Origin of the sequence: Tepidibacter aestuarii (assembly GCF_934924865.1) — a bacterium.
GTDB lineage: Bacteria > Bacillota > Clostridia > Peptostreptococcales > Peptostreptococcaceae > Tepidibacter_A > Tepidibacter_A aestuarii.
Genome location: NZ_OW235315.1, coordinates 2,422,200 through 2,537,542, shown reverse-complemented (window position 1 = coordinate 2,537,542; position 115,343 = coordinate 2,422,200). Strand labels below are relative to the sequence as shown.

Genomic DNA, 115,343 nt, shown 5'->3' with positions numbered 1-115,343 from the left:
TAATAAAAAATGACTATATAATAGGAGTCACTGGCGGAAATACTATGCTTGAGTTTGCTAATTGCTGTCATGAAACAAAAAGATATGAAAATATCTTGGTAGTTCCAGCTAGAGGGGGACTTGGCAAAGAGGTAGAAATACAATCGAATAATATAGCTGCAATAATTGGGAAAAAGCTTGGAGGCAACTATAAGCTTTTGCATGTTCCTGATAATGTAACCGAAGAAACTTTAAATAGTTTAATATCAGAGCCTGAGATAAATAAAACATTAAACCATATACAAAATGTAGATGTTTTAATATTTGGTGTTGGAAGAGCGGATGATATGGCAATGAGAAGAAAGATGCCTGATTCGGAATACCAATACATAATATCAAAAGGGGCTGTAGGTGAAGCTTTTGGTTATTACTTTAACAGAGAAGGTGAGATAATCTACGAGACTAGTACTATAGGAATAAAACTTGAAAATTTTAAATCAATAAAAAATACTATAGGAATAGTTGGAGGAAGTAGGAAAGCAGAAGCAATACTTGCTATATCAAAGATAAAAAGTGATTTAGTATTGATTACTGATGAAGGTGCTGCAAATAAAATATGTGAATTAATTTAATGCTACGAATTAGTTCATGATTTAAAATATAAATTAATTTAGGAGGAATAAATATGATTAAAGTTGCTATTAATGGATTTGGAAGAATAGGTAGATTAGCGTTAAGAACAATGCTTGATAAAAATGAATTTGAAGTGGTTGCAATAAACGACCTAACAGACGCTAAAACATTATCTCACTTATTTAAGTATGATTCAGCTCAAGGACGTTTCAATGGAGAAATAGAAGTTAAAGAAGGAGCTTTTGTTGTAAACGGAAAAGAAATAAAAGTAACTGCTGAAGCTAACCCAGAAAACTTACCTTGGGGAGAAATGGGAGTAGATGTAGTACTTGAATGTACTGGATTCTTCACTGCAAAAGAAAAAGCAGAAGGACACATCAAAGCTGGAGCTAAGAAAGTTGTTGTATCTGCACCAGCAACAGGTGACTTAAAGACTGTAGTATTCAACGTTAACCATGATATATTAGATGGATCAGAAACAGTTATATCAGGAGCTTCTTGTACTACTAACTGTTTAGCTCCAATGGTTAAAGTATTAAATGATAAGTTTAACTTAACAAAAGGATTCATGACTACTATACATGCTTACACTAATGACCAAAATACATTAGATGCACCACATAGAAAAGGAGATCTTCGTCGTGCTAGAGCTGCTGCTGCTAACATAGTACCAGGATCAACAGGAGCTGCTAAAGCTATAGGTCTTGTTATACCAGAACTTAAAGGTAAATTAGATGGAGGAGCTCAAAGAGTTCCAGTTATAACTGGTTCATTAACTGAACTTGTTTGTACACTTGGAAGTAAGGTAACTGCAGAAGAAATTAATGAAGCTATGAAGGCTGCTGCTAATGAGTCATACGGATATACTGAAGAACCATTAGTATCTTCTGATATAATTGGAATGGAATTTGGATCATTATTTGATGGTACTCAAACTAAGGTTATGGAAGTTAATGGAGAGCAATTAGTTAAGGTTGCTTCTTGGTATGATAACGAAATGTCATATACAGCTCAATTAATAAGAACTTTACAACATTTTGTAAACCTTTCAAAATAATATTATAATTTGAGTCTTAAACAAGTCCGGGTTTGTAGTGTATACTACGGACTCAGGACTTTTTATATTTGAATTAAAACATAAAAAAAGTATAGCATTTTTATGAAAATGTGATATACTTTTAGCGAAAAGGAGTTGTATATTATGTCAATGTTAAATAAAAAAACTATAGAAAATATAGATGTGAACGGAAAAAAAGTATTAGTAAGATGTGACTTTAATGTACCTTTAAAAGACGGTTTTATAACTGACGAAAACAGATTAGTTGGAGCTTTACCTACTATAAAATATTTAATAGAAAATGGAGCAAAAGTTATTTTATGTTCTCACTTAGGTAAGCCAAAAGGAGAAGCTAAGCCAGAGCTTTCTTTAGCACCTGTAGCTAAGAGATTATCAGAAATGTTAAATAAAGAAGTTGTATTTGCAGCAGATGATAGCGTTGTAGGAGAAAATGCTAAAAAAGCAGTTGCTGATATGAAAAACTCAGATGTAGTTTTACTTCAAAATACTAGATACAGAAAAGAAGAAACTAAAAATGAAGAAAACTTCTCAAAAGAATTAGCATCTTTAGCTGATGTATTCGTAAACGATGCATTTGGAACTGCTCATAGAGCTCACTGTTCTACTGTTGGAGTTAGTGAATTTGTAGAAACTAGCGCATGTGGATACTTAATTCAAAAGGAATTAAAATTCTTAGGAGAAGCTGTCGAGACTCCAGTAAGACCTTTTGTAGCTATACTTGGAGGAGCAAAAGTTTCTGATAAGATAAACGTTATAAACAACTTACTTGAAAAAGTAGATACTTTAATAATCGGTGGAGGAATGGCTTACACATTCTTAAAAGCACAAGGATATGAAATAGGAACTTCTTTACTTGAAGAAGATAAAATGGATTATTCAATGGAAATGGTTAAAAAAGCAGAAGAAAAGGGAGTTAAATTATTACTTCCAGTTGATCACGTTACTGGAGAAAAGTTTGATAAAGAAACAGCTCCTGTTGTTACAGAAGATCAGAACATAAAAGAAGGATTTATGGGACTTGATATAGGACCTAAAACTGCAAAATTATATGCTGATGCTGTTAAAGAAGCTAAAACAGTTATATGGAATGGACCTATGGGAGTATTTGAGTTTGAAAACTTTGCAAAAGGAACTATAGAAGTTGCAAAAGCTATGGCAGATGCTGACGCTACAACTGTAATTGGTGGAGGAGACAGTGCTGCTGCTGTAAATATATTAGGTTTTGGAGATAAAATGACTCATATATCTACTGGTGGTGGAGCTTCACTTGAATTCTTAGAAGGAAAAGAGCTTCCAGGAATAGTCGCTTTAAACAATAAATAATTTAAAAGGGGAGTGTAGTTATGAGAAAACCAATTATTGCAGGAAACTGGAAAATGCATAAAACTATAAAAGAAGCTGTTGAATTTGTTAATGAAGTTAAATCGGAAATAAAAGGAACTGACGTTGAAGCTGTTATTTGTGCTCCTTTTACTTTACTTAAAGATTTAAAAGAAGCATCTAAAGAAACTAATATTAAGATTGGTGCTCAAAATATGCATTTTGAAGAAAAAGGTGCTTTCACTGGAGAAATATCACCTCTTATGTTAAAAGAAATAGATGTTGACTACGTTGTAATAGGTCACTCTGAGAGAAGACAATACTTCAATGAGACTAATGAAACTGTAAACAAGAAGGTTATAAAAGCTTTAGAATATAAAATAAACCCTATAATTTGTGTTGGTGAAACTTTAGAACAAAGAGAAGCTGATAAAACGAAGGATGTAGTTAAAGTTCAAGTTGAAGAAGCGTTAGTAAATATAGATGAAAAAGACATAAAGGATATAGTTATAGCTTATGAACCAATATGGGCTATAGGTACAGGTAAGACATCTAGTAGTAAAGATGCTAATGATGTTATCTCTTATATAAGAGATGTTGTGGCTAACGTGTATTCTGATCAAACTGCAGAAGAAGTTAGAATACAATATGGTGGAAGTGTTAAGCCTGCTAATGTAGAAGAGATAATGAATGAATCAGATATAGATGGTGCTTTAGTTGGTGGAGCGAGTCTTCAACCAAAAGATTATGTAGAACTTGTTAATTTCTAAGGAGTTGATAGACATGAAAAAGCCTACAGCTTTAATTATATTAGATGGTTGGGGTATTAATAATTCAGATTTAGGAAATGCGATAAAGCAAGCTAGAACTCCTAATATGATCAAATATGCACAAAAATATCCTTGTACTTCAATAAAGACAAGTGGACAAGATGTTGGACTTCCAAATGGTCAAATGGGAAATTCAGAGGTTGGACACTTAAACATTGGAGCAGGAAGAATAGTATACCAAGAGCTTACTAGAATAACTAAAGCAATAGAAGATGGAGATTTCTTTGAAAATGAAGAATTATTAAAAGCTATGAATAATTCGAAACAAAATAATAAAAATCTTCATATAATGGGTCTTTTATCTGATGGAGGAGTACATTCTCATATAGATCACTTAAAAGGACTTTTAGAATTTGCTAAAAAAGAAGGTCTTGAAAAAGTATACGTACATGCAATTTTAGATGGAAGAGATACAGATCCTAAAAGTGCAGTTAAATATATAGATGAAATAGAATCCTATATGAAAGAAATAGAAATAGGTAAAATAGCAACTGTTTCTGGAAGATATTATTCAATGGACAGAGATAAGAGATGGGAAAGAATCGAACTTGGATATAACAGTATGGTATTATCTCAAGGAGAAACAGCAAACAGTGCAAAGGAAGCAGTCGAAAAAGCATACAATGACAATAAAACTGATGAATTTGTACTTCCTACTGTAATACTTGAAGACAATAGGCCAATAGCTAAAATAGAAGAGAATGATTCAATCGTATTTTTTAACTTTAGACCAGATAGAGCAAGACAAATAACAAGAAGTATAGCATCAAAAGAGTTTGATGGATTTAAAAGAGATTATATAGACACTGTATTTGTTTGTATGACTCAATATGATATAACTATAAATGAAGTAAATGTTGCATTCAAGCCTCAAAAACTTAATAATACATTAGGTGAATATTTAAGCTCTAAGGGTATAAAACAACTTAGAATTGCAGAAACTGAAAAATATGCCCATGTTACATTCTTCTTTAATGGAGGAGAAGAAGATCCGAGTGAGGGAGAAGAAAGATGCTTAATACCATCTCCTAAGGTTGCAACATATGATTTAAAACCTGAAATGTCAGCTTATGAAGTTACAGAAAATTTAATTCAAAGACTTGATGAAGAAAAGTATGACTTTATAGTTTTAAATTATGCAAATCCAGATATGGTAGGACATACAGGCGTTGTAGATGCTACTGTTAAAGCTGTTGAAACTATAGACGAATGTCTTGGAAAAATAATCGATAAAATAGTTTCATTAGGTGGAAAAGCTATAATTACAGCAGACCATGGAAATGCTGAGCATATGTGTGATGAAGATGGAAACACAGTTACTTCACATTCTACAAATGAAGTTCCATGTATATTTATAACTGATGAAGATGTTAAGTTAAAAGATGGAGGTAGACTTTGTGATTTAGCACCTACTTTACTTGACACTATGAATATGCAAAAGCCTGAGGAAATGACTGGAAACAGTCTTATTATAAAGTAAAACAAAAATATTACAATAAATTTGCCAATTTAGAGAGGAGAAATAAATATGAGTTTTATTCAAGAAGTATACGCTAGAGAAATATTAGATTCAAGAGGAAATCCAACTGTTGAGGTTGAAGTAATGCTTGAAAGTGGAGAAATAGGAAGAGCAATAGTTCCATCTGGAGCTTCTACTGGAGCTTTTGAAGCTGTTGAACTTAGAGATGGAGATAAAGGAAGATACTTAGGTAAAGGAGTTACTAAAGCTGTTGATAATGTAAACAACATAATAGCTCCAGAACTTGAAGGTATGAATATATTTGATCAAGTAGGAATAGACAATCTTTTAATAGATATTGATGGAACTAAGAACAAAGGAAAATTAGGAGCTAATGCAATACTTGGAGTTTCTATGGCTGTAGCTAGAGCTGCTGCTGAAGAATTAGGACTTCCATTATTCCAATACATTGGTGGAGTAAATGCAAAGCAACTTCCAGTTCCAATGATGAACATCTTAAATGGTGGAGAGCATGCTGACAACAACGTTGATATCCAAGAATTTATGATTATGCCTGTTGGAGCTTGTTGTTTCAAAGAAGCTTTAAGAATGTGTGCTGAAATATACCACAACTTAAAGAAAGTATTACAAGAAAAAGGACTTGGAACTGGTGTAGGTGATGAGGGTGGATTCGCTCCAAACTTAGCATCAAACGAAGAAGCTTTACAAGTAATAGTTGAGGCTGTTAAAGTTTCTGGATACGAGCCAGGAAAAGATATTAAAATAGCTATAGATGCAGCTGCTACAGAGTTCTACAATAAAGAAACTAAGAAGTATGTATTAGCTGGAGAAGGAAGAGAGTTATCTGTTGAAGAAATGGTAGACTTCTACGCTAGCTTGGTTGAAAAGTACCCAATTATATCTCTTGAAGATGCATTAGATGAAGATGATTGGGATGGATGGAAGTTACTTACTGAAAAATTAGGTAACAAGATCCAATTAGTTGGAGACGATTTATTCGTTACTAACACTGAGAGATTATCAAAAGGTATAGAAAAAGGTATAGCAAACTCTATACTTATAAAGCTTAACCAAATAGGAACTATAACTGAGACTCTAGATGCTATACAAATGGCTAACAGAGCTGGATACACAGCAGTTATATCTCATAGATCAGGAGAAACTGAAGATACTATTATAGCTGATTTAGCTGTTGCACTTAATGCAGGACAAATCAAGACTGGTGCTCCTTGTAGAACTGATAGAGTTGCTAAGTACAACCAATTATTAAGAATTGAAGAAATAGTTGGAGAGGTAGCTCAATTCCCTGGAATGAAAGCTTTCTTTAACTTAAAATAATTAAAAATAATAGGGAGGATATATATCCTTCCTATTTTAATATATAAAAAAGTTCTTCTCTGAAGAATCTTAAATGTAAACTTTTTTGAAACTCATAACGGAATTTATATTTATCGATAAATTAAAGATGAATATAATTTCCTATTCGTTATGAATTAATCATTCAACGTACTTTGTTGATTGAATTATTAATTTATATATGTTAAACTAACTATATTAATTGAGCTTAAAATCAAGGGGGTGCAGAATGAAAACTTTTTTAATGGTAGTTCAACTTATAAGTAGTATAGTATTGATTGTAAGTGTATTACTTCAATCAGGAAAAAGTGCAGGCCTTTCTGGAAGTATAGCAGGAGGAGCAGAACAAGTTATGGGAACTAAAGCAAGAGGTTTAGATGCTTTATTTTCAAAGGTGACATCTGTTTGTGCAACTTTATTCATAATAGTAGCAATATCATTAGTTGCTATACAATAATTTTGTATATTACTTAATTGAAAAATGACGCTTATTAGAATATCTTAAAGATATTCTAATAAGCGTCATTTTTTGTATATTAAGGGATTATAAAATTTTCGCTCTATAGACAATATTGGTGGAAGAACTAAACTTGCAAATATTTTAATCAACAGAGTCGTGAGACTTGTTGGAGACATGAGTCAGTGCGTAGCAACTAGATGAATTTTAAATATATATCATAATAGGACAAATAAAATAATATAAAACTAGTATAGCTATTTAAAAGCTAAAATAAATCTTAAGGGGGAGGTTATGCAGATGATCTCATATGCAGGTATTGCATCACTTTCAGGTATTATAGCCTTGTTATTTGCATTTATACTAGCAAATAAGATTAACAGGGTAGAGGTTGGTACTGATAGGATGAAGGAAATTTCTTCATACATACAAGAAGGCGCTATGGCTTTTTTGACTAGAGAGTACAAGACCTTGGTTTTATTTGTAGGAGCTATATTTATAGTTTTATGTTTATTTATAAGCCCTCTTACTGGAGTGTGCTTTTTAGTAGGAGCATTGTTCTCGACACTTGCAGGTTTCTTTGGAATGAAGGTTGCAACAAAAGCAAATGTAAGAACTGCAAATGCAGCCAAAGAAAATGGAATGAACAAGGCATTAAGTGTTGCGTTTTCTGGTGGAGCTGTAATGGGAATGACAGTAGTAGGTCTTGGAATTTTAGGAGTGGGATTCTTATTTCTAATTCTTTATAAGTTAGGAAACAATCCATCTGAATCAGCAAAGATACTTACTGGATTTGGTCTTGGAGCTTCTTCTCTTGCCCTATTTGGACGTGTTGGAGGGGGTATATATACGAAGGCTGCCGATGTAGGAGCAGATCTTGTAGGTAAAGTAGAGGCTGGAATACCAGAAGATGACCCGAGAAATCCTGCTGTTATAGCTGATAATGTAGGAGATAATGTAGGCGATGTTGCAGGTATGGGTGCTGACTTGTTTGAATCGTACGTAGGATCATTAATAGCAGCTATAACGCTTGGACTTATAGCATACGGTATAAATGGAGCTATATTTCCTTTATTATTATCCGCAGGTGGAATAATAGGAAGTATAATAGGTACATTTTTTGTAAAAGCAGATGAAAATAGTGACCCTCATAAGGCACTTAAGATGGGAACTTATGTATCGTCAATTTTAACTATGGGATTTGGATTTTTCTTATCAAATAACTTGTTAGGAGATTTAAAGGGGTTTTGGGTAGTATTAATAGGTATAATAGTTGGAATATGCATAGGTCAATTAACTGAAATATATACATCTAGCGATTATTCTCACGTTAAAAAAATTGCTTATCAATCTGAAACTGGACCTGCTACAACTATAATATCAGGTCTTGCAGTTGGAATGAGATCTACATTATTGCCGATACTAGTTATGGCACTTGGTATATTGATGGCCTATTCTGTTGCAGGAATTTATGGAATAGCACTTGCATCTGTAGGTATGCTATCAACAGCGGGAATGACAATAGCTGTTGATGCTTATGGACCTATAGCTGATAATGCAGGTGGAATAGCAGAAATGTGTGAGCTGCCAAGTGAAGTTAGAAATATAACTGATAAGCTAGATTCTGTTGGAAATACTACAGCTGCTATTGGAAAAGGGTTTGCAATAGGATCAGCAGCGCTTGCAGCACTTGCTTTATTTGCATCATATACAGAAGCTGCAAATCTTAGCGGAATAGATTTAACTAATCCTGTAGTAATATCAGGTATGCTAATTGGTGGTATGCTTCCGTTTTTATTCTCAGCTATGACTATGGAGGCTGTAGGAAAAGCTGCTTTTGAGATGATAGAAGAAGTTAGAAGACAATTTAGAGAAATGCCTGGAATAATGCAGGGAACTACAAAGCCGGACTATGCAAAATGTGTAGATATATCAACTGCATCAGCTTTAAAGCAAATGGTAGTACCTGGAGTTCTTGCTGTATTATCTCCTATTTTAACTGGATTATTACTTGGGACAGAAGGTCTAGGAGGACTTTTAGCTGGAGCCTTAGTATCTGGTATACTTATGGCCATAATGATGTCAAATGCAGGTGGAGCATGGGATAATGCAAAAAAATATATAGAATCAGGAAAACATGGAGGTAAAGGAAGTGAGCCTCATAAAGCAGCTGTTGTAGGAGACACAGTAGGAGATCCATTTAAGGATACATCAGGTCCATCTATAAATATTTTGATTAAACTTATGACTATAGTATCTTTGGTATTTGCTCCATTATTTGTTCAGTATGGAGGAATATTACTAAAATTATTAAAATAAATGTTTATATATCTAAAAGAACTGTATATTATATTAATATACAGTTCTTTTTGCTATTAATAGGAAAATACATTGAGAAAGGAATGATTTTTATGAATAAAAAAGTTTATAGATCATTAGATGACAGAGTTCTGGCTGGTGTTTGTGGCGGGTTAGCGAAATACTTTGACATTGATTCAACTATAGTTAGAGTTTTATGGATATTAGGGTTCTTTGCAGGTGGATTGGGAATTTTTGCTTATATAATATGCGCAGTTATAATACCACAAGAGAGCTTTTGTGAATATAATATGAATAAACAAAAATACGATGAAGGTATATCTAGATATGATAAGGAAAGATCTAGGAAAAATAAAGTTTTACTAGGGATAATATTAATTTTACTAGGTCTTTTTAGCTTGATAGATGAGTATTTATATTGGGTAAGAATAGAGAAATTATGGCCTATAATTTTCATTGTAATTGGGATATGTATTATAGTTAAAAAGCAGGGAGATGATTAATGTGAATAAAGGTGGGTTGATTTGGGGTTTATTTTTTATAATTTTAGGAATAGGATGGACTTTGGAAAACTTCAATATTATAGATGTATCTACCATAGATATATTAGTTAGATTTTGGCCTGTGATACTAATTGGTATAGGTCTTGATATTATTTTTAAAAATAGAAAAAAATGATGTATTAGTGTATAAAAAATGATATCATAAGACTTAGTGTTAAAATTTACATTACTAAAAATAGGATTTAAAATAATAATAAATGGAAAACATATAACTATAATTAAAACTTTAATTTTAATAGGAGGTATTCGATGATACCAGGAATGAAAGAAACATTACTTATGTTTATGAAAGAAAATGCATATAATCCTTTAACTAAAGAGGAACTTTCAAATATATTTGATGTACATCCAGCTGAAAGAGCTATGTTTTATAATTTTTTAGATGAACTTGAAGAAGAAGGAGAAATATATAAGACTAAAAAGAAAAGATATGGTCTTCCTAATAAAATGAACTTATTTGTTGGAAGAATGCAAATGCATCAAAGAGGGTTTGGATTTGTTGTATCAAATGAAGAGGGAGTAGAAGATCTTTTTATACCAGCAGAACATTTAAATGGAGCTATGCACAATGATAAGGTTGTAGCTAGAATAATGGAGACCGCAAAAGAGAGTAGACGTGCAGAAGGTGAAATTATAAAAATAGTTGAAAGATCTATTAAGACTGTGGTTGGAGTGTATGAATCTAGCAAAAACTTTGGATTTGTAGTAGCGGATAACAAAAGGTTTACAAGAGATATATATATACCAAAAGCAGAATCTTTAAGAGCGAGCCATGGCGATAAGGTAGTTTGTGAAATAACTCAGTGGCCTAAAAAAGGAAGAAATCCAGAGGGAAAAATAATAGAAGTATTAGGCAAAAAAGGTGAAAAAGGTGTAGATATACTATCTGTAATTAGAGAACTTGACTTACCTGAGGAATTTCCTAATAAGGTATTAGCAGAAGCTCAAAGAATAAGTGATGAGATACCTAATGAAGAGATAGAGAGAAGAGTTGACCTTAGAAATATAACTACATTTACTATAGATGGAGCAGATGCTAAGGATTTGGATGATGCAGTATCTATAGAAGTGCTTGATAATGGAAATTATAAATTAGGAGTTCATATAGCGGATGTAACTCATTATGTTAAAGAAGGAAGTAAGCTTGATAAAGAAGCTTTAAAAAGAGGAACTTCTGTATACTTAATAGATAGAGTAATACCTATGCTTCCAACTAAATTATCTAATGGACTATGTAGTTTAAATCCTAATGTAAATAGACTTACTTTATCTATATTTATGGAAATAGATGACAGTGGTAAGGTTTTAAATCATGAAATAGTTGAGTCTGTAATAAAGACTAAAGCTAGAATGGTATATACTGATGTATCTGATATACTTGAGAATGAAGATGAAGAGCTTATAAATAAGTACAGTGACTTAGTAGAAGACTTTAGAACTATGGAAAAACTTGCAAAAATACTTATGAAGAGAAGATCATCAAGAGGTGCCATAGACTTTGATTTTGCAGAAGCTAAAATAATACTTGATAAGAATGGAAAGGTATTAGATGTTAAGAAGTATGAAAGAAGGATAGCTAATAAAATAATAGAAGAATTTATGCTTGTCAGCAATGAAACAATAGCTGAGCACTTTTTCTGGCTTAAAATACCTTTTGTTTATAGAATACATGAAACTCCAAGTTTAGAGAGAATAGAGCAGTTTAACAAGTTTGTAGCGACATTTGGATATCATATAAAGGGAGATCTTGAAGATATACATCCAAAGAGTTTACAAGTTCTTTTAAATGATATTAAAGGAACAAATGAAGAACTAGTTGTTTCTACACTTATGTTAAGATCATTAAAGCAGGCTAGATATTCACCAGATTGCTCTGGACACTTTGGGCTTGCTGCAAAATATTATTCTCACTATACATCACCTATAAGAAGATATCCAGATCTTCAAATACACAGAATAATAAAAGAGTCTATAAATGGAAAGATAGACGAAAAGAGACTACAAAAACTTAAGCAGATAGTAGCATACTCTGCAGATCAGTCATCTTTAAGAGAAAGAGCAGCAGATGATGCTCAAAGAGAAGTTGAAGATCTTAAAAAAGCAGAATACATGGCTGATAAGATTGGAGAAGAATTTGAAGGAAGAATATCTAGTGTTACATCATTTGGTATGTTCATAGAGGTAGAGAACACTATAGAAGGGCTTATAAGGCTTTCTAATTTAAATGATGACTATTATATATTTGATTCTGATAACTACGTTTTAATTGGAGAGCACACTAAGAAGACTTATAAAATAGGAGATAGTTTAAGAGTTAAAGTATCTAGTGTAAATATAGATTTTAAAGAAATAGAGCTTACAATAGTATAAAGTGAAACTTAATTCAGATGGAGTTTTTACTCCAACTGAATTTCTAGTTGAACTAATCCAGAAGATGTTAAGTTCTTATCTCCAGCCTTAAGATGGTGGAGTCTTAGAACTTTTAGCTTTCGGATAAAATTTGAGTAAGTTGAAAATCATATAATTAAGGCTTGAGTTTAAAAGTCTAAGCTCAAGTCTTAATCTTGACAATTAGCTTTAGATATGGTATTATTATTTTCACAATAAGTATTGAAGTAGTAAGAGGGTGAAATTATGGGTGAAGGAAACAAAATCTTAGCATCAAACAGAAAAGCTAGACATAACTACTTTATAGAGGAAGTCTATGAGGCAGGTATTGAGCTTAAAGGTACAGAAGTTAAATCTATAAGAGCAGGTAAACTGAACTTAGGAGATGGATATGCTTCTGTTGATAATGAAGAGGTGTTCTTAAGACAAGTGCATATAAGCCCATATGAGCAAGGAAATATATTTAATGTAGATCCTCTTAGAGTTAGAAAGTTATTACTTCATAAGCAAGAGATAAGAAAGCTTATTGGACTTATAAACCAACAAGGATACTCACTAGTACCTCTTAGTGTATATTTAAAGCGAGGTAAGGTTAAAGTATCTATAGGACTTGCTAAAGGTAAGAAGCTTTATGATAAGCGCCATGATTTAGCTAAAAAAGATGCTCAAAGACGTATTCAAAGAGAAATGTCGAGCAGATACTAAAACATGGGGGCGTAAAGGTTTCGACGGGGGTTTGGAACTTAGAGTAGCGAGTCATGTTTCTCTAGAACATGTAAAAACTAGGGACTAAATATAAACGCAAACGATAATTACGCTTTAGCGGCTTAATATAGCTGCTCGTTCTACCTAACTTGCCCACGGGTTAGACTAGAACGTCATTGAAGTGGGGACCTATCTTTAGGGTGCCTTGACTAAAGACAGATTAACTAAGGCTGGTCGATCTTAGAGCCCGCTACTAGGCGCTGAGAGAGACGAGAACTTAATATAGTAGATACACTCGTAGAAGCTTTAGGGAAAGGGCTTTCGGACAGGGGTTCGACTCCCCTCGCCTCCACCAATTGGGATTGTAACCGTATAGAGAAATCTATACGGTTTTTTAATGTGAAAAATTAAAAGGTTTAAATATTTGATATAATATAATTGGTGATAGATATGAAAATCAATAGACTGATGGAAATAATAATTATTTTACTTAATAAAGAAACAATAACAGCAAAAGAGCTTGCCGAAAGGTGTGGTGTATCTCAAAGGACTATTTACAGAGAGATAGATCTTTTATCTAGTGCAGGAATATCTGTTATATGAGTAAAGGAAAAGGTGGAAAGTAAATAAATAAGAAAAATCTAAGGCCATACTAAAGTAATTTAGTATGGTCTTTTTATACAGTAAGGGATTATAAAATTTCTATTTTGTGAATAACATTGATGAAATAACTATGCTTACAACTATTTTAAGCAACAGAGTCGTTAGACTTGTTGGCGTCATGAACGCATGTGAATTTTGAGAACGGAGCCCGTAGGAATCGTTTGCGACATGAATCAGTGCCTAGCAACTAGATGAATTTTTTAGTTTTTGTAATGTTTATAATGTTATGGAATCTAAAAAAACATTTATGCTGGATTTGATATGATATATAATAAAAGGGACTATTATATATAAATTAAAAATCTCAAAATTAAGTAGAGGGATAAAAATGATCAATGGTGTTCCGAAAAATGTTCTTCATCATATAAATAATTTTATAGAAACAAGGTTTGGCTTACATTTCACAGAAAAAAGATTTAAAGATCTTTCAAGAAGCATATCTAATGCAGCAAAACAAAAAAATATTGATTTTAAAGAATACATAAATTTAATACTTTTAAACAAATTGTCTGAAGAAGATCTCAAAAATTTGGTGACCTGCCTTACTATTGGGGAAACTTATTTTTTTAGAGATAAAAAATTATTTGAGGTAATGAGACAAAAAATATTGCCAGATATAATTAATGATAGAAAATGTTCTAGTAAAAGATTAAGAATTTGGAGTACAGGCTGTTCTTCTGGTGAAGAAGCCTATTCTATAGCAATTTTAGTTAAAGAACTTATTCCAGATTATAAAACTTGGGATATTGAAATTATTGCCACTGATATAAATCATTCATCTCTTAGTAAGGCTAAAGAAGGAATATACAGTGAATGGTCTTTTAGAGGTGTAGACTCAAGTGTCAAAAATAAGTATTTTATTAGAATGGATGATATGAGTTATAAGATTAAAGATGACATACGAGAACTTGTAGAATTTCATAGTTTGAATTTGGCTGATTCAACTTATATACTAGATAAGAAGATTATAGAAGATATAGATATTGTATTTTGTAGAAATGTTCTTATATATTTTAGCAAGTATCAGGCTAATAAAATAATTAACCGCTTTTACAATAATATTGCAGATGGAGGTTGGCTTATTGTAGCACCCACTGAAAGTTTATTTGTTAATGACACTTCTTTTACACCTGTAAATATTAATGATATATTTTTATATAATAAAAGCATTGAAAAAAATAATTCAGTAAAGTCGTTTGACAATAATGTTTTTAATAATATTATTATAGATGAAAATTTGATAATGCAAAATGAAATAATGAAAAATGAGATAATTACATATAACAAAAATTTAGAAATAAATAATCATATTACAATAAAAAGTAAGAATGAATTACCAAAGAAAGAGAAACTAGATTTACAGGAGATGGATGCACAGGAATTTGAAATAATAGCTCTTTCTTTTGCTAATGATGGAAAACTTGAAGAAGCTATCGAATGGTGCAAAAAGGCTATTTCTATTGATAAAATAAATCCTTTTTATTATTATCTTCTTGCCAGTATTCAGCAAGAGCAAGGAGATATTAGTGAAGCTGTTATATCACTAAAAAAAGCTATTTATCTTGATCACAATTTTATTATGGCTTATTTTGACTTAGGGAATTTAAATTTGAAACAAGATAAATATATTCAAGCATCTAAAAATTTTAAAAATACACTTACATTACTTGATAATTTTAATGAAGAGGATGTAGTTCCTTATTCAGAAGAAATGACAGTTGGAGTATTAAAGCACATGATTAAAAATATAAACCATAAGGGAGATTTATATGGAAAAAAGTAATGAGGAAGGAAGATTTGGAAGTACTGAAATTTTAGAATTTGTGATAAATGATGATGATTCCAATCAAAGATATGCAGTTGAAATTGGATATGTAAATGAGGTGTATTCTATAAAAAATGTTACTATGCTTCCTTGTACACCTTCGTTTATAGTAGGGATAATGAATTTTAGAGGAAAAATAATATCAGTAATAGATATAAGGAATTTTTTTGGTTTTACTATGAAAAAAATAGATGCAGATAAAGTAAAAAAAGTAATTGTTGTAAAATGTGATGAAATAGAAGTTGGAATAGCTGTAGATGGCATTTTAGGATGTAAGGATATTTATTTATCAGAAATACAAAAAAATGTTTTAACTATAACTAATTTTAATACTGACTATTTTAAAGGAATAACAAGAGAAAGAAGTATTGTTTTAAACATAAAAAATATAATGATAGATGAAAAAATTATTGTTAATGAAGATGTAATTTAATCATTTGAAGGGAGAAAACATAAATATGACAAAGAAAAATTTGATTAAAAGTTTAAAAGCAAGGTTGATTATATGTTTTTTAATAGTAGCTATTATACCTGCTATTACTATAGGAGAATTAAATTATTACAAATCAGAAAAAACCTTACAAAAATTGGCTACGGACCAACTTATTTTTACAAGGGATACAAAGAAACAAGAAATAGAAGATCATTTTAAAGTGAATCAAGAGAGAATTACTTATATGGCGCAGGAACCATCTGTTGTAGAAGCCATGGAAGAATTTACGAAGGCTGGATTAAACAGCGGTTCTTATAATAATGTACATGAAAAATATAATCCTACATTTATAAATTTTATTGATAAATTAGGGCATGGAGATGTGTTGCTTGTAGATTCAAGTGGAAATGTTTTATATTCAGCATTTAAAGAAGCTGATTTTGGGACGAATCTTTTGACTGGACCTTATAAAGATACAAATATTGCAAAGGCATATGAAGTTGCAAGAAATAGTAGTGATAAAGATTTTACAACAATAACAGATTATGAATTCTATAGTCCTTCTAATGAAAAGCCAATTTTAGGGATAGCTTCTCCAATTCTTAAAGGAGATCAAAAAATTGGTGTCCTTATTTTTAAAATGGGAACAGAAGAAATAGACGAAATTGTATCGAATAATAATAACTGGGAATCTTTAAAACTTGGTGAGAGTGGAGAAGTTGTTTTAATTGGACAGGATTATAAATTACGAAGTAATACTAGGTTTGTAGAATATGAGAAAGATGAAAAAATAAAGGCAAAAAAATCAGCTATACTTTTAAAGGAAATAAGAACAAAAGGAACAGATGCTGTTGTAACAACTGGAGAGACAGCTGTTGATACATATATTGATTATCATGGTATTGAATCGATTGTTGCATATACTCCATTAACTATTGATGGCTTAGAGTGGGCTGTACTTGTTAAAATAGACGAAGCTGAAGCATTTCAATCAGTACATAAATTAAAAAATTTAACGACAGTTATTTTAATAGTTGCAGCAATATTAATAATAATATTTTCAATTATTATATCGTCTAATATTGCAACTCCTTTGATGAAAATCGCAAATGTGGCTTCAAGAATAGCTACGGGAGATTTAACTGTTGAATTAGATGAAGAAAAAAGATCAGATGAAATAGGAATTTTGACACAAGCGATTAGGAATATGCTGAAAAATCTTAAAGAACAAACAAAGGAAACTATTAATGGAGTAGATGTACTCGCAGCTTCTGTTAATGAAATTACAGTTTCTCTTACCCAAGTTACAACAGGAGCAGCTCAAACTTCTTCAGCAGTTAGTGAAACGACAGCGACAGTTGAAGAGGTAAAACAGACGGTATATGTATCAAGTGAAAAAACAAAAAATGTTTCAAATAATGCAAAAAAATCACTTGAAATATCTAAGTTAGGAAATAAGGCAACAGAAGATACATTACAAGGAATGAATGTTATCAATAGTCAAATGCAAGAAATAGCAGAAAGTATACTAGGTTTAAGTGAGCAGAGTCAGAACATTAGTGAGCTTATAGAGAGTGTTGACACTATTTCAGAGCAGTCTAATATACTTGCTGTAAATGCTTCAATAGAAGCAGCTAAAGCGGGAGAACATGGAAAAGGATTCTCAATAGTGGCACAAGAAATTAGAAATTTAGCAGAGCAATCAAAGCAAGGTACTAAGCAGATAAGAAATATATTAAGAGATATACAAAAAGCTGCGAATACAGCTGTAATGACAACAGAAAAAGGAATAAAGCTTGTTGATGCAGGCATGAAACAAGCAGGTGAAGCAGGTCATTCTATAAACCAACTTGTGGAAAATATAAATCTATCTGCACAGGCAGCTGTACAGATAGAAGCATCTAGCCAGCAACAATTGATTGGAATGGATCAGGTAGCAATAGCAATGGAAGGCATAAACGAGGCTAGTATTCAAAATGTTGATAGCATGAAACAGCTAGAAGAGGCAACAAGCAGACTTCAAGAAATGGGATATAGACTTAAGCAGTTAACTGAAAAATACAAGATTTAAGGAAAGAGATGATAGGAATGCATATAAATGATGCTGAATTTTTTAAAAAGTTACGTTCTACCTTTACAATAGAAGCTCATGAGCATTTAAGAATTATTTCCTTGTCATTGCTTGAATTAGAAAAAATATCTGCTAAAGAAGAAAAAAAAACAATTGTTGAGACGATACATAGAGAATTTCACAGCTTAAAAGGTGCATCAAGAGCAGTGAGTATGAAAGAAATTGAAACTCTTTGTCATACTCTAGAAAATATATTCTCTAAAATAAAAAAAGAAACATTGGAATTAAATGAGCAAATGTTTGATATTTTTAATGAAGCTATGGATACTATAGAAGATATTCTTTCTTTAAATGAAGGTGAAATTAAAGATATTTCAGTGATTATGGGTGAACTAAAAAAAATAGAATCCGGTAGTTTAGGGAAAAGTCATTTAATAAAACCTAAGAATGTTCACAGTGATAAAGATATAAAAACTGATATAAATATAAAATCTAAGTATGTACAAGAAGGAAAAGTTAATATTATAAAAGCTTCTGAAGATGTAAAAATTAAAGAAGATATAAAAATACAAAATAATAATATTATTAAAGTTCCTGAAGATAGGAAAAGTGAAATTGTTAGAGTTTCTAAATCTAAATTAGATTCTTTGTTGCTTCAAGGAGAAGAAATGATTTATGCAAAACTTTCTTCTATTCAAAGGGCTAAGGAGATTAAAGAAATCAAGGAATTACTTGGTTTATGGAAAAAAGAAAATAATTATACATTTATTGAGATGCTAGAAACTAATATAGATAATTTGCTAAAATCTGCTGAAAATGAGGCAAAAACAATAGAGACGATGACAGACACTTTTATAGAAGATATAAAAAGCATAATGCTGCTTCCTTTTTCTTCTATAATAGAAATATTTCCTAAGATGGTCAGGGATTTATCTAGACATATAGGTAAAGAAATTCAATTTATAAGTAAGGGGACAGAAGTAGAAATTGATAGAAGAATTTTAGAAGAAATGAAAGATCCTCTTATGCATATTATCAGAAATTGTATTGACCATGGCATTGAAAAATCTTCTAAAGGGAGAATAAATTTGAATATTGTACAGGTAAGCAGTGATACAGTGAAAATTGAAATTTCTGATGATGGAGTAGGAATAGATATCGAGAAACTAAAGAAAAAAGCTATTAGAAATAATGTTTTAACACAAGATCAAGTTAATGTTATTGATGATGAAAGTGCAAAAATGCTTATTTTTAGATCCGGAATTTCTACTAGTGATATAATTACTGATATATCCGGTAGAGGATTAGGACTTGCTATTGTGCATGAAAAAGTACAAAAGCTTGAAGGTAAGATAACTGTAAAAAGTGAAAAAGAAAAGGGGACTACATTTACAATTATGCTTCCTATAACAATTTCAACTAATAGAGGAATAATTGTAAGGGTAGAAAAACAAGATTTTGTAATACCAACTGGAAAAGTTGAAAAGGTTATGAGAATTAAAAAAGATGAAGTTAAAATAATGGAAAACAGAGCGACTATATTATTAGATGGATATATAATTCCTATTGTAAGGCTAAAAGATATTTTAGAACTAAAAGATGAAAGAAAAGAAGAAGTTTCTAATGAAGTAATTTCAGTTTTAGTAGTAAGTGATATGGAAAACAAGATTGCTTTAAGTGTAGATGATATAATAATAGAACAAGAAGTACTTGTAAAAAGGTTTAATAAACAATTAAAAAAAGTTAGAAATATTACAGGAGCAACTATTCTAGGCTCAGGAGAAGTTGTACCTATATTAGATGTATCCGATTTAATAAAATCATCACTTAAATATGGCAGTAAATCTCTAAATATTATTGATCATAGTGAAAAAGACATTGTTCAAAACAAAATGATCATTGTAGTAGAAGATTCAATTACATCAAGAACTCTTTTGAAGAATATTTTAGAAAGCCATGGATATAGTGTGAAAACTGCAGTGAATGGACTTCAAGGTTGGAATTTGATGAAATCTGAAAAGTTTGATCTTGTAATAACAGATGTTGAAATGCCTGAAATGGATGGATTCGAATTAACAGCAAAAATTAGAAATGATAGTGAAATTTCTGAAATACCTGTTATTCTTGTGACTTCACTTGAATCAAGAGAAGATAAGGAACGAGGTATAGATGTTGGAGCTAGCGCGTATATTGTAAAAAGTGATTTCCGACAAAACAATTTACTAGAAACTATAAAAAGGTTAATATAAAAAAGTCTTTATTCTGAAGATATTAAATGTAGACTTTTTTGAAATTAATAATTGAAATTATATTAATATATAGTATTTAAAGATTATAATTTCCTATTCATTATAAAAAAATCTATTCAGGAGTGTAAAAGATGATTAAAGTACTTGTAGTTGAAGATTCTCCTACTACTCAAGAATTAATAACGTATATACTAAATTCTGACGATAATATTGAAGTAATTGGAGTAGTTAATAATGGAGAAAAAGCAATTAAATTTATAAATAAAAATAAGCCTGATATAATAACTATGGATATAAGTATGCCAGTAATGGATGGATTTGAAGCAACAAGAAAGATAATGGAAACAAATCCTATACCGATAATAGTAATAAGTGGGCTGCTTGATTCGAATGACGTAGATAGAACTTTTAAGGCTATTGAAGCTGGAGCTGTTTCAGTTATAGAAAAACCAGAAGGAATAGATAACGATAATTTTTATAAAATATCGCAAAACATTACTGATACGGTTAAGTTAATGTCAGAGGTAAAAGTTGTAAAGCGTAAAGCAGATTATAAAAACACTAAACTAAATTTATCAGATAGAACTAAGGCAAATAACGCTTTTTTAGGTTTAAAAATAGCAACTATAGGGGTATCTACAGGAGGGCCTCCTGTTCTTCAGACTTTATTCTCTAAGCTTCCCTCCAATATTAAAATTCCTATACTTGTTGTACAGCATATAGCGCCTGGATTTTTAGAAGGACTTATTGATTGGCTTTCTAAATTTACAGAGTATCCTATACATATAGCTTCACAGGGAGAAAAGGCATTGCCTGGACATATTTATTTTGCACCTGATGGATTTCATATGGGGGTTAGAAATGATGGAAAAATACTTTTAAATAAAGGTGAAAAAGAAAATGGATTAATGCCATCAGTTTCATACTTATTTAGATCTGTTGCAAATTATTATGGTAAAAATTCCATGGCAATTCTTCTTACAGGAATGGGAAAAGATGGAGTTAAAGAATTAAAAGAATTAAAAGATAAAGGAGCAATTACTGTAGCACAGGATAAGGAAACTTCTGTAATTCATGGTATGCCAGGAGAAGCTATAAAGCTTAATGCAGCTAAATATATCCTTCCACCTGAAAAAATTGCAGAGTTATTCGGAAAAATATAGATTTTAATCATAGTAGTAGCTATTATATATAGGGAGGGGAAAAATATAAATGAATAAAGAAATACAAATTTTAGTTGTTGAAGATAGTCTAACTCAAGCTGAACAACTAAAATTTATTCTTGAGAAAAGAAATTATAAAGTAATAATTGCAAATGATGGAGTGCAAGCTTTAGAATACATTAATAAATTTATACCTGATTTAGTAGTAACAGATATACTTATGCCTAACATGGATGGTTATAAGCTATGTCAAAAAATTAAAGAGGATTATAAGTTAAGCCACATTCCAGTTATTTTGCTTACATCACTTTCAGATCCTATAGACGTTATAAAAGGGCTGAAGGTTAAGGCGGATAACTTTATCACAAAACCATATAATGAAAAATTTCTTCTTTCTCGAATCCAGCATATGCTTATTAATGTTGAGTTGAGAAAAAATAAAATTGGAGAAATGGGTATAGAAGTATTTTTCGCGGGAGAAAAGCATTTTATTAATTCAGAAAGAATACAAATAATAGATCTTCTGCTTTCTACATTTGAAAATGCTGTGCAAAAAAGTAAAGAACTTGAGAATGCAAATGATGAATTAAAAAAAGCATTTGAAACTATTAGAAAGCTTGAAAAAAATTACAGAGGAATTCTAGAAAGCAATACAGATGCTCTGGTAGTAATTAACCACTATAAAAAAATACTATATCTTAATCCCGCAGCAAACAAGTTATTTGGAGAAAACTATGAAGAATTAATATTTGATATTTTAGATTTTGATGAAATCAAAAATGGAATTAAAGAAACTACAATAAATGATAGACATGGCAATCAAATTATTGGAGAAGTGTGTATTTCAGAAACAGGTTGGGAAGGTAAGGATGCATATCTTTTATCTATTAGAGATACTACTGAAAAGGTACGTCTTCGTGAAAAGCTAAAAATTCAATCTCTTACAGATGAACTTACATCATTATATAATAGAAGAGGTTTTTTTAGTATAGTTGAACATAAAATTAAATTTGCAAAACGGAATAGAAAAGGAATGGTATTATTTTTTATTGATATTGATGGTATGAAGGTTATCAACGATAATCTATCTCATATTCAAGGAGACTGTGCATTAGTTGGGGCTTCAAATATTTTAAAAAATACTTTTAATGAAAATGACGTACTTGCAAGAATAGGTGGAGATGAGTTTGCAGCTCTATGTATGGATGTAGATGAACAGTATGGAAAAGAACTAATAAACAAACTTTTAGATAAACAAATGGAATTTAACAATAAAAATGATCATCCATTTAATATATCTATGAGTATAGGATATGCATATTTTGACCCTGAAAATCCAATAGATATCAAGGAATTAATAGCTAGAGCGGATAAATTGATGTATGAATATAAGAAAGGTAAGCGCAGTATTTAGGGATTAGAAAAAGTATAAAATAAAAAACCGTACTGGATAATCTGGTACGGTTTTTATATACTAATGGATTATAAAATTTTCGTTTTGTAAATAATATTGATGGAAGAACTACACTTGCAACTATCTTTAAGCAACAGAGTCGTTAGACTTGTTGGCGGCATGAGTCAGTGTGTAGCAACTAGATGAATTTTTTATTAATGGAGGAGTTTATGAAAAAATATTTTTCAATAGGAGAAACAGCAAAGATTAATAATATATCTATTCAAGCTTTAAGGCTCTATGATAAAATGGGGCTTTTAAAACCGGCTTATGTTGATCAACAGACTAATTATAGATATTATACAATAGATCAGTTTATCTATTTAGATTTAATAAAGTATTCAAAATATATAGGATATCCTTTAAAAGAGCTTAATGATTTATTACATAACAAGGATATTGTCAAGCTACTATCAATTATAAAAAAACAACAGAAGATAGTAGAAAAAGAGATAATTAGATTAAATAAAATAAGTAAGGATATAGGGCGTATAGAAAATAAAATAAAATATGCAATAGAACTTAAAGAAACTAATGAAATATATTTTAGAAAAATTAAAAAGAGATTTATTATGGATACTTTATTGAATAAAAAAGATAAAGAAATTGATATTGAAATAAAAATAAGAAAATTAGATAAAATTTTAGAAGAAAATGATATGGGCTTTGAAGGAGAAACAGGATATTTTATTTATTTAGATTCATTTTTAAATGAAAGTGAGATATGTTATAAAAGTCTTTACTCAACAATTTATGCTGATGACATTGAAAATAACACGTTAGGTATTAAAGACATACCAGGTGGGAAATTTATATGCATAGCATATTTAAATAACGAAAGAGAAGTGGCATCAGATAAATTAAGAAAATATATTGAAGAAAATAATATTAATACTATAGGTATTGGAGTAGAAGTTCAATTGTTTAACACATTAGAACAATGAGAAAATGATGACTTATTATATGAACTGCAAATTTTAATTTAAACTCTTGACTCTATATATGGTATAGACTTTATAATCTCTTTATAGGAGGGATGAAATATGAAGTCATTATGGAAAGAGTTTAGAAAATATGCAGTTCCATCTGTAATAGGTATGATGGTTTCAGCACTTTATATAGTTGTTGATGGAGTATTTGTTGGTAGAGGAGTAGGCGCAAGAGCTTTAGGATCAATAAATGTAGCTTTACCTGTTACAACGCTGATGATAGCTATAAGTATGATGATAACTATGGGCGGGGCAGCAATAATGTCTATAAAGTTTGGAGAGAATAAGCATGAGGAAGGTAATAATATATTTTTACAAAGTATATTCTTAATAATAGCTATAACAGGTGTAGTTTCAATAGTGAGTGTACTTTTCCCAGCGCAAATATCTAGAATGTTAGGTGCAAGTGATGAGTTGATAAAAGGGACGGCTGAATATCTTCGTTATTATATGATGTTTGGTATTGGATTTTCAGGAAGCTTAGCCTTAAGTGCTTTTGTTAGAAATGATGGGAATCCAAAGTTAGCTATGATTTCTCTTATCTTGGGAGCAATAACTAATATAGTTTTAGATTACGTTTTTATATTTATTTTAAATTTAGGAATAGTTGGTGCAGCAATAGCGTCAGGATTAGGTCAATTATCTAGTGTATTCCTTCTTTTAACTCATTTTATTAGAAAAAAAGGAACATTAAAGTTATATATACCTAGACTAAATAAGGCTAATCTTATAAGAATTTTAAAAACAGGAACACCAGAGTTTTTAGTTCAAGTATCTCCAGCAATCAGTGTATTTGCTTTTAATCAGGTTATAATCAGAAGAATTGGAGAAATTGGTATTGCAGGATTTAGTATAATTGGTTATATAAGTACTGTACTTCTAGCGTTGTTTATTGGTATTTCTCAAGGAATTCAACCATTGTTAAGTTATAACTATGGAAAGAAAGATTATAAAAAGGTAAATAAAGTATTCAAAATGGGAGTAAAAACTAACTTTGTAGCTTCGTTAGTAATATATTTATTATTGTTGGTATTTGGAGATAAGATAATTAGTATTTTTAATTCAGATAAAACACTTATAAAATTAACTTATGATGCTATGATAATTTATGGTTTCTCATTTGTTATAGCTTCAATAAACATAGTTAATATAACTTATTACCAAGCAACAGAAAACTCAAAGATAGCAAATATTATATCTGCAAACAGAGGGATGGTATTTACAACAGTTTCTCTAATAATGCTACCTTTAATGATAGGAGACATAGGAATTTGGAGTTCGATTATTCTAGGTGAGGTTGCTACTTTGTTTTTAATAATGTACTTAGTATATGTAAAGAAAGCAGATTTGAAACTTAATAATAAAGAAATTAAAATATAGAATAACCTCCTTAATTACCTTAGGGCAATCAAGGAGGTTATCTGCATCTAATGTTCAAATAACTCAAAAGGATCATGTTTGCTAATATATTGAGGTATAGATATAATAGTAATATAAGTATTTAGGGACTGGATTGAAGGGAGAAGTATAATGCAATTAAAACCAATAATATTCAATATATTTATGAAACCATTTGAACAAAAAGCTTTGCACGAGCGCAGAAGTAATCTAATATCTAAAGTAAATGGAAATGTACTAGAATTAGGAGCTGGTACGGGCATTAACTTCAATTATTATAGAAATGAAAAAATATCAAAATTAACAATAATGGATTTGGAATTTAACAATATTATTAAAAATCATTCGTTTAACAAATCTATGAATATTAATTATGTAGAAGGAAATGCAGAAAATATTCCTTTTCCTGATAATACATTTGATTCAGTTGTTTCCACTTTGATATATTGTTCAATAGATAATCCTGAGTTAGCATTGAGTGAAGTATTCAGGGTATTAAAGCCTGGAGGAAGAATGTATTTTATTGAGCATGTTTTGCCAAAAAAAGGACATTATAGAAAACTTCTAAACAGATTAAATGGAGTGTGGAAAATGATAGGTAAATGCAATGTAAATAGAGAAACTTTAAAACTCATACAAAAGACTAATTTTAAAGTTGTCGATTTTGAAAGATTTGGCAAAGCATGTTTTATATTTATTAAAGGAATAGGTATTAAAGAGTAAATAAAAAATTAAATGATAGAAAAAATATGTAGAAATTTCAAAAAGATTAAGGAAATACTTAATAGTATAGCGGATATTTGCTATACTATTTTTATAATCAATACTTTCGAAAAAATAGTACATAAAAGATCTTTTTAGGGGGGATGAGGATAATTAGAATGTTCAAAACAAACATTAAAAATTTATTAAACAATTTAGGATTTAAAGTGGGAACTTATATGTTATTGGTTTCAATTTTTCCATTAATCACCTACTTAATATTGAATAATATAGTTGTTTCTAAAAATTTTTCGAGAATAGAGCAGTCAAATATAATAGAAAAAGCGGAGAAAGCAAATAAAATTTTTCAATCAGAGGCATTGGATTTGGGAAAAATAGCAAGGGATAATGGGGTATGGGATGATTTTTATCAGAAAATAGAAGAAAAAGATATCGGATGGTTTAAAGAGAATTATTCTGAGTGGATTCCAGATAATTTTGGTATAGATTTGATACTTATAGCTAATAGAAATAGAGAAATTATTGACCAATATGGGTTAAAATATATTGATGATACGGAATTATTTGATGATAATATGATTGGTGCAGTATTAAGTGGAGAGTATGACGAAAAGAAGAACTATCCAAGTGGCATGAAGGTGTATAACGGAAGTCTGTACATTATAGGAGTTTCGCCTATTCTTTTATCAGATTATGAAGGTCCCTCGAGAGGTGTGGTTATTTTTGGTAAGAAAATTACTCCTGAATTCCTTCAAAACATAAAAGGTAAGTTCGGATACGATATCTTTTTTTTATATGGAAATGAGTTTGTTTCAAATACAAAAATAAGTAAAGAATTTGAAAAGTATTTTGATATAACCACTAAATCAAATAATAAAAAAACATTTGAGTTAGGAAAATCAAATATTATTGGAAGTATCTCTATTAAAGATATTTCTGACGAAAAAATAGGAAAACTCTATATTGTTGAATCTAGGGATATATTTCTCTCTACGCTTAGTTTAATACATAAGAATGCTTTTAGAATTTTTATTTTAGCTTGTATTCTAAGTCTACTATTAGGTATTAAATTAAAAAATATAATTGTTAGACCAATGAAGGAGCTTGAAAACGAAATTGCTAAAATGAGAGAGAAAAACTCACCGATACATGTGGAAACGAAGGGATCAAATGAATTTATTGATTTTTCCAATAGTCTTGTAAAATCTTTAAATCAAATGAATGATAGTATTTGTTGTTATAAAAAGGAAAATAAAAGCCTAAGGTTGATTTCTAATACAGATGGTTTAACTTCATTATATAATCATAGATATTTCTATGAATGTTTTAATGATAAAATAAAGTCAGGTCGTAGAGCGATAACAGTGTTATTTTGTGATATTGACAAATTTAAATTGATAAATGATATTCATGGACATAATACAGGAGATATTATTTTGAAAGAAGTAGGAAACATTATAAGGGAGTTAGTGCAAGAAAAGGGTTTGATTTTTCGATATGGTGGAGAAGAGTTTGTTGTTATGATGGATAATTATACTATGGAAAAATCGTTTGATTTATCAGAAAATATTAGAACTAATATTATAAAATCTAAAAAAATCCAACAGTATTCTGGTGACCTACCGGTTACCATTAGTATTGGTATGGCATCATACCCTGATGACTCGATAGATGCAAAGGATTTAATAGAAAAAGCTGATAAGGCTATGTATTTTGCAAAACAAAATGGTCGCAACCAGTGCTGCATATATAATGAAAAGATAGATGAAATAATAACACAGGATTCTGCTGAATTTGCAAAACAAGAAACATTGATAGACTCTGCATTTGCTATAAGTGCAGCTATTGATGCCAAGGATGTGTATACTGGGAAACACTCTGAACTTGTTACAAGATACTCACTTCTACTTGCTGAAAAGCTACAGTTATCAGTAAGAGACAAATATATATTAAGGATAGGTTCATTATTACATGACTGCGGTAAAATAGGAATTCCTGATGATATTATTCACAAACCAACTAGGCTAACATATGAAGAATTTAATATAATAAAAAATCATACTATATTAGGATATAATATTGCAAAACATATTGTAAAGAATCCAATAATTATTTCTTGTGTTAGAAACCATCATGAAAGATGGGATGGAAACGGATATCCAGACGGACTTGCAGGGCAGGATATTCCTGTACATGCTAGAATAGTATGTGTTGCAGATGCATATCATGCAATGGTATCTGATCGACCATATAGAAAAGCCTTGTCTCAAAATGAAGCTTTTAAGGAATTAAGAAAAAACAAAGGAACTCAATTTGATCCTGATTTAGTAGAGACATTTATTGAAACAGTTCAGGAAGATTGTGAGGAGGGATAATAGATGCTCTTATTAAGGGCATCTTTTATGTTTTTTCATTTCAGCAGCAATAAGTACAATAACAGGTAGAATAACCTCAAATATAAAAGTATAATAAAGCCATCCTGAATTATTCCAATCAACAAATTCCATTCTGCTGTCAAATTCAATAAATGATAAATTAAGAAGAAGTAAGCAAATTGGTATTACTATAAAGCGATAATCACTAAAATTAAATATTTTACTGATTCCAATACATGAAGCAAGCAAAAGTATGCTTATTTTAATAAAACCTCCTATTACAAATACAAGTGATGATATTATTTCAAGTCTTTGAATAAAATCACCTATATCTATTCTTGTAGCTGTATCATATGAAGAGTAATATTTTTGTAAAGCTTCTGTTGGAATTACAACTAAAACAGTGGATAAAGAAAGAAGTAAAGCACATATTCCTCCTATTAATAAACCTAATATGTAGACATTATAATACGATTTTTTTGTTTTAAAACGTGAAAAAATCATTGAAAACATTACGACTTCTCCAAAAGGAAATGTAAATGATGAATAAGCTCCTTTAAGTACAGGATTTATTCCTTTATCTAATACAGGAAGAATATTATTTATATCCATTTTAGGAACTAATAATAATACTGTAATAAATACAAATATTACAAAGGGTACAATAAAAAAACTTGACCATCTACCTATTACTTCAATTCCTTCTTTAACAGCCCAAAAACATAAAATTAAAAAAACAATCCTAGGCATAATCATAGGGGTTTTAGGAAGAGCAGTATCTCTAATGAATTGACTGTTATTTATTAAAACTTGAGATCCTTCTTCAAAAGAAAACCAAGTAAATAATAGTATAAATATCTTACCTATAAATTTTCCAAAGCAAATTTCACAAATGTCAAATAAATTTTTATCAGAAAAAATAAGGTGGAGTCTAATGAATATAAGAGAAACAATAATACCCATAATTATAGATAATGTAATAGCTAACCACACATCTTTCTCAGCGTCAAGTCCAAGAGATAGTATAGAAGATGTTCCCGCTATAAAAATAGCAACGATAGATATCCCTTGTTTATCAGAAATAATTTCTCTATTCACTATAAGAGCCTCCAAATTATATATTCTAAATAATATTTTTAACAAAAATGTATTTTTTCATACATACGTGTGTTACCATTGAAAAGCAAATGATTAACATGTTAAAATATAAAAGTATGTACTATTATTTAGAGAGGTATTATTTATGTATAAAAAAATTTTTGACCAAGAAACACAAAAAGAAATGGATAGCTTTTTTTTAAATGATTTGTCGCGTTATGGTAAAATTGAAACCTTAAGAAAAGGTCAGGTTATAAATCAAAAAAGTCCAGATAACATTTATATTATTCTTGAAGGTGAGTTTAATCAAATTATGTATTCTAAGAATGGTGATGAGATAATTTTTTTTAGAATGACTGCTGGAGATATATTTGGAGAAACAGATTTTTTTGATAATAGTAGAACCTTTGTTATGCATAAGGTATTAAAAAACGCTAAAGTATCAATTATTAGTAGAGAAATTTTAGAAGCTAAGCTAATAGAATTTCCTAATATGTATAATTATTTTTTGAAGAGTGTAATAAGAAAACAAAGAATGATTATGATGGAGCTTAGTAATTTTAAATTCAATGACTCTACTGGAAAACTAGCGGACTTTTTAGTAAGGCTTTATTACACAGAAGATATAAATATAAATTTCAAAAACTATATAAGCATAGTATTAACTCATGAAGAAATAGCTAATAGAATAGGGCTTAATAGAACTACTGTTACGAATGGACTTAAAATTTTTAAAGATAGGAATCTTATAGAAGTAAAAGACAGGAAATTAATAATAAAAGATATAGAAGGTCTGAAAAATTTAACAAATATACCAATAGAAGAATAACCATGGCGTAGCCATGGTTGTTTTTATTTTGACAAATTGTGACCTAGACAACAGAAAAAAATAAAATTTTTATATAAAATTTCTATTAAACATAAAAAAAAGTAAGAAGGGGATTTCGTATGAAAATTATAAAAGAGAAAATAGAATTAAATTTTAATGATTTTGTTGCTGATCTTCAAAGCCTAATCAAAATACCAAGTGTATATGAAGAAGATAATAGTAATTATCCCTTTGGAAAAAACATAGACGATGCTTTAAAAGAAATGCTATCAATCGCTGAGAAACTAGGATTTAAAACATATTATGATCCTAATGGATATTATGGGTATGCTGAATATGGTAGTGGTGAAGAAATGGTTGGAGTATTGGGACACCTAGATGTTGTTCCAGCAGGAGATTTAAAAAAATGGAATACTAATCCTTTTGATCCTGTAATCGTAGATGGAAAGTTATTTGGTAGAGGAACTCAAGATGATAAAGGACCAACTCTTGCTGCAATGTATGCTTTTAAGGCATTACTAGATTCTGATGCTACAATTAATAAGAAGATAAGATTTATATATGGTACAGATGAAGAAAACCTTTGGAAGGGAATAACTGAATACAACAAAAAAGAGATAATACCTGATTATGGATTTACTCCAGATGCTAATTTTCCATTAATATATGCAGAAAAAGGTCTTTTACAAGTTGATTTAGTTGCTAAAAATGAAACAGACATAAGATTAAATGGTGGAGATGCCTATAATTCTGTTCCTTCAAACATGTCTTATGAATCTAAAAATCCACAGAAGCTAGAAGAAGCTCTTAAAGATTTAGGATTTGAATACAAAAGAGAAGATAATAATATAACAATTATTGGGAAAAGCGTGCATGCTAAAGATTCAGAAAAAGGTGTAAATTCTATAACTAGATTATTAATAGCTATGAATAAAATTGGACTTAAATCAAAAGCTATAAACTTTGTGGTAGATAATATCATGGAAGATGCACTTGCAACTAAGATATTTGGTGAATGTACAGATGAAGCTTCAGGTAATTTGAAGTTTAATATTGGAAAGATAAGCATTGATGAAGACAAAGAAATTTTAAATATAGATATTAGAATTCCTGTAACTGTTGAAAAGGACTTTGTTATGAGTAGATTGAATGAAGTAGCACAAAAATATGGTTTTGATATTGAGGAAAATGATTACTTAAGATCTATATATACTCCTCTTGATTCAGAATTAGTAAAAACTTTGATGGACTCTTATGTAGAAGTTACTGGCGACACAAAAAGCCAGCCTATTTCATCTGGTGGAGCAACTTATGCAAGAGCTATGGATAATTGTGTAGCTTTTGGACCAGCCTTTCCATATTCAAAAGAGACAGAACATCAACCAAATGAGTACATTGAGCTAGATGAAATAAAAACAGCAATACAGGTTTATTCGTCAGCTTTAGTTAAATTATTAAAATAATAAAGGAGGATATTTAAAATGACAAAAGCTAAGAAAAAAATGAGTTTCCCAACTGCTTATACTGTATTATTCATTGTATTAATTTTAGCAGCAGTATTAACTCATACAGTTCCAGCTGGTTCTTATGGTAAACTGTTGTATGATGATTCTACACAAATGTTTGTTGTTACTTCACCAGATGGTTCTACTAAAGAATATGAGGGAACACAGGCAACTCTTGATGAATTAGGAATAAAAATAGACGTTGCTAAATTTACAGATGGAAGTATTTATAAAGCTGTAGCAATTCCTAATACATATGAACAACTTGAAAGCAGACCTCAAGGAGTTAAAGAGGTTATTCAAGCTCCTATTCAAGGGGTTTATGAAACAATAGATATTATTATGTTTGTATTTATAATTGGAGGTATAATAGGAGTATTAAATAATAGTGGAGCATTTGATGCAGGTTTTGCAAGTCTTTCACGTGCAACAAAAGGAAGAGAGTACTTACTAATAGTTATAGTTACTTTCTTAATTGCTCTAGGTGGTACAAGCTTTGGACTAGCAGAAGAGACGATAGCGCTTTATCCAATACTAGTTCCGGTGTTTATGGTAGCAGGTTATGATGCAATTGTTTGTATAGCTGCTTTATATATGGGTTCATCTATTGGTACAATGTTCTCAACTGTGAATCCTTTTTCTTCAGTTATAGCATCTAATGCAGCAGGAATATCATTTACAAATGGTCTTGCATTTAGAGCTACAGGTCTTGTAATAGCTACTATAATAACTATTGTATATATTATCAAGTATGCTGAAAAGATTAAGAAAGATCCATCAAAGTCTCTTATATTTACTCAAAAAGAAGACTTAGAGAAGAAATTCTTAAATCAAGATAAAGAAGTTCCTGAGTTTACTGGTAGACGTAAGCTTATGCTAGCTTTATTCACAGCCGCTTTTGGTGTTATGATTTGGGGTGTTTCATCTCAAGGATGGTGGTTCTTAGAAATGACATCACTATTCTTAGTAGTAGGTATTCTTATTTGTGCTATTTCAGGAATGGGTGAGAAGGAAGCCGTTCATAATTTTGTTGCAGGAGCTGCTGATCTAGTAGGTGTTGGACTTACAATCGGGGTTGCAAGAGCGGTTAACTTAATACTAGATAATGGACTTATTTCTGATTCAATACTTAATAGTGCTACTCATGTAGTTCAAGGAATGAATGGAGGAGTATTCGCTATATTAATGCTGTTTATATTCAGTGTATTAGGATTCTTCATTCCATCATCATCAGGTCTTGCAGTTTTATCTATGCCTATAATGGCACCTCTTGCAGATACTGTTGGACTTCCAAGAGATGTTATTGTTAGTGCTTATCAATATGGACAAGGGTTAATGGCTTTTATAACTCCTACAGGACTTATATTAGTAACTCTTTCTATGGTAGATGTAACGTATGATAAGTGGCTGAAATTTATAATGCCTCTAATGGGTATAATAGCAGCATTCTCAGGAATCATGTTATTAGTACAAGCTTTAATCTAAAATAAAATCAAAAGGGTTATAATGATTTTTTAATCATTATAACCCTTTTTTATCTGAACACTTTAGGAATGAGTGAATAAGATGAAGTGAGAAGGGGGAACAAGGTATGATAAAGTCAAAAAAAGAAATAGTTGTAATGTTATTAGCAGGAGGCCGTGGATTACGGTTAAGAGAATTGACTAATAATATGGCAAAGCCTGCAGTTCGCTTTGGAGGAAAATATAGACTTATTGATTTTACCTTGAGTAATTGCTGTAATTCAGGAATTAATACTGTTGGCGTACTGACACAATATAACCCTTTAGAATTAAATTACTATATAGGAATTGGAACTGATTGGTATATTAATAGGCCAAATGGTACTGTAACCATTTTACCACCGTATATAGGATTAGAAGGAGGTAGATGGTATAAGGGAACTGCAAATGCCATATATGAAAATATTGATTTTGTAGATATATATGAACCTAAATATGTTTTGATATTATCAGGCGATCATATTTATAAAATGAATTATTATTCATTGCTTGAATATCATAAAAAGAAAGAATCATTAGTTACCATTGCTGCTACTAGAGTTCCATGGGAGCAAACCAGCAGATTTGGAATAATGAATATAGATAATGATAATAGAATTTATGAATTTGAAGAAAAGGCAAAAAATGCTACAAATAATTTGGCTTCAATGGGAGTGTATATTTTTAATTGGAATGTACTAAAAAAATATTTAATTGAAGATGAAAAAAACTCTAACTCTAGTAATGATTTTGGAAAAGATATTATTCCAAAAATGTTAGAGGATAGATTAGATATGTTTGCTTATGAATTTAAGGGATACTGGAGGGATGTAGGAACTGTGGAAAGTTTATGGAGAGCAAATATGGATTTACTAAAAGAAAATAGTGAGTTAAATTTATATGATAATAATTGGAATATATACTCAAAACATTATAATTATCCACCTCACTATGTAGGTAAAACTGGCAAAGTTAAATCCTCCATTTTAGGTGAAGGATGTATTATTCATGGAGAAGTACAAAACTCAGTTTTATCTCCAGGAGTGTATATAGGGAAAAACTCTAAAGTTATAGACTCAGTAGTTATGCCTAATGTTATTATTAAAAATAATGTAGTTTTGGAAAGGGTTATTGTAATGGAGCACGTTGTTGTAAAATCAGAGACTATAATAAAAAATAGAAATGATAAAATTTTTATTGTAAATGATACCTAGAGGAAAGTTATATGAAAAGATGCAAAGAACTCAATTGTATAAAATAGCGTATATATTTTTAGTTAGTATATTATGGCATAGAACGAATATGCGGATTATAAGGGGGGAAAATGAGTACAAAAATTGGTAGAAAAATTAATGAAGGCGTTTCTGCTGAGATATTTGAGTGGGAAAATAATGAGAAAATAATTAAGTTAGCAAAGAATAAAAAAAGACATCAAGCAATGCTAACAGAGTATTTAAATAGTCAAGTTGCTTGGGATAGTGGAGTATCTGTACCACAGCCTTTCAAATTGGTAGATGTTGATGGTCGTCCAGGAATTGTATTTGAACGTATATATGGGGAAACATTGATGGAACGCTTTGTAAATCAGAAAGGATTGAATTACGAAGATATTGCGCGAACAACAGCTAAAATTCTAAGTGAGACACATGAAAAGACAATTCAGAATATTCCGTCGCAAAGAGAACCTATTATATGTTCTATAAATCAGGCGGATTATCTAACGACTTCAGAGAAAAAATTAGTTATTGACATTTTAAATAGCATACCCATAAAACAACAATTATGCCATGGAGACCCTAATATGAATAATATATTAATTAAAGACAATAGACCGTTATTGATTGATTGGAGGCATGCTTCAATAGGCAATCCGGAAGTTGATTTAGCAGAATATATTCTTATGATTAGATATGCAATATTACCAATGGTTAGACATGCAATATCACCAAGAAATATTACTAGTAAAACTGCAGAGTATATTAATTTAATTAAAGAAGAAATGATTAAAGTGTTTATAGATGAATATACGAAGCTGTCAGATATTACTTATGAGGATATAGATTCTTGGATTATACCTATGGCAGCTCGTAGATTATCTGTCGGTATAATACCTAAATTTGAAAAGGAACAACTTGTTGCTGAAATTAGAAGAAGACTCAAGACATATAAATAGTTAATAACAATCTTTTTTAAATGTGTACTAAATTATAATAATTAAATTAAAGACTACATTAATCATATGAAGTCTTTGTATAAATCTAGTGAATTCAATAGGTAGAGAGTATTCTATGCTAGATATAAAGGAGCTGATAAAATGTTAAAAGTATTATATGTGTCATCTGAAGCTTTTCCTTTTATAAAGGTAGGAGGACTTGCAGATGTAGCATTTTCTCTACCAAAGGCACTAAGAAGGCTTGGAATTGATATAAGAGTTATAATTCCAAAATATAAGGAGATTTCGAATGAATTTAAAAGTAATATGAAATGCATTACTGAATTTACTGTCCCAGTAGGATTGGAAAAACAAGATTGTAGAATTGAATATTTAGAATATGAGGGTATTCCATTTTACTTTATTGATCAACAATATTATTTTGAAAGGGACGGCATATATGGATTTGATGATGATGATAAAAGATTTTCTTATCTTTGCAAAGCTGTACTAGGAGCAATAGAAAATATAGATTTTAAACCAAATATTATCCATTGTAATGATTGGCATAGCGGCATGATCTGTCCTCTATTAAAAGAATATAAAAAGAATAATCCTATATTTTCAAATATTAAAACTGTGTTTACCATACACAATTTAAAGTACCAAGGAATTTATGATAAAAACATACTAGAATCATTATTAAACTTGGGAATGAAGTATTATGATGATGATGCCCTTAGACTTTACAAAGGAGTAAGTTTTATGAAGGCAGGAATCAATTACGCTGACTTAGTTACAACTGTCAGCAAGACCTATGCCAAAGAAATACAAACATCATCGTATGGTGAAGGTTTAGATGGTCCTATAAGAAAGAGAAAGAATGATTTATATGGAATTATAAATGGAATAGATTGTAACATTTATGACCCTAGTAAGGATGATGATATTTTTGTTAAATATAATGTAACTTGTTTACAGAATAAGGTAGAAAACAAAGTTAATCTACAAAAATTATTAAATTTGCCAATAAATAAAGAAGTCCCGTTAATTGCTATGGTTTCTAGATTAACGTATACAAAAGGAATAGAATTGTTGATTCCTATACTTGATAATCTATTATCTAAAGATATACAGATGGTAATTCTAGGAATGGGCGATCCTGAAATTGAATCTAAAATAAAGGATTTTGCTGATAAATATCCTAAAAAGTTATCGGCTAATATTTTATTTAATGAGGCTTTAGCTCATAAAATATATGCTTCTTCTGATATATTCTTGATGCCTTCTTTAAGAGAACCTTGTGGATTAGCTCAGCTAATTGCTCTTAAATATGGAAGTATTCCTATTGTAAGAAAAACTGGAGGATTACAGGATACGATCAATGAATACGATGTATTTACTGAAGAGGGGAACGGCTTTACTTTTATAGACTGTGAGGGTGATGATATGATTAATACAATTAACATGGTATTAAAGTATTATAAAGATAAATGTACATGGGAAAAAATTATTGAAAATGCTATGAGAGCAGATTATAGTTGGAAAAATTCTACTAATGAATATAAAAAGTTATATGAGAGCTTAATTAAGAGTTAAGGGATTTTTTCTAAACCCTTAACTCTAATTTTTCAACCGTATAGACTACGTAAGATGCAGAATTTCAACTCATGAAATATTTAAATAATGTTTTTATAGAAAAATTTAATGGAATATGATTCTACAATAGGAAAATTCTATTCGACAAGTTAAGGCGGATATTGTATTATTTCAGTGTACAGAATTTTTAGAAATTATACAAATTATAACAGAGGAGGATTTATTAGATGAGAAGATTATTTGCCATGGCCTTAATTTTAGTTATGACAGTATCTGTCCTAGCTGGATGTGGATCAACTTCTACTGAAAAAACAGAAGAAGCGACAAAAGAGTTAACTGTATGGCTACCTCCTATCGGGGAAAACGATAAACCTGTTTGGGAGCCTATACTTAAAGAATTTGAAGAAGAAAATAATGTGAAAATTAATTTGGAAATAATACCTTGGGAAGGATATCCTGAAAAATATGCAACTGCAATTGCTGCAGGAGAAGGACCTGATGTTGGATACATGTACGCAGAAATGTTCCCACAATTCATTAAAATGGGAGCAGTTGAAGATTTAACTAACTACCTAACAGAAAAAGATATGGAAAACTATATATACATAGATGACTGTAAAATGTTAGGCGGAATATATGGACTTGCTATAGAAGCTGCAAACCCAGCAGTTCTTTATTATAACAAAGACATATTAGCAGAACTTGGAGAAGAACCTCCAAAAACTTGGGAAGACTTCAGAAGAATAGCTAAAAAAGCAACAAAAGATACTGATGGAGATGGAAAAATAGATCAGTGGGGATTCTCTCAAGGATGGGGAGCAAACTTCTTTGGAGATCTTAACTGGAACTGGTATGGATTTTTATGGCAAGCAGGTGGAGAACTTTATAACGACGATTTAAAAACTGTAAGATTTAATGATGAAGAGGGATTAGAAGCAGCTCAATTCTTATATGACCTTAAGTTTAAAGATAAAGTAATTCCAGATAATGCAATGGCACAAACTAACAAAGAAATGTTACAAACTACGTTTGGACCTGGAAAATCTGCATTCTCAATTTGGCTTTCATCAGCAGCATCTGAAATACTAGATAAATCATTCCCAGATCTTAATTATGGATTTATAACTTCATTAGAAAATAAGGATATGGGAACATTCGCATCAGTTGATCAATTAACGTTAATGTCAGCAGCTGATGATAAAGAATTATCATTTAAATTAATGCAGCATATGTTAAGTGCTGAATCTATGACAAAATTCCATAAATATCATCCGAGAGCTCCAATATCTAAGGATGAACCATATCAAGGAGATGCAAGACTTAAAGAGATGATAGAAAATGATCAAGGAATATATAGACCATTAGTTGTAGCTCCTCATGGTGTTGAGGTTTATGATTACCTATGGAAGCAGCTGCAAAGAATGATGGTTGGAGAAGTAGAACCAAAAGAAGCTTTAGATGAGGCAGCTAAATATGCAAATGATTTATTAGCAGAAGATCAGTAATTTGGATAAATAATAATATTAAGCAGCAAAAATATTAAATATTTTTGCTGCTTATCTTCATATAGTGAATTGTTAGTTCAAAATCTACAGGATATACTGTGAATTTTGAAGTGGTAATTCAAAATTTAGACTTAAAGAGGAGATTTTTATGGAAGATATAGTTTTAAATAAAAACGAAGACTTAAAAAGACCTACATTACTTGGTTTTAATAAAAGAAAAATATTAAAAAAAGCTACAGCTTATGGGTACATACTTCCAATAGGTATATTGTTGATTAGCTTTTATGTAATTCCTATAATAATGTCTGTTTATTTTAGTTTTACAAAATACAATATAATGGCTCCTGCAAAATTCGTTGGTATTAAGAATTATTTAAATCTTACTCAAGATAAGATGTTTATAGCATCACTTAAAAATACAATTGTATACACAGCGGGTGTTGTCCCACTTCAAACTTCAATAGCTTTATTAATGGCTGTATGGATAACTAAAAGGGAGAAAAGTAGACTAAATGAATTTGTTAAAGGAGCTATGTTTGTACCTGTAATATCTTCTATGATACTTATTGGAATTGTATGGAGAATATTTCTTAATGGAGACACATCGCCACTAAATATAATTTTTACTCATTTGGGATTTAATGCTCCTAATTGGATAGGAAATCCAAAACTTGCGTTACCTACACTTATGGGTATATCTATATGGAAAAATGTAGGATACTTTATGGTTATATATATATCAGCAATTATGGATATTCCTAAGAGTTATTATGAATCAGCTAGAGTTGACGGAGCGAGCAAATTGCATGAATTCTTTTATATAACTGTACCACTTTTAAAACCTACCACTATAATGGTTGTTTTTCTAGGTTGTATATGGTCGCTTCAGACATTTGATCTTGTATATACATTAACTGGTGGAGGGCCTGGTGTATCTACTATGACTATGGTTTTACATATATATAACTTAGTTTTTAAGCAATTTAGAGCTGGGTATGCAATGGCTGTTGCGAATGTATTATTTCTTTTAATAGCTATTATATCAATACTTCAAAGAAAATTACTTCAAAAGGATAAATCTATTTACTAAAAAGGAGGAACTATATGAAAAGCATAAAACAAATAATTGGGAACATAGTCTTACTTATGGTTGCAAGTTGTATGATAGTTCCTTTTGTATATATGGTAATAACATCTTTTAAGATTACATATACAGCTTATAACTTTGATTTTTCTTTATCTGATATAACTTTAAAAAACTATATAACTATAATTAGAGATACTAGTTTTGTGCATTATTTCTTGAATAGTTTATTTATAGCTATATCAGGTGTAGTGTTAAATGTATTATTTAGTAGTTTAGCTGGATTTGCTTTTGCAAAAAAAGAATTTCCAGGGAATGAAAAAATATTTTTCTTTATGATTATGACACTTATAATACCTTCTCAAGTAACTATGATTCCGCTTTATATAATAATGAGACAATTAGGGTGGATTAATAGTTATCTTGCACTTATACTTCCTATACCAACTGCTTTTGGTATATTTCTAATGAGACAAGCAATACTTAATATACCTAATGATCTAATAGATTCAGCTAGAATAGATGGTTGTTCTGACATTAGTATATTTTTTCAAATAGTAGTTCCTTTAATAAAGCCTGCAATAATAACACTTACTATATTTACATTTATAGGTGCATGGAATGAGTTTTTATGGCCGTTAATTATTACAACTAATGATTCTGTTAGAACATTGACAGTTGGACTTTCAAGCTTAAATGCTCAATATACTGTTAATTATGGCTTGGTAATGGCTGGATCTACATTAACTTTTTTACCATCTTTTATAATTTATTTGATTTTGCAAAAACGATTCGTAGAAGGGGTTACTCTTTCTGGGATAAAAGGATAAGGGAGTGATTAACTTGAATTTTAATATGAATTTATATGACTCATCTTCAAAGCACATAATAGGACAAGAAGAAAATTTAATAGAAATGAAGAAAGAAATTAATGTCTTAAAACAAGAAGAATTTGGATTTCAAGTTCTTATAAATTTAGATAAAGATTATTTCTGCCAATTGGGAAAAACAAACGATGTTCATTGGAAAGGATTAGGGGATAAAATTCGCTTAGAATTAGATATAGATAATAGTTTAAGAGATTACTTTAAAATGAGCTTTTTAGGATATGTAAAAGATGATATGAAAAATTTAGTAGCAGATCCTATACTAGATAAAAAGTCTTTGTATATACAAAAAGATCATCAGATGATTTGGGTAGAGGGAAAAATTCCTGAGAATTATGACAAAGAGACTATTAAATTAAAAATTAAAGCTTTTTACTCTGAAGGATATGAAAGAGAAACACTAGTATCAGAAAAAGAAGTGGAAATTAAAGTTATAGATTACATATTAAAGCCTGTTAAACAAGGTGAGTTTTTCCTAGATTTATGGCAGCATCTGTGCAACTGGGCAAGAGCATATGATGTAGAGTATTTTTCAGATCAGCACTTTGAAATAATAGATAACTATATGAAGGACCTAGGGAACTTAGGTCAAAGAGTTATAGACCTTGTAGTTACAGATTATTCGTGGGCTGGTCAAAGATGTTTTGAAGTCCATGAAAACTTTTCAAATTTATTTGAGATGAATATTGTAAAGGTATTTAAGAATAAAGAAGGTAAAATACAGTGTGATTTTTCTTCATTAGATAGATATATAGATATATGTTTTAAATATGGAATAAAACAAGAGATTAACTTGTTTGGATTAATAGGAAATTGGGATGCTTTTTTATTTGGTAATCCTGTAAAAGAACATAAGGATGCTTTAAGAGTTATATATTATGATGAAAAAGATGGATGCTTTGATTATATAAAAAGTAGAGAAGAATTAAGAGATTATTTATCATCACTTTTTAATCATCTTGTAGATAAAGAGTTATGGGATAAGGTTCAGATAATAAGCGATGAACCTGATAATGCTCAAATATTTAAAGAATGCTCTGATTTTATACAATCAGCTATACCAGAGTATGAAATAAAGTATAAATGTGCAATTCACCATCAAGAATTTTTTGACAAACACGGTGAGAATATACAATCATTATCTCTCAATACTTGTGAATTCGTAAATAATATAGATTCTATAAAAAAGCTAAAAGAAGAAGTTAATAAAAGAGGTGGAGTTTTAACTTGGTATTCATGTTGCTTCCCAGAAAAACTTAATATATTCTTAAAATCACCTCTAATAGAAAGTAGACTTAAAGGATGGTTTACTTATTATTTTGATGTTGATGGATTTTTAAGATGGGCATATGGTATATGGCCTAGAAATGTTTTTGAAGATGCAAGTTATAAGTATCCTAGATGGACTGCTGGAGATATGTTCTTTGTATATCCAGGGAAAAACTTAGAGCCTATGCACAGTGTAAGATATAAGAATTTCTTATTCGGAATTCAAGACTTTAATATATTTAAGGAAATAGAGAACAAAGGGATATCAAAAGATGAAATTTTAAATCAAATAGAAACTCTTTTAGGACGTAAAGAAGAAATGAGAGCTTTACCTGAAAGAAAAGTAAAGATGGACTATTCACTAGATTACAATAAATATAATGATTTGAGAAACAAATTGATTAAAAAATATTTAATTTAAAGGTGATGAAAATGATAAACCCAGAAAGTGCAAGAATAGAAGAATTTGAAGAAGTTATAAAACTGATAAATAAAGTATTTAGAATATCCAATAAATATAATCCTACTATGCAGCAGGAATTTCCTCTGCTTCTTAATAAAGATAATATAGAGAATATGATTGTTATAAAAGAAAATGGAAAAATAGTATCTGATGTAAACTACTTAATTCAAGATGTACTTATACAAGGAATTAAGGTAAAGGTTGCATCAATAGGAGCTGTTTGCACTGGCAGAGAATATGAGGGTAAGGGGTATTCATCAAAAATCTTAGATAAAGTAGAGGAAAAGATGTACGATGATGGTGTAGATATAGTATTGATATCGGGGGATAGAAGTTTATATACAAGAAGAATGTGTAGTAAAGTCAAAAACTTCTATAAATATACTATGGTTCCTAAAGATATTTCATTAAATTTAGATATACAAGAATATGATGAGAAATATATAAATGAAATTATGCAAATGTACAATCAAAACGCTACAAGATATTTTAGAACAAAAGAACAGTTCGAAATATTATTGAAATCTGCTACAACACCATTTGGAAACTATACATATAAAAAATTAATAATAAAGAAAGACGATAAACTAATTGGATATATAGTTATAAGATTAATAGATGAGGAAGGAAAAAAATCAGGACAAATTATAGAGTTAAATTTAGCACCTAATTATGTACATAATACTATTTCTTATCTTTCATATAAGTACGATTTAGATTATATTGATCATTGGGTACATGTAAAAGATTATAAAAATCATATAGAAAAATATGATGAGGTTTGTATAGACTATTTACATGGAACTATAAAAATCATAAATTATGAAAAACTGTGTAAAAGCTTATATTATTATTTCATTCAATATGTAGATAAGAAAACTTTAGATAATACCCAGTTTAAAGATTTAAGTGGAAAATATCTAATAAAATATAAAGATGAAGAAATTTTGATAGAGAATGTAGATAGTTTAAATAAGTTATTTTTCGAGGGGAAAATTAATAAAGAATCTTTAAATGAAAAGCCCCATATTAAAAAGTTTATAAAAGATGTATTCCCAATAAATTTTGTATGGCCTACTAATCTTAACTATCAATAATAAGGGGGATATTATATGAATGCTGTATTAACAAAGATTTCCGACTGTATAGTCAATATGGGAGAAGGAAATATTAAAAATTTAATTATAGAGGCTTTAAAATGTGATGATATACATATAGATGATATCTACAATGAAGGGTTAAATTATGGAATGAACAGAGCTATAGAGTTGTTTGAAAACAAAAAATATTATATACCAGAGGTTATAGTTTGTGCAGATACCTTAAATAAGGGTCTTGAAGTGTTAAGAAGTTATGGAAAAATAAATAAAAAAAGCAAGGGAAAAGTAGTTTTTGCTGTAGTAAAAGGTGACACTCATGAAATAGGAAAAAATATTGTAAAGATTATGCTTGAAGCTGCTGGATATGAAGTTATAGATATTGGAGTAAACATAGATAATAAAGATATAATAGATACAGCTATACAGGAAAAAGCTCAGGTTATAGCAGTTTCATCTATGATGACTACTACTATGAATCAAATGAAAAAATTAATAGAAGAGCTAAATAGCATTGATATTCAAAAAAAACCTTATGTAATTATAGGTGGAGGTTGTATAACTAAAAATTATGCTGTAGAAATAGGTGCTGATGGATATTCAGAAAATGCTCCAAAAGCTGTAAAACTTGTAGATAAATTAATTGGGGGACTGTAAAAATGACTTTATTAGAATATATAAATAGTGAAGAAAGAGGTTTTTTTCTTCCGGATATGGGAACTAATGGACTATTTTTAACAGATTATAAAGCCTATGATGTATATGAAGATCCAAGCAAACAACTAGAAATGGCAAAGGTTATGGATGAAACATTTGAGTCGGATTTTATATATTCATTTTGTGATGGAATAATTTTTTGTGAAACGCTGGGACTTGATATATTAAAGTCAGATTATGACTTCCCAAGCGTATTAAACCATCCAATTAAAGATATAGAAATATTAAAAAAATATGAAGTTCCAGATCCTTATAAAAGTGGGAGAATGCCTGTTAATCTTGAAAGCTTGTCATTAATAGCAAATAATATAGAAAAACCTCTGTATGTTTCTATACAAGGACCATTTACATTGGCAGTTCAGCTTGCAGGAGCAACTCATCTTTTGAGAAGTATAATAACTAATCCTGAATTTGTAGAAAAATTATTAGAGTTTACTACAGAAACTGTTAGAAGATATAGTGTAGCGGTAAATAAAGCAGGTGCTAAATTTATATCTATGTCAGAGCCAGCAGCAGTTATGTTAAATCCAGAAAGATTTGATAAATATGTTGTACCAAATGTAGAGAAAATATACGATGAACTGAGTTGCTGGAAGAGTATGCATATATGTGGAGATACTTCTGATATATTGGATAATATGCTTAGTTGTAGTTTAGATGCTATAAGTTTAGATCAAATTATGAATTACGAAGAGGTAAAATCAAAAATACCGAATGATATTGTATTAATAGGTAATCTTGATCCTATAGAGCTTTTAGGAAGAGGAAAACCAGAGGATATAGAAAAAGAGACTATAAAGTTGATGAAGATTATGAGACAAAATAATAATTATTTATGTGCTTTTGGTTGTAATTGTTTAAATGATACTCCAGTAAAAAATCTACAAAGTGCAATTAAAACAGGAAGAATGAACTATAAAGAATTAGATAGGATACAGATATAATGAAAAATATCGAGAATATATACATAGATAAAAATAGTGTACTGAAATTTTTGGGGTATTCTAAAAGAAAACCTCAAGAAATTATACTAACAAAAATTGATGAAGAGTGTAATACAGCAGCTAAATTTATAAAACCTAAGATATATTTAAAACAATTTAAAATAGATAATGATAACAATCAAATAACTATTGAAAATAAATATATACTTAAAGGAAAATATGTTTTTAACAGGTTAAAAGGGTGCAAAAGTATTTATGTAGCACTTTATACTATAGGAGTAGATATAGAGCATAGGATAAAATATTATACTAATAATAGTGAAATGATAAGAGGTATGATATTAGATAAAATAGGTGTAGTTGCACTAGATTATATAAAAGATAAAATAAAATGTAATATCTTAAATGAAATATCAGATTTAAAAATATCGGCAGAAATATATCCTGGTGAAAGGGATTTTGAAGTATCAAGCCAAAGAATAATATTTGATTTATTAAAGGATGAAAATATTGATATTAAAATCAATGAACATTATCAATTCTTTCCTATAAAAACTGTAGGTGTTATATTTGGGATAGGATCAAAGGAGAATAATATAGATAGATGTCAGAACTGTAAAAATAAATGTTACTAAAAAGCGCACTAGTGTAAACTATTGTGCTTTTTATGTTTTATTTCTGCAACAATCCATATTGTAGCAGGCAAAATAACTTGAAATAAAAAAGCATAGTAGGGCCATGTCGTAAAACTCCATTCAATCATTTCAAAAATACTATCATATATCAGATAAGATAAATTAAGCATTAACATTGCAACAGGGGTTACTATAAACCTATAGTTATTGAAACTAAATAATTTAGCAATTCCATTACAAGCACCTAGCAAACATATACTTATTTTAATAAATCCTCCAGTTAAAAAAGATATAGATGTAATTATTTCAATTCTTTGTATAAAACCACCAATATTCACTTTGGACAGAGCATGTTGTGCAGGAAAAAATAGATTTCCATATAAATTTGATCCTAATACTAAAAGTTCAGTTAATGAAGTTGTAAACACTATAACTCCTCCAATTATTAATCCAAATATATAAACCTTATATGGTGATTGATTATCTTTTAATGATGAAAAAACTAAACAAAACAAAATTGTCTCAGCAAAAGGAAATGAAAAGACACCAAAAGCTCCTTTGATTACAGGTTTTATTCCTTTATCTAATATAGGGAGAATATTATTAATATCTGTATTAGGAACTAACGCTAATACTCCTGTAATTACTAGAAATATAATTAAGCATATAAAAAGTTCTCCCCATCTACCCAAAGGCTCTATTCCACATTTTGTACTCCAAGTACATAAAAAAATAATAAAAGTCATAAGTATAATCATTGGGGTTTTGGATAGTGAAATTGTAACAATAAATTCTCCAAAATTCCTTAAAACTAATGTTCCTAAATGTAATGAAAACCAAATGTATAATATACTAATAAATTTTCCAATAAACTTACCAAAAATTATTTCAAAAATATCAAATAGGTCTTTTTTTGGGAAAAGAGAAAGAAGTCGAGCATAAATCATTAATATCGGAAATGCAAACAGAGTTGATAATATAATAGCTAACCATGAGTCTTTTTCAGCTTCACCGCCAATACCCATTACAAAAGTACTTCCTGTTATAAATAATGTTATAAGACATATACCTTGTTTATCTGAAATAACTTCTTTATTCATTATTTGTTCTCCTAACAGTTAAAAGTCATACCATAGTTTAACCTAAATAGGTTAGTTTAATTCTAAGAAAGAATATCTTTAAGTGTATGAATAGTCCAACTTGCACAGTGGAAAACTAAATAAAAGCAGCAAGAAATAAGGTGATAATATGTCAAAAAATATACATGAAAAAGCAAAGAAAGAAGATAAACCTATATTTTTAAGTATAGGTTACTCGACTTGTCATTGATAGCTTGTCGATAATTACAAGTATTATAGAACTAAGTAAAATAAAAGAATATAGTCTATATCTTAGTTTGAGGGATAGCTTTTTTTATATCACACGACAGCTATATACACAGAGGGGAAGCCTATAGAAAGGAAAATGCGTTCTTTACTTCTTCTCTCCAAAGAAACCATTTATAAAGTTATAGATATACTTTGTTTTCTTAATTAGAAGGAATCATTTTCCACAATTCTTTTTAAGCTATTTCTAACGTCATTGCTATACTCACCGCCATGATAGCATATAATCTTTTTAATATCATACTTCAGTAGCTTATCTATAGAGTGGGTAGCTCTATCCATGTCTAATACAAATTGTGGGTTAGCTATACATAAATTATCATTACACACACCAAGTGCATCTCCAGCAATAAGTGTCTTCTCTTTTGGAATATAAACAGAGATATGTCCGGGCATATGCCCACTTGTATTGATAATCTCTATCCCTTCACAGTATGGAAGAATATCACCATCATTTACAATTGTCACATTATTAATATTTTTTACAGATGCAATCATATCTATAAACTCTTGATTTTTAATCTTATCTTCATCATTTAAAAATATATGATTTTTCTCTGCTTGAATCAGACGTAAAGACTTCTTTTTTCCTGTTATGTAAGGTGCTTGATCTGCAGAACAAAAAACTTCTATATTGGAATAGTGATCAATAATTTCTTTTAATGCTCCCATGTGATCATGATCATGATGAGTAATAATAATTTTGGTGATATCACTTATAGAAAAACCAAGCCTTTTCATAGCTTGTTGGATTTGTTTTTCAAAGTAAGGGTACCCACAATCTACTAAAATTAAATCTTTATCATCATTCAATATTGTTGGATGAATTGTTAATTCAATATCTTTAAATTTAAAATTCAATGGCAATGGCAGAACATACTTTTTCATTTTATCCTCTCTCTCTATAAATTAACTTTTTCTTAAAATTTCTTTTTCACCAGTCGTAGTTAATATTTGATATTTATTGCAGGTTATATAAATGATATTCATTATACAAATTTTTACAAATGTGAACTAATTATATTATATAGAAATTAACATAGACAATCAACCAATGATTCTCTTAATATATGAAAATGAAATTTAATCATTAAATTATATTATTAATTTTGAAATTGATTAATACAGACGTCATTTTATAAGTTTTAATATATCTTTTATTTGCCCCTCTAAAAATAGACTACATCCCGTATATATATATATATATATAATATGATAAACTGTTTATAAATAATAATGCTTTTACAAATTATAGTTTAATATAAATTATTTGTGTGTTGAGAAGCAATCAAATTAAGATATATACAGTAGAAAAGTAATCTAGTAGTGACTTTGTGAAAAATATAAGTTTACTTCTAAATACATTATGCTCAATATTATGTAAAAAAAGATGTGTTGTAAATTAGAAAGGAGAAATAATAATGAGATTCTTTATGACTTCTAAGGATATAGGCATAGATTTAGGAACAACAAATACTTTCTTATATGTAAAAGGACAAGGAATTCTATTAAGAGAACCTTCCGTGGTAACTGTAAACACCAGAAATAGACAAGTTTTAACAGCTGGATTAGATGCTAAGAATATGACAGGTAGAACACCAGAAGGTATTGAAACTATTCAACCCTTAAAGGGTGGAGTAATTGCGAACTTTGATTTAACGGAGCAAATGTTGAAAAAGTTTATTGATAAGGTTAATGGCAAAGGTGTTTTTAAAAGCTCTAGAATTGCAATTTCACATCCTTCAGGAATTACCGAGGTTGAAAAGAGAGCAATTAATGAGGTAATAAGGCAAGTAGGTGCACGTAAGGTTATGTTAATTGAGGAATCTGTGGCTGCAGCCATAGGATCAGGGCTACCTGTAAATGAGCCTGTTGGGAACATGATTATTAATATAGGTGGAGGCACTATTGAGGTGGCAGTTATTTCTCTTCAGGGAATTGTTATAAGCAAAACTTTAAAAGTAGCAGGAGATGAATTAGACAAGGCAATTATTGGCTATGTAAAAAAAGAGTTTAATCTAATTATAGGAGAAAGAACAGCAGAGAAGGTTAAAATTGAGCTGGGTTCTGTATATGTAGAAGATGATGAAAGAAATATGGAAATAAGGGGAAGAGATTTAGTAACTGGGCTTCCAAGGGCTGTTACTATTACAGAGAGTCAAATAAGGGAAGCTTTGAAAGAGCCAGTAATTTCAGTAATTGAAGCGATTAAAGCTGTCATTGAACAAACTCCACCAGAGCTTGCAGCGGATATAATGGACAAGGGTATAATGCTTTCAGGTGGCGGAGCACTTCTAAAAGGATTAAATAAACTTATATATAGTGAAATACATATACCTGCGTATATTGCAGAAGATCCACTTGATTGTGCTGTTCTTGGTGCGGGGAGGTGCCTGGATATGATGGATAAAATTTAACTTAAGTTGCAATTTATTCTAAGATATATTAGTGTCTTATTTATTTTTAAATTTATCTGATATAAATAATATATAAGTGTAAAATGGGAACTATATAGAAAGGATTTATATTTAAAATTTAATTAGGAGGTGATAAATATGACAATAAATACTCGAGTACCCAATAGATTATCTAGGGAAAAGTCTCCTTATTTACTTCAACATGCAAATAACCCTGTTGATTGGTATACATGGGGAGATCAGGCTTTTAAAAAGGCGAAAGATGAAGATAAGCCTGTATTCCTTTCTATTGGGTATAGCTGAATTTACTGTTAATTACGTACTTGTCATTGGTGTCATGTTATGGAAAGGGAAAGCTTTGAAGATAATGATGTTGCAGATATTCTAAATAAATATTTTGTTTCAATAAAGGTAGATAGAGAAGAAAGACCAGATATAGATTCTATATACATGTCATTTTGTCAGACTTTAACAGGGCAGGGAGGGTGGCCTCTTACTGTTATTATGACACCACAAAAAAGACCATTCTATGCAGGAACATACTTTCCTAAAGAAAGTAAATATGGAAGACCTGGATTAATAGACATATTAAAAGAAGTTTCGAAATTATGGAATGAAAAAAGAGAAGATGTTGAAAAATCTAGCGAGCATATTCATAATGCAGTCTCAGAATCTTTGTTTATAAACAAAAAAAGTGAAATGTCAAAGAATATTATACATGATGCATTCGGTGAACTGAATGATATGTATGACAGTATATACGGAGGATTTGGGAATGCACCAAAATTTCCAACTACTCATAATCTCTCATTCTTATTAAGATATTATAAAGCTACAGGAGAAAGAGAAGCATTAGAAATTGTTGAGAAAACTTTAGATAGTATGTATAAGGGAGGCATTTTTGACCATATAGGATTTGGTTTTTCTAGATATTCTACAGATAGAAAATGGCTAGTTCCTCATTTTGAAAAAATGTTGTATGACAATTCATTGATTGCAATTACTTATTTAGAAGCATATCAATTGATGCCAAGTAATCGATATAAACAAATTGCAGAGAAAATATTTACTTATATTCTTAGAGACATGACTTCAACAGATGGAGGATTTTACTCCGCTGAAGATGCAGATTCAGAAGGAGAAGAAGGTAAATTCTATGTATGGGATGTAGAAGAAATAAAAACTGTTTTAGGACAAGAGTATGGGGAACTATTCTGTAAGTATTATGATGTAACATATGGTGGGAATTTTGAAAGTAAGAATATACCAAATCTAATAAATACTTCTTTAAACGAAATGGAGAATAACATAGAATTAAAAGAAAAATTAGATGAATGCATAGATAAATTATTTAAATATAGACTAGATAGGGTACATCCCTATAAAGACGACAAAATATTAACTTCTTGGAATGGATTAATGGTTGCTGCAATGGCATATGGAGGAAGGGTATTAGATAATCTAGATTATATCAATGCTGCAAAAAAAGCAGCTGATTTTGTATTGAATAATTTGAAAAGAGAAGATGGAAGGCTATTAGCAAGATATAGAGATGGTGAAGCAGCACATTTAGCTACAATTGATGATTATGCATTTATGATTTGGGGTTTGATAGAATTATATGAAACAACTTTTGATATAGTATATCTTCAAAATGCTATTGATTTAAATAATGATATGATAAACCTATTTTGGGATAAAAACGAAGGTGGATTCTTTATAAATGGAGAAGATAGTGAAGAATTAGTTGTAAGACCAAAGGATATATATGACGGTGCTACTCCTTCTGGAAATTCTGTAGCTACTATGAATATGTTAAGATTAGCAAAAATTACAGGAAACGAAGAATTAGAAGAAAAAGCTATGTCACAATTTAATGTCTTTGGTGGAAATGTTAAAGAAAACCCTAATTCTTATAGTCACTTTATGATGGCATTTTTATTTGCTAACATAGCTACAAAGGAAGTTGTTATTGTAGGAGATAGAGATGATAAAGATGCACAAAACATGTTAGAGAATATTAATCAGCGTTTTTTACCATTTACAACAGTTATCCTTAATGATGGAGATCCAAAATTATATGAGAGAGTACCTTTTGTAGAAAATCAAGGTATGATTGATAATAAAGCAACAGCTTATATATGTGAAAATTTTTCATGTAATAGGCCTACTTCAGATATAGAGAAGTTTATAGAATTATTAACTGAGATTAATTATCTAGAATAATAATTAAATTAAAGCATTAGTAATACATTAATTTAATTAAAAAATCAGGCGAATTAGTTCGCCTGATTTTTGATATCATCTAATATATCTATTCTTGATAAGTATTTAAAGTATCGTTAACTATTTGCATAGCATCATGAACAGCTTTTAAAGTTTTTTCTATGTTTTCTTTATTCTGAGGTTGTTCTACTGTACTAAGTGCATTATTTAAGTAATCAGTAGAGCTTTGAAGTTGTTGCTTTGCTTTTTGTACGTGTACTTTAGCATTTTCGTTTTCCATTTAAATTTCCTCCATAATATATTTTTTTCTATAAATATATTATGGCTTTAAAAAAAATGATAATTCACAGATTTATGAATTAAAGAGTATAACCAAGTTTTTTTGCTTTATAGTAGCACGATACGAGTGCTGCAACATCATATCTTGCATCGTGAAAGTTCACGTCATCACAGTTAAAAAGTCTTTTAGCTCCGTCTAAAACTTTTTCGGGTTTTATTTGAAGAAATTGCATAGATTCTTCAAGTCTAGGTTTTTTTATTCTTCCACTCTTATTTTTTAAATTCATTATAGGTTTAAAGTATTCCATAGTGCAGAAAAAATCATGTGGATACCATACTACACCATCAAGCCTATTGAATTCTGCATCTACGAATTTTTTATCAAAGTTTACATTATGGGCTATAAAAAGGCCTCCTTGTAAATCATTTGCAACTTCTTTATAAACATCTTTAAATTTTTGCCCGTTTGATAATGATTTTAATATTTCTAAGCTAAAGCCATGGACTTTTTCTGCGGATGGCTCCACATAATCAACATCAAAAAAGAAATTTTTGGCATATGCAACTTTTTCTTCACCTTTATCATTTATATCACATACACAGTATGTAAGTTGAAGTATTTGTCCAGGGTTTAGTCCTGTTGTTTCTGTATCTATAAAAACTTTTTTCATAAAAATCTCTCCTTATTAAAACTATTAGTGCGATTATTACAATTATACACTATTTTAGAGATTGATTGCATTGTGAAATTTATGATATAATGAAATGCTGCTGAAGTGTTCACCTTGCATAACCACTTCTAAAAGAAAACAAGGAGGTATAATAACATGAAATTAGATTCTAAAAAAATAGCAATTATAGGCATAGTTGCCGCTATCTATGCTGTAGCTACAATAGCTATAGCACCTATAAGCTATGGCGCAATTCAATTTAGAATATCAGAAATTCTAACTTTACTTGCATTTATAAATCCTATTTATATACCAGGTTTAGTTTTAGGATGTATCATAGCCAATTTATTCAGTCCACTTGGAATGGTGGATGTTGTAGTTGGAAGTACAGCTACACTTATAAGTGTATACTTAGTAAGTAGAAGTAAAAATTTACTAATAGCAAGCTTTTGGCCGAGCATAATAAATGGTTTGATAATAGGAGCAGAGCTTCATTATCTATTTAATTTACCATACTTAAGTTCAGCAGCATATGTATTGATTGGAGAATTTGCAGTGGTGACAGTACTGGGATATCCGGTATTTAAGACTATTTTAAATAAAGAGAATTTCTTAAAAACACTTAAATTAGGATAAAATAAAAAGAAACAATTAGGGAAGACTAATTGTTTCTTTTTTTCTACGAAGTTTAATCAACGTAGTCTGAAAGACTCATTGGCGTCATGAGTATATGAATTTTGACTTATTAAAAGAAATTCATTATAATGAATGTTAAGGTAGTGATAATTAATATCATTCTTGAAATTGATAAAACTAATTTGAAAGGAAAATACATATGAAAAAAATAATATTATTTATTTTATCTATAAGTTTAATACTAGGAATTACAGGATGTTCTAATAAAGAAATAGAACCTGTATCAAGAGAAACATTTGCTCTTGGAACAATAATAGATTTTAAAGTCTATGATAAAGATCAAGATAAGGCAAATAAAGTTATAGATGAATCTATAAAAAGAATAAAAGATATAGAGCAGAAAATGTCTGCGAATATAGAGGATAGTGAGATAACTACTGTAAATAAAAATGCAGGTAAACAAAGTATTAAAGTAAGTGATGAAACTATGTATGTAGCTAAAAAAGCATTTGAATACAGTGATATTACAAATGGAAGATTTGACCTTACAGTATATCCTTTAGTTAATATTTGGGGTATAGGGACTGAACATGCTAAGGTTCCATCTCAAAGTGAGATAGAGGATGCTATAAGCATTATAGATTACAAGGATGTTGTATTTGACGAAGCTCAAAAAACAATATATTTAAAAAGACAAAATCAAGGTATAGACCTTGGAGCTATAGCAAAAGGTTATGTGGGAGATGAAATAAAAAAGATTTTTATAGAAAATGATATAAAATCAGCATTTGTCAATCTAGGTGGTAATGTAATGGCATATCAGAGTAAAATAGATGGTTCAAAATGGAGAATAGGAATACAAAATCCTTTAGAACCTAGAGGAGAATATCTTGGAATTGCAAGTGTAGAAGATAAATCTATTGTTACATCTGGAAATTATGAAAGGTACTTCGAAGAAGATGGAAAAAGATATCACCATATAATAGATGCTACAATTGGATATCCGGCAGATACAGGAGTTATCAGCACTAGTATTATAACAGAGAGTGGAATAGACGCAGATGCTTTATCTACTAGTGTTTATTTAATGGGTCTTGAAGAAGGTGTGAAGCTTATAGAGTCACTAGATGGTGTAGAGGCTATATTTGTAACTAAGGATAAAGAAGTTTATACAACATCTGGACTTAAGGAGAGCTTTGAACTTACAAATGAGGAATTTAAGTATAAAAACTAAATATATTAATGTTTAACCAAAAGTAGCTATCTAGATTTAGTACAATTTAAATCTAAGTAGTTACTTTTTTCTTTTTATGTAGGGTATCAAAACTATATATAAAAATACTGGGAATACAACGATTTTGTAAACAAAGATTATTTATTAAATCTACCTTGCATATAGTTTCTGTATTTATGAGAAATTAAATTATTGAAAATAGAGTGAAAATAGTTAAATAAGGCAAATATAAACAGAGGGAGAATATAGTAAATCGAAATTTATAAGTAGTAGGAGGATATAATGGAAAATAATATAATTGAAATTATTGAATACGATAGAAAGTATAGAGATGAATATATTAATCTTAATATGAGATGGTTATTGGAGTATGATTTATTGGAAGATAAGGACGAGATAATAATTCAAAATGTTGAAAGAGAAATCTTGGATAAGAATGGAAAAGTTTATTTGCTGAGAAAAAATGAAAAAATAATAGGAACAGTTGCCCTAAAACCATCATCACATGACACCGTTGAGATTTTAAAATTGGCAGTGGATAGTAATTTTAAAGGATTAGGACTTGGAAGAAAATTAATGGAAAAAGCTATTGAGGAGTCATATCAGTTAGGATACAAGAATATAGTTTTGTATACAAATAGCAAATTAAAAGCTGCGATTGGACTATATGAGAAATTGGGTTTTAAAAAAGTAGCTTTAGATGACAGTCACTATGAAGAGGTAGATATAAAAATGATTTATGAAGTAAAAAAAACTATAAAATAGAAATAAAGCGATTAGTTTAATCGCTTTATTTCTATTTTGGATTATTTTTTTATATTATCCATAATATGATCTGCGAATTCTTTTGCTTTTGAATCTATATCGCCTACATTTAATATACTCTTAGGGTCATTAGCTGTTGCCATTAAAGAAAAATTAGGTGGAATATGAAAACCCTTATTTATATTCAAAGCGCCTATAAGTTGTTTTACTACTGAGTCACTTCCTGAGTTTCCAGAAACTATTATAGAAAATATACTTTTATCGTAAAATTTCATTTTTCTATAAAGAACAGTAAGTCTATTTATAACTGCCATAAGCTTAGCAGATATAGCATCGTTGTAGTTTGGGCATATCCATATTATACAATCAGCTTTTTTTATACTAGGTAAGAGCTCTTTAGTTATAGTTCCTCCGTAAAAACAACTGTCATTTTCGCTGTAGTGTTTACATGCTATATAAGAACATCCCTTACAATCTGTTATTGTTCCATTTTCAACGTGAAATTCGTTTATTGTGCAGTTAGTTAGATTTTCTTTTACCATATTCCAAAGCATCAATGTATTAGACGTCTCATAAGAGCTAGCGTGAAGTGCTAGTATATTCGGATTTTCTATACGCTCGTAGTGTTTCTTCATAAAATTTTTAATTAGTTTTTTAGATCGCTGAAAATATATATTATCAAGCTCAAGGTTTAATCTTTTCTTCCATGTCATGAAGTTATTTAAGTCTTTAGTAGCTTCAACTAGGGGGTGCCCTATAAATGAACACCCTATTTGATTTAGTAGAAATATTATATTTTGGGATAAACTCTTTGTGTATAATTCATTTGGACTTTGAACTATTAATATTGCACTTGAGTTATTTAAAGAGTCTTTTCCTCTTTTATATAATTTAGATATTATAGAGAATAAAGTATTGTTAAACCCACAATCATCAAGCTCTAATGCAAATAATATTTTTTTATTTTTAAGATCGGGTAAGTTTGATTCTTCTTCAATAAATATAGTATTCAAATCGTCAGTTAGACTATGTATAAATGATTTGAATTCTTGTGATGCACTTGGCATTACAATATAAAGAGTATTCATAATAACACTTCCCTCGATTAAATATTAGAATTTGAAGCAGTCTATATCATTTAAATCTTTATAAGTATTTTTTATTCTATTTAACAATTGTTCTGGAAGATGTAGCATTTCTATTTCGACTCCAGATTGTGTCAATCTGTTCTTAGCACCCATAAATACATTTCCTGTATAAGTTGAGCTATAGTTCCAATTGCCTTTCATAGTATTTATAAGTGACAGGGCTCCTGATGATAAAGCTGGAGCAATATAAGGCTTGAATCCGGTATTTCTAACGTCTATATTTGCATTTATAGCTTTATCAGTAAGATTTAGAGATAATTCTTCATTGTAATTATTTATACTATTAGCTATTATAAGACCTTTTCCGTGAGGTCCAAAGGCTCTGCCTTCATTTATATATTTTTCTGTATTAGAATCTTTTTTAGAGTAATATATAGCTCTGGCATTCATAACTCCAAGGCCATAACCTCTAATTTGATCTGAGCTTAGACCAAGAAAGTCTAAATTTCCATTTTCATCCTTATTACTAGATATAAAGGAAACCTTGCAAAGTGGATCTACAGGGTCTGATACCACTGCAAATATTCCCTTAAAGCAAGAATTACGAGCTTTTCTAGCGTAATGACTTACTATTTTTGCATTTTCTTCAAATTGAATCATTCTAACATCAGATACATTTGATCCAACAGGAGGTATTCCTTTTGATGCGCAAAATACGAATATATCGCAGTCAAACAGTTCATTTTCTTCTACTACGCTTATTTGTGGCATAGACTCATCGGAAAATGGATCTATTATTTGGTTCATTTCATACTCTAGCCTTTGAAGATTAGATTTATTTAATCCATATAAACCTATGCAGTTTATAGTATTGCCACCTAAAAGCTTAAGACCTATTAAAAGAGTAGATCCTACATCACCAAGGCCTACTATATTAACTCTCCACGATTTAGGTAAAGTATAATTTATTGAATCTTTCCAATTAAGGTAATTTGTATTTATACCCATAACCTTTCTATCGTTTATTTTATCCATTATCCATAAAGGAGTATTACACTTAAAATCATCACATATATCGATTAGATTTGTATTTTCTTCTTCTAAATAAAGCAAACTTGGATGTGAAACACAAAACATTCTTCTTGAATTTAATGGATTTAATTTATTTAAAAAATATATGGTATCTTCGTTGTTCATTGCCTCAGTTTCTGATATTTCATCTAAATCGTAATTAAAGTTTGAGAATAGAACTTTATCATCTAATTTATAAAAAAACATTTAATCATCTCCAATTCTAAACTATTATATTTTCCATACGTTTTAAAAGTTCTAAGTCATTTTCTAAATAATGAGATGGATTTAAATTTAAATCATAATTCATATTTTTACCATGATCAAGGTATCTAGGCGATTTTAAGACTTCTCCTAGGTGATTTAAAGTGAGCTTGCGCTTGTGTATCTTTTCGTATTCTTTTTCTATAGATTTTAGTATATCTATAGAGTTTTGGATACAAACTCTTGATAGTTCGTATAAAGACGATTTAGATGCATTTTTGACAAAAGACAAAGAGGTATAAGGGAATAGCATATTAATAGAAGGAATTAGATTTCTTTTAGGAGCAACGCCTCTCCATAGAGTATCTCCTCCTATAAATGGATACATAGCATTTTCATTAAACCATAGTCTTAGGTTTGGAATAAAATAAGCACAATCTACAGCTCTATTTTGAATATCCATAAGTTCTTTTCCTCTACCTGATAGTATACCAACTATAATTTTATTAACGTTTACATTTTGTTCTTTCAATATAGGATCAATAGCTTTTATTCTATATCCTTTATTCAAAATATCGTCTATAAGAATTACATTTCTATCGAATGATGCTATTGTTTTAATCTGACTTTGAAGGTCTAGGTAGTAAGGGTATGAAGCAATGGAAAAATCAGTTAAGCTAGGATTGAATAATTTCTCCGTATGAAGAGATTTGGTAACCGTGTTTGGTACAACAACTCCTTTTAAGAGGTTACCAAATGGAACACACATAGAATCTCCTGATTTTCTAGGCTTTAAGCTTATAGGTGGTACTTTATTTTCCTTACATACCTTTCGTATTAGATTTTCATATAAAACTGTTTTATCAAATGATAAAACAAGACTTCCAGGGTAAATACAGCTGAGTGCCTCTTGCAGTTTTTTTCTAGATCTCAATATAGTTTTTCTTACCCTATGACTATCTACAAATGGAGCTTTTATAAATGATTCAACATCTAAGGTCAATACACAAGGATTTGTCATATTGACTACATAAATAGGATCTACATCTTGATCTGATACTTCTAAAAATCCCTGAAGCTTTAATGTATAATGGGCGGATTCAGTTAGATTGTAGTTAGTAGTGTCTTTATATATAGCATAAGTATAGTCTCTTTTGATACAAAAAGATAGAACTTCTGTTATTAATATTTGCTCTAGATTTTCTATTTCATAGTTTTTTATGCAAGATATATAATCTATTACAACTGCTTTTCCTATTACATTTTGGCGTACGTATTCAGATGTAGTGTGGTTTTTAAATTCTTTATAAAGCATACTCCAATTTAATTGATGAAATAAGCAAAATCCTAATATTTTATTATTTTTACTAGAGTCTTGTATGTATAATATTTTGGTATTGTACATTTTTAAATTATTATAAAGATTTTTGAGATTGTAAGTATTGTCCTTAAAAAACTCTAAATCTATCCTATCTATCAAATCCTTGGATATATCAGTAGCTATATTTATATCTATAGACATAGTCTTCATAAGCGCTTTGTATTGAGGTTCTCTTTGGTACAATCCTTTTTCGTATACATATTTTTGTGCAAGTGGATCTAAAAGCTCTGAAATATCTCTATCTTCGTCTATATAATCTCTTATTTGGCTAGAACTTACATCTTCGTATTGAGCAGGTAAATTAAGTATTATAGCATTTTTTTCTAGCTTATCAACTTGAGACTTAAGCGTATCATCAAGACTAGTAGAATCTTTGATATTTCTTTTGAAAATGATATGAGAAAAATTGTGTATAGAATAATCAGAAGCAGGTTTTTTGTACGCTGATGCATTTAATATTACATCACTTCCTATTACTATAGAAATATCTGATTCAGGAAAACTTTCACTAAGGATTTTTAAATCTTTAGGATTTGAAATATTAACAGGTATATCGTCGGGATATAAATAAATATTGGGTTCATTAGCTATAGACATATTTATTATATTTCGTCTAAATAAATTAGGTTGAGCCTTTTTGGACCAAGAAAACTCATCTACAGAAAGATAAACCTCAAATCCTAAATTTTGGATAGCTTTTGCAATTTCCTTGTGACCAACAGAAAAAGGATCGAAAGTTCCTGGGAAAAAAGCTACTTTAGATGGAACATTTATTGATATGTCTTTCTTTGCAAATGTATATTCATTTATAAATCTATATACTTGATTTAAGGCTGCTGCATTAGTAAAAAATACGATATCTTTTGACTCAACTGAATCTATTAAAACTAAGAGTTTTTTAGCTATAACTTTAAATATGTCTTTTTTGTTTTCCATATAAAGTCTTTTAGATGCAAATATATGCCTTCCTATGACTCTAAATGAAGTTTGCTTAACATGATAATCATAGTGAGCAAGTCCATTTAACAAAATACCTAAGATTTTTATAAGTCTTTTATTTGATATATCCCCACCTTCAGAGAATCTATCCTTGTATTTAGGATAATTCTTTAAAGTTATTCCAACGGTTTCAAGAACTAAAGATGTTATTTGATTATTTGATTGCTTTGTCTTTTGAGTAAAATCATCTATAACTTCATCTAGTTCAATCGGTTGAAGATAAAGTATAATTTCGCCTAAATAATCAGGTATATACTTACTAAATTGATATTTTTCTATTTCAAGAGATCTAAGCAATTCTATTGCAATGTCATTTCTTTCTTCAAGTGACAGGTAAGGCATTATTTTTATTATGTTTTTTCCGGCAGCATTTCTCACACTTTCTATACCGCTAACCTTTAAAAGATTGCAAAAATGCATAGCTGTATAAGCCATATTGTTTAAATTTTTTACATTGTATTCGAATAATAAATCTATATTAATCTTTTTTATAATCCAAGGAGTTAAAGTTTTTAAGTTACTTAGAAATATACTTCCTATTTTAGATTCATCACTCAAATAAATTGATTTGTACTTGTTCAAAGTAATTTCTTTCAAGTTTAGTTTGGTTGAAATTTTAAATTTCAAGAAATTTTCTGCTGGTATTTGTGATTTAAATGTATTCGTTTCAAAAAATTCGTTTATATTTTTGTTTGATCTGAAATTATTATTTTCTTTATTTAAAAGTATATAAATTATGTTTAAAGAGGATATTCGTATATTATCATTATTGCTATTTAGAGCTGATAATATATAATCTACAAGTATAACATCATCATTTGATATAGGTATATATTTCATTGCATTTATTAAATAAAGCTGAATGCTATTATTTTTAGTGAAGTATTTTTTATAATAGCTAAATACTATGCTTTTATAGGTTTTTACCTGAGATTCATTACAATTACTAAACAATGAAGAAAGCATTACAGATATATTATATCCTATCCATTTTTGATGAATATCTATTATCTTATGATCTGGATTTATGAATAAATTCAAGTAATCGCATAAAAGAGAATAGCTAGTAGTAAGAGGATTATTTAATTTAACATCACTAGGTATTTCTTTTCTGTAATTTTCATCGAATACTGCTATTAAATTACCTATTAAATATGCACATTGCTTTCTTATGTCCTCATCAGGATGAACCAGATTTTCATATAAAAACTTTAGCATTACTATTTTTTGGTTTTGAGTTAAATAAGTTGAATATTCTTCAAAGACTTGAAGATATTTTCTTATATTATCTCCGTCATTTTCGCTTCTAGCAAGTTCTAATATATAGTTAAGAGAATGTTCACTTCTAAGCTTGTGCATAAGATTTATATTGTGATGAACTGATAGATATTTTAGGTTACTTATTATCTCATTTCCACTTATTAAAGAGTAGTATGATTGCTTACGTTTATCAGATTTTATATCTTGATAACCTAAATCTACACCTATATGAATTAAATAATCTTCAAAATCCTTAAGTTTTGCATAGACTTTTGAGTATCTTTTTTTCTTTAAATCATCTACATTATCTAGTTTTTGAAGTATAATATTAAAAGACTCTTTTAAACTGAATATGCTCATTTGGAAATTATCATTGTTTTTAATACGAAAATCACAGTATATGAGGATAAGAGACTCTATAGATAAATTTTCAAGCTCAAGATCCCAAACAGAGTGATTGAGAGCTATGTGACCTATATACATTATGTGGTGTTTTTTAAACCATTTATCGGTATAATAATAATGCAGATAAGGTACTCGTTTTGATTCGCTTTTTTTGCATCCAAATTTACCTAAGTCATGACCAGCAGCACTTCCTGAAACTCTTCCTAAGTCTATAGGAATACCTATATTTTTAATTTGTCGTGCTATGCTAAGTGCTAGATAGTGTACTCCGCATATGTGATCTAGTGTGTTGTGACTTAGTATTTCTTGGTTTAGCTTCATCATTTCATATATGTATTCATTATTGAAATATTTTATAAAACGTTTGTATTCTGATCTTGCATCAAGTGAATTAATTTCGTCAGTATTTAAAAAATTTAGAGGATATTGTATATAAAAGCTTGAATTATTAGATAACTTTTCGTATTTACAAAATACTCTGATAATTTCTATATATATCATACAAGCCAGTTGTATATTTTCGGAAATCTCTTGGAACTCTATTTCTACAGAGTCTGGGAAAGATTTATATAAAAGTATGTTGTAGGTGTAGTTTAGCCAATCAGATTTACTTAAATTTGGATGAATATTGTCTAATATATTTTGGCAAAGGTTTAATATAGATTTACATGTATAGTCTCGATTTTTTATCATATTATTTATATTTGCTATAAACAAATAATTATCTATATTATTTGTTAAAAATAAATGTGAAATCTTGTCTGAAAGATCTAGATTTAATACAGAATCTAGTATTTCTTTGTGTATATCTATTACAATATCTTTTTTCATCAATTAAACACCTCTCGGTAAATGTATTTTAGATAATTATACTATGTATTATTAACTCTAAATATAGTAAAATTCATATAATTTAAATTATATATATAAAATAATAATCTTGACACGAACATAGGTTTTGTGTAGTGTAAAATAGGAAATCAAAAATAGAAGGTGGTAGTATATATGAACAAAAATAACGACTATGGAAATAATAGTATATCATCTCTTAAGGGCGCAGACAGAGTTAGATTAAGACCTAGTGTAATATTTGGCTCTGATGGTATTGAAGGATGTAAGCACTCTGTGTTTGAAATATTATCAAATTCTATAGATGAGGCAAGAGAAGGCTTTGGAAATATAATCGAGATAACACGATGTAGTGATAATTCTATAATAATAAAGGATAGAGGTCGAGGAATACCTCTTGATTATAATGAAAAAGAAGATAGATACAACTGGGAACTAGTATTTTGTGAATTATATGCAGGTGGTAAGTATAAAAATAATTCTGGTGAAAATTATGAATTTAGTTTAGGGCTTAATGGACTTGGAAGCTGTGCTACTCAATATAGTTCAGAATATATGGATGTTACTGTTTATAGAGACGGATATAAGTACGATCTTCATTTTGAAAAAGGTGAGAATATAGGAGGCCTAAAAAAAGAAAAGTGTGATTATGAACATACTGGAACTATAATAAAGTGGAAGCCTGATATAGATGTATTTACAGATATACAAATAGATATAGATTATTATAAGGATGTAATTAAAAAACAGGCTATAGTAAATTCAAATCTTAAATTCAAGATTTATGATGAAGAAACTGATGAAAACTACGAATACTGTTATGAAAATGGTATTTTAGATTATATAGATGAGGTAAATGATTCAAAAGGATTTACTAATGTACAATTATATGAAGAGGAAAGACGAGGTAGGGATAGAGAGGACAAGCCCGAATATAAGCTTAAGGTTCAGGTAGGATTTTGTTTTAATAATGAAATCAATTTGATTGAATACTACCACAACTCGAGTTTTTTAGAATACGGAGGATCTCCTGATAAGGCTGTTAAGAACGCATTTATATATATGATAGATAAGTACTTAAAAGATAATAATAAGTATAACAAAGGTGAAAAGAAGATAAGTTTTGTAGATATATCAGATAGTTTAATACTAGTTACAAATTCATTTTCTACAATTACAAGTTATGAAAATCAAACTAAAAAATCTATAACTAATAAATTTATACAAGAAGCTATAACTAGTTTGTTAAAAGAAAAGCTAGAAATATATTTTATAGAGAATAAATTAGAAGCAAATAAAATATGTGAACAAGTTTTAGTTAATAAGAGAAGTAGAGAAAGAGCTGAAAAAACAAGAATAAACATAAAAAAACAGTTAGGTGGAAACATAGATATAAAGAACAGGGTTAAAAAGTTTGTTGATTGTAGAACTAAGGATATTAGTAAGAGAGAATTATTCATAGTTGAGGGAGATTCTGCACTTGGTTCTTGTAAAATGGGAAGAGATTCAGAGTTTCAAGCTATAATACCTGTTAGAGGTAAGATACTTAATTGTCTTAAAGCAGATTACGATAAAATCTTTAAAAGTGATATAATAACGGATTTATTAAAGGTTCTTGGATGTGGTGTTCAAATAGAGACTAAGCATAATAAAGATTTGAATACTTTTGATATGAATAATTTGAATTGGGATAAGGTAATAATATGTACCGATGCAGATGTAGATGGCTTCCAAATTAGAACGCTTATACTTACAATGCTTTATAGACTAGTACCTATGCTAATAGAAAAAGGAAAAGTATATATAGCTGAATCGCCATTATTTGAAATAAATACTTCGAGAAAAACTTATTTTGCTTATAATGAGAAGGAAAAAAATAGTATAATATCTAAGATAAAGGGTAAATACAATATCCAAAGGTCAAAAGGACTTGGTGAAAATGAGCCTGAGATGATGTGGCAAACTACTATGAATCCTGAAAGTAGAAGGCTTATTCAAGTACTTCCTGAAGATGTTAAGAAAACACAAGAGGTATTTGATATGTTACTAGGGGACGATATTAAAGAAAGAAAAAGATTCATAGCTGAGTATGGACATAAGTATATTGATATGACAGATGTTAGTTAAGGGGAGTGAAGATTTATGGTTGAAAATATAGAAAGACAAAGAATTACAGAAACGCTAGAAGAAAATTATATGCCGTATGCTATGAGCGTAATAGTTTCAAGAGCTATTCCAGAGATAGATGGTTTTAAGCCAAGTCATAGAAAGCTTTTATATACTATGTATAAAATGGGGCTTTTAAATTCCAATAAAACAAAATCAGCAAATGTTGTTGGACAAACTATGAAGTTAAATCCCCATGGTGATATGGCTATATATGAGACTCTAGTTAGATTGACAAGAGGAAATGATTCTTTACTTCACCCGTTTATAGATTCTAAGGGAAACTTTGGTAAAAAATATTCTAAAGATATGAGCTTTGCAGCACCTAGATATACAGAGGTAAAATTAGATGATCTATGCAAGGAGATTTTTAAGGATATAGATAAAAATACTGTTAAATTTGTAGACAATTATGATGGTACTTTAAAAGAGCCTGTACTTTTGCCTACAACATACCCTAATGTACTTGTAAATGCAAATCAAGGTATCGCTGTTGGTATGTCAAGTAGTATATGTAGTTTTAACTTAGAAGAGGTATGTAGTGCTACTATTAATTATATTAAAAATAAAGATGTGGATATAAGTGATTATATAAAGGCTCCGGATTTTTCAACGGGTGGATATATAATATATTCAAAAGATCAAATGGAAAAGATATATGAAACAGGACGAGGTAGCTTTAAATTAAGAGCTAAGTATAGATATGATAAAAAGAACAACTGTATAGAAGTATATGAAATCCCTTATACTACTAATATAGAGACTATAATAGATAAAATAATAGATCTTGTTAAAGACAATAAAATTAAAGAAATATCAGATGTTAGAGATGAGACTGATTTAAATGGTCTTAAGGTTACTTTGGATTTAAAAAGAAATACGGACGTAGATTTGCTTATGCATAAGCTTTATAAGATGACTACTCTTGAAGATAGTTTTTCTTGCAATTTTAATATGTTAATAAATGGGCAACCTAAGGTATTAGGCATAAAGGCAGTTCTAAGAGAATGGGTTGATTTTAGAGTAGAGTGCATTAAGGGATATTTACAATATGATATAGAGAAAAAGACAGATAGATTACATCTTCTATTAGGGCTTGAGAAAATTTTACTTGATATAGATAAGGCTATTGATATAATTAGAAATACTAAAGAAGATAAAGAAGTTATACCTAACTTGATTAAAGGATTTAATATAGATAAAATTCAGGCAGAATATATAGCTGAAATAAAGCTTAGGAATTTAAATAAAGAATATATATTAAAACAGCTAAATAATATAAAGACTTTGCAGTCTGATTTGGAAAATCTTAATGAAACTATTAAAAGTGATAAAAAAATAAAAAATATAATAATAAAAGAATTAAAAGAGGTTTCTAAAAAATACAAAAAACCTAGAAAGACTGAAATAATAAGCAATGATGATATAAAAGAAATAAAAGATGAACATTTAATAAGTGACTATAATGTCAAGTTATTTTTAACTAATGAGAATTACTTTAAGAAGATATCTCTCGCTTCGCTTAGATCTTTTTCGGAGCAAAAATTGAAAGATGATGACTTTATAATACAAGAGATAGATGCTAATAATAAGGATGAAATTCTACTTTTTTCAAATAAGCAGAATTTATATAAATTAAAAGTTTATGACCTTGCTGATTGTAAGGCTAGTTCTTTAGGTGAGTATTTAACTAATATATTAAAGCTAAAGGAAGATGAGAATATTATATATATGTGTCTTTCTAATAATTATGAAGGATATATGCTTTATTGTTTTAGGGATGCTAAGATAGCTAAAACTCATATAGAAAATTATAAGACTAAGACTAATAGAAGAAAGCTTGTAAAGGCTTATTCTGATAAGTCAGAACTAGTTCGCATGCTTTATATAAAAGATGATGTTAAATTAGAGCTTTATAAAAATAATAAAAAAGCTTCTGTCATAAATACTAAGGATATAGAGCTTCAATCAACAAAAACTTCTAAAGGGATAGAAGTTTTAAAGCTTGGAAAGAGAAGCTATATGACCGATGTGAAAATATTGGATTAAAAAATACGCCATGGATATGGCGTATTTTTTTATTTAAATAGATGTTTCACTTATAAGCTTATCAACAGCAACTTGAACTTTATTAGAAGAATCTGTTTGAGATTTTGAAAGATTCTTTAGCTTGTCTACTTCAGCTGTTATAGTTTTTATCTCATCTGTTATTTTTCCAAGTATTTCATTAATTTCTTTAGCAAACCCCTCGCTATTTGTTGCTAACTGTTGAACTTCATTTGCAACTACAGAGAATCCTTTTCCGGCTTGGCCGGCTCTTGCAGCTTCAATAGTAGCATTTATACCTAGTATTTTAGTTTGATGGGCTATTTTGTTTACGTATTTTATTATTTTGTCAGTATCTTGTATATGAGTTATAGAAGTTTTAGTAGAATCTAAAAGTATATCGCTTATACCCTGCATATCATCTATTGACGATGATATGTCATCTAACTCAGTTTTTACTATATTTGAAGTATCTCTAATTATGGAAATATGGTTATTAAGTTGAGATAGAGTATCTACATTTCTATCTACTAGAGTCATTACTAAAAGAGCACCAGTAGAATCTATTATAGTACATTTATGGCTGAATTTTTCTTGCAATAATTTAGCAACATTACTGTTGCCAGTAGCCTCTATTATTAAATCAATGTTTTTATTATCTAAATCATCTATAGATTGAGAATAATCTATACCTAAACTTTTACAAAGAACTATGCCTGGTGCATCTAAATTTTTATCTATAACTAAAGAAATATTTATAGAATCTGTATCGTTTATTGCTTGTATAATATTTTTACCGCCTATTCCAGCTCCAATTAATGCTATATTCAAGATAAAAAACCCCCTAAGTATAATTAGATTTGACATACTAATTCTACAATATATTGGATTATAAGGCAATAAATAATAAAATTTCGACATTCAGAAAATTATGAAAAATTTAAATCGACTTTACAAACAGGGAATAAGCAAATATAATACAGTTTATAACTTAATACGGTCGGATGAAGGTAGCAGGATTAAAACTGTTATTGGACGAACCTCTGGAGAGACTCTTTTATAGAGCACCGAAGGGGAAAAGTTGTTTAAAGGTAAATTTTAATCAACTAAACTCTCAGGTAAAAGGACAGGGGATATATCGGAGTTGATGATATATTTCAAACCAGAGGCCAAATCATATTGATTTGGCTTTTATTATTTAAAAGCCAAAATCTATATTTTGGCTTTTTTTATATACTAAGGGATTATAAAATTTTCGTTCTGTGGATAACATTGATGCAAGAACTACACTTGCAATTATTTTGAGCAACGGAGACCGTAGGGATCGTTGGCGATATGAGTCAGTGCGTAGCAACTAGACGAATTTTATATATATAATATATTTTTTATTTTAGAATAAGAAGATTTGCTAAGGTTAATACTATAACTAGTTCTGTAAAGAATATATTTAATATTCCTATAATACTAGGTTAAGTAGTATTAATATGTAACTTTAAAGGAAATAAAAAATATTTTTAGAGTATGTGAAATTATAGGACTTAGAAATGCGATAGTAAGCGAAGCTAAACAATATTTTTCTAAAGAATAATATTTATATAAATTAACATTGATACAGATGTTAATTTTAAATAGCAAAGAATTCGATATGTTATAAATGTTTGGAATAATTAGAAAATTAAGAATAATATATTGACATTTGACTATATATTAACGTATAATAATAATTAGTTAAATGAGTTCGGATGAAGATAATGAGAAAACGTTATCAGACGAGCCTCTGGAGAGACTCTACAAAGAGCACCGAAGGGGAAAGCTAATAGAAATTAGTCAAACTCTCAGGTAAAAGGACAGAGATTATTCTTACCGGAATAAATCCCAAAAATCAGATTTTCATGATTTGACTTTTTGATTACTTTTCTTTATAGCTTTTCGTTTTACTTATCATTTTTTTATTTTAGTTTTACTTTTCAATGTTTTATAATTTCAAGTTTTGTTTTTTGCATCAAAAACCAAAAAAATTTAAAAGGAGGAATTATATGGAGCATCTAGTCGGTGTCTTAAATGGATTGATTTGGAGTAAAGCACTTATTATTTTATGTTTAGGAGCAGGTATATACTTTTCTTTCAGAACTCGTTTTTTACAAGTTAGACTTTTGAAAGATATGGTAAAGCTATTATTTGGAGGATCATCGTCAGAACAAGGGGTTTCTTCATTCCAGGCATTTGCGTTATCTGTATCAGGTCGTGTAGGAACTGGAAATATAGCAGGGGTTGCAACGGCTATAGCAATGGGAGGACCTGGAGCATTATTCTGGATGTGGGCAATAGCCTTTTTAGGAGCAGGTTCAGCTTATGTTGAGGCTACTTTAGCTCAAATATATAAGGTTGAACAAGATGGAGAGTATCGTGGAGGACCAGCGTATTATATAGAAAAAGGAATGAACAATAAGTGGTATGCAACTACATTTGCAGTTGCAACTATAGTAGCAATGGGATTCTTTTTACCAGGAGTTCAGTCTAATAGTATAGCAGCAGGACTTAATAATGCATTTGGGATAACTCCTACAGTAACAGGAATAATATTAGTTGTATTCTTAGCACTTATAATATTTGGTGGAGTTAAGCGTATAAGCAAAGCAGCTGAAATAATAGTACCTCTTATGGCTACAGGTTATATATTGGTTGCACTTATTGTAATAATTGTTAATATTTCTGAATTACCTGGAGTTATAGCATTAGTATTTAAGAGTGCATTTGGAGCACAACCTGCTTTTGCTGGTATACTAGGTATGGCTATTTCTTGGGGAGTTAAGCGTGGTATTTATTCAAATGAAGCAGGTCAGGGAACTAGCCCGCATGCAGCAGCTGCAGCTGAGGTTTCACATCCTGCAAAACAAGGATTAGTTCAAGCATTTTCAGTATATATAGATACTTTATTTGTTTGTTCAGCTACTGGATTCATGATTTTAATTACTGGAATGTACAATATTTACGATAAATCTGGAGGATTTATAGCTAATAATTTAGGAGATGTTGAAATAGGGCCTATATACACTCAAAGAGCAGTTGAAACTCTATTACCATCTTTTGGTGGTGCATTTGTTGCAATAGCTTTATTCTTCTTTGCATTTACTACTTTGATGGCATATTATTATATTGCTGAAACTAATGTTGCTTATTTAATAAGAAAGAGCAATAATAAATCATTAATAAATGTATTGAGATTTGCATTACTTGGAGCAACTTTCTATGGAGCTATAAAGACTGCAAACTTAGCATGGGCATTAGGAGATATAGGTGTTGGTACTATGGCATGGCTAAATGTTATAGCAATACTTATAATGGGAAAACCGGCTCTTATAGCACTTAAAGACTATGAAGAGCAAAAAGCAGCAGGCAAGGACCCTGTATTTAATTCTAAAAAGTATGATATAAAAAATGCAGAGTTCTGGGAAAATACTACTGATAGCGTTAGTAAATAATTCAAAGAAAAGACCCCGTAAGGGGTCTTTTTCATTTGCTAGAAAATTATGAAAATTTGAATATATAGATAATATTGATGAAAGAACTACAGCATCAACTATTTTAAGCAACGGAGCCCGTAGGACTCATTAGCGACATGAGCCATGCGTTAGCGTGAAGCGAATTTTATTATTCTACTTCTTTTCTAAATTCATCAAGTCCAACTCTATCTATATATGATCCTAATCTTTCATGTCTTTTAGCATTTTTAGAGTATACTTTGACTACCTTATCTATTATTTTAAATACTTCATCTTCATCAACATGTTCAAATAAAGTATCACCTAATCTAGGCTTCAGTCCTCCTTTTCCTCCAACTTGGATTCTAAATCCTTTAGGAGTACCCATTATACCTATATCTCTGAAATGATTATCTGCACACGAGTTTGGACATCCACTAACGCCTATTTTAAGCTTGTTTGGAAGACTCATTCCATGATATAGCTCATCTAGCTTCATACCTACTCCTACTGAATCTTGTTGCCCTCTTTTACAAAATGTTGTTCCAGGACAGAACTTAACACTTCTTACACAAAGCCCTATAGCAGCTCCTGGCTTCATTCCTAAATCTTCCCAAGCATTGTCTAGATCATCCTCTTTAAGTCCTACAATTGCTATTCTTTGAGATGATGTCAATTTTACTGCTTGCGCGCTGTATTTATCAGCAGTATCTGCAATCTTTCTTAATTTGTCAGTTGAAATAATTCCTCCAGGTAAATGAGGTGCTATTGCATATGTTTCTTTGTCCCTTTGAAGGACAGCCCCTTTTTCTAATAAATCTTTCTTAGACATAAAAATCCCCTTTCTAAATAAATAATGGTAAAAACTTACCTAATATATTATTCCCCAAAAATTAGCCGCAAAACAGAAAAGTTTAATTTTTTATGCAAAGCAAGAATTATAAACATAAAATTAACAAATTTACAATATAACCTAATTTGATCTAAAGGTTAGAAAATTGCGAAAAAAGAATAGTGCCATATGTAAAAAATTAAAAATATATAAAAATCCACTTGAATGACTATAAAAATAAATATAACATGCATGAAAGTATATAGTACATGCATATCTATATATTAACAAATTAAAAGGGGGTCAAAAATGATTAAGAAGATTTTAGCCATATTTATGGCAGCAGTTATGATTATAGGGCTGGTTGGATGTGGTCAAGTAGCTGAGAAAGAGGAAGTTTCTAAGATTGGAATTATGACAGGTACTGTATCTCAAGGTGAAGAGGAGTATAGAGCAGCAGAAAAAATGAAGAAAAAATATGGTGATAGGATAGTTCTTCAAACTTATCCTGATAACTTTATGAAAGAGCAAGAAACAACTATAGCAAATGTTATGAGTATGGCATCAGATCCAGAAGTTAAAGCAATTGTTATTGTTCAAGGTATACCAGGAGTATCGGCAGCTATAGATAAGGCTAGAGAGATAAGACCAGATATGTTATTTGTGGTTGGTGTTCCAGGAGAAGACCCAGATATGATAGCATCAAAAGCTGATGTAGTACTTCAAGCAGATGAACTAGGAATGGGAACTAGTATAGTAGAACAAGCTAAAAAAATGGGTGCTACAAAACTTGTTCACTATTCATTCCCAAGACATATGTCTTATCAATTACTTGCAATGAGAAGGGACTTACTTAGAGAAACTTGTGAAAAGTTAGATATGGAGTTTATAGATGCAACAGCACCAGATCCAACTGGAGATGCAGGGGTTCCAGGAGCGCAACAATTTATATTAGAAGATGTTCCAAGAAAAGTTGCTGAGCTTGGAAAAGATACTGCATTCTTTAGTACTAACTGTTCTATGCAAGAGCCATTAATAAAAGCTGCTTTAGAGCAAGGAGCTATATATCCACAACCATGTTGTCCTTCTCCATACCATGCATTCCCAGGTGCATTAGGAATCCAAATACCTGATGATAAAAAAGGTGATGTTGATTATGTAGTTGAAGAAATCAAATCTAAGATAGCTGAAAAAGGTGGAACAGGTAGATTCTCTACATGGCCAGTTCCAGTTAATATGATGTTTGTTGAAGGTGGAGTTGAATATGCTAAGGCATTCTTAGAAGGAAATACTAATGGTAAGGTAGACAAAGCTAAAATAGAAGAAATATTTAAAAATGTATCAGGTATAGATATGAAATTAAGTACATTCACGAATGAAAGTACAGGAAATACATTTGATAATTTCTTTATGGTACTTTCAGATTATATAACTTTCTAAATAAGGATATTAAATATAGGGTTGCCTTTTTATGGCAACCTTAATTTAGATATAAGGGGGATTTGGGTTGAGCGAAGAATATGTCATTCAAATGAAAAACATTAAAAAAGATTATTTCGGTAACCAAGTTTTAAAGGGAATAAATTTATCAACTAAAAAAGGAGAAATACATGCTCTTTTAGGAGAAAATGGAGCTGGTAAATCTACACTTATGAACATATTGTTTGGGATGCCTGTTATCCATTCTACTGGTGGATTTGAAGGTGAAATACATATAGATGGTAAAAAGGTTGATATTAAGTCTCCTAATGAAGCAATGAAACTAGGAATAGGAATGGTACATCAGGAGTTTATGCTTATTCCAGGATTTGATATAACTGAAAATATAAAGCTGAATAGAGAAACTACTAAACACAATATCCTAAGTAAAGTTATGGGACCTAGTTTAAAAAGTCTAGACTTTGATAGTATGAATAAGGATGCAAGAGATGACCTAGATAAATTAGGAATAGATATTGATGAAAAATCCAAGGTATCAGGACTTCCAGTAGGTTATATGCAGTTTATAGAGATTGCTAGAGAGATAGATAAAAGTAATATAAAGCTTTTGGTATTTGATGAACCTACAGCGGTTTTAACAGAAAGTGAAGCAGATAATTTATTAAAGGCTATGAAAAGAATATCTGACTCAGGAATTGCAATACTGTTTATAACTCATAGATTAGATGAGGTAATGGAGGCAGCTGATAATGTAACAATACTAAGAGATGGTGAGTTTGTAGCAGCACTTGATAAAAATGATACAAATGTAATGCAGCTTGCAGAATTGATGGTTGGTAGAAAAATTGAAAGTTTAAATACTAATGAAGAAATTAATAGTGAAAATGAAGAAGTAATGATGTCTATTAAAGATCTAAAAGTATCTATGCCGGGAGAATATGTAAAGGGTGTAAATTTAGATATTAAAAAAGGAGAAATTTTAGGTATTGGGGGTCTTGCTGGACAAGGTAAAATAGGTATTACAAATGGAATAATGGGTCTTTATCCGAGTGAAGGAGAGGTATTGTTAGATGGTAAGAAACTAAAGCTTAATGCTCCTAAAGATCCTTTAAATAATAAGATTGCATTCGTTAGTGAGGACAGAAGAGGAATTGGGTTATTGCTAGATACTTCTATAGAGACAAATATCGTATTGACAGCTATGCAGATCAAAGGGGAGTTTATAAAAAATTATGGATTGTTTACTCAAAGAAATAAAAAAGAGATAAGAGAGCATGCTCTTAAAATGATAAAGGATCTTGACATAAGGTGTACAGGACCTACTCAAATTACTAGAAGGTTGAGTGGAGGAAATCAACAAAAGGTTTGTATAGCTAGGGCCTTAACCTTAAATCCAGATGTATTGTTTGTATCAGAACCTACTAGAGGAATAGATATAGGAGCTAAAAAATTAGTTCTTGATTTACTTGTAAAACTAAACAAAGAACTTGGAATGACTATTGTAGTAACATCTAGTGAACTTGGTGAATTAAGATCTGTTTGTAATAGAATAGCCATAGTTGCAGAAGGAAAAATAGAAGGTATATTAAAGCCACAAGATAGCGATACAGATTTTGGACTTATGATGGCTGGCGAATATAAAAAAATTCATGCAAAGGAGGAAATATAAGTGGTTGAAACTATGAAAGATTTTATAAAGAAATTAGGATTTGCAAGAACTACTATAATAGCTTTTTTGATAATACTTTGCGTGATGGCTGTTTTTTTAAAAATTCCAATATACATGCTGCTATCTGATACTTTGGTTAGAACAGGTATGAATGGAGTATTGGTTCTAGCTATGGTTCCTGGAATTTTATGTGGTATAGGGCTTAACTTTGGTATTCCTTTGGGAATCGTATGTGGGCTTTTAGGCGGCCTTATAAGTATTGAAATGAATCTTACTGGATTTAGTGCATTTTTCATAGCTGTAATTATATCAATACCAATAGCTGCTGTTGTAGGATACTTTTATGGAGTATTGTTAAATAAAGTAAAAGGTTCTGAAATGATGGTATCTACATATGTAGGATTTTCGGCTATATCTTTGATGTGTATAGGGTGGCTTATACTTCCTTTTAGTAGTTCAGAGATAAAGTGGCCTATAGGTGATGGTCTTAGAACTACAATTTCTTTAGGTTCAAGGTTCGATAAAATACTAAACAAATTTTTATCATTTAATATAGGTAAAGTAAATATACCTACTGGTCTTTTAATATTTTTTATAATAGCTTGCTTATTAGTTTATGTGTTTTTAAATACTAAAGCAGGTATTACTATGAAGGCAGTAGGAGATAATCCAAAATTTGCAATAGCATCTGGTATTGATGTTGACAAAAGTAGGATAATAGGGACTGTACTATCTACTATTTTGGGTGCAGTAGGAATAATTATATATGCTCAAAGTTATGGATTTTTTCAACTTTACCAAGCTCCTATGATGATGGGATTTGCAGCCGTAGCTGCCATTTTAATAGGTGGAGCAAGTGCTCAAAATGCAAAAATATCTCATGTTATACTTGGAACTTTTTTATTTCAGGGGCTTTTGACAATAGCACTTCCTGTTGCAAATAAAATAATTACAGAAGGAAATTTATCAGAGGTAGCAAGAGTTGTAGTACAGTATGGAATTATTTTATATGCATTAACAAAAGTAAAAGGAGGGGAGTAGCATGAATGAAGAAAATGCAATTAAGAATAAAAGTAAATCAATAAATTTTAGAGAATTATTATTTGATAATATGGTTACTATAATGTTTGTAATTCTTTGTCTTATAGGGGTTAAGTATTCTGGTCAACCTATGATATTTATAGTAAATGAGCTGATTGCTAGAATTTCAAGAAATTCATTTTTAGTAATTTCTCTGATTATTCCTGTACTTGCAGGTATGGGTCTTAACTTTGGTATAGTAATAGGTGCAATGGCAGGTCAGATAGCTTTAATAGCAGTAACTCACTGGAAAATAGGTGGTATACAAGGATTTTTATTATGTGCTTTATTGACAGTGCCGATAGCAGTTTTATTTGGATATTTAACAGGAAAATTATTAAACAAAACCAAAGGACAGGAAATGATAGCTAGTATGATCCTAGGATTTTTTGCAAATGGATTATATCAATTATTATTCTTATTTCTGATTGGAACATTGATTCCTATGAATAATCCGGTATTAGTTCTTAGCGGAGGCGTTGGTATAAAAAACACTATAGATTTAAGTGGAGGAGTCAAGTATGCACTTGACAATATAGTAAAGTTTCCTATACTTGATGTTATAGTTGTTGCATCTATTATAAGTATTTTATATATTTTATTTAAGAGAGTAAAGAATAAGAAATTTACTAAAAAACATATTATAAATTTATCTATATTTTTAGTTGTTGGGATAGTTTCTATTTTATTAAGTCAGTTTCAGCCTATATTTAAAATGATAAAAGTGCCTGTTGTAACTATATTAGTTGTAGCTCTTCTTTGTATGTTTAATGTTTTTATAATGAAGACTAAATTAGGTCAGGATTTTAAAGCAGTAGGCCAAGATAATCATGTAGCAAAGGTATCTGGTATAGCTGTAGATAAGATTAGAATAATATCTATAGTAATATCTACTGTATTTGCTGGATGGGGACAATTAATATTTTTACAAAATCTAGGGACATTAAATACATACGGAAGTCATGAACAGGTTGGAATGTTTGCTATAGCAGCTTTACTAATAGGTGGAGCATCAGTATCAAGAGCTACTATATCTCAGGCTATAATAGGAACGATATTATTCCATACTTTATTTATAGTATCTCCACAGGCTGGTAAAAACTTATTGGGTAGTGCTCAAATAGGAGAATATTTTAGAGTATTTGTAGCCTATGGAGTAATAGGGTTATCTCTTGGACTTCATGCATGGAAAAAACAGATACAAGCAAAAAATAAACTTAAAGCTTAAAGATACTTAGTCATAAATTTAATATCTGGTTTACCACTTGCATTTAAAGGTATTGAATCTACATATTTGATGATTTGAGGTATCGTATTTTTAGCAAGATTGTTTTTAAGATATTGTTTGAACTTAATATAATTAAATTGCTCAGATTTAACTATAAAAGCGCATAGTTTTTGATTCTTAATATTATCATGAACTGAAAATAAACATACATCTTCAACAAAATAACTATTTAAAATAATACTCTCTACTTTAGAGGGTATTATTTTGTATCCAGCTTTATTTATCATATTGTCTAATCTTCCTGTTAAATATAGATAACCGTCTTTTAAATATCCTGTATCTAAAACACTATATGTATCAGGATACATAGGAGATATGTAGGGACTTGTAACGCTTACAATAGAATCCTTTATATGAATTTGAACCTCTGGAAAGGCTATTCCAACACTATCTTGTTTTTCTAGTATTTGATTTGAACTTATGTAAGATACATGTCCTAGCTCGCTTGCTCCGTAGTATTCATGAAAAACGGAATTTGGGAATAACTTGATTATGTTTTTTAAAGTTTTAATATCCATTTTACAACCACAGCTTAGAAGTGATGTTATGTATACATTTTCATTCTTCATGGATTTAATTAAAAGCTTATAATGGGAGGGGACCATAAATATATAGGTAATTTTATTTGAATAAATTTCTTTTATCCATGTTTTAGGAAATTTAGAAGTAGAGAAAACTACTGACCCTCCTGTATATATCATATGAATAGCGCTGTTTAAATTAGCTGTATATACTAAATTTCCAACTAAAAATAGTTTATCATCTTTTGATATCTTAAATATATCACTTTGATGTTTAAATGCCTTAACCCAACAATTGTGGTTTTTAAATATAAGCTTAGCATCTCCTGTGCTACCAGAGCTTAAACAGCCTAAAAATATATTATCACTATTTAAATTAAAATTTAAGTCTATAGGTATATAATCAAAATTATTGTAAATTATATTATCTATTATCTCATTGTAATTAAAAGTATCATCTATTACTAATTTTGGTTTTACCTTGTTATATAAATTTTGATATATATTTTCGTTAAAATCTATATCAACTAATATACTCGTTTGATTTATTTTAGATAAGCTTATCAAATAAATAATAGAATATATTTCATCAAATTGCTTTATAAAAACATTATTATTATTGTTTGAATCTAAAACTGTTAAAAACTTTTTAGCTATAAAATCTGTTATAAAATCTAATTTTTTATAATTTATAATCTTTAAGCCTTTTTTTATAGCAATCTTATTGGGTTGCAAATTAGCAAATTTCCTTAAATTTGAATAGATAAGCATGTTTAACACCTCTTTATTAAAGTAGATATTCCAAGACCTCCTGCGACTCCAAGACTTGCTATACCGAGCTTTTTATTAGTTATTTGGAGTGCTTTTATAAGGTGAAGCATTATTATAGCACCAGAGGCTCCGTAAGGATGTCCATATGCAAGGGCTCCTCCTAATATATTTAATTTGTTTTCAGGTATATTAAGTTCTCTCATACAAGCTATAGCTTTTACTGCAAAGGCTTCATTTATCTCGAATAAATCTATATCATCTATACTTAGATTTTCTTTTTTTAGTAAAGAGTTAATTGATGCTATTGGGCCAAGCGGTGATAAGTTGGGATCAACTCCTACATTAGATTCACTTATAAACTCTGCTATGGGATTTAAATTGTATTTATCTACAGCATTTTCGCTTGCAAGAAGTATTAAAGCAGCTCCATCGTGGGTAAGACATGAATTTCCCGCTGTTAAATTTCCACCTTCATATATAGGCTTTACCTTTTTTAAAAGTCTTTCATTTATAGTGTTTTTTATTCCTTGATCATAATCTATTGCTCTATCGTTTATATCAATAGGTGATATTATATCATTTAATAGATTATTATCTCTTGCATATAAAGCTCTTTTATGGCTTTTTAGGGCCCATTTATCCATTTCATCTTTAGAGATATTCTTTAGTGTAGAAACATTCTCTGCACCTTTAATCATATCAGGATCTCCTATTTCAAATGGAGAAAACTGAGCTCTTTTATAAAAAATATCTGAGTTTATATAGCGAGGGTCTTTTTTATTGTATTGTTTTTTTGGTTCTAAAGATGTACTTTCAACTCCTCCAACTATAATTAAATCCCTTTGGCCTGACATTACAAGAGAGGCACCTAGGTTAATAGCTTTAAGAGAAGATCCACATTGAAAGTCTATTGTAGTACCAACGCTTGAGTATGGAAATCCAGCTTTTAATAAAGACAATCTAGCTATATTTCCACCTGGACCTACGCAATTCCCTAATATTAATTCATGGATAGATTCTTTTTGTAAATTATATTTTTTTAAAATGTTATTTAAAAGCTGAGCAACAATATCCTCTGGAAGTATATTTTTAAAAGCCCCATTGGTTTTACCAATAGGGCTTCTAAGTCCTCCTATAATATATACCATTATACGGATGCCTTGTGATTAATAGCTTTAGATACTCTTTTGCCTATGGAAACTGCAATAAAGATTTTTAAAAGATCTCCTGGTATAAAAGGAATAGCACCAGCTATAACAGCTTTATATAAGCCCATTTGAGTAACATGATTAAGCCATAATCCACCTATAATATATATCACTATAATTCCGCCAAATATTGTTGCTAAAGTCATTTTAAGAGTAGTTGGATTTTTACCTTTTAAATAGCTTATTACTACTGCTCCTATTATAAAACCTATGATATATCCTCCGCTAGGACCAGCTATAATGTTAAATCCTGCTCTACCTCCAGAAAACACAGGTGCACCGGCTACACCTAAAAGAACGAATGTTAGCATACTCAAAAATGCTTGGATAGGATTTAATATACATCCTGCAAGCATAACTCCAAGAGTTTGACCAGTTATTGGAACTGGGCTAAATGGAAGCGGTATTGTTATATATCCAAGAACACTAGTAAGGGCTGCAAACAGAGATGCGTACACGATGTCATTGATCTTTAATTTATTATTCATAGTATACCTCCTTATAGAAAAAGTATTGCGTTTATATATCTACTTTTATAAAGTATAAATATAAATAAGTGTTTTGTCAACCTTTCCAAAAAAAAGTTTACAATGAGTAGGATAATAGAGTTTAAAGTTATATGGTTAAAAATCTATTTATAAATCATAATATAATATATATAGTAAAATTTTAGGACTATGATATAATGATATTTATATATATTTTTTAGGAGTGTGATGATTTTTGGATTCGAGTAGTTTGTGGCAATTTTTTATATTATTTGTATTATTAGGAATATCTTCGTTTTTTTCAGCTTCAGAGACTGCATTGATGTCTTTAAGTAAAATTAAAATAAGACATATGAAGGAAGAAAATGTTGAGGGAGCAGATGTTGTAAGTAAATTAATCGAAAATCCAAACAAATTATTAGGAGCAATACTTGTGGGCAACAATGTTGTCAATATTGGAGCTTCAGCAATTGCTACATCTTTGTTTATAGGTTTATTTAAGGAAAATGGAGCAGCTGTTGCAACTGCTTTTATGACTATATTAGTTCTTATATTCGGAGAGATAACGCCAAAGTCATTGGCAGCTCAAAATTCAGAGACTGTATCTTTGCAGGTTTCAAAGGTTATATCTATAGTTGTTATAGTATTGAGCCCTATAGTTTTTATATTCAACTACATATCCAAATTCATAATAAAGCTGTTTGGAGGAAATCCAGATGCACATCAACCTTTTATAACAGAGGAAGAACTTAGAACTATGGTTGATGTAAGTCATGAAGAAGGAGTCCTTGAGGTTGGAGAAAAAGAGATGATACAAAATGTTTTTGAATTTGGGGACTTACAGGCAAAGGATGCTATGATTCAAAGAACTGATGTTATAGCTGTTGATGTAGAAGATACTTATGAAGAACTAGTAGAGACATTTCAACATGGTCATTTTTCTAGAATGCCTATATATGAAGAGAGTATAGACGATATAATAGGTATTTTAAATGTCAAGGATTTAGCATTTGTAAATAAAGATAGGGATACATTTGATATAAGAAAATATATGAGAGATCCGTATTATACATTTGAGTTTAAGAAAATAACTGAATTATTTCAAGAAATGAGAGAAGAAAAAATACACATGGCTATAGTTTTAGATGAATACGGTGGAACAGCTGGTATTATAACTATAGAGGATTTGATAGAAGAAATAGTTGGAGATATAGAAGATGAATATGATGAAGAGGATGATGAAATAAAGATAATAAATGAAAATGAATATATTATAGATGGAAGTACAAGAATCAATATAGTTAATGAAACTATAGGAACGAACATAGAATCAGAAGAATTTGAATCAATAGGTGGAGTTTTAATAGGTGAACTAGGAAGACTTCCGGAAGAAGGTGAAGAGGTCCAATTTGATAATATAAAGATTATCGTTGAAAGTTTAGATAAAAATAGAATAAAGAATATAAGACTTTTTACGAAATAAATTGAAATGCCAAAGCAAATAGCTTTGGCATTTTTTTGTATAGACATAACTATAAAGGCAGATAATAATATTAAAGTAATTAATAAAAGGTGATGAATATGTTTGATAAATGTTTTATTCAAAATATTAAGAAATTATTCGTTTTTACACTTATATATACATTGGTGTTTATTATGTTTTCGCTGACAATATCGTACACATATCCATTTGTTTTAGCATTTGTAGTGGCAGTACTTATAAAACCTTGTACAGATTATTTATATGAAAAATTTCACTTAAAAAAAGGTATATCTGCCATATTGTTATCGTTGTTTATATTTATAATTATATTATTAGTTTGTGCGTTTATAATATTTAATGTGAAAATAGAGTCTAAAGATATACTCAACTCGATAGATGATTTCAATGAATTATATAATAATTTGGGAAATCAAATGAATAAGTTGAGTATATTTTATGAAAAGTTTGAGCCTGAGATAATAAAACAGATTCAAGGACAGATTTCTTCTAATATTCATAATATATCTGATGGTTTGTTAAATATTACAAACAAAAGTATCCAAATGATAATAGGGGTTCCTTTATTATTTGTAGTTGCATTCGTTGTATTATTTAGTTTGTATTTTTTTGATAAAGATATGGATAATATAAAAAATAAGTTTTTATCTTTTTTTTGTGATGATGGAAGAGAAAAGGCGTCTAATATGTTAGCTGAAATTAAACATATGATGTTTGGATATTTAAAGGCATACATAATATTGGTAGGAATAACTTTTATATGCACTTTAATAGGGTTTTGGATATTAAAAATAAGGTACTCGTTGATTATAAGCATTCTAGTTGCTATTTTAGATATTATACCTGTACTTGGAATTGGTTTTATATATATACCTATGTTTATATTTTATATTGTAAAAAAGCAATATTTTATAGCTATAGGTATAATAGCTTTATTTGCTATAATAACTATTATGATAGAGCTAATAGAGCCAAAAATTATATCAGATTCTGTTGGAATACATCCAATGACAGCTTTGGGTATAATATTTATTGGACTTACAGCATATGGTATACTTGGTATGGTTTATTTAATGTTTTATGTCATATTCTACAAAATATTTAAAAAGGTAAATATAATATAAAAAAAATTATATATATTATTTTATTATCAAAGAAACAATGGTAAAATAAAGAAAAGGATTTTAAGGAGGTTTTGATATGAGTAATGTTGTTGATAGATTTATAAAATATGTTAAGCAAGACACAAAGGCAGATCCAGGATCTAGTTCTTGTCCTAGTTCAAGTGTTCAAATGGATTTTGCAAAAAATTTAGTTAAAGAGTTAAAGGAAATTGGTTTAACAGACGTAAGTGTTGATGAAAATGGTTATATAATGGCAACTCTTGAGTCTAATACAGATAAAGAGGTAGAAACTATAGGATTTATATCTCATATGGATACAGCCCCAGATATGAGCGGAAAAAATGTAAATCCTAAAATAGTTGAAAACTACGATGGAAAAGATATTGTATTGAGTGAAGATGGAAACGTTGTATTATCTCCAAGTGATTCACCAGAAATTTTAAATTATGTAGGAAAGACACTTATAACTACAGATGGAACAACTCTTTTAGGTGCTGATGATAAGGCAGGTATAGCTGAAATACTTACAGCTATGGAATATTTAATAAATAATCCTGAAATAAAGCATGGTAAAATAAGAGTTGGATTTACACCTGATGAAGAAATAGGAAGAGGTGCTGATAAATTCGACGTTGAAAAGTTTGGGGCAAAATATGCTTATACTTTAGATGGAGGAGAAATAGGCGAATTAGAGTATGAAAACTTTAATGCAGCAGGAGCAGTTGTTACAGTAAATGGAAAGAATGTTCATCCAGGGTATGCTAAAAATAAGATGAAAAATGCTGTCTTAATAGCTATGGAGCTTAATGAAATACTTCCTAAAGAAGAAATACCATCAAAGACTGATGGATATGAGGGATTCTATCATTTAAATGATTTAAATGGAAGTGTTGAAGAAGTTAAGATGGAATACATAATAAGAGATTTTGATATGGACAGTTTTGAAAACAGAAAAAAAGTTATGGAAAGTGCAGTAAATAAAATTAATGAAAAATACGGAAAAAATACTGTTGTATTAGATATGAAGGATCAATATTATAACATGAAGGAAAAGGTAGAGCCTGTAAAGTATATAGTTGATATAGTTGAGGAAGCGATGAAGGAAACTGATATAACTCCAATTATAAAGCCTATAAGAGGAGGAACTGATGGTTCTAGACTTTCATTTGAAGGACTTCCAACACCTAATATATTTACTGGAGGACATAATTTCCACGGTAAATACGAGTATATACCTACATTTGCTATGGAAAAAGCGGTAGAGCTTATAGTTAAAATAGTTCAAAAATACGAATCTAAAAATTAATACTAATACTTAAAAGATAAATCCAATATAAAACTTTATATTGGATTTATTTTTTTGGGAAATTACAAAATATAAGAAAAAGTGATATAATAATATATAATTAATAAAGAAGGGAGCTTTTTAGAATGACCTATATTCAAAACATAATAAATACTAATGTAAGTCAACATTTAAATAATTTAGGAATATATTTGATTTATTATTATATAATCATAAATATATACGGATTTATAATGACTGGTTTAGATAAGAGAAAAGCTAGAAGAAGACAGTTTAGAACAAAAGAGCTTAGTTTTTTTGTGATTTCATTTTTAGGAGGAGCTTTAGGTGTTGTTATGGGAATGACAGTTTTTAGGCATAAAACACAAAAAAGTAAATTTTATATAGGCATTCCTTCTATATTTTTATTAAATTTAGCTGTTTCATTTTTAATATATAGATATTTGATTTAAAGGGGGTTATGTTATGCATGCTTTATTTTTAGTTTTGAATAAGGTAGATAAGCTGGATGATATAATGGATATACTTTATCATCTAGACTTAGGTGCTACCGTTATAGACAGTGAGGGGATGGGCAAGGTTCTTCTTGATCATGATGTAGAGGTTCCTGTATTTTCAGGTATAAAAAAATTAATAGAGGGTCATAAGCCATATAATAAAACTCTTGTTAGTGTAATAAGAGATGAAAAATTATTAAGAACAGCAGTTGATAAAATAAAAGAAGAATTAAACTATATAGAAAAGCCGGGAGTTGGATTTTTGTTCGTAGTTCCTGTTGTGGAATGCCATGGTTTTGGATTAAACCAAACAGACAATAAATAATTAAAATTGCATGGTTAAGCTATATAGATTTTGTACAAATAAAATAAACAAAGTCATGTGCTTAACCTCAAAACAAAGGGTATTAAAATTAGCTTAATATAATTTTAATACCCTTTATTTTATATATTCATCTCTTTTAAAACTTCGCCTGTTATTAAATTCATAAGCTTTATACAATTATCTTCTATTATAGCTATTGAATGAGTACCATCCTTAGGAAGTGATGTACTACCTGGATTAAGCACTATTAAATCACCATCTTTGTAAAGTTCTTTTACATGTGTGTGACCAGATATTAATATATCTGCGTTATATTCTTTAGCCATTTTTATTATATCTTCTTTTGATTTTCTGTACCCATGGCATATAAGCACATTTAAATCACCAAGCTTGCTAAATACAAAAGGTGTTTGAATTGGATGGTTTATAACCATTTGGTCCACATCAGAATCACAATTTCCACTTGCAAATATTAAATTGTTTAAAGAATTGATTTTAACTGCTAATTCTTTTGGATTATATCCTTCAGGAAGTGGGTTTCTAGGGCCGTGGTATAATACATCTCCTGCATGAAGTATATATTCACAATCGTTTAAATAAGATAAAGCCTTATCAAAATAAGTTAAGCTTCCATGAGTATCACTTATTATTCCTAATTTCATATATATTCCCTCCTATAAAAATTTTTCTGATACCTTATTCCAAAATTCATAATTTTTAAATCTAAGTAATTTTATTTTAATATCAGAAGATTTTATTATAATCTTAGTGGTCTCGCTATATTTATGTTCAACACCATCGTGTACTATCAAAACAGAATTTTCAAATCTATACTCTGGGGTTATGTCAACTACAGAATGCTGAGATAGTATAATACTAGATGTAAAAGACCTATAAGCATTAGTGTTGATAGGAGATAGAGGCGTTATTTGAATTAATTTCAAACTAGGGTCTACTATACTACCACCTGATGAATAATTGTATGCGGTAGAACCCGTTGGAGTTGATACTATTATGCCATCTCCGCTAAATTTTTCTATGAAATTATTGTTTACACTTAAATTTAAATGTATAGTCCTTGATAGATTATTTTTTATAACTATTTCATTTATGGCAAATGATTCAATACATCTATTCTTTGTATATATATAAGATTTTATAGGGTTTATTTCTTGTATGTAGTAATCATTTTTTATGTAAGAGTCTATAAAATCATCTATTTCACATGGGTGTATTTCTTGAAAAAAGCCTAGATGACCTGTATTTATACCTATAATAGGTATAGATGTAAAGTTATATTCGTGAACTGTTCTTAAAAAAGAACCGTCTCCACCTATGCATACTATTAGATCTACTTTTGAAGTTAGTTTATCTGTAACCTCAAACCCCTTGGATTCTAATTTTAATTTTAATGTTTTGGCAGTTTCCTGAGAGATGACAGATAAATTAGCCGTTATATTTATAATTTTTTTCATATAAATCTCCCTTTCGTTAACCCTAAACATATTATAACACAATTAGATTAATCTAATAACTTGCCTATTAAAAATATAAATAATATAATACTTTTATTGACTATTATATTAGGAGGGAATAATTTGCTAGATAAGAAAAAACAAAGATACAATCTTATATCATATCAAGTACAAGATAAAGAACTTACATTAAAAAAGATTTTGTTAGATAAATTGAATATGTCTGTTAGATTCATAAATAAAATGAAAAAAGATAGAAATATATTAGTTAACTCAAAATATCAAACTCTTTCTCATGAAACTAAAGTAGGTGATTTAATAGAAGTCAGAATAGATGAGGAAAGTAATCATTTTGAACCTCAAGATTTAAATACACATGTATTGTACGAAGACTTTGATATTATGATGATAGATAAGCCTCCATATATGGTTGTTCATCCGACAAAGAGTCATCCAGATCAAACTATTGCAAATGGGATTATGTTTTATTTAAAGGATAAGAATGAGAGTCCTAGAATAAGATTTGTAAATAGATTAGATATGAACACATCTGGACTATTAATAGTTGCAAAAAATGCATATGCACATCACTTATTATCTCAAGATATGAAGGAAAATAAGGTTACTAAAAAGTATATAGCAATAGTAAAAGGTATAATAGAAAAAGACTTCGGAACAATAGATCAGCCTATATATAGAGAAACAGAAGATTCTATAAAAAGAGTAGTAGATGAAAGAGGCCAGAAATCAGTATCTCATTTTAAAGTTATAGAAAGATTAGAAGATGCTACAATAGTAGAGGTGTTACTTGAAACTGGAAGAACTCATCAAATAAGAGTTCACTTAAGTCATTTAGGCCATGGAATAATAGGGGATGAGCTTTATGGATATGTTGATGAAAGTTTAATAAAGAGACAAGCCCTTCATGCTTATGAATTAGAGTTTAATCAGCCTAGAACTAAAGAAGAGCTTGATTTTAAGGCAGATCTTCCAGATGATATGAAAGAATTAATAGAAAAGCTAAAGGGGGAAAAATAATGATAATACACAAGTTTATAATACATGTACTAGATAAAAATTCTGATATGCCAGTTTTAAATGACTTTGAAGGAATAATGACAAAAGAAATAGAAGACCTTTTACAAAAACACACTAAAAAGGTATTAAGGGATGATGATTTAAAAAAGGCTACATTTAATGAAAGTGAGAATGTATTAAAAGACTTATGTGAAAAAATAATATATGACAACAATACATTTGTGGATAATTCAAAGGAAATTGCCCAACATATATTCGATAAGATGAAGGCAGATGCATCTGTAGAATCATGTGATTTGGCTATATGCCTATATTCTATAAAAGAGGATACTTATGTCGAAATACTTCCTCTTGAATACAAAAAATCATATACGCACTCTATAGAGGTGGTAGAAGAGAGATTAAAAATAAACTTAGTTCCGCATGAAGTTGGACTTTTAAGTTCTTCTCAGAAGATAAAAACTGCTGCAATAGTAGGATTAAGTGGAGTTAATGATGAATATCATTTAGAAATTTTAGATAAAAAAGCAGCTAAATCAGCTTATAAGGACGAGAGCTTTTTTGTAAAAAAATTATTTGATTGTAGCGTTGTATTTGACGATAAAGATAAAACTAAAATATTCAGAGATTCAACTGAAAAGTGGATAGCAAATAGTTTTTATGATGATATAGATACAGCTAGAGTTATGAGAGAAAACTTACTGTATACATTGAAAGAAAAAGAAGCAGTTGATATAGAAGAATTTATAGAAAAAACAGTAGAAGATGACGATTTGAAATATGGATTTAAAGAGCAGATGTTTGAAGATGGTATAGAAGAAAGTAATTTTACAATAGATAAAAAATGGGTTGAGAAGAAGCTTAAAAAGAAGAGTATAAAGACTGACACTGGATTTGAAATAAAGGGGAGTATGGATGAGTTTGAGGATGCTCTTAAGTATCAGATGAAAAAGAATCCCGACGGAAGTGTTGATATAGTTATAAAGAATGTAAAGTTTTATGAGGAAAAATAAGAGGGGAATCCCTCTTATTTTTTTACAATGAATTTAATATTTTTATCCAGTTATAAAACAATAAATTAGAATGACTTCTCCATTTCACAATAGGCTTATTATTTGGATTATCATTTAAAAAATAGTTTTTAGGAATTTGTATATCTATATTTCTATCAATATCTCTTTTATACTCATTATATAAAGTATAAGAGTCATACTCAGAATGACCAGTTACGAATATATTTTTTAAATCCTTAGATTTTACTATATATATACCAGCTTCATCTGATTCAGATAATATTTCAAGATCATCTAAACCTAAAAGATCATCTTTTTTTATATAGGAGTACCTTGAATGAGGAGCAAAAAATTCATCATCGAATCCATTGAGTAACTTTGAATAAGGCTTATTCGACTTATGAGGAAAAACACCAAAAACCTTTTTTGATAGATTGTATTTTTTTATTCCATAATGATGGTAAAGTCCTGCTTGAGCTCCCCAACATATATGAAAAGTAGATTTTATATTTTTAGATGAATAATCCATTATATCTTTAAGTTCATTCCAATAGATAACATTTTCGAATTCTAAATGCTCAACTGGAGCTCCAGTTATAATCATACCATCAAAAAATTCATCTTTTATTTCATCAAAAGTTTTATAAAATGTGTCTAAATGCTCTTTAGAAGTATTTTTAGATGTATATGTTTTGGTTGTTAAAAATGTTATTTCTATATAGTGATTATTAAATCCAAGAACACGAAGAAGCTGAATTTCAGTTTCTGATTTTGTAGGCATTAAATTTAAAATCAGTACTTTTAGCGGTTTTATATTTTTATTAAAACTAGATTTATCTATTAAAGATATACCTTCACAAGTTAGAACTTCGTATAGAGAATTGTTTTGAGGTATTAAAAGAGGCATCTTATATCCCTCCCTTAATTATTTAAAATCATTAAAGAACGTAATGTAGTAACTTCTTCTAATTGTAGTAACTTATCTGATATTTCATTTATATATTTTTCATGTTCAGATTTAACCACTGCAAGAATTTGATTAGTTCTTTTATTAATTTCTAAATCTATATTTTTGAAAAATTCAGTTAATTCATTCAATACTGTATGTGAATTTTTATAGTTGATTTTTATATACCAATCACATTGTTCGTTAGAATCACTTTTAATAAAAGCTTTTTCGTAATTAAACAAAAAAGAATTTTCTTTTTTTTGTATAGAGTCCATTATATCTGAGTATACTGCGGTAGCTGTTGCGAGTTTTCCAGCACCTTTTCCAGTGAATGTAAGTTTTCCAACGCTATCACCTTCTACTATTATAGAGTTGTATTCATTATTTATTTTTGCAAACTCAGAATTGTTAGTCACTATAACAGGTCTAACACTTGCATAAACTTTACCTTCTTCAAAGGTACTTATACCTAAAAGTTTAATAACGCCTCCTAATTTATTTGCTTTTTTTATATCGGTTTCGGTTATATCATGAATTCCTTCAACTTTAAAACTTTCCCAGCAAACTTTTTTCTTATAAGCTATTGTAGAAAGGATTGAAAGCTTTCTTGCACTGTCGTATCCTTTGATATCGGAGGATGGGTCAGATTCTGCAAATCCAAGTTTTTGAGCTGTTTTTAAAGCATTATTGTAAGAGGTTTTTTCTTTATCCATTTTTGTTAAAATGAAATTTGTAGTTCCATTTAATATACCTTTTATACTTTTGATTTCATTACTTACTAAGTAATTTTTAATATTTTTAATTATCGGAATTCCTCCACCAACACTTGCTTCAAAATAAAGTTTTACATTGTTTTCATAAGCAATCTCTAAAAGTTCTTCTCCATACTTTGAAATCAAATCTTTATTTGCAGTAATAACGTGTTTTTTATTATTCAAAGATTTTTTTATATATTCATAAGCAGGGTGTATTCCACCTATCAGTTCTACAACTATATCTATATCTTCAGCAAAAACATCTTCAATTTTATCTGTTATAATACTGTGATTTTTATCATTTTTATGTTTATCTATATCTCTAACCAAAATTTTTGATAGTTTTATATTATTATTATTCTTATTAATAAGCTCACAAACCCCAGAGCCTACAACTCCATTTCCTAAAATCGCTACTGAAACCATTTATATCACCTCGAATTATATATTGTTTAAAGCACTATTAAAATCTTTTATTATATCATCAATACTTTCAATTCCAACTGAGACTCTAATTAAATCAGTTGTAACTCCTGCGTTTAATTGATCTTTCTCACTTAGTTGACGATGAGTTGTACTAGCAGGGTGAAGTACACTAGTTCTGGTGTCTGCCACATGAACTACTAGGGAAGTAAGTTGTAAATTTTTAATAAAAGATTTAGCATTATCAATTCCACCTTGAATACCGAAGGTTAGAATACCGCTTGCGCCTTTTTTTAGATATTTTTGTGCATTATCATAAGTTTTGCTATTTTTAAGATAGGGGTAGTTAACCCATTTTACATTTCTATGTTTTTCTAAAAAATTAGCTAACTTTAATGCATTTTCACTATGTCTTTGCATTCTAAGGTGAAGTGTTTCAACTCCAAAATTGAATAGAAAAGAGTTAAAAGGACTTAGACAATTTCCTAAATCTCTAAGAAGTTGAACTCTAAGCTTGGTTATATAAGCTAGATCTTTAAACTTTTCTACATAACTAATTCCGTTATACGTTGGGTCTGGGGATACTAATTCATCAAATTTGCCACTAGTCCAATCGAAATTTCCTCCATCTACAATTACTCCTCCAATACTTGAAGCATGACCATCTATATATTTAGTAGCTGAATGAATTACTATATTAGCGCCAAGTTCAAGAGGTTTTAGAAGATATGGAGTAATTAGAGTATTGTCTACAATAAAGGGAACTTTTATTGTTTTGGCTATTTGTGAAAACTTATCAAAATCTAAAATATTAAGTCCAGGATTTCCAATGCTTTCACCAAAAACTAATTTAGTGTTTTCTTTTGCATATTCTAGTATTTTTTCTTTAGGCAAATTTGGATCTACAAACGTAACATCTATTCCAAATTTTTTAAGCGTTGAAGAAATAAGAGTAAAGGTTCCTCCGTATAAAGTAGATGAAGCTAAAATATGATCTCCATTTGTACATATATTTAAAATGGCTAAAGCTGTAGCACTTTGACCAGACGATACAGCGACTGCACCAACACCACCTTCTAAAAGAGCTATTTTTTTCTCAAATGAAGCAACTGTTGGATTACTTATTCTAGAATACATATGACCTTCTTCTTTTAAATCAAATAAAGCTGCAACATGATCGGAATCTTCATATTTGTATGTTGTACTTTGTATTATAGGCAATATTCTAGGTTCTCCTGGTTTTGGGTTGTATCCTCCATGTATGCATAGTGTTTCAAAATTTAATTTTCTTTCTTTCATATCTAATCCTCCTTTTAAAATTTGAATTTTAAAATGAGAAGAATAAAAAAACAACCATTTCTATAGTCTTTGAGAAATGGTTGTTAGATTACAATAGTTATGTATAACTATTTTATTCCCTCATCTCTCAGTAATATTACTGCAGGAATTAGCACATTTCTAGTAGATACTAGCTGTTGCTGGGCTTCATAGGGCCTGATCCCTCCGCCACTCTTGATAAGAGTTACTTAAAAATATTTAATTTTTTTAATTTAAAATCAATTTTAATGGAAATTTTCTCCGATGTCAATATAAAAAATAAATTTTTTAAAAATATTTATTATTAAATCACTTTGAAAAAAGACTGTTAACAATATTTTGTCGGCAGTCTGAAATAGTGCTCATTTTAATAAACTTTATTTTCAAATTCAAAAAAAATAAGAGGAAAATTCCTCTTATCCTTTTTATTTATTAGCTTCGATATATGTACATATATCTCCTATATTTTTGAAATTTTCAGCTTGCTCATCTGGAATTTCAATATCAAATTCATCTTCAAGAGCCATCATTATTTCAACAGCATCAAGTGAATCAGCTTCTAAGTCATTAACTAAAGAAGTTGTTGGTGTTATAGAAGCTATATCATCTACACCTAATTGATCTGCTATTATCTCTTTTACTTTTTCAAACATATTTGTTACCTCCTAAAACGTAATAAAGTAATATTTTTAATAGTAGTTTATTACATGTTTGAAAATTTTTCAATATAAATTTTTTATTTTAAGTTAAATAACTGTAATAACTTGTACAAATATGAATATAAATATAATGAAAGCAATACTAAGGAGGAAATTTATGAGAAAATTTACAGCTATATTTATATTGTACGTACTGTTTTTTTGTATGAACTTGAGTATCTATCAGAACAAATTAATAAATGACGTCAAAAATATAAATCCGTATATAAGAGAAACTAATTTTATAGTTGAAGATTTTAATGACAATCATATTAATCAAGACAATATAAATGATTACATAAGACGGATAGATAATTTAAAAAGTGGTTTATCGAGCATTGAAAATAATAAATCCGTTGAAACATATATTGACTATAAAATGGTTTCATTAGAAAAATTAAAAACAGCTATAAACAATAGATTCAATAATAAAGAAAAACTAAAACAAAATATAGATGACTACAACACATACAATAGAATGTCACAAGATGAAATACAAAAAAAATTAAAAAAAACGCTTATAAGAGTAACAAAATTAGATGAAACCTCATAACATAAATGAGAAGGAAATAACCTTTTAATATTAATTTATGGGAGGTAATAGAATGAGTGAAAATAGTGGATTATTTAGAGGTGGATTTGGAAACATATTTGGCGGCTGTGACGACGATAATGGGTTTATATGGATACTGTTATTATTAGTACTATTTTGCTGTTGTGATTTTGATTGTTTCGGCGGATGTGGAGATGACAACAACTTCTTATTTATAATACTAATACTTATCGTATTATTCTGTTGCTGTGATGGTGGATTCTGCTAAAAAGCTAGTTTTTAACTAGCTTTTTTTCTTTTTTGATAAATAAGAACAAAATTTTTATACATATATATTAACCAAATTAACTCAATTTACATAGTATGTATGAGAAGGTATAACCTTCAAATAAGCAAGGAGGTTAGATTATGGGCTGTTTTAAAGATTTTGATGGTTGGTGGATTATAGCTTTATTTTTCTTATTCGTATTATTCCAAGACTGTATAGATGATCTTGACATATGTGATTGGATCCCATTCTTAATATTAGTATTAATACTTTGTTCTTGCAACGAATTTGATTGTGATTAACAAATTATAGGTCAAATTAATTTTAGATTATAAGGAGGTTAGGTTATGGGTTGCTTTAAAGATTTTGATGGTTGGTGGATTATAGCTTTATTTTTCTTATTTATATTATTCCAAGACTGTATGGATGATCTTGACATCTGTGATTGGATCCCATTCTTAATATTGATATTAATATTATGTGCAGGTGACGAATTTAAGTGCTGTTAACAAATTATAAGTCAAATTCATAGTATATATCAAGAAGGTAAAACCTTCAAGTTAATTTTAGATTATAAGGAGGTCGTATTATGGGTTGTTTAAGAGACTTTGATGGTTGGTGGATTATAGCTTTATTCTTCTTATTTGTATTATTCCAAGATACAATTAGTGACGTAGATATATGTGACTGGATTCCATTCTTAATACTAGTGATGATACTTTGTGCTTGTGACGAATTTGATTGCTGCTAATATTAAAACCAACAAATTAATAACAAATCAATAACTAAAATCATAGTATATATCAAGAAGGAAATTCCTTCAAAATTATAAGGAGGTCAGATTATGGGTTGTTTTAATGACTTTGATGGATGGTGGATTATAGCTTTATTTTTCTTATTCTTAATATTCCAAGATTGTTTAGATGATCTTGATATATGTGATTGGATCCCATTCTTAATATTAATATTAATACTTTGTTCTTGTAACGAGTTTGATTGTCATTAATATTAAAAATAAAAACAAAGAGTTAGATGAAAATCTAGCTCTTTGTTTTTTATATAGATAAGTGATATAATTAACATTTAATAAATATAGAGAATATAAACTTTAAATAAGGAAAAAATTTAAAGTATGAGAGGAAGTGATACAATGATTACTATAAAAGATGTAGCTAAAAAAGCAGGTGTTTCTATATCAACAGTGTCAAGAGTAATCAACAATTCAAAACCTGTAAGCAATGAGATAAGACAAAGAGTATTAAAAATAATAGAAGAGACTGGATATACTCCAAATCCATTAGCTAGAAGCTTAGTAACTAAGAAAAGCCAGCTAATAGGAGTAATAGTTCCTGATATATCTGATTTTTTTATGGGAGAACTGCTTAATGGAATAGAAGAAGTAGGTAAGATATACGATTACGATATTATTTTATGTAACAGCTATGGAGAACCTGATGAAGAATTAAAATATATTAATCTTTTAAAATCAAAGCAAGTGGCAGGTATAATATTTGTATCATGGAAGATGCATCAAAACCATGTAGATGTAATAGAAAAAGCAAATATACCAGCAGTATACATAAGCAAGAATGCAAGTGAATTTGATGTTTATTCTGTAAGTATTGATAATTTTAAAGCATCTTATGACATGACAAAATACTTAATAGAGAATGGAAATAAAAAAATAGCATTTATGAAGTCATCTGCACAAGACAACATAATGGATTCAGATAGATATAGAGGATATAAAAATGCACTAGATGAAGCAAATATCGAAATTGATGAAACTCTTGTAAAAGAAGGAGATGACACTAGTGAATCTGGGTATTATCTTATGAGTGAGATTCTTGAGTCAAAGAATATACCAGATGCGGTATTTGCATCTCGTGATGAAATCGCAGTAGGCGTTATAAACTGTATATTAGATGCTGGATATAAGGTACCAGAGGATATATCTGTATCAGGTTATAATAACATCAAATTAGCATCTTTATACAGACCAGCTCTTACTACTATTAAGCAGCCTATATATGATATGGGAGCTGTATCTATTAGAATGATAGTTAAAATGATAAATAATGAAGGACTAGAAGAGAAAAAAATACTTCTTCCTTATAGTCTTATAGAAAGACAGAGTGTACTTAAAAAGTAGGTTATGTAACCTACTTTTTTTGTGCACTTTTTCTAAGTTATCCATTGATACTCTAAAGGGGGATTTCATAAGTATATTTGCTCTGAACAGGCTGCTTAATGTCGAATGAAAAGCTAAAATAAAATATATCACTGTGCTCAGATAAAGTGATATAGCGGTGTGTAGGGTTTTACATAAAATGTAAAAAAATAAATGTTTTACAAAATATATCATAAAAGATAAAGGGAAAACGATTATGAATATAGAATAAATTATAAACAAAACGAATTTTTAGACAATTCCAAAGGGGGGGTATAGTTTTGAATAAGGTATACATAAATGGGAAGAGTTTAACTATTGAAGATGTTGTTAATGTAGCTAGAAATGGATATAAGGTAGAGCTTACTAAAGAATCACAGGAAAAAGTTATAAAAGCTAGAAATATAGTTGATAAGTTTGTTGATGAGGAAAAGATAGTTTATGGTATAACTACCGGATTTGGTAAATTTTCAGATGTTGTTATAACTAAAGAAGAAACGAAGACATTACAAAGAAATCTGATAATAAGTCATTCTTGTGGAGTAGGAGAATGCTTTGATGAGGATGTTTCAAGAGGTATAATGCTTCTTAGAATAAACAATTTAGCTAAAGGAAATTCTGGTGTAAGAATAGACACTTTAAATACTCTTATAAAAATGCTAAATGAGGGTGTTCATCCATTAATACCACAAAAGGGATCTCTTGGTGCATCAGGAGATTTAGCACCACTTTCTCATATGGTTTTAGTTATGATTGGTGAAGGTGAAGCTGTTTACAATGGTGAAAAAATGAGTGGTATAGATGCTTTAAAGAAAGCTGATATAGAATCTGTAGAGCTTACATCAAAAGAAGGTCTTGCGCTTATAAATGGAACTCAGGTAATGACTGCTGTGGGAGCATTAACTGTATATGATGCAGTTAATTTATTAAAGACTGCAGATGTGGCAGCAGCGCTTACTATGGAAGCTCTTAATGGAATAGTTACAGCTTATGATAAAAAGGTGCATGAAGTTAGAGGACATCAAGGTCAAATAAATGCAGCTAAAAACATTTTAAATATACTAGATAATAGTAATATGACTACGACTCAAGGTGAAATTAGAGTTCAAGATGCGTATACATTAAGATGTACTCCTCAGATTCATGGAGCTAGTAAGGATGCTATTGATTATATAAAGAAAAAGGTAGAGATTGAAATAAATGCTGCAACTGATAATCCTCTTATATTCCCAGATGTAGAGGAGGTTATATCAGGAGGAAACTTCCATGGACAGCCTATGGCTTTAAGTTTTGACTTTTTAGCTATAGCTTTAGCTGAGATTGCAAACGTATCAGAGAGAAGACTTGAAAGACTTGTAAATCCTACATTAGGAGGACTTCCTGCATTTTTAACTAAAAAAGGAGGATTGAATTCGGGATTTATGATAGTTCAATATTCTGCGGCTGCACTTGTTTCTGAAAATAAGGTACTAGCACATCCAGCGAGTGTTGACTCTATACCATCATCAGCTAATCAAGAGGATCATGTATCTATGGGTACTATAGCCGCTAGAAAGGCTAGAGAAATAATGGAAAATGTAAGAAAGGTACTTGCTATGGAAATGTTAGGAGCTACTCAGGGAATAGATCTTAATGGAAATAAGGGGCTTGGCGCTGGAACTAGTATAGCGTATGAACTTATAAGAGAAAAAACTAAGACTATAGAAGAAGACATAATAATGTATAAAGAAATAAACAAATGTGAAGATTTAATAATTTCAAATATAATAGTTGATAAAATAGAAGAAAAGATAGGAAAACTTAATTAAGAGTATTAAAAAAAATGATAAATGGTATAGTTTAAAAACTATACCATTTATCATATGAACAACGTAAATTTTCTAAAATACAATTAATAAAAAGAGGGTTGTAGTTATGGATATTATAAATATAAAATTTTTTAATAATCATAGTGTATCTAAAAATAATGAAATTATTTGTTTTCCTTACAAAAAAACGGAGGCACTCTTTTATTATTTAGTAATAAACAAAGAAGCTAGCCGAGATGAACTTGTCAATCTTTTATGGGAAGATTCAAAGGAATGTACTGCAAAGAAGAACCTCAGAAATGCAATGTATCAAATAAGAAAGGTATTTGATATGGATATAATAATATCTCCTAAAAAAAGTACTGTTAGCATAAATTCCCAGATACATATAAAAACAGATTTAAATAATTTTTTAAATAAAGAAGATGTATATTTTGAAAATGGAAAATGTGAATTTTTAAAAGGACTTATATTAAAAAATAATGAAAATTTCAATTGGTGGATAAATAATGAACGACAAAAATACAAGGATATGAATATAGATAAATTATACAATAAAACAAAATCATTAATGAAAAAAAGAAAGTACGAAGACGCTTTAGTATGTGCAAAGGCATTTATGAATGAGGATGAATTTGATGAAAGAGCATATAGAGCTTTGATGAATATATATTATGAACAGGGGTCTTTTTATAAGGCAATAAACTTATATTATAAGTTAGAAAAAATGTTAGATTCAGAGCTTGGAATAAAGCCAGATGATAACACCTACAAGTTGTATGAAAAGATATTAAACGAAAAAAATATAAGCCAAATAGAATTAAAAAAACAAAGCTTATTTTATTATAGAGATGAAGAAGTAAAATATATACTTGATAATCACAATAAATTTATAAAAGGAAAAGATTCAAAACCAATACTTATAACAGGCGAATTTGGAATAGGAAAAACAAAGCTTAAAAATGAGATTATAAATAATATTAACAAAAAAGATTGTTACATAGTGGATATAACTTGTTATGAAGGGGAAAGAGATAGTTTATTAAAGCCGTGGAATGATATATTAATAAATTTAAGTAAGATAATAGAAGATCAAAAAATATATATACCGAAATCTTGGAAAAAAAATATAGATACTATATTTCCTGTGTTCGATATAAACTATGACAATTATGAGAAATTAGATATGTTAAAGCTTGAATCAATAAAAAATACTATCGTTAATATAGTTGAAAAGGTATCTGTACATAAAAAAATTGTTATATTAGTAGATGATATACATTGGATGGATAAAACAAGCATAAACTTATTAGAAAGCTTGCTTATAAGGCAAGATAATGTGAGTTTGATAGCAACTGTTCGAGCTTCTTGTGAATATAACATAGATAGATTTAAGAACTTTATGTTTAAAAATGAAAAGCTGATAAATACAAGACTTAAAAGGTTTGATCAAAAACAGGTATATGAGATATGTAAATCAAAAATTTCTAAATATAAATTTAATAAAAAAATAGCGGATAAAATATATAAAGAAAGTGAAGGCAATATCTTTTTTATAAATGAAATTATTGATAACATAGACAATCAAAATAAAGGTGAAATATCGGATAAATCTATCCAAATGATAAAGAGTGTTTTAGTTGACTTATCATTTGAATCAATTAAAATACTCGATATAGCATCTATATTTTTAGAAGGTTTTAATACAAATATATTAAAGCTTATAACTGGAAAACCAGAAATAGAATTAATAGATTTCTTAGATGAATTAGAAAGAAAAAATATTATTAAAGAAGATGTATACAGTGGTAAGAATAAGTACGTATTCACCCATAATAAACTCAGAAAATATATATTCAACAAGCAGAGTAATACTAAAAAGAGAATTATTTATGAAAAGATAGAATATATATTTAATAAGAATTCAGACAATATTAAGCATGATATATTATTTTCTAAGCTTAAAGGATTTAATTGTAATATAAAGCCTATAAAAGAAAATAATGTAGTTTTAAAAAATTAGAGTGTATTTAAGGGGGATATATGGCTAGACGTTCTAAGAATAATTATGGAGATGTAAATGCTTATCTAGATGAAATTTTAAAAAATACTAATGATTATAGAGGCAAAATTAAAGTATCTACAGGATTTGATAATATAGATAAATTGATAGGTGGAGGGATAAGTAGTCAGCTTTATGTTATAGGAGCTATGCCTAGGTTTGGAAAGACGGATTTTTTAAATCAAGTAGGGGATAGTATATGTAGGCAAGGGCATGATGTTCTGTTTTTCTCATATCAAATGAACCAAAAAGAACTTATAGATAGAAGTTTATGTAGAAAACTATTTTTATTAAATCCTAGAAGGTATAAAAAAATTGATTCATTTAATTTAGCTTATAATGAGATAGATAGAGAATCCTTACAAATAGTAGTAGATAAATATAAAGAAGAAGTATCTCAAAGAATAAACATTGTTGAATGTGATTCTAAATTTTCGATAAAGCAGATAAAAGAAAAAATAGAGAATCATATAAAAACAAAAAAAACTAAGCCTATTGTAATAATAGACTATATACAAGCAATTAAATATTTAGATGCTAAAATTACTGATAAAGAAAAAAATGACTATAATTTAAGTCAATTAAGAGATATGGTAAAAAAACTAGATATATCTATAATATGCATATCATCTCAAAGTAGAGATTCATATTTTAAACAGGCAAGCTACGATAGTTTCAAGGATACATACGACATAGAAGATATAGCAGATGTAGCTGGATATTTGCAGTATAAGAATATATCTGAACAGTTTAAAAGTGGAACTGATATTGAAAAAATAAGAAAGTTTCATGAACTTAAGAATCAGTATCCTAGAAAGGTTGAGTTTGTGCTTCTAAAAAATAGAAGTGGACTAGACTATAAAACAGAAAATATATACTACTATTATAAGAATAATTATTTTTGTAGTGAAAGAATAAAAGAGAGCATGTAGTTTTACATGCTCTTAATATTTAGTCGTCGTGATCGTCATCGTCATCATCGTCATCAAAGCAAAAATCTAATTTTTTCTTATCACATTGACATTCTTTTTCGTCTAAATAACATAAAACATTAAGACGAGCCTCTCCTGTTACTTCGATTTTAATTTCATACTCTACTTCTATAGAAATAGTAGGGCATCCAGACTTATTTATAATCATTGCTCCTAGTGATACTGGCTTTTTGGAAAGCTTAGGCAGTATTCTTTTACTGTAATAATCCACACCTTCAATCACTGGGATAGATAAGTCTTGTGAAAATTGTTCATAGCTTTTCACTACATTTGTACTGTCGTTTTCTTCATACCAAACGTGAACTTCAAATTCTCCTGTAACATTTACTACCATAAAATCATTAGATATATCAACGATTTTACTATCTTCAATATGAGCATTTCTAATAGCTGAACCTAAAATTTGAGTAGGTAGTACAATATCATCAACATCTAAAGTTATAGTATTTTGACATAATTGCGTCTTTTTACCGCAAACTGTATTAGTGATAATAGTTGTTATGCGCTTTTCTTTCTTATACTTATTATCCATAATACCCCCTCCTTCTCTATACTTATATATATTATTCCAGTTCGAATAAAAGTGTGATATTAAAATTAATATTTTTTTGAACTTAGACTTAAATAAATGCATATAAGTATAGTAAATACTTAATTTGAGGGGGTTGATATTTTGAAAGCACTTGTAACAGGATGTGCAGGTTTTATAGGATCTACTTTAAGTGAAAGACTATTAGAGGAAGGATTTGAGGTTGTAGGGATAGATTCTTTTACTGATTATTATTCTAGAGATATAAAAGAATTTAATTTAAAAAACTTAATTTCAAATCACAGATTTACTTTGATAAGTGAAAATTTAGTAACCTGTGATTTGAGAAAGTATTTAGATGTGGATTACGTATTCCATCAGGCTGGTCAGCCTGGAGTAAGGGGAAGTTGGGGATATGATTTCGAAGAGTATATATACAATAATATATCTGCAACTCAAAAACTTTTAGAAATATCTAAAAATTTTGATATAAAAAAGATAATATATGCTTCATCGTCTTCAGTATACGGAAACACAGATGCTATTCCTATGAAGGAAACGCAAATAACAAAGCCGTATTCTCCGTATGGAGTTACTAAGCTTGCAGCAGAAAACTTATGTGATCTTTATAGCAAAAACTATGGATTACCAGTTATATCTCTTAGATATTTCACAGTTTATGGACCAAGACAAAGACCGGAGATGGCTATAAGTACATTTATAAAAAATATATTATATGACAAGGAAATATATATATATGGAGATGGTAAGCAGGGAAGGGACTTCACATATATAGATGATATAGTAGAAGCTAATATAAAAGCTGCGTATTCAGATATCAAATCAGATATATTTAATGTTGGAAGTCAAAATCCAATAAAACTTATAGATGTAGTAAAAATAATAGAATATATTATAGGTAAAAAAGCTAATATAAATTATTTGGATTTTGAAAAGGGAGATGTAAAGGATACGTACTCTGATATAAGTAAGATAAAGAAGTATTTAGGATATGAATGCAAGTTTGATATAGAAAAAGGGATATATGAGCAAATAAAATATATTAAAAATTTAAATTTATAGTAACACAATTTGATACATTGAATATAATATAGAGAGCAATAAATTAAAAGCTAATAAAATTTAATTTAAAGGGGGATTTATAAAATGAAATATCAAGAAAAATATATAGGAAGTAAAGAAGATTTATATGTATTCTTAAAGGATAATTATTCAAAATTAATGAGAGAAATACTTGAAATAGAAGGCGAAAAAGTAGTACTTCCTGATGATAAAGAATTAGTATATAAGGTAAAGTATGAGAATGATGAATTAGAAGGATCTTATTCTGTTAAAATAAGTTGGGCAAACCAAGAAGAATTTGAAGAAGAAGAAGAAGAAATTGAATTTTAAAAATTAAGTTTAAGTCTATAAAGGGGGGCGAGAGCCCCCATTAATTTTATATTTAAAGAAATTCATGAGACTGAAGGAGGAAAGGATATGCCAAGTAAAGGTGAAGATATAACTCCTGTTCTTAAGGAATATGATATTAATGTTAAAGGTATTAAATTAGAATCATATAAAGGGAAAAAAGGTGTTTGGTGGATTAATACTGATAAGGGATATAAGATACTTAAAAAGCAATCTTTTTCAGATAAGACACTAGATTTTATTATAGATGCAATTAACCATTTAAATAGTAATGGAGTTTATATACCTAATATAATAAAAACTAGATTAGGAGATGATTATGTTATAAAGGATGGAGTATGCTTTGTATTAAGTGAAGCAATTGATGGATCTACTCTTAATTATTCAAGTGATGAAAATGTTAGAAGAATAATACATGAACTTGCAAGATTTCATAAGGCATCTAGGGGATTTAATCCAAGAGAGGATTATAAGGTTAGAACTCACCTTGGACTTTGGACAGAAAAGTATGAAAAAGAAATGCACAAACTAGAGAAATATTATAATGTGGAGCTTAATAAAAATGAACATTCTGAGTTTGGAAAGATTATATTAAAGGAATATCCTCATTTTTATAAAAGAATAAATAGTGCTATAGATGGTTTTTATAAGAAATCCTATATTGATTGGGTAAAAGAGGTAGAAGAAATAGGAGGTCTTTGCCATCAAGATTTTACAGCTGGAAACTGTATATTAGAGAATACTGGAAGATTATATATACTAGATACTGATTCTTTGACTATTGATATACCTCTTAGAGATATTAGAAAGATATTAAATAAGATAATGAAGAGACAAAATGATGGGTGGGATTATGAACTAACAAAGAATATATTAAAATGGTACAATGAGCAAAATCCTTTAAAAGATTATCAATGGGATGTTTTAAAGCCTACATTGACATATCCTCATTTATTCGTAGGAATAATGAGCAAGTATTATGAGAGAAGAGAAAAGACTTGGACAGAGCAAAAATACGTCAAGAGGTTAAAAGAAATGATATCTATTGAAAAATCCGTAGAACCTATCATAAATAATTTTGAAGATATTATTCCGGTATAAGGGAGGAATATAAATGTCAACTTTAAATCAACTGGCTAAGGATGTTTTACTAAATTATGGTATGGAAGTAGATGAGTTTAAAATAATTCAAAATAGTGGACTTAAAACTATCTGGAAGTTTGATTACAATGGAAAAACAATATGTCTTAAAAGACTTAGACACAGCAAGGAGAGAGCTTTATTTTCGGTGAATGCACAAGTCTATATCCGAAATAAAGGGGGACATGTTCCGAGTATATATTTAAATAATGATGAAGAGCCTTTAACAGAATATAATGAGCAGTTATTCGTAGTATACGAATGGATAGAGTCAAAGGATTTGAACTTTGGTAAAGCAGAGGATTTTAAAATAGCGATGGAGGCTCTTGCTAAGTTCCATATAGATTCTATAGGTTATATACCTCCTGAAGAAGCTAAAGTATCATCAAAAATAGGAAAATGGAAAGATCAGTATGAGTCTATGAAAAAGAGAATGCTAAAGTGGAAGGACGAGGCATCTAATAATTTAAATAATAAATCTCATAAAGCGTATTTTGATAATATAGACTCTATAATAGAACTTGCTGATATTAGTATAGGTATGCTTGAAAAATCAGCTTATTTTAAAATCTGTAATAATGATCTTCATGAATTTACTTTATGTCATCAGGATTATGGTGTTGGAAATGTTATTTATTCAGAGGGTGGTCCATATGTTATAGATCTTGATGGTGTAACATATGATTTGGTTATAAGAGATCTTAGAAAAATAATAGGTAAGAAGATGCAAAAGGGAGGGGGATGGAAAGAAAATGTAATAAAGACAACTTTATCTTACTATGAACAGTACAATAAGCTATCTCCCGAGATGTTAGAAATATTAAAGATAGATTTATTATATCCACATTGGTTCTTTGGCGATGTTAAGAACTTGTATAAGAAGAATAAGAGTGTTAGTGCTAATAAGATAGAGTCAATAGCAAAATTGGAGCTTAGTAAGGTGAGTTTATTAAAAGATTTGTTCTAGGAAAGGAGGTATATATGAAAATTGCATTTATATGTACGGAAAAGCTACCAGTACCACCTATACTCAGTGGAGCTATTCAAATATATATAACTAATTTACTTCCTATTTTATCAAAGTATCATGATATAACCGTATTTAGCTTGAGTAATAGCAAGCTACCAGATAGAGAGGAAAATGGCAATATAACTCATATAAGAGTTTCTGGAAGAACAAAAGCTGAGTATGTAAACAATATAAAAGAAAATCTTACAGATGAATTTGATCTTGTTCATGTGTTTAATAGACCTAAGTGGGTTCGTGTGCTTAGTCGTAGTCTGCCTAATACACCTTTTAGCTTGAGTCTTCATAATGAAATGTTCTTGCCTAAAAAAATAGATGCTAAAAGAGCTGTAGAATGCATAGATAGAGTTGAGTTTATATGTACTGTAAGTGAATTTATAGCTAATGGAGTGGAAAATTTATATCCAAATGCTAAAGGAAAGATGAATGCGGTTTATTCTGCTGTTGACTTAGACCGTATAAAACCATTTTGGAGTGAAGATGTTTTACAAGATAGAATTGATATGAGAAAAAAATATGATGTAAAGGATAATGCAAAAGTTATTATATATGTTGGAAGACTGTCTAAGAAAAAAGGTCCTGATGTTTTAATAAAGGCTATGAAGATTGTCCTACAGGATTATCCAGATACTAAACTTATATTTGTTGGTAGCAAATGGTATGGAAACAATGCTACTGATGATTATGTAAAAAACCTTCAGGCTGCTGCCCAAGAGCTTGGGGATAGTATAGCATTTACAGGATTTTTAACTCCTGATGAAATACCTAAGTACTATAATATGGGTGATTTATTCGTTTGTACATCTCAATGGCAAGAACCTCTTGCTAGAGTGCATTATGAAGCCATGGCAAGTGCTCTTCCTATGATAACAACAAACAGGGGCGGAAATGCAGAGGTAATAAATCAAGGAGTAAATGGATTTGCAATTGATGATTACACAAACCCAGATGAGTTTAGTAAGTATATAAAATATTTGATAGAAAATGAAGAAAAATCTATTGAAATGGGTAAGGCTGGAAGAGAATTTGTTGAAGAGTATCATAACTGGAATGTAATTGCTAATAGGTTGTTAAGACTATTTGATAGTGTTGAAAAGAAATATTATAAATAATTGAATATATGTTCTTAATCGTAAAATACAGGGTATTAAAATACCGCAAATATGGTAAATATTTTAACAAAACTAAGTATTCCATCTTAGTGAATATACTAAAAGTTCTAAACTCCCTAACGGTCAGACAACGAACTTTCTTAACGTATATTCAAACGATGAAATACAAGTTTTATAAAAAATATTTAAATTATTTGCTAACATTTTAATACCCTGTATTTTGTAAGTGTAGTTCTGAATATTTATATAGATTTATAATAATTAATCTTCTCAATAATTCCCTCCAAAAATGTTATGATAAAGTCATAATATTTTCATTATAAGTATGTATACAAAGGGAGTAAAACAATTAATTATATATTTTTGTGAAGTATATAACGGAATTTAATATATAATATTATGAAAGTATTTGATGATGGGAGTAAAAGGGGGAATAATATATATGAATAAAATTCTATGGGGATTTGTAGTGGAATGTCTAGTTATTATTATCTATTTAATAACTAGAAGTGAAAAGTTTTTTATTTACGCAACCTCAATTATAGGCTTTGGAAGTTTAGGAATTGGAGCAATTGTATCAGGGCTAATAAGTGATAATATCTATCGTAGAACAGAATTTGAAAGTAGCGATGAGAGACATGAAAGACTGGATAGAACAGGAAATCTGATTTTGTTTGGAATCCCAAGTATTGTTATTTTGATTTTTTATTATACTGTTATTAAATAAATGATAGTTTTATTTTATTATCAATGTTACTGAAAGAGTTGAAAATCATATGATTTATTAGACTATCAAAAATGAAGCTTATTAAAATGTTATCTATCTAGGTTTACCATGAATTTAAATGATTATTTTCTATAAAAAATCTTTTCTTTTATGGGGAAGAGCAATTTTATACTAATAAGAAGTAATATAAAAAAACTATCTATAAAAATATCGCTACATTTACGGTATTTTTATAGATAGTTTTGATAACCCACAGACCAAAAAAAAGAACCCAGATTTCGTTTTTATGAAATCTAGGTAGCTAGGTCTTAAAAAACTTAATTTGTATATCCTTTACCTATTGAGTAATACTTTATATTTCTTTTCTTAGCTTCATCTAAACTCAACATATTTCTTCCGTCTATTATAAAGGCTTCCTTCATATTATCCTTCACAAAGTCTAAATCAATATCTTTGAATTCTTCCCAATCTGTACAAATAATAATACATTCTGATCCTAATATAGATTCATTCATATTATTAAAATAGTTTATATTTGGATATATTTCTTTTATCTCATCTGATACCATAGGATCGTATGCATTTATTTTTACACCTTTTTTTAATAGTTCTTCTATTATATATAAAGATGGAGCTTCTCTTATATCGTCTGTTCCACTTTTGAATGTAAGGCCTAAAAGTGTTATTGTCTTATCTTTTATATCATGGTATTCTTCAAGTAATATATCAACTGGAATAAGTCTTTGCTTGTTGTTTACACTAACTGCACTTTTTACTATTTCAAATGGGCAGTTGTATTTTTCCCCGATTGAAATAAGTCCTACAGTATCCTTTGGAAAACAAGATCCACCATATCCTATTCCTGGTTTTAAGAATTCAGGTGATATTCTTTTATCAAGTCCTAGGGCCATAGATACTGTATCTATATCAGCGCCTACTTTATTACACAAATTAGCAACTTCATTTATAAATGATATTTTAGTGGATAAAAATGCATTTGAAGCGTATTTTATAAGCTCAGCAGTTTCTGGAGATGTGAATATAGTCTGTATATTGAATGGTTTATATAATAAATTCATTATATTTCTAGACTTTTGAGATTCATGTCCTATTACTATCTTATCTCCATAAAAGAAATCGTATAGAGCTTTTCCTTCTCTTAAAAATTCGGGATTAGATACTACATCAAATTTGTCACAAGATACTCCATTTTTAATTAATAAATCTTTTACATATTTTTGACTGCCAACGGGAACAGTGCTTTTGTTTACTATTATTTTATATCTATCTATATACTTAGATATTTCTTTTATACATTCATATACTTGATTCATATCCACTTCTCCGTTGTCAAGGGATGGAGTTCCAACAGCTATGAATACAATATCAGATTTTTTTATGCTATCTTCCAAATTATTTGTAAAGCTTATAGTTTCTTTTTCTAAACACTCAATTAATAAATCATTTAAACCTTCTTCGTATATAGTTGGAATACCTTTATTTAGACTGTCGACTTTTTCTATATTTTTTTCAACACAGATTACGTTATTTCCCATTTTAGCAAATGATACAGACGTTATAAGCCCTACGTAACCAGCACCTATTACACAAATGTTCATTCAGATCACCTTCTTGGTCAGAATTTATTTTTTGACTATTACTATAATAGTATATGGAAAATTATAGTTGATGTGATAAATTAGACGTTTTATAGACGATAAATTCATATAATTTAAGTTAAAGATATTTAGATTAAAGTGTAAAAAATTATAAGGGGGAGTTTTTTATGATATCTAATATTGATATTTCTAATGGGATGACGATAAAACTTGATGATGTATTTTATGACATGCCTGAATTTGTGCCAAATATAAGAAGAGCACCAAAGAGAGAATTTACTTTAAATAAAGCAGAAACTAAGCTTGCTTTAAAAAATGCGCTTCGTTATATACCGGAGAATTTACATGAAAAATTAGCTCCTGAATTTTTAGATGAGCTTTTAACTATGGGAAGAATATATGGATATAGATTTAGACCGAGCGGAAACATAAAGGCTAAATCAATAGAGGAATATAAGGGAAAGTGTATTGAAGGTAAAGCCTTTCAGGTGATGATAGATAATAATTTAGATTTTGATATAGCGCTATATCCTTATGAACTTGTTACTTATGGAGAAACAGGACAAGTTTGCCAAAATTGGATGCAATATAGACTTATAATGAAGTATCTTGAAGAACTTACAGTTGATCAAACTCTTGTTATTCAATCTGGCCATCCTGTGGGCCTTTTTAGATCAAATCCTAAAGCTCCAAGAGTTATAATTACCAATGCTCTTATGATTGGAATGTTTGATGATCAGCAAAATTGGCACAGAGCCATGGCACTTGGTGTTGCTAACTATGGACAAATGACAGCCGGAGGATGGATGTATATTGGACCACAAGGTATAGTTCATGGTACATATTCTACTTTATTAAATGCTGGAAGATTAATATTAGGACTTGATGAAAAGAGTGACTTAAGAGGAAAACTATTCGTAACATCAGGTCTTGGTGGAATGAGTGGAGCACAAGGTAAGGCTGTTGAGATTGCCAATGGAGTAGGGATTATAGCTGAGGTTGATTATTCAAGAATTCAAACTAGACATGAACAAGGTTGGGTAAGCGAGGTTGCGAAAACAGCTAAAGAGGCCTTTGATGTAGCTAAAAAATATATGGATAAAAAAGAAAAGTGTGCAATCGCTTATCATGGAAATATAGTAGATCTTTTAGAATATGCAGTTGACAATAATGTGAAAATAGATTTACTTTCAGACCAAACATCATGCCATGCAGTATATGATGGAGGATATTGTCCTCAAGGTCTTACATTCGAAGAAAGAACTGAGCTTTTAGGTAAGGATAAAGCTAAATTTGTAGAACTTGTAGATTCAACTTTAAAGCATCATTTTGAACTTATTAAAAAGCTACATGAAAATGGAACATACTTCTTTGATTATGGAAACAGCTTTATGAAGGCAGTATATGATGCAGGAGCTGTTGAAATATCTAAAAATGGAGTAGATGAAAAAGATGGATTTATATTCCCTTCATACGTAGAAGATATATTAGGACCTCAATTATTCGACTTTGGATATGGACCATTTAGATGGGTTTGCTTAAGTGGTAAAGAAGAAGATTTATTAAAAACTGATAAAGCTGCTATGGATTGTATAGATCCAGATAGAAGATATCAAGATAGAGACAACTATATATGGATTAAGGATGCACATGATAATAAATTAGTAGTTGGAACACAAGCAAGAATATTATATCAAGATGCTATGGGAAGAACTAGAATAGCTCTTAAATTCAATGAAATGGTTAGAAATGGTGAGATAGGACCTGTAATGTTAGGTAGAGATCACCATGACGTATCAGGAACAGATTCTCCATTTAGAGAGACTTCTAATATAAAAGATGGAAGTAATATAATGGCTGATATGGCAACTCACTGCTTTGCTGGAAATGCTGCAAGAGGTATGAGCCTTATAGCACTACATAATGGTGGTGGAGTAGGTATTGGTAAATCTATAAATGGTGGATTTGGAATGGTACTTGATGGAAGTAAGAGAGTAGATGATATATTAAATGCGGCTATGCCATGGGATGTTATGGGTGGAGTTGCAAGAAGATCATGGGCAAGAAACCAAAATTCTATAACTACAAGTATTGAATACAACCAAAACAATAAGGGTACAGATCATATAACACTTCCTTATATAGCTAGTGATGAACTTGTAAGAAGTTTAGTTGATAATAAATTTGAATAACAGGAGGAAAAATTATGGCTAAAATAGTTCAATGCGTTCCAAACTTCAGTGAAGGTAGAGATTTAGATAAGATAGAAAAAATAGTAGATCCTCTTAGAGGGAAAAAAGGTGTTAAGCTTTTAAATTATGAAGCTGATAAAGATTACAATAGAGTAGTTGTTACTGTAATTGGAGAGCCAGAGGCTGTAAAAAATGCAGTTGTAGAAGCCATAGGTGTAGCAGCTCAAGTAATAGATATGACTAAGCATGAAGGACAACATTCTAGAATGGGAGCAACTGATGTAGTGCCATTTATTCCTATCAAGGAAATGAGCATGGATGAGGCAGTTGAACTTGCAAACTCTTGTGCAAAAGATGTTTGGGAAAAGCATAAAGTACCAGTATTTTTATATGAAAAAGCAGCTACAAAACCAGATAGAGAAAATCTTGCAACAGTTAGAAAGGGTCAATTTGAAGGAATGAGTGAAAAATTACAAGATCCTAATTGGCATCCAGATTTTGGTGAAAATAAGATACATCCAACTGCTGGAATTACTGCTGTTGGAGCTAGAATGCCGCTTATAGCATACAATATAAATCTTGATACTACAAACATAGAAATAGCTAATAAGATAGCAAGATGTATAAGACATTCAAATGGAGGATTTAGATTCTGCAAGGCTGGCCCTGTTGAAATACCAGAAAGACAAATGGTTCAAGTTACTATGAATCTAACAGATTACACTAAGACTAGTATGTATAGAGTATTTGAAACAGTTAGAATGGAAGCTAAAAGATACGGTGTAAATGTTATGGGTAGTGAAGTTGTAGGTTTAGTTCCTATGGAGGCTATAGCAGACACTGCAGCTTATTATCTAGGGCTTGAGAACTTTGGTATGGATAAGATATTAGAAACTGGACTTATGGAGTAGGTGATAAAATGATAGCAGATTTAATAATAAAAAATATAGGGCACTTGGCAACAATGAGAGGTGTTAATAAACCTAGAATAAAAGAAGAAATGAACAATATTGAGATACTTGAAAATGCATATGTAGCTATAAAGGATGGAAAAATATCGTATATAGGACAAGGACATATAATAGAAGGATTAATAGGAGATAACACTGAGATACATGATGCAAAGGGACTTACTGTAACACCAGGACTTATAGATCCTCATACTCATTTGGTTCATGGAGGATCTCGTGAGAATGAATTTAGCTTAAAGATAAGTGGTGTTCCGTATATAGATATATTAAAACAGGGTGGAGGAATACTTAGCACTGTTAAATCTACTAAAGAAGCTTCATTAGATCAGCTTTACAGCAAAGCTAAAAAGAGTCTTGATATAATGCTTGGATACGGTGTAACTACTGTTGAATCAAAGAGTGGATATGGGCTTGAGCTTGATACAGAAAAGAAACAGCTTGAAGTGAACAAAAAATTAAATGAAAGTCATCCTGTAGATATAGTATCTACATTTTTAGGAGCTCATGCGGTACCTAAAGAGTACAAGGAAAATCCAGATGAATTTGTAGATATAATAATAGACATGCTTCCAAAGGTAAAAGATTTAGCTAAGTTTTGTGATGTGTTCTGTGAAGAGGGAGTTTTCTCAGTAGAACAAACTAGAAAAATATTAAATAAAGCTAAAGAATATGGATATAAGGTTAAGCTTCACGCAGATGAGATAGTATCAATAGGAGGAGCAGAACTTGCGGCTGAAATAGGGGCAATATCGGCAGATCATCTAATGGCAGCTAGCGAAGAAGGCATGAACCTTATGGCCAAGAATGGCGTTATTGCAAATATTCTTCCTGGAACATCATTTAGCCTTATGAAAAATTATGCAGAGGCTAGAAAAATGATAGAACATGGAGTACCTATTGCCTTATCAACTGATTACAATCCGGGAAGTTGTCCAACTGAAAACATACAGTTTATAATGCAATTAGGATCGTTAGCACTTAAAATGACTCCAAATGAAGTATTAACTGCTGTAACTATAAATGCAGCTTATTCAGTTGATAAAGCGGATGAAATTGGATCTATAGAGGTAGGAAAAAAGGCAGACCTAGTTATATTCGATGCTCCTAATGTAGATTATATAATGTACCATTTTGGAATCAACCATACACATAGTGTATATAAAGAAGGAAAATTAGTTGTAGATAATAAGAGGGTTGTGTATTAATAGAAGGGGGTTATAGAGTGAAGCTTATAGATATGAAGGTTATAGATTTTTCTAATGAAGTAGATTCTAAGTCTCCAGCTCCTGGTGGAGGATCTGTTGCAGCTCTTGCTTCTAATATAGGAATAAGCCTTGGTAGAATGATGGGAAACTTAAGCTTTGGAAAGAAAAAATTTGAAGCTTTAGATGAAGATATAAAAAAAGAGTTTAAAGAAAAGTTCGAAAAGCTAGGCTCAATAAGAGATAATCTTTTAGAACTTGTAGATAAGGATACAGAGTCTTTTAATGAAGTTATGAAGGCATTTAAGCTTCCAAAAGAAACTGATGAACAAAAGAGTATAAGAAAAAAAGCTATACAAGATGCTACTATAGGGTCTATAGATGTTCCTTTTGAAACAGCTAAAAACTCACTAGATGCACTTGAGCTTATGGAGTATTTTGTTGATTATGGAAATCAAAATGCTATAACTGATTTAGGTGTTGGAAATCTTCTTTTATACACTGGACTTGAAGGTGCAATACTGAATGTTAAGGTAAATTTATGTGGACTTAACGATGGTGAATTTGTACAAAAGAAAAGATCTGAGTGTGAAGATATGATATTAAAAGGTTCTAAAATAAAGGACTGCGTACTAAAAAGAGTACATGAAAAGTTAGTTTAAAAAGTTATGTGATTATATAAACAAACAAAGAGCCCATATGGGCTCTTTATTTGTTTAACTGCTTGGATATTTTATCTAATTTTTCTTGTTGTTTTTTATTTAATAAAGGCTTTAATTTTTTCAATATTTTATCCTTGTTATCTATTTTTTGTGAAATCTTCTTTAACTCTTCCATAAGTTCATCTTCGCTTTTTCCTTCATAGTCCTTTTTAACCTTTTCCTTCATTTTCTTTAGTTTTTCCTTATCGACATTGGCATCTTTAAGTTTTTTTTCATCTATTTTCATATTCAATCCCCCCTTTATAAATAATATATGCAAACTTAGTAAAAATAAGTAACAAATTTTGACTAATATACATAGTATATAAAGTGAAGAGTACTATTTATTAGTATAGGAGGGGAATTATATTGAATAATAAGATGATTATAGCTTTGGCCGTGCTTGCGCTTAACGGAGACAAACTTTTAGATAGTGAAAAAGATATTTTTGAGAACTTTAGAGGAACAGAATTAAATGAAAAAGGTTTAGAAAGAGGAATAGAAATGCTAATGAGAAGCAAAAAATATATGAAACCAGACGAAAAGGTCATAGTGAACAAGGCGGAGAGTATGTTAGATTTAATAAGAGGTATAAAAAAATTAAGCAACATAAATGAAAGTGTAGAAATAGATGAGAGTGATTTTTTCAGAAGTATGGATATTAAAGATAGAAGAAATATGATGGTAAAAGAAATTATAGAAGTTTTTCCAGAAGATAAAAGAAATAGTATAACAAAAATCATGGATATGAAAAAAAAGATGGAATTGTTCAAAGAGCTTATACAGTCTGAAGCCATGGGAGATATGAAAAATATGAATTTCCTACAAAATCTGATAAGTTCAGATGAGGAGTAAACAAAAATTATAAAAAACATCAAAATTTGGAATACAAAAATACTTTTAAAAATGTGCAGATTGGTATATAATAATACCAAGAACAAAATATTGTTTGAAAAGTTCTGGGGCGTACGTGATAGCCTAGTAAATTCAACCTACATGAAGTATACGGGAGTTCGTGTTTATCTGAGGATAACAAGCCTTGTTAGAAGAGGAAGTTAGAGCCAGATGACAGAATACCCACCTGGGTGAAGCTCGGGTGTGAATTTAATAGGCATACGGCGCAATGGATTAAAGAGGCTCATTTATGAGCCTCTTTTTAGTTTACAATTTTTTATCTCTAAAGAATATTTTCAATTTGCCAGTCTATAGGTTCTTTTCCTATTGAAGTTAGAAATTCATTAGTTTTAGAAAAAGGTTTGCTTCCGAAAAAACCTCTATGAGCAGATAATGGACTTGGATGAACAGATTTTATTATAAAGTGTTTTGGATTTTTTATTATTTTGAGTTTTGATTGAGCATTTTTTCCCCAAAGTATGAAAATAATAGGATCTTCTCTATTATTTAATAAACTAATTATCTTATCAGTAAAATGTTCCCATCCTATATTCTTATGAGAGTTTGCTTGTCTAGCTTTAACTGTAAGCACTGTATTAAGAAGCATAACTCCTTGGTCTGCCCATTTTTTTAAATAACCGTTATTAGGAATGTAACAGCCTAAATCACTATTAAGCTCCTTGTATATATTTTTAAGTGAAGGTGGAATAGCTACATTTGGCTTTACAGAAAAGCTCAGACCGTGTGCTTGATCAGGGCCATGATATGGATCTTGACCTAGTATAACTACTTTTACATCTTTATACTGAGTATAGTGTAAGGCATTAAATATATCGTTCGCATCTGGATATATAGTTTCTGTTTTATATTCATTTTCTAAAAAACTTCTAAGCTTTAAATAATAATCTTGTTCAAACTCATCTTTTAATAGATCTTGCCAATCGTTTTTCAATATTTGCATATAAATCACCTCAATAAATTATAACATAACAATATCCATATTATTCTTCAGATTTCGTAACTTATGTATGTAAAATCACATAAATTAAATTATAGATAGTTAAACATAACTAAAGGGTTAAAGAGGTGTTTTTATGAAGAATATCTTAGTAACTGGATACAATGGTTTTATAGGTAAGAATTTATTAGAAGCCCTTAATAGGATGAAGGGCTTAAATATACTCAAATATGGAAAAGATGATACTAAAGATAAGTTAAAAGAATATATTGAAAAAGCTGACTTTATATATCATATAGCGGGGATTAATGCACCTAAAAATATATCGGAATTTCAAGTAGGGAATGTAGATTTAACCAAAAGTATAGTTGAAACTCTTAAAAAGCTAAATAAAAATACACCTATACTTATAATATCATCAGTTCAAGCTAAATTAGATAATCCATTTGGTATAAGTAAGAAAAAAGCAGAAGATATTATTATTGAATACAGAGAAAAAACAGGAGCAAACGTGTATATATATAGGCTTGGAAATGTATTTGGTAAATGGAGTAAACCTAACTACAATTCACCAGTTGCAACATATTGCAATAATATAAGCAAAGATTTACAAATAACTATGCCTGATAAAAATAGAGAACTTGAACTTGTATATATAGAGGATCTAATAGATAAGTTTTTATCTCATATATATGAATCAAGTGATGATATTTACTATAATGTTAATCCGACTTATAAGATAACTATAAAAGAACTTGTAGATAGTATATACAAAATAAGAAAGAATGTAGAGTCGTTGATTATGCCAAATATAGAAAGTGATCTTATGAAAAAGCTTTATGCTACTTATATAAGCTTTCTAGATCCTAAATATTTTTCATACGAATTAAAAGAACATAAGGGTAAAGAAGGTAAAAGTTGCAAGTTTATAAAATCAAAGCAGTTTGGCCAAATATCATTATCGACTAT

General features: G+C 29.4%; 101 protein-coding genes, 2 other RNA genes, 1 pseudogene and 3 riboswitches (2 of these 107 cut by a window edge). Of the genes and pseudogenes, 81 read left to right on the top strand and 23 right to left on the bottom strand.

Going from position 1 to position 115,343, the window contains the following annotated elements; genetic code table 11:
• The 24 genes from M2214_RS12540 to M2214_RS12425 all read left to right on the top strand — a co-directional run.
• A protein-coding gene (locus M2214_RS12540) for a sugar-binding transcriptional regulator (protein WP_248478940.1) crosses the window boundary here: on the top strand, positions 1-611 show its 3' portion. The gene continues 412 nt to the left of window position 1, outside the view; only the last 611 of its 1,023 coding nucleotides appear in the window; its start codon lies beyond the left edge, outside the window; it ends in the stop codon at positions 609-611.
• A 53-nt stretch (positions 612-664) separates the two neighbouring features.
• Complete coding sequence (gap, locus tag M2214_RS12535) at positions 665-1,669, top strand: type I glyceraldehyde-3-phosphate dehydrogenase (protein WP_248478938.1); 1,005 nt, start codon at positions 665-667, stop codon at positions 1,667-1,669.
• 144 nt (positions 1,670-1,813) lie between these two features.
• A complete protein-coding gene (locus M2214_RS12530; RefSeq protein WP_408648293.1) occupies positions 1,814-3,013 on the top strand; it encodes a phosphoglycerate kinase in 1,200 nt (399 codons plus the stop codon).
• A 20-nt stretch (positions 3,014-3,033) separates the two neighbouring features.
• Positions 3,034-3,780, top strand: a complete 747-nt coding sequence (gene tpiA / locus M2214_RS12525) for a triose-phosphate isomerase (RefSeq protein WP_248478936.1) — start codon at positions 3,034-3,036, stop codon at positions 3,778-3,780.
• A 13-nt stretch (positions 3,781-3,793) separates the two neighbouring features.
• Entirely contained in the window at positions 3,794-5,320 is a 1,527-nt protein-coding gene (gene gpmI, locus M2214_RS12520) for a 2,3-bisphosphoglycerate-independent phosphoglycerate mutase (protein WP_248478934.1), read from the top strand.
• A 48-nt stretch (positions 5,321-5,368) separates the two neighbouring features.
• Positions 5,369-6,658: a phosphopyruvate hydratase gene (gene eno / locus M2214_RS12515; RefSeq protein ID WP_248478913.1), complete on the top strand. Its 1,290-nt coding sequence runs from the start codon at positions 5,369-5,371 to the stop codon at positions 6,656-6,658.
• Between the two features lie 247 nt (positions 6,659-6,905).
• Positions 6,906-7,133 (top strand): preprotein translocase subunit SecG, encoded by a 228-nt coding sequence (gene secG / locus M2214_RS12510; protein ID WP_248478900.1) that lies wholly within the window; start codon positions 6,906-6,908, stop codon positions 7,131-7,133.
• A gap of 300 nt (positions 7,134-7,433) precedes the next feature.
• A complete protein-coding gene (locus M2214_RS12505) occupies positions 7,434-9,452 on the top strand; it encodes a sodium-translocating pyrophosphatase (protein ID WP_408648331.1) in 2,019 nt (672 codons plus the stop codon).
• A gap of 92 nt (positions 9,453-9,544) precedes the next feature.
• Positions 9,545-9,955 (top strand): PspC domain-containing protein, encoded by a 411-nt coding sequence (locus M2214_RS12500; protein WP_248478897.1) that lies wholly within the window; start codon positions 9,545-9,547, stop codon positions 9,953-9,955.
• A gap of 1 nt (position 9,956) precedes the next feature.
• Complete coding sequence (locus M2214_RS12495; protein WP_248478895.1) at positions 9,957-10,130, top strand: LiaF transmembrane domain-containing protein; 174 nt, start codon at positions 9,957-9,959, stop codon at positions 10,128-10,130.
• 134 nt (positions 10,131-10,264) lie between these two features.
• Positions 10,265-12,385 (top strand): ribonuclease R, encoded by a 2,121-nt coding sequence (rnr, locus tag M2214_RS12490; RefSeq protein ID WP_248478893.1) that lies wholly within the window; start codon positions 10,265-10,267, stop codon positions 12,383-12,385.
• 264 nt (positions 12,386-12,649) lie between these two features.
• The gene (smpB, locus tag M2214_RS12485) at positions 12,650-13,108 is read left to right on the top strand and encodes an SsrA-binding protein SmpB (RefSeq protein WP_248478891.1); all 459 of its coding nucleotides are present in this window, start codon (positions 12,650-12,652) and stop codon (positions 13,106-13,108) included.
• Positions 13,109-13,113: 5 nt separating this feature from the next.
• Positions 13,114-13,463: a transfer-messenger RNA gene (gene ssrA, locus M2214_RS12480) on the top strand.
• 95 nt (positions 13,464-13,558) lie between these two features.
• The gene (locus M2214_RS12475; RefSeq protein WP_330651497.1) at positions 13,559-13,711 is read left to right on the top strand and encodes a helix-turn-helix transcriptional regulator; all 153 of its coding nucleotides are present in this window, start codon (positions 13,559-13,561) and stop codon (positions 13,709-13,711) included.
• 388 nt (positions 13,712-14,099) lie between these two features.
• Positions 14,100-15,554: a CheR family methyltransferase gene (locus M2214_RS12470; RefSeq protein WP_248478882.1), complete on the top strand. Its 1,455-nt coding sequence runs from the start codon at positions 14,100-14,102 to the stop codon at positions 15,552-15,554.
• Complete coding sequence (locus M2214_RS12465) at positions 15,541-16,029, top strand: chemotaxis protein CheW (protein ID WP_248478880.1); 489 nt, start codon at positions 15,541-15,543, stop codon at positions 16,027-16,029. The genes M2214_RS12470 and M2214_RS12465 overlap by 14 nt, the downstream gene beginning before the upstream one ends.
• Positions 16,030-16,054: 25 nt before the next feature.
• Complete coding sequence (locus M2214_RS12460; RefSeq protein ID WP_248478878.1) at positions 16,055-18,100, top strand: methyl-accepting chemotaxis protein; 2,046 nt, start codon at positions 16,055-16,057, stop codon at positions 18,098-18,100.
• Positions 18,101-18,117: 17 nt separating this feature from the next.
• The gene (locus M2214_RS12455) at positions 18,118-20,349 is read left to right on the top strand and encodes a hybrid sensor histidine kinase/response regulator (protein WP_248478870.1); all 2,232 of its coding nucleotides are present in this window, start codon (positions 18,118-18,120) and stop codon (positions 20,347-20,349) included.
• 131 nt (positions 20,350-20,480) lie between these two features.
• On the top strand, positions 20,481-21,512 hold the full coding sequence (gene cheB / locus M2214_RS12450; protein ID WP_248478868.1) for a chemotaxis-specific protein-glutamate methyltransferase CheB: 1,032 nt from the start codon (positions 20,481-20,483) through the stop codon (positions 21,510-21,512).
• A gap of 49 nt (positions 21,513-21,561) precedes the next feature.
• Positions 21,562-22,926, top strand: coding sequence for a diguanylate cyclase domain-containing protein (locus M2214_RS12445; protein WP_248478866.1), 1,365 nt, complete (start codon positions 21,562-21,564; stop codon positions 22,924-22,926).
• 209 nt (positions 22,927-23,135) lie between these two features.
• Positions 23,136-23,909: a MerR family transcriptional regulator gene (locus M2214_RS12440; protein WP_248478859.1), complete on the top strand. Its 774-nt coding sequence runs from the start codon at positions 23,136-23,138 to the stop codon at positions 23,907-23,909.
• 99 nt (positions 23,910-24,008) lie between these two features.
• Positions 24,009-25,334: an MATE family efflux transporter gene (locus M2214_RS12435; protein WP_248478857.1), complete on the top strand. Its 1,326-nt coding sequence runs from the start codon at positions 24,009-24,011 to the stop codon at positions 25,332-25,334.
• A gap of 150 nt (positions 25,335-25,484) precedes the next feature.
• Positions 25,485-26,075 (top strand): class I SAM-dependent methyltransferase, encoded by a 591-nt coding sequence (locus M2214_RS12430; protein ID WP_248478855.1) that lies wholly within the window; start codon positions 25,485-25,487, stop codon positions 26,073-26,075.
• Positions 26,076-26,218: 143 nt separating this feature from the next.
• Positions 26,219-28,450, top strand: a complete 2,232-nt coding sequence (locus M2214_RS12425; RefSeq protein WP_248478846.1) for a diguanylate cyclase — start codon at positions 26,219-26,221, stop codon at positions 28,448-28,450.
• A 12-nt stretch (positions 28,451-28,462) separates the two neighbouring features.
• Here the strand turns inward: M2214_RS12425 and M2214_RS12420 are convergent, their stop codons facing one another.
• Complete coding sequence (locus M2214_RS12420; protein ID WP_248478844.1) at positions 28,463-29,548, bottom strand: GerAB/ArcD/ProY family transporter; 1,086 nt, start codon at positions 29,546-29,548, stop codon at positions 28,463-28,465.
• A 145-nt stretch (positions 29,549-29,693) separates the two neighbouring features.
• Here M2214_RS12420 and M2214_RS12415 point away from each other — a divergent pair, with 145 nt between their 5' ends.
• The 14 genes from M2214_RS12415 (at position 29,694) to M2214_RS12350 (ending at position 45,736) form a co-directional block, all read left to right on the top strand.
• On the top strand, positions 29,694-30,377 hold the full coding sequence (locus M2214_RS12415) for a Crp/Fnr family transcriptional regulator (RefSeq protein WP_248478829.1): 684 nt from the start codon (positions 29,694-29,696) through the stop codon (positions 30,375-30,377).
• Between the two features lie 119 nt (positions 30,378-30,496).
• The gene (locus M2214_RS12410; protein WP_248478827.1) at positions 30,497-31,840 is read left to right on the top strand and encodes a M20 family metallopeptidase; all 1,344 of its coding nucleotides are present in this window, start codon (positions 30,497-30,499) and stop codon (positions 31,838-31,840) included.
• A gap of 18 nt (positions 31,841-31,858) precedes the next feature.
• Entirely contained in the window at positions 31,859-33,367 is a 1,509-nt protein-coding gene (locus M2214_RS12405; protein WP_248478823.1) for a YfcC family protein, read from the top strand.
• 106 nt (positions 33,368-33,473) lie between these two features.
• A complete protein-coding gene (locus M2214_RS12400) occupies positions 33,474-34,598 on the top strand; it encodes a glucose-1-phosphate adenylyltransferase (RefSeq protein ID WP_305879801.1) in 1,125 nt (374 codons plus the stop codon).
• 110 nt (positions 34,599-34,708) lie between these two features.
• Complete coding sequence (locus tag M2214_RS12395) at positions 34,709-35,557, top strand: aminoglycoside phosphotransferase family protein (protein WP_248478814.1); 849 nt, start codon at positions 34,709-34,711, stop codon at positions 35,555-35,557.
• 141 nt (positions 35,558-35,698) lie between these two features.
• Positions 35,699-37,135 (top strand): glycogen synthase GlgA, encoded by a 1,437-nt coding sequence (glgA, locus tag M2214_RS12390; RefSeq protein WP_248478805.1) that lies wholly within the window; start codon positions 35,699-35,701, stop codon positions 37,133-37,135.
• A 227-nt stretch (positions 37,136-37,362) separates the two neighbouring features.
• A complete protein-coding gene (locus tag M2214_RS12385; RefSeq protein WP_248478803.1) occupies positions 37,363-38,640 on the top strand; it encodes an ABC transporter substrate-binding protein in 1,278 nt (425 codons plus the stop codon).
• A 148-nt stretch (positions 38,641-38,788) separates the two neighbouring features.
• Positions 38,789-39,730, top strand: coding sequence for a carbohydrate ABC transporter permease (locus tag M2214_RS12380; RefSeq protein ID WP_248478801.1), 942 nt, complete (start codon positions 38,789-38,791; stop codon positions 39,728-39,730).
• Positions 39,731-39,744: 14 nt separating this feature from the next.
• Complete coding sequence (locus tag M2214_RS12375) at positions 39,745-40,554, top strand: carbohydrate ABC transporter permease (RefSeq protein ID WP_248478799.1); 810 nt, start codon at positions 39,745-39,747, stop codon at positions 40,552-40,554.
• Between the two features lie 13 nt (positions 40,555-40,567).
• Complete coding sequence (locus M2214_RS12370) at positions 40,568-42,301, top strand: DUF4091 domain-containing protein (RefSeq protein ID WP_248478797.1); 1,734 nt, start codon at positions 40,568-40,570, stop codon at positions 42,299-42,301.
• Positions 42,302-42,312: 11 nt separating this feature from the next.
• Positions 42,313-43,440, top strand: a complete 1,128-nt coding sequence (locus tag M2214_RS12365; protein WP_248478795.1) for a GNAT family N-acetyltransferase — start codon at positions 42,313-42,315, stop codon at positions 43,438-43,440.
• Between the two features lie 15 nt (positions 43,441-43,455).
• Positions 43,456-44,097: a cobalamin B12-binding domain-containing protein gene (locus M2214_RS12360; protein WP_248478786.1), complete on the top strand. Its 642-nt coding sequence runs from the start codon at positions 43,456-43,458 to the stop codon at positions 44,095-44,097.
• Positions 44,098-44,099: 2 nt separating this feature from the next.
• Complete coding sequence (locus M2214_RS12355; protein WP_248478784.1) at positions 44,100-45,101, top strand: uroporphyrinogen decarboxylase family protein; 1,002 nt, start codon at positions 44,100-44,102, stop codon at positions 45,099-45,101.
• Complete coding sequence (locus tag M2214_RS12350; protein WP_248478782.1) at positions 45,101-45,736, top strand: hypothetical protein; 636 nt, start codon at positions 45,101-45,103, stop codon at positions 45,734-45,736. The genes M2214_RS12355 and M2214_RS12350 overlap by 1 nt, the downstream gene beginning before the upstream one ends.
• An 8-nt stretch (positions 45,737-45,744) precedes the next feature.
• On the opposite strand, the gene M2214_RS12345 is transcribed toward M2214_RS12350, so the two are convergent.
• On the bottom strand, positions 45,745-46,836 hold the full coding sequence (locus M2214_RS12345) for a GerAB/ArcD/ProY family transporter (RefSeq protein WP_248478780.1): 1,092 nt from the start codon (positions 46,834-46,836) through the stop codon (positions 45,745-45,747).
• Between the two features lie 148 nt (positions 46,837-46,984).
• On the opposite strand from M2214_RS12345, the gene M2214_RS18455 reads away from it, so the two are divergent.
• Positions 46,985-47,065, top strand: coding sequence for a DUF255 domain-containing protein (locus M2214_RS18455; RefSeq protein ID WP_408648330.1), 81 nt, complete (start codon positions 46,985-46,987; stop codon positions 47,063-47,065).
• Between the two features lie 203 nt (positions 47,066-47,268).
• Here M2214_RS18455 and M2214_RS12340 read toward each other — a convergent pair whose 3' ends face one another.
• Positions 47,269-47,988 carry an MBL fold metallo-hydrolase gene (locus M2214_RS12340; protein ID WP_248478778.1) on the bottom strand — a complete coding sequence of 240 codons (720 nt, stop codon included), beginning with the start codon at positions 47,986-47,988 and terminating at the stop codon, positions 47,269-47,271.
• A gap of 554 nt (positions 47,989-48,542) precedes the next feature.
• Here M2214_RS12340 and mreB point away from each other — a divergent pair.
• Together mreB and M2214_RS12330 are read left to right on the top strand one after the other, a co-directional pair.
• Entirely contained in the window at positions 48,543-49,538 is a 996-nt protein-coding gene (gene mreB, locus M2214_RS12335) for a rod shape-determining protein (protein WP_305879800.1), read from the top strand.
• 138 nt (positions 49,539-49,676) lie between these two features.
• Positions 49,677-51,764: pseudogene (locus M2214_RS12330) on the top strand (thioredoxin domain-containing protein).
• A gap of 88 nt (positions 51,765-51,852) precedes the next feature.
• On the opposite strand, the gene M2214_RS12325 reads toward M2214_RS12330, so the two are convergent.
• Positions 51,853-52,044 (bottom strand): EscE/YscE/SsaE family type III secretion system needle protein co-chaperone, encoded by a 192-nt coding sequence (locus M2214_RS12325; protein ID WP_248478776.1) that lies wholly within the window; start codon positions 52,042-52,044, stop codon positions 51,853-51,855.
• A gap of 79 nt (positions 52,045-52,123) precedes the next feature.
• Complete coding sequence (locus tag M2214_RS12320) at positions 52,124-52,714, bottom strand: 3'-5' exonuclease (protein WP_248478774.1); 591 nt, start codon at positions 52,712-52,714, stop codon at positions 52,124-52,126.
• Positions 52,715-52,870: 156 nt separating this feature from the next.
• On the opposite strand from M2214_RS12320, the gene M2214_RS12315 reads away from it, so the two are divergent.
• From M2214_RS12315 to M2214_RS12305, 3 genes are all read left to right on the top strand, one after another.
• Entirely contained in the window at positions 52,871-53,350 is a 480-nt protein-coding gene (locus M2214_RS12315; protein ID WP_248478772.1) for a QueT transporter family protein, read from the top strand.
• A 199-nt stretch (positions 53,351-53,549) separates the two neighbouring features.
• Complete coding sequence (locus tag M2214_RS12310; RefSeq protein WP_248478764.1) at positions 53,550-54,584, top strand: FAD:protein FMN transferase; 1,035 nt, start codon at positions 53,550-53,552, stop codon at positions 54,582-54,584.
• A 282-nt stretch (positions 54,585-54,866) separates the two neighbouring features.
• Positions 54,867-55,349: a GNAT family N-acetyltransferase gene (locus M2214_RS12305; RefSeq protein ID WP_248478762.1), complete on the top strand. Its 483-nt coding sequence runs from the start codon at positions 54,867-54,869 to the stop codon at positions 55,347-55,349.
• 41 nt (positions 55,350-55,390) lie between these two features.
• Here M2214_RS12305 and M2214_RS12300 read toward each other — a convergent pair whose 3' ends face one another.
• From M2214_RS12300 to M2214_RS12290, 3 genes are read right to left on the bottom strand one after another with little or no spacing between them, the layout of a single operon-like run.
• The gene (locus M2214_RS12300; protein WP_248478760.1) at positions 55,391-56,437 is read right to left on the bottom strand and encodes a flavodoxin family protein; all 1,047 of its coding nucleotides are present in this window, start codon (positions 56,435-56,437) and stop codon (positions 55,391-55,393) included.
• Positions 56,438-56,461: 24 nt separating this feature from the next.
• The gene (locus tag M2214_RS12295; RefSeq protein ID WP_248478758.1) at positions 56,462-57,715 is read right to left on the bottom strand and encodes a lactate/malate family dehydrogenase; all 1,254 of its coding nucleotides are present in this window, start codon (positions 57,713-57,715) and stop codon (positions 56,462-56,464) included.
• Positions 57,716-57,731: 16 nt separating this feature from the next.
• Positions 57,732-62,588: a nicotinate-nicotinamide nucleotide adenylyltransferase gene (locus tag M2214_RS12290; protein ID WP_248478750.1), complete on the bottom strand. Its 4,857-nt coding sequence runs from the start codon at positions 62,586-62,588 to the stop codon at positions 57,732-57,734.
• 174 nt (positions 62,589-62,762) lie between these two features.
• Here M2214_RS12290 and M2214_RS12285 point away from each other — a divergent pair, with 174 nt between their 5' ends.
• Both M2214_RS12285 and M2214_RS12280 read left to right on the top strand, forming a co-directional pair.
• On the top strand, positions 62,763-64,733 hold the full coding sequence (locus M2214_RS12285; RefSeq protein WP_248478748.1) for a DNA gyrase/topoisomerase IV subunit B: 1,971 nt from the start codon (positions 62,763-62,765) through the stop codon (positions 64,731-64,733).
• Positions 64,734-64,748: 15 nt separating this feature from the next.
• Positions 64,749-66,821: a DNA gyrase/topoisomerase IV subunit A gene (locus tag M2214_RS12280; protein ID WP_248478746.1), complete on the top strand. Its 2,073-nt coding sequence runs from the start codon at positions 64,749-64,751 to the stop codon at positions 66,819-66,821.
• Positions 66,822-66,854: 33 nt separating this feature from the next.
• Here the strand turns inward: M2214_RS12280 and M2214_RS12275 are convergent, their stop codons facing one another.
• A complete protein-coding gene (locus tag M2214_RS12275; protein ID WP_248478744.1) occupies positions 66,855-67,649 on the bottom strand; it encodes a methyl-accepting chemotaxis protein in 795 nt (264 codons plus the stop codon).
• Between the two features lie 202 nt (positions 67,650-67,851).
• A riboswitch (glycine riboswitch) is annotated at positions 67,852-67,958 on the top strand.
• 627 nt (positions 67,959-68,585) lie between these two features.
• Positions 68,586-68,679, top strand: a riboswitch (glycine riboswitch).
• A 175-nt stretch (positions 68,680-68,854) separates the two neighbouring features.
• On the opposite strand from M2214_RS12275, the gene M2214_RS12270 reads away from it, so the two are divergent.
• On the top strand, positions 68,855-70,300 hold the full coding sequence (locus M2214_RS12270; protein WP_248478742.1) for an alanine/glycine:cation symporter family protein: 1,446 nt from the start codon (positions 68,855-68,857) through the stop codon (positions 70,298-70,300).
• A gap of 169 nt (positions 70,301-70,469) precedes the next feature.
• Here M2214_RS12270 and M2214_RS12265 read toward each other — a convergent pair whose 3' ends face one another.
• Positions 70,470-71,132, bottom strand: a complete 663-nt coding sequence (locus M2214_RS12265) for a nitrite/sulfite reductase domain-containing protein (RefSeq protein ID WP_248478740.1) — start codon at positions 71,130-71,132, stop codon at positions 70,470-70,472.
• A 309-nt stretch (positions 71,133-71,441) separates the two neighbouring features.
• Between M2214_RS12265 and M2214_RS12260 the strand changes: the two genes are divergently transcribed.
• The 4 genes from M2214_RS12260 (at position 71,442) to M2214_RS12245 (ending at position 76,549) form a co-directional block, all read left to right on the top strand.
• Positions 71,442-72,572, top strand: a complete 1,131-nt coding sequence (locus M2214_RS12260) for a DUF3798 domain-containing protein (protein WP_248478732.1) — start codon at positions 71,442-71,444, stop codon at positions 72,570-72,572.
• A gap of 67 nt (positions 72,573-72,639) precedes the next feature.
• Complete coding sequence (locus M2214_RS12255) at positions 72,640-74,241, top strand: sugar ABC transporter ATP-binding protein (RefSeq protein ID WP_248478730.1); 1,602 nt, start codon at positions 72,640-72,642, stop codon at positions 74,239-74,241.
• Positions 74,242-75,282 (top strand): ABC transporter permease subunit, encoded by a 1,041-nt coding sequence (locus M2214_RS12250; protein WP_248478728.1) that lies wholly within the window; start codon positions 74,242-74,244, stop codon positions 75,280-75,282.
• A gap of 1 nt (position 75,283) precedes the next feature.
• Positions 75,284-76,549: an ABC transporter permease subunit gene (locus M2214_RS12245; protein ID WP_248478726.1), complete on the top strand. Its 1,266-nt coding sequence runs from the start codon at positions 75,284-75,286 to the stop codon at positions 76,547-76,549.
• On the opposite strand, the gene M2214_RS12240 is transcribed toward M2214_RS12245, so the two are convergent.
• Genes M2214_RS12240 through M2214_RS12230 form a run of 3 tightly spaced genes read right to left on the bottom strand, consistent with a single transcriptional unit; the run spans position 76,546 to position 79,597 of the window.
• Positions 76,546-77,901, bottom strand: a complete 1,356-nt coding sequence (locus M2214_RS12240; RefSeq protein WP_248478724.1) for an AMP-binding protein — start codon at positions 77,899-77,901, stop codon at positions 76,546-76,548. The two genes, M2214_RS12245 and M2214_RS12240, sit on opposite strands and share 4 nt — an antisense overlap.
• A 2-nt stretch (positions 77,902-77,903) precedes the next feature.
• Positions 77,904-79,049, bottom strand: a complete 1,146-nt coding sequence (locus tag M2214_RS12235) for a thiolase family protein (RefSeq protein ID WP_248478722.1) — start codon at positions 79,047-79,049, stop codon at positions 77,904-77,906.
• Complete coding sequence (locus M2214_RS12230) at positions 79,049-79,597, bottom strand: biotin transporter BioY (RefSeq protein WP_248478713.1); 549 nt, start codon at positions 79,595-79,597, stop codon at positions 79,049-79,051. Before M2214_RS12230 ends, M2214_RS12235 begins: the two co-directional genes overlap by 1 nt.
• A 250-nt stretch (positions 79,598-79,847) precedes the next feature.
• On the opposite strand from M2214_RS12230, the gene M2214_RS12225 reads away from it, so the two are divergent.
• The 5 genes from M2214_RS12225 (at position 79,848) to M2214_RS12205 (ending at position 84,350) form a co-directional block, all read left to right on the top strand.
• Positions 79,848-81,080, top strand: coding sequence for an HlyC/CorC family transporter (locus tag M2214_RS12225; protein ID WP_330651496.1), 1,233 nt, complete (start codon positions 79,848-79,850; stop codon positions 81,078-81,080).
• 98 nt (positions 81,081-81,178) lie between these two features.
• Positions 81,179-82,222 carry a sporulation integral membrane protein YtvI gene (gene ytvI, locus M2214_RS12220; protein WP_248478702.1) on the top strand — a complete coding sequence of 348 codons (1,044 nt, stop codon included), beginning with the start codon at positions 81,179-81,181 and terminating at the stop codon, positions 82,220-82,222.
• A gap of 76 nt (positions 82,223-82,298) precedes the next feature.
• A complete protein-coding gene (gene pepT / locus M2214_RS12215) occupies positions 82,299-83,528 on the top strand; it encodes a peptidase T (RefSeq protein ID WP_248478681.1) in 1,230 nt (409 codons plus the stop codon).
• Between the two features lie 125 nt (positions 83,529-83,653).
• Complete coding sequence (locus M2214_RS12210; protein ID WP_248478679.1) at positions 83,654-83,980, top strand: DUF1294 domain-containing protein; 327 nt, start codon at positions 83,654-83,656, stop codon at positions 83,978-83,980.
• A 13-nt stretch (positions 83,981-83,993) separates the two neighbouring features.
• On the top strand, positions 83,994-84,350 hold the full coding sequence (locus M2214_RS12205; protein ID WP_248478677.1) for a hypothetical protein: 357 nt from the start codon (positions 83,994-83,996) through the stop codon (positions 84,348-84,350).
• A gap of 119 nt (positions 84,351-84,469) precedes the next feature.
• On the opposite strand, the gene yfcE is transcribed toward M2214_RS12205, so the two are convergent.
• Both yfcE and M2214_RS12195 read right to left on the bottom strand, forming a co-directional pair.
• A complete protein-coding gene (gene yfcE, locus M2214_RS12200; RefSeq protein ID WP_248478675.1) occupies positions 84,470-85,012 on the bottom strand; it encodes a phosphodiesterase in 543 nt (180 codons plus the stop codon).
• A 12-nt stretch (positions 85,013-85,024) separates the two neighbouring features.
• Positions 85,025-85,825, bottom strand: coding sequence for an NAD(+)/NADH kinase (locus tag M2214_RS12195; RefSeq protein ID WP_248478665.1), 801 nt, complete (start codon positions 85,823-85,825; stop codon positions 85,025-85,027).
• A gap of 123 nt (positions 85,826-85,948) precedes the next feature.
• On the opposite strand from M2214_RS12195, the gene M2214_RS12190 reads away from it, so the two are divergent.
• A complete protein-coding gene (locus tag M2214_RS12190) occupies positions 85,949-86,863 on the top strand; it encodes an RluA family pseudouridine synthase (RefSeq protein ID WP_248478663.1) in 915 nt (304 codons plus the stop codon).
• On the top strand, positions 86,863-87,876 hold the full coding sequence (locus tag M2214_RS12185; RefSeq protein WP_248478654.1) for a nucleoid-associated protein: 1,014 nt from the start codon (positions 86,863-86,865) through the stop codon (positions 87,874-87,876). Before M2214_RS12190 ends, M2214_RS12185 begins: the two co-directional genes overlap by 1 nt.
• 22 nt (positions 87,877-87,898) lie before the next feature.
• On the opposite strand, the gene M2214_RS12180 is transcribed toward M2214_RS12185, so the two are convergent.
• From M2214_RS12180 to acpP, 4 genes are all read right to left on the bottom strand, one after another.
• Complete coding sequence (locus M2214_RS12180) at positions 87,899-88,783, bottom strand: homoserine O-succinyltransferase (RefSeq protein ID WP_248478651.1); 885 nt, start codon at positions 88,781-88,783, stop codon at positions 87,899-87,901.
• Positions 88,784-88,797: 14 nt separating this feature from the next.
• Positions 88,798-90,006: a homoserine dehydrogenase gene (locus M2214_RS12175; RefSeq protein WP_248478649.1), complete on the bottom strand. Its 1,209-nt coding sequence runs from the start codon at positions 90,004-90,006 to the stop codon at positions 88,798-88,800.
• A 15-nt stretch (positions 90,007-90,021) separates the two neighbouring features.
• On the bottom strand, positions 90,022-91,302 hold the full coding sequence (locus M2214_RS12170) for an O-acetylhomoserine aminocarboxypropyltransferase/cysteine synthase family protein (protein WP_248478640.1): 1,281 nt from the start codon (positions 91,300-91,302) through the stop codon (positions 90,022-90,024).
• A gap of 117 nt (positions 91,303-91,419) precedes the next feature.
• Positions 91,420-91,525, bottom strand: a riboswitch (SAM riboswitch).
• Positions 91,526-91,745: 220 nt separating this feature from the next.
• Positions 91,746-91,973 (bottom strand): acyl carrier protein, encoded by a 228-nt coding sequence (gene acpP, locus M2214_RS12165; RefSeq protein ID WP_248478638.1) that lies wholly within the window; start codon positions 91,971-91,973, stop codon positions 91,746-91,748.
• Between the two features lie 163 nt (positions 91,974-92,136).
• Here acpP and M2214_RS12160 point away from each other — a divergent pair, with 163 nt between their 5' ends.
• The 10 genes from M2214_RS12160 (at position 92,137) to M2214_RS12115 (ending at position 99,811) form a co-directional block, all read left to right on the top strand.
• The gene (locus tag M2214_RS12160) at positions 92,137-92,571 is read left to right on the top strand and encodes a hypothetical protein (protein WP_248478630.1); all 435 of its coding nucleotides are present in this window, start codon (positions 92,137-92,139) and stop codon (positions 92,569-92,571) included.
• Between the two features lie 52 nt (positions 92,572-92,623).
• Positions 92,624-92,839, top strand: a complete 216-nt coding sequence (locus M2214_RS12155) for a hypothetical protein (protein ID WP_248478628.1) — start codon at positions 92,624-92,626, stop codon at positions 92,837-92,839.
• Between the two features lie 140 nt (positions 92,840-92,979).
• A complete protein-coding gene (locus M2214_RS12150) occupies positions 92,980-93,141 on the top strand; it encodes a hypothetical protein (RefSeq protein WP_248478626.1) in 162 nt (53 codons plus the stop codon).
• 45 nt (positions 93,142-93,186) lie between these two features.
• Positions 93,187-93,348 carry a hypothetical protein gene (locus M2214_RS12145; RefSeq protein ID WP_248478624.1) on the top strand — a complete coding sequence of 54 codons (162 nt, stop codon included), beginning with the start codon at positions 93,187-93,189 and terminating at the stop codon, positions 93,346-93,348.
• A gap of 80 nt (positions 93,349-93,428) precedes the next feature.
• Positions 93,429-93,590: a hypothetical protein gene (locus M2214_RS12140; protein WP_248478622.1), complete on the top strand. Its 162-nt coding sequence runs from the start codon at positions 93,429-93,431 to the stop codon at positions 93,588-93,590.
• A 93-nt stretch (positions 93,591-93,683) separates the two neighbouring features.
• On the top strand, positions 93,684-93,845 hold the full coding sequence (locus M2214_RS12135; RefSeq protein WP_248478620.1) for a hypothetical protein: 162 nt from the start codon (positions 93,684-93,686) through the stop codon (positions 93,843-93,845).
• A gap of 144 nt (positions 93,846-93,989) precedes the next feature.
• A complete protein-coding gene (locus M2214_RS12130; RefSeq protein WP_305879799.1) occupies positions 93,990-94,991 on the top strand; it encodes a LacI family DNA-binding transcriptional regulator in 1,002 nt (333 codons plus the stop codon).
• A gap of 299 nt (positions 94,992-95,290) precedes the next feature.
• Positions 95,291-96,817 carry a histidine ammonia-lyase gene (hutH, locus tag M2214_RS12125; protein ID WP_248478616.1) on the top strand — a complete coding sequence of 509 codons (1,527 nt, stop codon included), beginning with the start codon at positions 95,291-95,293 and terminating at the stop codon, positions 96,815-96,817.
• A 106-nt stretch (positions 96,818-96,923) separates the two neighbouring features.
• A complete protein-coding gene (locus M2214_RS12120) occupies positions 96,924-98,840 on the top strand; it encodes an AAA family ATPase (protein ID WP_248478608.1) in 1,917 nt (638 codons plus the stop codon).
• Positions 98,841-98,860: 20 nt separating this feature from the next.
• Positions 98,861-99,811 (top strand): DnaB helicase C-terminal domain-containing protein, encoded by a 951-nt coding sequence (locus tag M2214_RS12115; RefSeq protein ID WP_248478606.1) that lies wholly within the window; start codon positions 98,861-98,863, stop codon positions 99,809-99,811.
• A 19-nt stretch (positions 99,812-99,830) separates the two neighbouring features.
• On the opposite strand, the gene cotE is transcribed toward M2214_RS12115, so the two are convergent.
• Complete coding sequence (cotE, locus tag M2214_RS12110; protein ID WP_248478604.1) at positions 99,831-100,505, bottom strand: outer spore coat protein CotE; 675 nt, start codon at positions 100,503-100,505, stop codon at positions 99,831-99,833.
• A 39-nt stretch (positions 100,506-100,544) separates the two neighbouring features.
• Between cotE and M2214_RS12105 the strand changes: the two genes are divergently transcribed.
• The 6 genes from M2214_RS12105 (at position 100,545) to M2214_RS12080 (ending at position 105,837) form a co-directional block, all read left to right on the top strand.
• Entirely contained in the window at positions 100,545-101,483 is a 939-nt protein-coding gene (locus tag M2214_RS12105) for an NAD-dependent epimerase/dehydratase family protein (RefSeq protein WP_248478602.1), read from the top strand.
• Between the two features lie 84 nt (positions 101,484-101,567).
• On the top strand, positions 101,568-101,813 hold the full coding sequence (locus M2214_RS12100; protein ID WP_248478600.1) for a transcription initiation factor IIE: 246 nt from the start codon (positions 101,568-101,570) through the stop codon (positions 101,811-101,813).
• Between the two features lie 87 nt (positions 101,814-101,900).
• Complete coding sequence (locus M2214_RS12095) at positions 101,901-102,932, top strand: CotS family spore coat protein (protein WP_248478598.1); 1,032 nt, start codon at positions 101,901-101,903, stop codon at positions 102,930-102,932.
• A 13-nt stretch (positions 102,933-102,945) separates the two neighbouring features.
• Positions 102,946-103,938 carry a CotS family spore coat protein gene (locus M2214_RS12090; protein ID WP_248478589.1) on the top strand — a complete coding sequence of 331 codons (993 nt, stop codon included), beginning with the start codon at positions 102,946-102,948 and terminating at the stop codon, positions 103,936-103,938.
• Between the two features lie 14 nt (positions 103,939-103,952).
• Positions 103,953-105,110, top strand: coding sequence for a glycosyltransferase family 4 protein (locus tag M2214_RS12085; RefSeq protein ID WP_248478585.1), 1,158 nt, complete (start codon positions 103,953-103,955; stop codon positions 105,108-105,110).
• 442 nt (positions 105,111-105,552) lie between these two features.
• The gene (locus tag M2214_RS12080; protein WP_248478583.1) at positions 105,553-105,837 is read left to right on the top strand and encodes a DUF5316 family protein; all 285 of its coding nucleotides are present in this window, start codon (positions 105,553-105,555) and stop codon (positions 105,835-105,837) included.
• 317 nt (positions 105,838-106,154) lie between these two features.
• Here the strand turns inward: M2214_RS12080 and M2214_RS12075 are convergent, their stop codons facing one another.
• The gene (locus M2214_RS12075) at positions 106,155-107,456 is read right to left on the bottom strand and encodes a UDP-glucose dehydrogenase family protein (protein WP_248478580.1); all 1,302 of its coding nucleotides are present in this window, start codon (positions 107,454-107,456) and stop codon (positions 106,155-106,157) included.
• Positions 107,457-107,623: 167 nt separating this feature from the next.
• Here M2214_RS12075 and M2214_RS12070 point away from each other — a divergent pair, with 167 nt between their 5' ends.
• The 4 genes from M2214_RS12070 to M2214_RS12055 are packed head-to-tail and all read left to right on the top strand — an operon-like array spanning position 107,624 to position 112,483.
• On the top strand, positions 107,624-109,648 hold the full coding sequence (locus M2214_RS12070) for a urocanate hydratase (protein ID WP_248478578.1): 2,025 nt from the start codon (positions 107,624-107,626) through the stop codon (positions 109,646-109,648).
• A 14-nt stretch (positions 109,649-109,662) separates the two neighbouring features.
• Positions 109,663-110,559, top strand: a complete 897-nt coding sequence (gene ftcD, locus M2214_RS12065) for a glutamate formimidoyltransferase (protein WP_248478576.1) — start codon at positions 109,663-109,665, stop codon at positions 110,557-110,559.
• Between the two features lie 8 nt (positions 110,560-110,567).
• A complete protein-coding gene (gene hutI / locus M2214_RS12060) occupies positions 110,568-111,824 on the top strand; it encodes an imidazolonepropionase (protein WP_248478542.1) in 1,257 nt (418 codons plus the stop codon).
• A gap of 17 nt (positions 111,825-111,841) precedes the next feature.
• Positions 111,842-112,483, top strand: a complete 642-nt coding sequence (locus M2214_RS12055) for a cyclodeaminase/cyclohydrolase family protein (protein ID WP_248478540.1) — start codon at positions 111,842-111,844, stop codon at positions 112,481-112,483.
• Between the two features lie 46 nt (positions 112,484-112,529).
• Here the strand turns inward: M2214_RS12055 and M2214_RS12050 are convergent, their stop codons facing one another.
• Positions 112,530-112,769 carry a hypothetical protein gene (locus tag M2214_RS12050; protein ID WP_248478532.1) on the bottom strand — a complete coding sequence of 80 codons (240 nt, stop codon included), beginning with the start codon at positions 112,767-112,769 and terminating at the stop codon, positions 112,530-112,532.
• A gap of 122 nt (positions 112,770-112,891) precedes the next feature.
• On the opposite strand from M2214_RS12050, the gene M2214_RS12045 reads away from it, so the two are divergent.
• Together M2214_RS12045 and ssrS are read left to right on the top strand one after the other, a co-directional pair.
• Positions 112,892-113,377, top strand: a complete 486-nt coding sequence (locus tag M2214_RS12045; protein ID WP_248478523.1) for a hypothetical protein — start codon at positions 112,892-112,894, stop codon at positions 113,375-113,377.
• A gap of 98 nt (positions 113,378-113,475) precedes the next feature.
• Positions 113,476-113,656, top strand: a non-coding RNA gene (gene ssrS / locus M2214_RS12040) — 6S RNA.
• Between the two features lie 43 nt (positions 113,657-113,699).
• On the opposite strand, the gene M2214_RS12035 is transcribed toward ssrS, so the two are convergent.
• Entirely contained in the window at positions 113,700-114,377 is a 678-nt protein-coding gene (locus M2214_RS12035; RefSeq protein WP_248478513.1) for a uracil-DNA glycosylase, read from the bottom strand.
• A 133-nt stretch (positions 114,378-114,510) separates the two neighbouring features.
• Between M2214_RS12035 and M2214_RS12030 the strand changes: the two genes are divergently transcribed.
• Positions 114,511-115,343, top strand: the 5' portion of a protein-coding gene (locus M2214_RS12030; RefSeq protein ID WP_248478504.1) for a polysaccharide biosynthesis C-terminal domain-containing protein. 274 nt of this gene lie beyond the right edge of the window; only the first 833 of its 1,107 coding nucleotides appear in the window; it begins with the start codon at positions 114,511-114,513; its stop codon lies beyond the right edge, outside the window.

Excerpts from the sequence above, each read along its gene's own strand:
- secG (WP_248478900.1), top strand. The coding sequence starts at position 6,906 with ATGAAAACTTTTTTAATGGTAGTTCAACTTATAAGTAGTATAGTATTG.
- M2214_RS12440 (WP_248478859.1), top strand. The coding sequence starts at position 23,136 with ATGAAAAAATATTTTTCAATAGGAGAAACAGCAAAGATTAATAATATA.
- M2214_RS12320 (WP_248478774.1), bottom strand. The coding sequence starts at position 52,714 with ATGAAAAAAGTTTTTATAGATACAGAAACAACAGGACTAAACCCTGGA.
- M2214_RS12425 (WP_248478846.1), top strand. The coding sequence starts at position 26,219 with ATGAGGATAATTAGAATGTTCAAAACAAACATTAAAAATTTATTAAAC.
- M2214_RS18455 (WP_408648330.1), top strand. The coding sequence starts at position 46,985 with ATGTCAAAAAATATACATGAAAAAGCAAAGAAAGAAGATAAACCTATA.
- M2214_RS12155 (WP_248478628.1), top strand. The coding sequence starts at position 92,624 with ATGAGTGAAAATAGTGGATTATTTAGAGGTGGATTTGGAAACATATTT.
- M2214_RS12405 (WP_248478823.1), top strand. The coding sequence starts at position 31,859 with ATGACAAAAGCTAAGAAAAAAATGAGTTTCCCAACTGCTTATACTGTA.
- M2214_RS12445 (WP_248478866.1), top strand. The coding sequence starts at position 21,562 with ATGAATAAAGAAATACAAATTTTAGTTGTTGAAGATAGTCTAACTCAA.
- M2214_RS12460 (WP_248478878.1), top strand. The coding sequence starts at position 16,055 with ATGACAAAGAAAAATTTGATTAAAAGTTTAAAAGCAAGGTTGATTATA.
- M2214_RS12315 (WP_248478772.1), top strand. The coding sequence starts at position 52,871 with ATGAAATTAGATTCTAAAAAAATAGCAATTATAGGCATAGTTGCCGCT.
- eno (WP_248478913.1), top strand. The coding sequence starts at position 5,369 with ATGAGTTTTATTCAAGAAGTATACGCTAGAGAAATATTAGATTCAAGA.
- M2214_RS12475 (WP_330651497.1), top strand. The coding sequence starts at position 13,559 with ATGAAAATCAATAGACTGATGGAAATAATAATTATTTTACTTAATAAA.
- M2214_RS12210 (WP_248478679.1), top strand. The coding sequence starts at position 83,654 with ATGACCTATATTCAAAACATAATAAATACTAATGTAAGTCAACATTTA.
- M2214_RS12500 (WP_248478897.1), top strand. The coding sequence starts at position 9,545 with ATGAATAAAAAAGTTTATAGATCATTAGATGACAGAGTTCTGGCTGGT.
- M2214_RS12090 (WP_248478589.1), top strand. The coding sequence starts at position 102,946 with ATGTCAACTTTAAATCAACTGGCTAAGGATGTTTTACTAAATTATGGT.
- M2214_RS12160 (WP_248478630.1), top strand. The coding sequence starts at position 92,137 with ATGAGAAAATTTACAGCTATATTTATATTGTACGTACTGTTTTTTTGT.
- M2214_RS12230 (WP_248478713.1), bottom strand. The coding sequence starts at position 79,597 with ATGAATAATAAATTAAAGATCAATGACATCGTGTACGCATCTCTGTTT.
- M2214_RS12260 (WP_248478732.1), top strand. The coding sequence starts at position 71,442 with ATGATTAAGAAGATTTTAGCCATATTTATGGCAGCAGTTATGATTATA.
- M2214_RS12325 (WP_248478776.1), bottom strand. The coding sequence starts at position 52,044 with ATGGAAAACGAAAATGCTAAAGTACACGTACAAAAAGCAAAGCAACAA.
- M2214_RS12265 (WP_248478740.1), bottom strand. The coding sequence starts at position 71,132 with ATGTCTAAGAAAGATTTATTAGAAAAAGGGGCTGTCCTTCAAAGGGAC.
- M2214_RS12095 (WP_248478598.1), top strand. The coding sequence starts at position 101,901 with ATGCCAAGTAAAGGTGAAGATATAACTCCTGTTCTTAAGGAATATGAT.
- M2214_RS12410 (WP_248478827.1), top strand. The coding sequence starts at position 30,497 with ATGAAAATTATAAAAGAGAAAATAGAATTAAATTTTAATGATTTTGTT.
- M2214_RS12385 (WP_248478803.1), top strand. The coding sequence starts at position 37,363 with ATGAGAAGATTATTTGCCATGGCCTTAATTTTAGTTATGACAGTATCT.
- M2214_RS12360 (WP_248478786.1), top strand. The coding sequence starts at position 43,456 with ATGAATGCTGTATTAACAAAGATTTCCGACTGTATAGTCAATATGGGA.
- M2214_RS12310 (WP_248478764.1), top strand. The coding sequence starts at position 53,550 with ATGAAAAAAATAATATTATTTATTTTATCTATAAGTTTAATACTAGGA.
- M2214_RS12235 (WP_248478722.1), bottom strand. The coding sequence starts at position 79,049 with ATGGTATATATTATAGGAGGACTTAGAAGCCCTATTGGTAAAACCAAT.
- M2214_RS12345 (WP_248478780.1), bottom strand. The coding sequence starts at position 46,836 with ATGAATAAAGAAGTTATTTCAGATAAACAAGGTATATGTCTTATAACA.
- M2214_RS12375 (WP_248478799.1), top strand. The coding sequence starts at position 39,745 with ATGAAAAGCATAAAACAAATAATTGGGAACATAGTCTTACTTATGGTT.
- M2214_RS12195 (WP_248478665.1), bottom strand. The coding sequence starts at position 85,825 with ATGAAAAAAATTATAAATATAACGGCTAATTTATCTGTCATCTCTCAG.
- acpP (WP_248478638.1), bottom strand. The coding sequence starts at position 91,973 with ATGTTTGAAAAAGTAAAAGAGATAATAGCAGATCAATTAGGTGTAGAT.
- pepT (WP_248478681.1), top strand. The coding sequence starts at position 82,299 with ATGAGTAATGTTGTTGATAGATTTATAAAATATGTTAAGCAAGACACA.
- M2214_RS12455 (WP_248478870.1), top strand. The coding sequence starts at position 18,118 with ATGCATATAAATGATGCTGAATTTTTTAAAAAGTTACGTTCTACCTTT.
- M2214_RS12435 (WP_248478857.1), top strand. The coding sequence starts at position 24,009 with ATGAAGTCATTATGGAAAGAGTTTAGAAAATATGCAGTTCCATCTGTA.
- M2214_RS12140 (WP_248478622.1), top strand. The coding sequence starts at position 93,429 with ATGGGTTGTTTAAGAGACTTTGATGGTTGGTGGATTATAGCTTTATTC.
- M2214_RS12530 (WP_408648293.1), top strand. The coding sequence starts at position 1,814 with ATGTCAATGTTAAATAAAAAAACTATAGAAAATATAGATGTGAACGGA.
- M2214_RS12380 (WP_248478801.1), top strand. The coding sequence starts at position 38,789 with ATGGAAGATATAGTTTTAAATAAAAACGAAGACTTAAAAAGACCTACA.
- M2214_RS12135 (WP_248478620.1), top strand. The coding sequence starts at position 93,684 with ATGGGTTGTTTTAATGACTTTGATGGATGGTGGATTATAGCTTTATTT.
- ftcD (WP_248478576.1), top strand. The coding sequence starts at position 109,663 with ATGGCTAAAATAGTTCAATGCGTTCCAAACTTCAGTGAAGGTAGAGAT.
- M2214_RS12300 (WP_248478760.1), bottom strand. The coding sequence starts at position 56,437 with ATGAATACTCTTTATATTGTAATGCCAAGTGCATCACAAGAATTCAAA.
- M2214_RS12395 (WP_248478814.1), top strand. The coding sequence starts at position 34,709 with ATGAGTACAAAAATTGGTAGAAAAATTAATGAAGGCGTTTCTGCTGAG.
- M2214_RS12430 (WP_248478855.1), top strand. The coding sequence starts at position 25,485 with ATGCAATTAAAACCAATAATATTCAATATATTTATGAAACCATTTGAA.
- gpmI (WP_248478934.1), top strand. The coding sequence starts at position 3,794 with ATGAAAAAGCCTACAGCTTTAATTATATTAGATGGTTGGGGTATTAAT.
- M2214_RS12400 (WP_305879801.1), top strand. The coding sequence starts at position 33,474 with ATGATAAAGTCAAAAAAAGAAATAGTTGTAATGTTATTAGCAGGAGGC.
- M2214_RS12295 (WP_248478758.1), bottom strand. The coding sequence starts at position 57,715 with ATGTTTTTTTATAAATTAGATGATAAAGTTCTATTCTCAAACTTTAAT.
- gap (WP_248478938.1), top strand. The coding sequence starts at position 665 with ATGATTAAAGTTGCTATTAATGGATTTGGAAGAATAGGTAGATTAGCG.
- M2214_RS12290 (WP_248478750.1), bottom strand. The coding sequence starts at position 62,588 with ATGAAAAAAGATATTGTAATAGATATACACAAAGAAATACTAGATTCT.
- M2214_RS12305 (WP_248478762.1), top strand. The coding sequence starts at position 54,867 with ATGGAAAATAATATAATTGAAATTATTGAATACGATAGAAAGTATAGA.
- M2214_RS12150 (WP_248478626.1), top strand. The coding sequence starts at position 92,980 with ATGGGCTGTTTTAAAGATTTTGATGGTTGGTGGATTATAGCTTTATTT.
- M2214_RS12285 (WP_248478748.1), top strand. The coding sequence starts at position 62,763 with ATGAACAAAAATAACGACTATGGAAATAATAGTATATCATCTCTTAAG.
- M2214_RS12100 (WP_248478600.1), top strand. The coding sequence starts at position 101,568 with ATGAAATATCAAGAAAAATATATAGGAAGTAAAGAAGATTTATATGTA.
- M2214_RS12070 (WP_248478578.1), top strand. The coding sequence starts at position 107,624 with ATGATATCTAATATTGATATTTCTAATGGGATGACGATAAAACTTGAT.
- M2214_RS12205 (WP_248478677.1), top strand. The coding sequence starts at position 83,994 with ATGCATGCTTTATTTTTAGTTTTGAATAAGGTAGATAAGCTGGATGAT.
- M2214_RS12185 (WP_248478654.1), top strand. The coding sequence starts at position 86,863 with ATGATAATACACAAGTTTATAATACATGTACTAGATAAAAATTCTGAT.
- M2214_RS12120 (WP_248478608.1), top strand. The coding sequence starts at position 96,924 with ATGGATATTATAAATATAAAATTTTTTAATAATCATAGTGTATCTAAA.
- glgA (WP_248478805.1), top strand. The coding sequence starts at position 35,699 with ATGTTAAAAGTATTATATGTGTCATCTGAAGCTTTTCCTTTTATAAAG.
- M2214_RS12170 (WP_248478640.1), bottom strand. The coding sequence starts at position 91,302 with ATGAAAGAAAGAAAATTAAATTTTGAAACACTATGCATACATGGAGGA.
- M2214_RS12350 (WP_248478782.1), top strand. The coding sequence starts at position 45,101 with ATGAAAAATATCGAGAATATATACATAGATAAAAATAGTGTACTGAAA.
- M2214_RS12035 (WP_248478513.1), bottom strand. The coding sequence starts at position 114,377 with ATGCAAATATTGAAAAACGATTGGCAAGATCTATTAAAAGATGAGTTT.
- M2214_RS12145 (WP_248478624.1), top strand. The coding sequence starts at position 93,187 with ATGGGTTGCTTTAAAGATTTTGATGGTTGGTGGATTATAGCTTTATTT.
- tpiA (WP_248478936.1), top strand. The coding sequence starts at position 3,034 with ATGAGAAAACCAATTATTGCAGGAAACTGGAAAATGCATAAAACTATA.
- M2214_RS12080 (WP_248478583.1), top strand. The coding sequence starts at position 105,553 with ATGAATAAAATTCTATGGGGATTTGTAGTGGAATGTCTAGTTATTATT.
- yfcE (WP_248478675.1), bottom strand. The coding sequence starts at position 85,012 with ATGAAATTAGGAATAATAAGTGATACTCATGGAAGCTTAACTTATTTT.
- M2214_RS12270 (WP_248478742.1), top strand. The coding sequence starts at position 68,855 with ATGGAGCATCTAGTCGGTGTCTTAAATGGATTGATTTGGAGTAAAGCA.
- M2214_RS12240 (WP_248478724.1), bottom strand. The coding sequence starts at position 77,901 with ATGCTTATCTATTCAAATTTAAGGAAATTTGCTAATTTGCAACCCAAT.
- cheB (WP_248478868.1), top strand. The coding sequence starts at position 20,481 with ATGATTAAAGTACTTGTAGTTGAAGATTCTCCTACTACTCAAGAATTA.
- ytvI (WP_248478702.1), top strand. The coding sequence starts at position 81,179 with ATGTTTGATAAATGTTTTATTCAAAATATTAAGAAATTATTCGTTTTT.
- M2214_RS12075 (WP_248478580.1), bottom strand. The coding sequence starts at position 107,456 with ATGAACATTTGTGTAATAGGTGCTGGTTACGTAGGGCTTATAACGTCT.
- cotE (WP_248478604.1), bottom strand. The coding sequence starts at position 100,505 with ATGCATTTATTTAAGTCTAAGTTCAAAAAAATATTAATTTTAATATCA.
- M2214_RS12415 (WP_248478829.1), top strand. The coding sequence starts at position 29,694 with ATGTATAAAAAAATTTTTGACCAAGAAACACAAAAAGAAATGGATAGC.
- M2214_RS12465 (WP_248478880.1), top strand. The coding sequence starts at position 15,541 with ATGGAAAAAAGTAATGAGGAAGGAAGATTTGGAAGTACTGAAATTTTA.
- M2214_RS12365 (WP_248478795.1), top strand. The coding sequence starts at position 42,313 with ATGATAAACCCAGAAAGTGCAAGAATAGAAGAATTTGAAGAAGTTATA.
- M2214_RS12180 (WP_248478651.1), bottom strand. The coding sequence starts at position 88,783 with ATGCCTCTTTTAATACCTCAAAACAATTCTCTATACGAAGTTCTAACT.
- M2214_RS12280 (WP_248478746.1), top strand. The coding sequence starts at position 64,749 with ATGGTTGAAAATATAGAAAGACAAAGAATTACAGAAACGCTAGAAGAA.
- M2214_RS12245 (WP_248478726.1), top strand. The coding sequence starts at position 75,284 with ATGAATGAAGAAAATGCAATTAAGAATAAAAGTAAATCAATAAATTTT.
- M2214_RS12050 (WP_248478532.1), bottom strand. The coding sequence starts at position 112,769 with ATGAAAATAGATGAAAAAAAACTTAAAGATGCCAATGTCGATAAGGAA.
- M2214_RS12115 (WP_248478606.1), top strand. The coding sequence starts at position 98,861 with ATGGCTAGACGTTCTAAGAATAATTATGGAGATGTAAATGCTTATCTA.
- M2214_RS12355 (WP_248478784.1), top strand. The coding sequence starts at position 44,100 with ATGACTTTATTAGAATATATAAATAGTGAAGAAAGAGGTTTTTTTCTT.
- mreB (WP_305879800.1), top strand. The coding sequence starts at position 48,543 with ATGAGATTCTTTATGACTTCTAAGGATATAGGCATAGATTTAGGAACA.
- M2214_RS12130 (WP_305879799.1), top strand. The coding sequence starts at position 93,990 with ATGATTACTATAAAAGATGTAGCTAAAAAAGCAGGTGTTTCTATATCA.
- hutI (WP_248478542.1), top strand. The coding sequence starts at position 110,568 with ATGATAGCAGATTTAATAATAAAAAATATAGGGCACTTGGCAACAATG.
- M2214_RS12470 (WP_248478882.1), top strand. The coding sequence starts at position 14,100 with ATGATCAATGGTGTTCCGAAAAATGTTCTTCATCATATAAATAATTTT.
- M2214_RS12085 (WP_248478585.1), top strand. The coding sequence starts at position 103,953 with ATGAAAATTGCATTTATATGTACGGAAAAGCTACCAGTACCACCTATA.
- smpB (WP_248478891.1), top strand. The coding sequence starts at position 12,650 with ATGGGTGAAGGAAACAAAATCTTAGCATCAAACAGAAAAGCTAGACAT.
- rnr (WP_248478893.1), top strand. The coding sequence starts at position 10,265 with ATGATACCAGGAATGAAAGAAACATTACTTATGTTTATGAAAGAAAAT.
- M2214_RS12175 (WP_248478649.1), bottom strand. The coding sequence starts at position 90,006 with ATGGTTTCAGTAGCGATTTTAGGAAATGGAGTTGTAGGCTCTGGGGTT.
- M2214_RS12505 (WP_408648331.1), top strand. The coding sequence starts at position 7,434 with ATGATCTCATATGCAGGTATTGCATCACTTTCAGGTATTATAGCCTTG.